Here is a 115,343-nt window from a genome sequence, read left to right on the forward strand (position 1 = left end):
GCGAGAACTGGAGGAAAATATAATCCGGGTTCATTTCGGCAAGCTTCTCCTTGGAAATCAGCTCCTGCGCCTTGGCCGCCTTCACCTCGGCCGGAACCGTTAGGCCCAAATCCTGATAAAGCACGGGATTAAAGAACACCTTCTCCGGATAAATATACAGCTCACCTACACGAATGCGCATCGCAAGCACCTTCGCACCCTTAACGGAATCAGAGAGCTTTGTCTTGGCATCCTCCAGATCGGCCTTGTATTTCGTAATTTCCTGCTCCGCCTGTTCTTCCTTGCCGCTCAGCTCGCCAAGCAGACGTAAATTGCTTTCCCAATCCGTGGATACGTGGGAATACGGAAGGGTTGGGGCAATCTTCGCCAATTGCTCCATCACCTCAGGCTTGAATTTGGTGCTGCCCAAAATCACGTCCGGTTTCAAGGATAGAATTGTCTCAAAATTCGGTTCGGTTTTCTCTCCCACGGACTTGGCTTCCCCCGTAATGGATCGGAACAGCTCGGGAAATTGACCGCCGACAGTGATCGCTCCCACCGGCTTGACGTCCAGTACAATGGCGTCCTCCATCGCTTCCACGGCTCCCGTAATGACAATGCGCTCGATCTTGGCCGGCACCTTGTATTCTTTTCCGAGATAAGTGATGGTTTTGGTTTCCGCTTGTTCGGCCGAAATGGCCGTTTCGGTCCCCGCGGGGGATTCGGCGGTCTCTTTCTTTTCTCCGCAGGCCGTAAATACAACCGATAAAAGGAATAACAACCCCACTACTGCCCATTTCGTCTGTTTCATGTCTTCCTTGCTGCCCCTTTCCATAAATCGAATCTATCTTTAAGATGATAATGATAATTATTATCATTAATATCGTAAAGAACCTTCCGCGAATTCGCCATGGATTATGGGCGGAAGTTTCATGGACTTTTATCGGAAAAGATGGTCGGCAGTTCATGGATCATCCGGTAGATCGCCTCCGGGGAATATTCCCGCCAGGGATAAGAAGACAGCATGTGCACCTTCCCGGCGCGAACCGCCTCCATGCCCAGCCACTGGGGAGATGACTGCAGCTTTGCCCAGTAAGCTAAGGTTGCCGTATCCTGCCGGACGAGCAAAAACAAATGCTCCGCCTGCAAGCCCGCCAGCGTCTCGAGCCCGATTAAACCAGCGGCGGGAGACGCATCTTCAGCGCCCAGCATCTCAAATAAAACCTCACGGAGGCCTCGCCCCTCGTTGATCCTCAGTTCTTCCAAATGCAAACGCAGGGGCAAAATGCGGGTACGGCCCGGCATTATATTTTTCAAGGTAAGGCGAATTTCCGTTTCTTTTGCGCAAAAAGATTCAAGCCATTTTTGGGCTTCCTTCCTTTTACCAAGCAAATCGGCAAGCTCCAAAAGCTGGGATTTCCATCCGATCTCTTCAGCTTTCATTTCATATACGGGAGCGATCTTCTCCAATTCCTCTTTCTCCCAAGCTTCCGTACCGGAGGAGCAAATAATGATTTCCGGCCGGGAAGCCGCGAGTCTTTGCAAATTCAATTGCTTATTATAGTTCTGCCGATAGGCGTCCAGATGAACCGGCACCACCGGTGCCAGGGCATGATAATAGGAACGGGACCATTTGGGATGGAGAGGCGCGGCGTAAGGGGTAATTTGCAGCGGCATTAAAAAGCCGAGAACGGAAGACGAGCCGTACACGGCAAGTTTGTTCTGTTTTGATTTGGAGTAGGCCGTCGGAGACAGACCGAACTCCTTTTTGAACTTCCGGCTGAAATAGAACTCGTCCTTATACCCTACCTGGTGGGCCACATCCCGCAGCCTCCCTCCCGTGCCAAGCATGAGCTGCTTCGCCTTATTCAAGCGAATTTGCGTCAAAAACTCCATCACGCTAGTTCCATACGTTTTTTTGAATACCTCCGCAAAATACTTCGGACTAAGCTCGGCGATGCCGGCTAACTGGTCCATGGTCAACTCATCGCCATAATGCTCCTCCATAAAGCTTCTCGCCCGTTCCAACGCCTGGGTTTTGTCGGTACCGCCGGGGTGAACCGATGCCGTCAGCATCCCGTACAGAAGTTCCTGAAAGTCCAGTTGGGCTCTCCAGCGCTTTAAGTTGTCCTTGTGATAAAATTGGTCATAAACGCAACGGCACAACGAAGCCGCCCGATCTTCCCAACCCGTAAAGTGGATAATCCTTTCCGTCAGCCCACCAGCCATCTTGACGTCCGCCTCGCATAATTCATGACGGAATTCATCATCTCCTTGATAGACGCTAAAATAAAAGACAACAGCGCTTACCGGCGTTTGCGATTCAGCTGAAATGCCGAAAGTGCTGTTTTTGGGACAAAAACAAGCGGACCCCTTGCTCATCCGTAAGGTCTGCTCATCCAACTCCAAACGGATCTCGCCTTCCAGCAATACAATCAAGGCCGGATGCATCGACAGCCGTTGATCCTCCGGTCTCTGTTGCTCTTTTATAATTTCAAGATCCCACAGGCGAACGGTCCAAGGACCATGTCCCTGTCGAAATCGACTCGGTTGCTCGGTTTTAAGATGAGTCAATACAAAAACCGCCTTTAATTGAGAATGATTATCAGCAATATCATATAGATATCATATCGCCGCTTCTGTGTCCATACTCCATGAAGTTCAGGGTTAGGAAATTAAAAAAACAGCCCCGATAACCGAAGTTACCGGGACTGTTTAAATTCATTAGGATGCGGTCGAGAGGACTCGAACCTCCACGGGCGTACGCCCACTACCCCCTCAAGATAGCGTGTCTGCCATTCCACCACGACCGCATATATGGTGACCCGTAGGGGATTCGAACCCCTGTTACCTCCGTGAAAGGGAGGTGTCTTAACCCCTTGACCAACGGGCCCTACTATCAACTCGCCAGAAGCGGCGACAAGAATGAGTATAACAGAAACTAGAATGCCTTGCAACAATAAATTTTAATAGTGTTGTTGTTCTGTGATAATGTCACCCTATAACTGTTCTGAGATAATGTCACTATGGGACAGGAGACAGCTCCAACCTTTGCACTTCATGCTGCCATTGACGATGCGACAGGGATTGTTGTCGGTGCCGTCACACCATCTTCCTAACGAAGTTTATGCTCCTACGAACCCTCCCAATGAGATTTCTCATTCCTCTGCACAAAAAGAACCTCCCTGATTTAGAGGGAGGCTCTTTAATCGATGTAAATCAAAACGGAGAGAGAGGGATTCGAACCCTCGCACCGCTTACGCAGTCTAACCCCTTAGCAGAGGGTCCCCTTATAGCCACTTGGGTATCTCTCCAAGAAATGGCTCCCCGAACAGGACTCGAACCTGTGACAACTCGATTAACAGTCGAGTGCTCTACCAACTGAGCTATCAGGGAATATAAATATCGTTAGAACAAGTTTAAATTTATCATGTTTATGTAATCAAGTCAAGGTTTTGGCCGCAATTTTGACCTTCGATTATATTAGGTTGAACTAAAGAATTGGCGTTGGGCAAAGTTACAAAGTTATGAAATGGTTTCGAAGATAGGTTGCCAACACCCACAATTGTAGATATAAAGCGCCCCCGTCAGAGTCTACACATTAACAGGAAAATCTCCCGTTAATGTACCGCTCTTGGCTCTTGGATCGGATTTAGCTGGAAAAGCTCCAGCTATTTCGCGGCCCTATTGCCGTTATACACAATTTCAGGCGAATTAGCGGGAGGTTTTCCAGCTAATTCGCCTCTGCAGCCGCATACGCGCCAAATTAACGGGAAGAATTCCTTTTAATTCGAACCAAACCATGAGTTACAGGTCAAGAGTGTGCAAAGAACCCTTTACACCGCTGTCTAGTGTCCCATCAGACGTCGTAGTAGTAGGAGAAAATGAGAATACGCCGCTTCAACGGTTGTCTGACGGACACTATAAGTTAAATAATTTCCTTGATTCTTGTTAGATCCCCACTGCAAAGAGCATCCAGGTTATCAAAAATTTTTCGGGCAGGCCAGTCCCACCATTTCATGGAAAGGAGGTATTCGATAAGTTCGTCATCAAATCTTTTTCTAATCGATTTGCAGGGATTCCCACCTGCTATATGGTAAGGAGGGATATCTTTTACTACGACTGAATTGGCCGCAATGATGGCTCCATCACCAATGTGCACACCGGGCATGACGGTAACATTCTGACCGATCCACACATCGTTTCCAATTACCGTATCTCCTTTAAGGGGTAAGTCTGCCAGTGTTGGAGTCGACTTTTCCCAACCATTGCCCATAATGTTAAATGGATACGTAGTGACGCTGGACATTCTGTGGTTTGCACCATTCATGACAAATTCGATGCCCTTTGCGATTGCGCAAAACTTCCCGATTCTCAACTTATCCCCAATAAAATCATAATGATGGGTGACATGCTCTTCAAACTTTTCAGCACCGTCAATGTCGTCATAGTAAGTGTAGTCACCGACAATTATATTGGGTCGAGTGATTACGTTTTTAATATAACATATGCTTTTTATCTGCTTATTTGGGTAGATTGCATTAGGATCGGGTCCATATCGCATATAAAAATCCCTCCTTCGATGGTTTTGATATTTTATTATATCTCATTTCTGCGATTGATTTATGGAGTAAGTTTCGCAGGATTTCTCCAAAAATAAAAGAACCATCGTCTCCATGAAAGGAACCGTGGTTCTTATATTTTTGCTTGTTGATGACATCCTGCTTCGTTTTTGTCTTTCGGGTTCTCAAATCCGCAAAAGCGAACGGGCTGCGCCCGAGTTCCGGGCTTCTTTTTCCCTCCCGAATCAGCTTCTGACGGATTTTTTTGGCTTTCGATTGGGCCATTCTTAGTTCACTCCTTAAATATATTGAGCTAAGTATAGCATAAGCATACCGCTTAAAGAACATTTAATCGCAGCACACCGGCGCATCTTCCGCATCTGTACCTGGCCGGATCGACCTTCCGCTTTCGCAGGTACTCCATCCCGCACTGAGAACAAATCAATTTATATCGATAAGGGAGAACTTTTCGCTTGGCGGCCCCGGGCAATCCCTGGCAGTAGCGGCTCCCGCCCACCCGTGTCAATAGACGCTTAAAATCGGGATCGCGATGCTTGTAACCTTTACCGGACAAATGCAAATGGTAATGGCACAGTTCGTGCTTAATAATCCGCTCAACTTCTTCCCTGCCGTGAACTTCCAACTGCGCGGGATTGATCTCGATATCATGCGATTTCATAAAATATCGCCCTCCGGTTGTCCGAAGCCGCCGGTTAAAGCTCGCCTGATGCCGAAATGGAAGGCCGAACGAATCGAGAGATATCTGTTCCACCCAGGTTTGCAGTTGTTCATTGGTCATCGGCTTGTCCTCTTTTCTGCCCAAAGTCGGGTTCCCCCATTCAAGGTTATCACTTGAATTTTAACTTCGCCTTACGCTACACTGTCAAGTAGGATACAACAAAAAGGAGATATCGTACATGGCCCTTATGAGATATGTCATTCTGCAGCAGGAACAGAATTTGTTATTTGTGGAAATGCCCCGGGATTATGCCTATCAACTCAGCGCGTTAAACCTGCGTTTGAATAAAGAAATCGACAAACTGACGGCCAGTAAGGTTCCTGCCCTGCCGATCGCGGTAGCGGAATGCGACAACCTGGATTTGCTGCAGGAATCGCTGCAGATTACAAGCGGACTGGATTATATCAATGACCTGGAAGCGGCTTTCTCGGCCATCCGCGAGGAAAATTACCCGCTGATCTCCCTTTTGACGGAAATCCGGGCATTACAAGCCCAGCTTGAACAGTGGTACGAGGAGGAAGGAATAGCCTGACGATTCCTTTCCGGCTGGACCTGCACGGTTTCCGGCGTTCTCCCATATGCTACCTACAAAGGGTGCCCGAGGAGGAGATCGTGTTGCCTAAATGGCTCAGCAACCAGATAATGCGCGCCTTTCACAAGCGCGACCGCCGACAGATTCGTTTGTTGAATGATTGCTGGTTTTTCTACTATAACCGCCGGGACGATAGCGGTACGGATCATGGCCTGCAATAAAGTCTATCTCCCCGCGAAGAACCATTTCGCAAAGCGAAAGCCCGCCAACATTGGCGGGCTTTGTTCTTGGTAACCGGTGCTGCTTCCCCCTACTCCACGCATGTATGCAGTACGTTAACCCTGTGATTCCAAGCACAGCCCGACCTAATATATCCCCAGGTTCCAGTAATTTGACATGAAACTCTTGCATAGCTTTCTACCCTTGTTCTATCAAAATAGAGGAATATGCCCGGTCGATGGCGAATTATTCCTATCGACAACATTAACAGGATTGCATCCCCAAATTTGTAGTGTGAACCACAAAATATGCAAAAAGTCTCGGTAGCAGTACTTTGATACCAAAGTAAAAGCAGGAGGAAAAACAGTGAAAAACCTGCAGTTTCTGCGTAATTTCCCTTTCTTTGAGCATCTGGAGGAAGCGGACCTGGAAAAAATCGTCCCGCTGTTCATGACCAGGACCTATGAAAAAGGAACACTACTTTTTCTGGAGAATGAGGATGGCGAAGAGTTATTTCTGATTCAATCGGGAGTCATCCATATTTATAGAAATGATGAGAACAGGGAGATTATTTTGGCGGTGCTCCGGGAAGGCGACTTTTTCGGGGAAATGGCCCTGTTGGAAAGCGGGCAGACCCGCTCGGCATCCGCCCGCACGAGCGAGAAGTCGGTGCTCTGCATTCTGAAGCGGCGGGACTTTGTCGAGATGCTGAAGGTAAACCCGCAGATTACGTTAAAAATATTGGGGACCGCGCTTACCCGGCTCCGCAAAGCCAACGAACAAATCCTTGATTTAACCCTGCTGGATGCCAGGGCAAGAATCGTTCGCACGCTGCTCCGTTTAATGGATGAGCATGGGCGCCGCAAAACGGACGGAATCCAAATCGGGCTAAAGCTGACCCATCAGCAAATTGCCGATATGTCCGGCACCGTGCGGGAGACCGTCACCAAAGTTATGCTGGACCTGCAAAACAGCGAATATATTTCCGTCGATAAGAAAATCGTGCTGGTGCGGGATCTTGATGGGTTGAAACAATCCGCCGGCCTGTAGCCGGCGCGTCAACATCTATCGCCTGTTAAACATATCGGGGAAGCTAACCATTGAATTATTTATAAAAAACCGGACAGCATGCGCTTGTCCGGTTTTTTTCATTTTTATTGAGCCGCCATATTGGGGTTCCGCATCGTAAGTCCGACGCGCCCCTTCTTCAAATCGACATTCAGTACCCACACGGTCACATTATCCCCTACGGATACGACATCCATCGGATGCTTGACATATCCTTCGCTGAGCTGTGAAATATGCACCAGCCCGTCGTTTTTGATCCCGATGTCCACGAAAGCGCCGAAATCGATGACATTGCGCACGGTCCCCTGCAGCTCCATGCCCGGCGTTAGGTCCTCGATTTTGAGCACATCGGTGCGGAAGATCGGCAGCGGCAGCTCTTCGCGCGGGTCGCGTCCCGGACGCTGAAGGCTGTCCAGGATATCGCGGAGCGTGGGAACCCCCACCTCAAGCCGGGCCGCCATCGCTTCCGCATCGACCGCCGCCAGTTTGGCGGCCAGCTCTTTGGAGCCGATTTGTCCCAAATCGACGCCCAGCTCCGCGAACAAGCGATTCACCACTTCATAGGACTCGGGATGAATCGGCGTTTTGTCCAGCGTATTCCGGCCGTCGCTGATCCGCAAAAACCCGATGCACTGCTCATACGTTTTGGCGCCGAGTCGCGGCACCTTTTGCAGTTGCTTCCGTTCGACGAACCGTCCGTTCTCTTCACGGAACTTGACGATATTCTTCGCCGTCGTCGCGTTAACCCCGGATACGTACGAGAGCAAAGACGGCGAAGCCGTATTGACGTCGACCCCTACATGGTTGACCGCCGATTCCACGACGGCGGTCAGGCTCTCGTCCAACTGCTTCTGGGAGACGTCATGCTGGTACTGCCCAACCCCGATCGCCTTCGGCTCGATCTTAACGAGCTCGGCCAGCGGGTCCTGCAGCCGCCGGGCAATCGAAACCGCGCTCCGCTCGGCCACATCCAGATCGGGGAATTCCTCCTGCGCCAGCTTGGATGCGGAGTAAACGCTGGCCCCGGCCTCATTGACAATCAAATAGGCCAGCTCCTTGTCTTTCCGTTCGGCGATCACCTCGGCGACGAACTGCTCCGTTTCGCGCGAGGCGGTCCCGTTGCCGATCACGATCAGCGAGACGGCGTACTTGTCGATCAGCTCGCTGAATTTGGCGGCCGCCTCCCGCTTCTTGTTGTTCGGCGGCGTCGGATACGTCACCGCGACCTCCAGCAGCTTGCCCGTGTCGTCGACCACGGCCAGCTTGCAGCCGGTCCGATAGGCCGGATCGACGCCGAGCACGCCTTTGCCGCGGACGGGCGGCTGCAGCAGCAGGCTGCGCAGGTTCCCGGCGAAAATGGAGATGGCCTGCTGCTCGGCCCGTTCCGTCAAGGCGCCGCGAACCTCGCGCTCGATCGAGGGCGCGATCAACCGCTTGTACGCGTCCTCAACGATGCTGCGAAGAATGCCGCTTACGGCGGAGTTTCCTTTAATCCAGCGCCCTGCGATGTAGCGGTGAATCGGCTCCGCATCCACCTCCAGCGTCACTTTAAGGACATCCTCCCGTTCCCCGCGGTTCATCGCGAGGATCCGGTGGGAAGGCATCTTCTTGGCGGGCTCCCGGTAATTGTAATACATCTCGTAAACAGATTCCGCCTCCGGCGATTTGGCCTCCGACACCATCATCCCATGATCCATCGTGTATTTGCGAACCCAGGCGCGGATCGCCGCCTCATCAGCTATCGTTTCGGCGACAATGTCCATTGCGCCCTGAAGCGCTTCTTCCGCCGTCTGGACGCCTAGGTCGGGATTCACGTATCGGCCTGCTTCGGTCAGCGCATCCCCCTGCTTGGGCTCGGATTTCAGCCATTCGGCCAGCGGTTCCAACCCTTTCTCTTTGGCGACACTCGCTCTCGTTTTGCGTTTTTGCCGGTAAGGACGATACAAATCCTCCACTTCCTGCAGCTTGACGGCTTTCCGGATCGACGCGGCCAATTCGTCCGTCAGCTTCCCTTGTTCGGCAATGATCCGCAGGACCTCCGTCTTCCTATCCTCCAGATTACGTAAATATTGCGTGCGTTCCTCAATCTCGCGTAGCTGGTTCTCATCCAGCTCTCCGGTCATTTCCTTCCGGTATCGGGCGATGAAGGGAATTGTGTTCCCTTCGTCCAGCAGCGAAATGGTCGTGCGCACCTGTTTCTGGGACAGCGAAAGCTCCTTGGCGACCTGCTGAACGATCAATTCGCGGTTCTTCTCTTTCCCGCTTTGTTCCTCTGCCTGGACGGCATCCGATTGCAATTGTGACAATAGAATCCCTCTTTCATTCAAAAAATGACTGTGTCTAGTATTATCACAGACTTCCCCGGTCTTTTCCACCATCAGATGAATACGCGGCCCCATAGAAAGCAAAAAACACCGTGGCTGGGTAAAGCCGCGATGTTCTCCGCGAATTCATTAAAAGTTGCTGTAAACATTTCCGCTACTCACCGATGCAAATGCAATGAGAGCGAAGACGAGAATCAATAAAATGATGCCGTACAAAGCGGTGCCGACGATGCCGCAGACCAGGCCGGCAATGGATAATCCCTTGCCCTGTTCCCCGGTCTTCTTCAATTCTTTGAATGACAAGCTGGCGAATACAATGGCCACAATCCCCAGGAGAAAGCCTATATAAGGAATCACGATGGACAAAATGCCCATGACGAGAGACGCGATCGATTTGCCGTTTGTTTTGGCGGGTACCGGCGGATAACCGGGCGGGTAATTGTTGAAAGTAGTGTATTGATACTGATCTTGCGGATTTTGATCCATGAAGAAGCCTCCTCAAAATTACTGCAGTGTTCGCATTGCTAGATCTCCTTGCTTGGGAAAAGCTTTCCTGCCCTCACATAAGCCCCAAAAAGTCCAGATAATAACATTGTACTCTATCCTCTGTTTTGGTGCCAACCTTATTTTTACACGATGATGAATACCATAAAGTAACTTTTCAGTCTTCTTTCAGCTTCACTTAAGAATAGATTCAACTTGAACCCTTAATATGAGGGATGCCCTAATATTAAGGAAAGCTGGAGTGATGGAATGAGAACAAAGAGATGGCTATGGATTGGGTTGGGGTTGGTTATCCTTGCCGCAGTCGCTATAATTGTTGTTTTTAACTTACCGGATAAAAAAATGGAATTGCCCGCCGCCGTCCAAAGCACGGCCAAGGCGTCTATCGGCGATATTGCCGTCAGCGTTTCCGGCTCCGGCTCGGTAATCTCCACGGATAGCGAAACGGTGCGGACCAAGGATGAAGGAAAAGTGAAAAAGGTTTTCGTCGAAGCCGGTAACGTCGTCAAAAAAGGACAGGTTCTGCTCACCTTCGAATCGAATGATCTCACCGAGAATCTCGAATCGCAGCAAAGAAACCTGAAGTCGCAGCAGTTGGATCTTCAGGACTTGCAGGAACAGTTTAAGCAAAAGGTCGCAGACGGCGGAACGGAAGAAGAGCTGACCTCCATAAAAAAATCGATAGCCAAGCAAGAGTTGAATATCCAAAGCACGGAAACAGAAATCGCCTCGATCCGGGAGGACATGGCAGCCCCGGAGCCGCTAACCTCTCCGATTGACGGAACCGTGACAAGCGTTAACATTACCGCCGGGGAACAAGCCAAAACCGGTACCGAGTTGTTCGTGATCAATAACTACCAGGACCTTAGCGTGGCGATTCAGGTGGATGAGCTGGATATCCCCAACGTGAAGCCGGGAATGAAGACCACCGTTCAAATTGATGCGTTGCCCGATCAGACCTTTGAAGGCGAGGTTTCGGAGATTGCCGACGAGGGTGTCGCCTCCAATGGAGTCTCCTTGTTTGACGTAACGATTAAGCTTCTGAAGGCCGAGGGGATTCGTGTCGGAATGTCCGCGGAAGCTACAGTTATTCTTGAGGAAAAAAAGGATGTATTGACGCTTCCCATTGAAGCGGTTCAACAGCGGGGTGAAAAATACATAGTCCTTCTTCCTTCTGCCTCCCCGGCCGCCGGAAGTACCGAACAGGAACAGACGAAGACAGCCGAGCCGGCGGATTCCGCATCACCGTCCGGCAGAAAGGCGGGCGCTCCGGCAAATGGCAATATGAAGGAGATTGAGGTCGGGGCGCACAACGAAACCTTGATTGAGATCGTCAGCGGCTTGAACGAAGGGGACGAAGTCGTAATTCCTACCGTACGGTCATCCGGCAATTCGACAGCCAACCAGCAAGGAGCTATCCCCGCCGGCGGGATGGAGGGTTTCGGAAACGGTGGCGGACAAATGCCCGGAGGGGGCGGCATGGGCGTAATGCCTGGCGGCGGAGGCGGGATGCCTCGTGGCGGCGCTTCGAGCAGCGGGGGCGGCGGAGGTGGAAGGGAATGATGACTTCGCCGCAACCGCTGATCGAGGTGGAGCGTTTGAGCCACGGCTACATCATGGCGGGGGAGAGAATGCCGGTTTTGCAAAATATCTCCTTTCGCATTCATGACGGTGAATTCGTAGCCATTATAGGTCCGTCCGGCTCCGGAAAATCGACCCTTATGAACATGCTGGGCTGTCTGGATGTCGCCGATGAGGGACATTACATCCTGGACGGGCAGGACGTCCGGAAGTTATCCGATAACAAATTGGCGCAAATCCGCAATGAAAAAATCGGTTTTATCTTTCAGCAATATAATTTGCTGCCGAAGCTCTCGGCCTATGAAAATGTGGAGCTGCCTCTTGTTTATCGGAACATGCCGCACCGGGAAAGAAAAAAGGCGGTCGAGGCATCACTGCAATTGGTCGGCCTGGAGAACCGGATGCATAACCGCCCCTCCGCTCTATCCGGCGGTCAGCAGCAGCGAGTCGCCATCGCCCGCGCCATCGCGGGAAATCCCCCGATCTTGTTGGCCGACGAGCCTACGGGCGCGCTCGACAGCAAAACCGGTGCCGAAGTGATGGAGACTATAAAAAATTTAAACCGGAAGGGACATACCATCATTATTATCACGCATGACCTTTCCATCGCGGAGCAGGCGAAGCGGGTCATCCGGATCATGGACGGCAAGATCGTCGAGGATCGGGGGGCTGCGGTGTGAACCTGTACCAAAGCATCAAAATGGCCCTAAAAAGCATACTCGGGAACAAAGTCAGGTCATTTCTGACGATGTTGGGCATTATTATAGGTGTATCATCCGTGATCACCCTGGTTTCCGTCGGTCAGGGCACCACTTCCTCGATCACCGAACAGTTGGAGGGACTCGGAACCGATCTGCTCACCGTAAATATCATGGGCCGGGGGGCGACGACTTCCCTAACCTACGAGGAGGTCAAGAGTCTGACCGGGATCGAAGGCATTAAGACGGTTTCTCCGGTCATTAACGGCTCCGCTACCGTAAAAAAGGGAACGACCAACGATACGTATACAATTGAAGGAATAACCCCTTCCTACGAGGACGTTAAAGACTTCCACGTTCAGGCGGGCCGTTATATACTCGATATCGATAATGAATACCGGATGAAAGTGGCGCTGATCGGCACAGAAGTGGCCGCCGATTTCTTCGGAACCGACGATCCGGTCGGACAAACGCTGCAATTAAACGGCTCGAGCTTTACCGTTGTCGGGCTTTTGGAATCGATCGGCACCAGCGCGACCGAGTCCAATGACGACAAAATTCTGATTCCTATCACGACGGCGGAGCGATTTATGCAAACCCGGGGCATCCGTTCGATCACGGTTCAGGCCGAATCGACCGACCTGGTCGAGCGGACGCAGACCCGGCTAGAAGCGTGGCTGGACGAAAAGTTCAAGTCTGCCGAGAACGCCTACACGATTTTCAATGCCCAGGAAATGATGGATACGTTGAACTCGACCACGCAGATGCTGTCCATGGCGCTCGGCGGGATCGCCGGGATCTCCCTACTCGTAGGCGGAATCGGAATTATGAATATCATGCTCGTGTCCGTGAGCGAACGGACGCGGGAAATCGGAGTCAGGAAAGCGATCGGGGCGAAAAAACGGAACATCCTGCTGCAGTTCATGATCGAGTCCACCGCCCTGAGCAGCTTCGGGGGCTTGATTGGCGTAGGCATCGGATACGGGGCTTGCGCTTTGATCAGTGCTTATTCGACATTGAGCGCCAACGTTTCGGTCGCCGTTGTGCTCGTATCCTTTGGCTTCTCCTTATTCATCGGCGTCGTTTTCGGCATGATTCCGGCCAATAAAGCCGCCAAGTTGAGACCGATCTATGCGCTTCGGACCGATTAATCGAACGATAAGGATAATGCTGTACGTACACATCAATAAAGCGGTGGTTTCTCCTTACCGGATGAAACCACCGCTTTATTTTCGCTGAACATTTCGTTCACGCCGTAAGACGGATGCATGCAATCCACGAACACTGCGTCCATATTGTAGGATAAAAGTAAAAACGCCCCGAACGTTATGTTCGGAGCGTCCGACCCAAGCGGGAGAATCGTCTTCCCGCACGGTATGTTCAAAAGTCGATTAAGCCGAGACTGATAAGCAAAGCGTCGTTCACTTTCTTCATCGTCTCATCGTCCAAATGCGTTATTTTATCGGTTAATCTTTGTTTGTCAATCGTGCGGATCTGTTCCAGCAAAATAACGGAATCCCGATCAAACCCATGCGTTGCCGCCTCGATTTCGACATGTGTCGGCAGTTTCGCCTTTTGGATTTGTGCGGTAATGGCAGCAACGATCGCCGTCGGGCTGAATCGGTTGCCGATATCGTTCTGGATAATAAGCACCGGTCTCACCCCGCCTTGCTCAGAACCTACTACAGGGGAGAGGTCTGCAAAAAAAACGTCGCCGCGCTTAACGATCAATAGTTACACCCCGCTTACTAGGCGGTCCAGAGTGCTGTCTGCATCTTCCTCCGCATGGAATGCTTCAGAGGCCATGGACAGATTGATCTTAGCCATCTCCATATAGCCCCGCTGCATCGACTCGCGGATAAACCGCTTCTTCCGCTCGTTCAGATACAGCTTCATTGCCTGCCTGATCAGCTCGCTGCGATTGGAATTCTCCATCGCCACGATTCCATCCACTTCCTGCAAAAGATGATCCGGTAAACTAATCATGATCCTTTTGGTGTTATGCATATTGGCCATCTTTAACTTCCACCCCCAAAACCTTGTCGACCCTGATCCCTTGACCCTGTGATACAGTATAGCATTATCCAAGGAAATATATACAAAGAAAATATATGCCGCGAGTATATCAAGTATGCTGCATATCATTATAAACAAAAATGACATTACCGTACATACCTGATCATTTCCATGTTTACTCATTCGCTAGCCTAGGCATAAATTCCTTCACCTGGGAAAAAAGTTTTGTAGGTTTTTGTCGCCCTGTGTGATTTTTAGGTCGATAGAGGGTTGACCAGGACATCAGGTTCCCCTGTGCGGGTGTATAACCGCGGAACCCGATGAGCCAGCATGCATATCAGCTCGTAGTGGATAGTTCCAATCGCGGAGGCCAGTTCATCCGCGGATATTTGACCCCCGGATTGCTGACCGATGAGTACAACCTCCTCGCCGGCTTGGATTTCTTTGGCTTCATCGGCCAAAGGTTCTAGCGACACCATACATTGGTCCATACAGATTGTTCCGACAACAGGAACGCGGCGTCCGCGTATCAATACTTCCGCCTTGCCATCCAGCATGCGGGAATACCCGTCGGCATAACCGATCGGGAGCGTCCCGATCCGTTCCGCCCGTCTCGTCACATATTTCGCCCCGTAACTGACCGCGGAGGCCGGCGGCAGCGTTTTAACCCATACCACGGCGCTCTTCAGGGACAGGATCGGTTTAAGCTTCACGCTTTCATGACTGACTTGCTCGGACGGATATAGCCCGTATAAAGCGATGCCGACTCTTACCATTTGGCAAGAAAAGTCCGGTAAATCGATGGCGATGGCGCTGTTGCCCGTATGTATAATCGGGATTTGGATTCCAAGTTCCCCCAGGGCGGACACCACGTCCTGAAACCGCTGATACTGCTCCAATGTATAGCTTTTGTCTTTTTCATCCGCCGTAGCAAAGTGAGTAAACAGCCCCTCAACTTCCAACTGCGGCATTGCGAGCGCTTGACGAATGTAGGCAATCGCTCCTTCCCCGGGAAGCAAACCAAGGCGTCCCATACCGGAGTCGATCTTGATATGGACCTTTAGCTTATGCGGAAATTCGGAAGGTTCGAGCGCCGAGATCGCCTCAAGCACTTCTGCGCTGAATACATTCAGCGTAATGTCGTGCTCCCATGCAGTTCTTACGCCATGCGGAGGCGTGTATCCAAGTACGAGAATAGGCAGTTTGATCCCCGAACGCCGGAGTTCGAGCGCCTCATCCAAAAATGCTACGCTGAGGTAATCCGCTCCATAACGTTCAAGTTCGCGCGCGATCATGACGGCGCCGTGCCCGTAAGCGTTAGCTTTAACGCAGGCCAAGAACTTCATTCCGGCCGGCAGATTTCGCCGCAGCTCCGTGTAATTGGAATACAGTGCATCCAGGTCTATAACTGCTTGGGTTGGCCGATACTTCACTTGCACTTTAAGTCACCTTCTCTAATGATTGAAAGTCCATGCTCAAACAATACACTAATCGTAATGTTCCCGGGAGCGGCTGTCAAATCTATCGGAAGGCGAAATGAAGAAAGAGGCGAATAGACGGGTCAGGGTAACTTTTTCCATCTCCCCAACAGCCGAAAATCCGCCTGCTACTATTTCCTTATTTACCCGATTGATCCTGCATAGAAGCGGCGATTTTCACCATCTCCGACACAGGCAAATTGTCGCTGGTAATCCGGAATTCCAACCCGTCCACGGTCCATGTCAAGGTTTGAAGTTCTTCGCCGGTGAGAAGCCCGGCCGTAAACCCGAGATCGATCACTTCGCCCGGGACGAGAGATGTCGTACGATCGGGAGACCGGGATTCGGAAAGCGTAAATTGGTATGCACCGTCATAACGCAGCAGCACCATGCTCCGCTCGCTGTCCTCCACAATCTTATCGTCCTGAGGCACAACACCGTCAGGCAGGTAGGTGGGGATAATGACTCCAAACGGATCGGACAACGCCGGAAGCGCCTTCTCCGCCGTTCCGTCTCCAGCTTCCCCTGCGGCCGCATCCGTTGAAGGCTGGTTGTCCTCGGCCTTCTCCTCGGGAGTCTTTTCCACCAACATCCCGTTCTGATCCACTTCCAGCAGTGTTCCTTGAGCGTCCTTAGCCGCGGTATCCAAGTTATGCTGCATATCGAAAGAATTGCTGTCGAATTTGGTGTTAAAATCGAACTTGTCGAATTTGACCTCGACGACGACCTTCGCCTGGGCATCGGAAACCTGCACCTGTTTCGGAGCGTAGTTCTCCTTCGCCAACCAGATTTTTTGCCGTACGAGAGCATGCGTATTGTAGTTGGCGGCCACTTCAAATACATAGTCTTCCTTATCGGCGACGAATTGACGCGCGTTGTCGCTCAGAATGCTGCGCACCAAGGTTTGGTACAAGTACACCTGACCCTGGTTTTCCGGCCAATCGCTTTGAAACCGGAAGCTCTTGTTCAAGCTGGGCGTAAGGACGTATACTCCCTGCTCGTTCCGAAGCACGATCTGGGTCACATCCTTTTCCGCATTGGTGAGGGCGATCCGGTAAAAGGACGGGTTTTGGTACCACACCTCGACCTTGTACTCCTGGGGCTTGTCACCGGTAAACAGTGTCATGGTCCCCGAACCCTGATAACTTTCCAATTTGGTAACCACTTTGTCCAAATCCTTGACGACGCCGGCGGCATCTTTTTTCCCGCATGCGGCAAGTACGATGCTTACTACGATTAATATCGTCAGCATCCTTGCGATCCGACGCATGAGATCATCCCCTCTGCAGTTTGATTTCCTAAACTGATACATGTCTATGAGAGAACTTGGCCGATTATGCAGACGAGTTCCGGCTTGGCCTGCCGCCGCGCACACACGCTAAGATAGCTTGACGGTCCGCGGCGGCTATCGACCGGGGCTCCATCGACCGGGGTGGCCACCACCCGCAGCGGCCCCGCGGCCTAACCGGACGCTATAGTCTGCCTCAAAGAGTGTGAGTTGGCCGATCGGACACTAAACTCGTTTATCGATGCAAAGCCCCGGCCGAAAATGAACCCGGCCGGGGCTTTGCAAACCACTAAATTTATAACCTGCCTAATCTCCTGCGTCTTGGTCTTCCTTCCAGCAGCAATATCGCCAGCAAATCAAACAGAACCAGTGGCAAAATGACCGGAGCGAAAGTGGCATGGGCCTTACTGCCCTTGGGATGGACCGATTTCGTTCTCAAGTACAGCTTGCCGCCCTTCACCTTTTCGACAGTGCCGTATAAAACCGCTCCGGTTCTGGTTTTAATCCGCACCCGTTTCCCGACATAGCTGCGGGCTCGTTTCGTTATTGCCGATAGCGTCAAGGTTCTTCACCTCCTCCGGATCTCGACACAGTATACGCGTCAGACCGGAAGAAGGCCTGGGCCACAGATTAGACAATTCGCTAGGATGGGAACAGGCAGACGGACGATAGATGGCTTTCCAGTATGGCTTTAATTTTGTCCCGATCCAGCCTGCCGGGCTCCAGCATGGCATGCAGCGCCAAACCGTCCACCAAAGCGTAAAGCTTCTCAATCTCAAGCTCCAGGTGAATATCCGGCTTTAGTGAATTCCACTCCTGCAGCTGCAGAAAAATAAGCCGGATCATATTCCGGATTCCGTCGTAACCCACATCAAACCGCTCCCTCTGATGGCTGCAATGAGCTGTAAATACAAACCACACCTCCATTTCCGCCCTCGTTTGCTCATCCGTGGGTACAATTTCCAGCAGCATCCCCAGCACCTTCTCCTTCGGAGGCAGGTCCTGGTTGGCAATGAACAAGATGCGCTCGCCCGCCCTTTCCTTTACCAAATTCATGGCGTAGCGAAGCAAGCTCTCCTGGGAGGTAAAATCGTTCCTGAGCGATCCCGGGGAAATTTCCGCTTCCCGAGCGATATTTCTCACGGTCGCCCCGCTCATTCCGTCCCTCAAGATTACCCGCCATGTCGCTTCGGCGATCACTTGTTTTCTTTGATCATGATCGATTTGTTTCGGCATAGTCTCATTTTATCAAAAAAAGTTCCCTGTGGACATTTATTTAGTACAGCTGTATTATAAAAAGAAAATTAAATTTTTTATTATTTTGGAAGGAGTAAGCAATGAATTTTGTAGCCTGGATGATCGTTGCCTGTGAAATTGCGTTTTGGGTTGTTATCGCAGCCGGTCTGATTACCCGTTATTTTTTGAAATTACCCAAGCTGGGCCTGATTCTCCTTGCCTTAACCCCTGTTGTGGATCTGGTTCTGTTGATAATTACCGGTCTGGACCTGTATCACGGAGCCACGGCCACCACCGCCCACGCCATCGCCGCCGTTTACATCGGCGTTTCCATCGCTTATGGCAAAAGCATGATCCAATGGGCCGACACCCGATTCCGTTACCACATCGCCAAGCAGCCGGATGCCAAACCCGTGAAGCGGTACGGCACGGATTTCGCCAAGCACTATTTGAAAGGGTATTTCCGGCATATTCTTGCGTTTCTCATCGGTGCCGGCCTCCTCGCGGGGCTGATTTACTGGATCGATGACCCGATTCGTACAGAAAAGCTAATGGGCGTTCTGCGGATGTGGGGAGTGGTTCTGGGGATAGACTTCCTAATTACCTGCAGCTACTTTATTTGGCCGAAACCGGCGAAATAAGCCCTCGTTATCCACGCAACGATAAAAAGCCCGCTGCCGATGTACCGGCAAGCGGGCAAATTTACGCTTTCTACGCTTTCTACGCTTTCTTGGTGTATACGATTCGTTTAATGCTCTCATGGGAGAGACAATAGAACTCCGCCAAGGCCTCGATGCTGCTGCCTCTCCGGAAGCGTCTGCGACATGGAGCTTATCGAGCACGAAATCGATAACCCCGATCATCTAAGTCCTCCTTTCCCTAAGGAAATACTGTGAAGCGAAAACATCACTAGCATCTCCCTAAATCTGGGAAAGGCAACTGCTTTCTTCACATTTCCGCTCCCTCTTGCCCCTTCGCCTCGGGCATATGTTTGCGGGCCAGAAGGAGGAACGGAAGACCGAAAGCTGTGGTCAAAGCGATAACGGCGAAGATCAGTACCGCGTGATTCGCCCCAAATCCGTCGAGCAAAATGCCTCCAAGCAAAGGAGCCAGCACATTCCCCAGATTATTGAAGCCAAACATCCCGAAATAGGTGCCTCTCAGTTCGGGGCTGGCAATCCGGTCCACCAACACATCCGTCATTGTGAACATCAGCACTTCTCCAATCGTAAACAACACAACGCCAAGCATCATCGTCCATATATAAGGGAAGAGGCCAAATATAAGCAGGCTGCAGGCGACGCATAAATTTCCCGCGATCAACGGCGCGATCGGCGAGAAACGGCTGGCGAAGCGGACGAGCGGATATTGGACGGTCAGCACGACCACCGCATTCAAGGACAGCATGTAGCCAAACCATTTCGCGCCGTCCGTGAAATGAGGGCCAAGCTCCAAATATTGGGCCAGTGTCGAGCTAAAGTGACCATAGCCCAGCACGCAAAAAATCATGCCGATCAGCACATAGACGAAAGTACGATCCTTGCCGGTAACCCGCAGCGCTTCGGTTAAGGTTAAAGCAGCCGTGCTTGGGCCGCTGGCCGTGCCGATATGTTTATGTCCGAGAAACTGAAGGACGAGAACCGCGCCATAGCAAAAATAAACGAGGCCCGCGATGTAAAAAACGCTCCCCGAATGCGAAGAACCCATCTGCAGCCCTAAAATCGGACCGGCCACCACGCCCAAATTGATAGCGGCATAGCGCAGGTTGAACACGAGCAGCTTGCTTTCCTGAGGGGTAATGTCGGCCAATAAGGCCCGCGAGGTCGGTTCAAACATGGCCCGGCAGAGCCCGTTCAGCGCGTTGATGATGAAGAACAGCCAGATTCGATCCGCGAGCGCAAAGCCCACAAAGACCAGCGCCCAGCCGAAAATGGAGATGAACAGCACTTTTTTTCTGCCGATCACATCCGATATGTATCCGCCGTAGAAGCTGGCAAAGACACCGATCAGCGAACTGACCGCAACGACGATGCCGGACTCAAACGGGGTTGCGCCCAGCCTGCCGATCAAATAAATGGAGAGAAAGGGAACGCTCATTGAGGTTGCCATGCGGCCGAAAATCGTCCCAACAATAATAGTCCAGGATAACGGATGAATCTGTCTAAGGTTCGCGTTCATACACTGTTTGCCTTTCTTGTTGCTCAATTTTCCAATTTCTCCGGGAAGAAACTATTGGACTATTAAACCCGAGAAGTCATTTTCTGTCAAGGCAGAACAGGCAATAACTCGGCCATGAAGAGCCATCCCAAACAAAAAAACCAAGACCGGCCGTTTCCTCGAAAACGGCAGCCTTGGGCAGGGGGAACATATGATTTAGATCAATCTCGGCAAAGACAGCCGCTTTGACTCGGAAGTCTGGCGTTCCCGGTTACTTTTCATTTTTTCCTGCAATATCTCCTGAAAGCTGAGCGCGGAATCCTTACCCTCGCTTTTCTTGGCCTGATTCACCACTGAGGTTCTCTGATATTGAGGATGGTAGGGTACCGGGCTATGTACGCTGCTGAGAATCATATCGTAAACTCCTTTATGAATAAGGTTCCGGCAATCCTGCTATGATTCGGATTACCATGGATCATTTACCCGCTTCCCCGGAGTTACAAACGTTTTTTCCATAAAACAGGAAGATAGTTTCAGTTTTAGGACCATGGCCTTGCGGACAAAACAATGTAGGTTTACCGAAATCCCCCCTCGTCTTTGGTCCTAGTCCACCCGCCTTTGTGCGGGAATAACGACCTGGACGGTGGTGCCAATCCCAATACGGCTTCCTATTGTAACGCCGTAGGGAGCCCCGAAATGGAGCTGAATCCGGCTATGCACATTCCGGATGCCAAAACCGGTATTCAGCCCTTCCACCGGATCGAATATTTGCGCAATCCGCCCCGGAGACATGCCGATCCCGTCATCAATGATCTTAAATACGATACGCTCCCCTTCCAGACGGCCCGAGATCCGAAGATGGATAGAGCTTCCGAACCAGGCGTGCTCCAGAACATTTTCGATAAAAGGCTGCAAAATCAGTTTTACGGTAACGAAGTTCAGAATCCCCGGATCGATATCATAAAAGACATGGACGGCATCGCCGAATTTCGTCGTCTGAATGTTCATATAAGCCCTCACTTGTTCCAATTCGCTGTGGACCGGGATCACTGTCCTCCCCTCATTAAGGGAAAGGCGGTAAAACTTCGCCAAATCCAGCACCATCCGCTGGAGCTTGTCAATCTCGCCGAATTGGGCCAGGCGGCTGATGGAAGACAACGTATTGTACAAAAAGTGCGGATTGATCTGGGCCTGCAGCGATTCGAGCTCGGCCTCCTTTTTCTCGATCTGCGTCATGTATACCTGCTCGATCAACTGGTCGATATTTTGGCCCATCTCATTTAATGCGTTGGCGATCTGGGAAAATTCATCCTTGCCCCGGTACCCCATCCGTTTATGCAGCTCCCCTTCGCGAAAAGCGTTCAGCACGAACACGATTTTGTTCATCCGGATCGAGAAATAGCGCGAGATAAACATCCCGGCAAAGGTAAATACGATAAGGCACAGCAGGCAGATCAGAATAACGAACACGCGCACCTTTGCGGCATCCCGTTCCATAATCGTAAGCGGGACATAGGCCGCCAGTTCCCAGCCCTGCCTGCCGACCGATTCCCGGATCGTCAGAAACTCGCTCCCGCTCCCGTTTGCATGGGAACCGCCGCCATCCCCTCCGGGAATTATTCCGGAACGGTGCAGCACCGCTCCGGTTTCATCCCTGATGATGAGGCCGCTGCCATCGCCGATTTTTTTGTAATCCAGCCCCTGGAACAGTTCTTCCGTACTAACGCTGATCCGCATAAAACCGATTTCTGTCAAATCCAGCGGCCGTTGGCTGTCCACCAGGCGGCGCAGCAGGGAAATCCGGCTGAAATCCGCATCCCGCTCGACCTTCCTCCATAGCATCGTCTCCCCGTATTTTTCCGGCGGGAAATCCCGGTGCCAGGGCTTATTTTCAATGCGTTTCAAATGGTAAAGGTTGTAATTCCGCTCAAGCAGATCCGGATTTTCACGCTCAAAAGAGCCGTAATACACCTCCGGCAGTGTTTCGTTGGCCAGGAACAGATACATCGCGATATTCAGACCTGTCGCATTTACGGCGATAGCGATCTTCGGCTTGATGATTTTCGTCGTCCGCTCGTAGCTGTCCCACCCTTCTTCGAAGCTCCGCAGTTGGATAATCAGGGAATAATCGTCATACAGCATGGAGGAGACGCGCTCCACGTCCGCCATTTTGAATTCGATGTTATCCTTCATTTGTACCAGCGTCCCCTGGATGGAGTTTCTCGTCTGGTTCCGGATGGAATCCTGGTACATGGAATTCGAAAAATAGCCGATCGCAAGGACCGGCAAAATAATAAACACCATATATGTGATCATTAACTTATAGCCGAAAGGAATGTACTTCGGTTGATTTGGATTCGGATCCGCGGCCGGTTTCATGTTTTTTGTCCCCCCGTCTACTCGCGCTTTCGGCACTCCATCGGCGTCATGCCGAACGTTTCCTTGAACTGCCGACTGAAATACGGAATATACCGGTAGCCGACCTGGTCCGCCACTTCGTAAATTTTCAGGGACGGATTTTTGAGCAGCTCGCGGGCCCGTTCCATCCGCATACTGATCAGGGTTTCGCTGAAGCTTTTACCGACTTCTTCCTTGAACAGGTGCCCCAAATAGTTGGGCGAAAACGAAAACTGCTCGGCAATGTCCTTTAGCGTCAGGTTCTCCTGCATCCGCTCCCGCATCGTTCGCAAAATTTCACGGATCAGCCGGCTGTTTTTGGAGTTGGCCTTGATTCGCAGCATTTCCGAAATCTCAAATACTTTGCGGACCAGCCAAGAACGGATATCCCCGACTCTTTCGAATTTGAGCACCACATCCAGGCTGTGAAGCTCCATACCGAGCATTTCGAACAAATCCTCATCCAAGGCATGCAGATAATGATCCAGCTTAAAAACGATGTACATCGCCAGGTTATAAATCGTAAATTTCGAGCGGAGCGAGGTGACGGATTTGAACAGGTTCTCGATTTCATCGTGAATGAGCACCAAATCGTAATTGGCCATCGCCTTGAACAGCGCATCCAGCCTCAGATCCAAGGTTCGCGCATCGCTGAGCTCCGGGGCTTGCTGCACATCTTCATATTTAATGACCTGCCCCCTGCCGAAGAACATTTTCCCCTCCAGCGCCTCGAGCGCTTGCCTGTAGGATTCATGAATCCGGGAAAGATGCGGCACCTGCTCGCCCAGCCCGACCGTCAGGGAAAGGGATGCCTTGGCGTCCACCGCGCCGCACAGCTCATCGACGCAGGCTCGAAGCCCCTCACCATGCAACAGGATGCCGATCCGCTGCCGGGACAGCTTGCAGCTGTGCGTAAATCCATAGCTGAGCAACACCTCGTTGATCTGTTTCAAGCTCAGCTCCAAATTGCGCAGCGCCGCCTCTGCGATTCCCGGCTGCAGCCACTTCAAATCATCAAGCTCCAGCACGGCCGCCTGCAGCGGCGTACTTAGATGATCCACGCCAAAGGAAGCCGCAAGCTCGCTAAACTCCTCCGCCTTCGTAAGCGCCAGCTCGCCTTCCAGCAGGCGGGCAAGGAAGTCGTTCTTCGCCATCGGCTTGAGGTGATGGTATTGCTTTTCCGCTTCCCTGCGGCGTTCCTCGGCGGCCAGTTCCTCAGTGATCCGGCGCAGGGAGGAGATCAGTTCGTCGTCCTCCATCGGTTTTAACACGTAGCTGCAGGCCTTGAGGGATAGCGCCTGTTTCACATAGTTAAAATCCTGGTAACCGCTTACAAAAATTACTCGAACCTCCGGCCTTTTCTCGATCGCGATCCGGGCCAGTTCCAGCCCTGACATATTCGGCATGTTTACGTCCGTGACCAGGATGTCGACCGGCTCCCGCTCCATAACCTCACAGGCCGCAAAGCCGTTATTCACGGCACCGACAACCTGAAGACCCAGTTCGGACCAGGGGATAAACCGCTTCATCCCCTCCAAATCCAGCTGTTCGTCATCCGCCAGCAAAACTTTATACATGAGGCAACTCCTTTTTTCAGGGGAATCCATCCATAAACGTTATGCCCGAACTTGATTATTTAAGTTCATTGAGTCCAATTGATCCATATATATTGAACTATTGATTGGCATACTAGTGCCTCACTCCAAATTATAATTGAAGCAGCGGATTCTCATTTTCTCCTACTACGATGTCTGATGGGGCAATAGGCGGCGGTGCGGTTTAAGGGTTCTTTTCACACTCTTCACCTACAACTCATTTGGATTAAAGGGAATTCTTCCCGTTAATTTGGTGCGTACGCGGCTTCAGAGGCCAATTTAACTGGAGAACCTCCGGCTAATTCGCCTGAAATTGTGTATATCGGCAATAGGGCCGTGAAATAGATGGAGTTTTTCCAGCTAAATCCGATAGAAGAGCCAAGAGCGGTACATTAACGGGAGATTTTCCTGTTAATGATGTAAACTCCGATATATCCGCAATTCTGGATGCCGGCAACGTATCTCCGAAACTATTTCATACCTTTCCCAACGCAATTCTATTCTTGAATTCAACCTAATATAATACTAAATTCTTCCCTCCGGACAAGAATCCCTTCCTCCCCATGAGATGGAGGTGCTCCGCACCCGCAAAACGCTGAAAAGAGGGTCCCCGAATAATCGGTTTCCCTCGATTCGTTATTAGTTTCCGTTAATCTGCTTCAAGTTTTCCTTCCATCTGACCGCATAGTAATCCAGTACCTTTTGGAACCCGGCCGCCATCGTATCTTCGTGAGCCTTGTCGAGCATCCCCAGCGCTTCCTCGTCCGTCTTCGCGTACAAGGTCTGGGCCCGGACTTTCAGCCAAATGTCATTTGCGCGCTGGAACGAGATCCCCTCTTCGCTGTCCGGCATCGGGAAGAGGTTGATAAATTCCGTGGCGTCACCTTGCGTTTTCCACGTAATCGCATACTGCCAGTATGTTGACCAATTCCGTTCATTTTCCGAGAGGGTCGCTTCATATTTCCCCTTGATATCGTCGACATACACGGTATTGCCCACCCACATTAACGGGTCCATCTTGGTTTGATGCTCCGCGAGCGCCTCTTTCTCCTTCGTATATTTCTCGGTGAATTTCGGCGTCTCCCCGTCGGCTTCCAGACCGTCCCAATATTCGCCTTCCACGCCCCACATCTGCAATCTCATTCCCTCCGGCCCCGTATACCAGTCCAGGAAAGCGAAGATCGCTTCCGGGTTCTTGGCGCTTGTGGTGATGACCGCGGCGTTCCATCCCAGCTTGTTGTAAGTCCCGGGGTAAATTTTGTTCTTATCCAGCCCTTCCTTATGAATCGGCCAAATCATAAAATAACCGCCGTTCGGATCCTTTTTGGTCAATTCCGCATGAGCCTGCATTGCATAGACTGTCGGATTCGTCGACACGTACACGGCGACTTTTCCGTTCATCAGCTTCTCCTGCACCTGGTCGCGCGTCTGCGTCATGGCATCCTGAGTCATCAGTTTTTCGCGGAACAGCTTGGCGGCGTACACCACCGATTCGCGGAACGGCTCATCCTTATAAATCGAAGTCATTTTATCGCCATCCGGAACGGCAAAATAGCGGGTAAAGCTGAAATTGTTCTCTTTGAAGGCGGAATAGATCTGATCCAGACCGTGGCCTTCACTCGCGAGGTCCGTCTCCAACGGAGTAACATCCGGATATTTTTCCTTGACCTTCTTCAAAAAGGCATACAGATCATCCGTCGTTTCCAGCTTCGGTTTCCCCAACTCGTCATAGATTTTCTTGTTGACAACCCAGCCGGCATTCCCATTCGGGCGGTTCGTGTACCAGTTCGGGAACTGATAAATTTTGCCGTCCGGCGAGCGCAGCATGTTCAGCGCCTTGGGGTCCAGCCATTTTTTCAAATTTGGATACTTGTCGATATAGTCATCCAACGGCACGAGCATCCCCGCCTCGCGCAATCGCTCCACCTCCGCCCCGCGCTCGCCCCATATGACATCCGGCAGTTCGCCCGAGGCGATCATCGTATTCATCTTCTGGACGTTATTCCCGCCGTTGGGCACTTCCGTTACCGTCACTTTCTTGTTCTCCTGAATCCAGGCTGTCGCCTTGTCCGCCCCCCATTTCGGCATCGTATACCAGTCGTAATTGCCGAACAGCGTAAATTCAAGCGGTTCCTTGCCCAGTTCGTAGAGGCCGGATTCTGCGGATTTCGGCGCACTTCCTTGATCCGTATTGCCCTCACCGGTTTGGGACGCCCTGTTGTCCGGGGCTTTGCCCGAGCCGCTTGAGCAACCCGCGATCATGACCATCACCGTCAATAGAGCGATCATACCGACAAACCGCTTACTTCTTTTCTTCATTCCCTGTGATCCCCTTTCCCCTCCAAATATATATGTTTAAAGCGGGACGCTCTAAACCCCCTGGCTACTCTTTCAGTGAGCCTACCAGCACGCCTTTGACGAAGTATTTTTGCACAAACGGATACACCAGAACGATCGGGAGCGTAGCCACCATCATCGTCGCCATGGACAACGACTTGCTCGTAATCGTCTTCGCTTTCTGCAGATGGGCCAGCGCGGCGGCATCCATACTGGCCGTTTGCTCGGATACGATATTCGAGGCCAGGATCTGCTTCAGGATCGTCTGGATCGGCAGCAGCTTCTCATCCGAAACGTAGATGCTGGCCAAAAACCATTCGTTCCAATGGCCGACCGCGGTAAACAGCGCCAAAGTCGCAATCACCGGACCGGATAACGGAAGAACGACCCGGAATAGCGTACCCCAGTTGCCGCAGCCGTCGATTTTGGCCGATTCCTCCAGACCCGCCGGCAGTCCTTGAAAAAACGTGCGGAAAATGATCATATTCCAGACGCTGATCAGCGAGGGAATAATATAGACCCAAAACGAGTTCATCAAGCCGAGATCGCGGATCAGCAGGAAGGTCGGAATCAATCCCCCGCCGAAATACATCGTAATGATGCAGATGACCATATAATACTTCCGCCCCATCAGCTCTTTCCGGGACATGCCGTACGAGAAGATCGCGGTAGCCAGAATGGCCGTAACCGTTCCGATGACCGTGCGCAGTACCGAGACGAGAAAACCGCTCATCAGCCTTTCGTCCTGGAAGACCACGCGATAATTCTCCCAGGTAAATTCCCTGGGCCAGAGCGTAATTCCCCCTTTGGAGGTATCCAGGCCTTCGTTTAAGGAAATAACAATAGCGTTTAAGAATGGATACAAGGTCGAAACGGACAGGAGGATGAGAAAAATATAAATGAACGTGACCATAATCCGGTCACCCAGACTATCCCGCACCGATGTTCACCTCCCTGGATGATGTCTTGTTTACCACAGACTGTTGCCGGATTTTCTGGCCACGTAGTTGGCGATCGTCAGCAGACCGACACTGATCACCGCTTTAAACAAACCGACCGCGGTCGCATACGAGTACCGGTAATTGTTGATGCCGACCCGGATGACATACGTATCGAGAACATCGGACACATCTCGCAGCGCCGGATTGACCGCAAGCACCAGAATGTCCTCGAACCCCGCGCTCAGCAGATTGCCGATGGCCAAAATCATAAAGATCGAAACGACCGGCATAATCGATGGAAGCGTTATCAAATAAATTTGACGAAAACGGCTGGCCCCGTCGATCGAAGCGGCTTCATACGTATTGGGATCGACGCCCGCGATGGCCGCCAGGTATACGATCGAGCCGAAGCCGATTTCTTTCCACACGTTGGTCGTGATTAAAATGGACCAGAAATATTCCGGAAGCGACAAAAAGTTGATCGGTTCATCGATCAGATTCAGCCGTTCCAGCAGCATATTGACGCTGCCGTTGTCCGTAGCCAGCATGGACCCGACGATCCCGCCCAGGATGACCCAGGACATGAAATGGGGCAGATACGTAATCGTTTGTACAATCCGCTTGAACACCATCTTGCGGACTTCGTTGAGCATCAGGGCCAACAGGATCGGGGCCGGAAAGCCGATAAAAAACTTCAGCAGGCTTATGATGACCGTGTTCTTCATCACGATCCCGAACTCCGGCGATTGAAAAAAAGTTATGAAATGCTTCATGCCAACCCAGGGGCTGCCCGTAAAACTGCGCCCGATTTTGTAATCCTGAAAGGCGATCAGAATCCCGTACATCGGAATGTAACTGAACACAAAAATAAGAACAAGCGCCGGGATGACCATCAACTGTAAGTCGAGCTGCCTGACGAACCGCAGGAACCCGTTCTTCCGGCGGTCCCGGAGTGATTGGGAATCCATCGGTTTCTTGACGGAAAGCTGTGCCATATGTTGCTCCTTTCCTATCCGCATTTTTCCGGCTAATCTTATTGTAAAGAGGACCGGACGGGAAGACTATCTGAGAGATCAACTAAAAATGATACATATCAATGTAATGATTATTCATTTCCACACGCCCCAAATTGTTGTAATATTATTTTCTATCATCCACGTCGGGAGGCTATCATTTGTGAATTCGCAATCTTCTCCTTTACAGAAAAAATTACGCCCGCGGCATATCAGTTTTATGGCGATGGGCGGCGTCATCGGTACCGGCATCTTCAAAGGGAGTGCCGAGACCGTCAGCGTCGCGGGTCCCGGGGTTGTCATCTCCTATGCCTTGGCGGGGCTGCTGCTGCTGGTCGTCATGGGAGCGATCGCCGAAATGGCCACGGTTTACCCCGGGCTTAATATGAAAGATTTCATCCGGCTTGCCTTCGGCGAACGAATTTCCTTTATCATCGGCTGGCTCTATTGTTTTATGTGGCTTACCGTCTGCGTCATCGAGGTCATCGCAGCCGGAAGCTTCCTGCAGTTCTGGCTGCCGGAGATTCCGCTCTGGCTGCTTAGTCTGGGCTGCGCCGTGCTGATTCTTGCCGTCAATTTGATGAGTGTCGGCGGGCTGGGGGAATTCGAGTTTTGGCTCGCGGGCATCAAAATTGCCATGATTCTTGTTTTTATCGTGCTGGGGGGCTGTATTTTATTCGGCGTTTTGCCCGGGGCGGAAACGCCGGGGCTTTACAATTTCACCGCGCATGGGGGATTCTTTCCGAACGGATGGACGGCGATCTTCTCGGCCCTGCTTGTCGTCATGTTCTCCTATGGCGGCTCCGAACTGATCGGGCTCACCTTGTCGGAAACCCAACAGGCCGAGAAAGTGCTGCCGAAGGTGGTGAAGAGTTTTATTTTAAGAGTCGTATTGTTCTATACGCTGCCCATCCTGATTATTTGCGGACTCATTCCGTGGAACACGCTTAGCGAACAAACGAGCCCGTTCGTTCAGGTGCTTACCTCCGCCGGATTTAAGGGCGCCGCCCATCTGATGAATTTTATTCTGATTACCGCCGTCTTGTCCGCGGCCAATTCCGGCATTTACGGAGCGACGCGGATGCTCCATTCGATGGCGGCAAGCGGGGAAGCTCCGCAAGGCTTAGGGCGTCTGTCCGCCAGAGGGGTGCCCATAAACAGCTTGAAGCTCAGCGGTATCGTTCTGATTATAGGCGCCATGATCGCCTATGCCGCCCAGGAGAACCTGTTCCGGCTCCTGATGGCCGTTCCCGGCTTCGTGGTCTTGTTGGTGTGGATCACGATTTTGCTCGCGCAATGGAAAATGCGTAAAAGCTATCCCGCGGAGCCGGCCTTCAAAGTCTGGGGCTACCCGTTCATCACCTGGATTGCGGTCGTCTGCTTAGCGGTCATTGCCGTTATTTTTCTGTTCGATGCCCAAAACCGCATCAGCATCGGGGTTTGCCTAGCGGTAATGGCCGCGCTGGTGCTCTGCTCCTTCGGGCTCTTCAAGCGAAGCTCGCGTTCCTGAGTCCTCCGGTATTCTCCTGTTTGTTGCCGTGGTATGGCGTGTTACAATTATTGCAGAGCACAATAACGATACCAAACGCCGATCCAACACTTGATCTAAAAACCGGGGGAAACTATGGAACTTCAAGCGCAGACCGAACTTGTCGTACGGCCGCCCAAAAGGCCGCTCCGCCAGACCTTACGCGAACGTATCCGCCAGACCTACCGGTATGACACCGCCTTCTGGCGCATGAGCTTGGCCGGCCCTTGGGGAGCCGGCATGTTCGCGTTTGCCTTGGCGGCGCTGGGCATGCCGACCGGGCTGGGCGCCGCGGTCGACACCTTGAGCTTCGCCGCTGCGGGCACGGCGGCCCTGTTCCTGACGGCTCACTTCGCCGCCTTTTTGCTCGCCTTGACCGGCCTGCCGGTCCCCCGCCTCTTTGCAGGCGCCCTGCTGTTCGATTTAACCGCGATCTTCTTAATCTTCTATCAGGAAGAGCAGGCCTTCGCCATCCCGGCCGTCATATCCGTCATCCTGACCGTAGCGGGAGCCCTGGTCGGACTGCTCGTCGGCTGGTTTGCCGCAGGCAGGGCCCCGCTCCGCCTGAAGGCGGCCATCGCCGGCCTAATGGCGTTGGCCTGCCTCTCGGCCGCCGTCTGGCCGCCGGATCGGGGTGCCGTCCCGGCCGGGATGGCCGAGGTTCAAGCCGATTCCGGCACGCCGCCGCTCACCGTGGCCGACCCTTCCAAGCCCGGCGTATATTCCGTGGACACGTTTACGTATGGGAGCGGGCGGGACATTTGGCAGCCGGAATACGGGAAAGACGTCGGCCTGATTTCGGATTCCGTCGACGCCTCCGCCTATCTCGAGAAGTGGTTACGTCTACGCACACTGTATTGGGGCTTCGATACGGGCGCGCTTCCGCTCAACGGCCGGATATGGATGCCGGAGGGCGAGGGACCTTTCCCGCTGGTGCTGATCGTTCACGGTAACCACCTGATGGAGGACTACTCCGACGACGGCTATGCCTACCTCGGGAACCTGCTGGCCAGCCGGGGATACGTCGCCGTCTCTGTCGACGAAAACTTTCTCAATTATTCCGTCTGGAGCGGAATTCCGGAAAATGATATGAAAGCCCGGGCCTGGCTGCTGCTGAAGCATCTCCAGCAGATCGGCCGGTTTGCCGACCGGGCGGACACGCCGTTATCCGGCAAGTTGGACTTTGAGCGGATCGCCTTGATCGGCCACTCCCGGGGCGGCCAGGCCGCGGCGATGGCCGCCGATGATGAACGGTGGTTTAGCAAGGACACCACACTGGTGGGAATGGACCGCTACCACATTCGCGCTGTGGCCGCGATCGCCCCCACAGATAAAAAAGTCGACGACCTGTACGCCAGACTGGCCGATGTTAGTTACTTGACGCTGCAAGGGGCCCGTGACGGCGACGTCACGGACTTTGACGGCGAGCGGCAGTACGTCCGCACAAGCTTCCCGGGGAGTGGAAATGCCTTCAAAGCTTCGCTGTACATCGCCGATGCGAACCACAGTCAATTCAATACCGGGTGGGGCGGACGCGATGTCAGTTATCCCAAAGGCATTCTTCTTAGCCGGCGCGGAATGCTGACTGCGGAGGAACAGCGGACCATCGCGAAGGTGTACATTTCCGCATTTTTAGAGAGCACGCTGCGGGAGAACGAGGATTATCTGCCCTTGTTCATCGATTACCGGACCGGGCTCTCCTGGCTACCGGAGACGTCCTATTTTAACCGTTATGAAGGCGGGGAAATGGTAACCTGGGCCCGATTTGACGAGGACGCCAACCGGATGACGATTCCGGACGGCGGAACCGCCAGAGGAACGAACCTCCTCTGGAAGGAGGAAGAAGCCAAAAACCGGCGCAATTCCGGCAAAGGAACGCGGGGCATCGTCCTGGAACGAACGGCAGGCGCTCATCCTCAAGCGCAGGTACCGGCTTACAGCTTGAACTGGGAAGAATCCGCCCCTTCCCCGGAGAACGGGCCGATCGAAATGTTGTCGTTTTCTTTGTCGAACCGGAGCTACGAGCTCGATATGAAGGAAGATCGATCGCCCCGGGAAGAGCTTGACATCGAAGTGGAGCTGGAGTCCGGCAACGGGGAAACGGCCCGCGTCCCGCTGTCCGCGTTCATGCCGCTGCCGCGCTTGCCCGAAACGAGCTACACGCTTCATCCCTGGCTCGACCGGCACCTGTCCGAAGGAAAATATAAAGATCCGATCGAAGCCGTCTTCCAGACGTATCGGCTGCCGATCGCCGCTTTTACCGCCGCGAACGCGGAGTTCGACCCCGGCTCGGGCATCCGGCGGCTTACTTTTCGCCTGACCGGCGGCCCGGGCCGTGTGATGCTCGACGACATCGGAGCATATTGAAGTCAGGGCTGCCGGGGGCGCTGGCGGCCAAATAAGAACTGGAAATTCTCCTGCGTGCAGGTACATAAGGGCGTTATGCGGCGCTATTTTGTCGAATTCGGCTAAGCGGTGTGAGATAGCGGCTTTTTGGGGTCCTATTGTTGGGAAAAGCGGGCTAATCCTGATTTTGGGGCCCAAGGCAGGACAATATGGCCCTTTTTGACCGCACAAGGCCCTTATCCACCCGCCCGGCTTCAAAGGGAGGCTTTTACAGCCATTAGCCCCCTCGGGTTAATGCAAGTCTAACGGCTGTAGCAGCCGCTATTTAACGAAAAGTAGTCCTTTCGAAAATCTAGCGGTCGTGAGCGCCGTTATTTCCCTGGATTCTCGCCCAAACAGCCTGTTTATACGAAAATAAGCGCCGTGGCGGCCGTTAGAATGGGACGTCGGCGTTTTCAGGGCAAATAACGGCTGTGGCAACCGTTAGCGTAATTTTCGTCTTCGCGCCGGATCCAACTCCACACCGAGGCGACAAGTTTCAAAATAAGCAGCATCCTGTCAGGTTTGATGCAGCTTCAGTGCCTTTTTGGCCGCTATTTTCCCCCAAAGCCGAATCAGGCGAAAGTAGCGCCCCAATAGGCCGCTAATGCCACGAGAGCTGCGCAAAAAGAGGGCGTCCCCCGTCAAAAAGACTCGGGACGCCCTCTTTTTCTACATATCCTTGGGGACCAGCTTGTAAATTTCGCCGCTCTCCATCACATCGATCAGCCTGTCCAGCCATTCGTAATATTTAACGGCCTCCCCCATCCTCTGCCGGTCCTGTTCCAGAATCGAACGGAAAGGTTCCTCCGGACCGTTTTCCGCGGACAAGGATCTTTGGATTTCATCCATGGCCCTTTTCAGTACGAGGAGATTCGTTTCCACCGCTTTTCTCCATTTAATTGCAAAAAAGTCGGTAAAGGTCTGATACCAATCGTATTCCACCTCATACAGGTCTTTGCGCGACCCCTTCTCCCAAACTTTATTCACCATTTTCAAGTCGAGCAGCGTACGTACGCCCGTACTCATGCTCGTCTTGCTCATTTTCATCTCCATCCCCATCTCATCCAGCGTCATCGGTTTGTCGGCAAAAAAAAGCAGCCCGTACAAATGGCCCGTTGACAGAGAGATTCCATATAAGTCCATATTTCGTCCAATCGCTTCTATAACACGTTTACGCACTTTTTGTAACTCGGCTTGTTGTTCCGTTGTGAGCTGGTCCAAGCTCATGTGTGCGACCTCCATTCATTTTGCTATGCGTTTCATCTGAAAATTGATATGAATTGAATTTATTACGAGTGAATTCTCGGAGTTCCGCGTAAACCGCGGCTTGATAAATTCAAGCGCACGAATGCTTATTCTATCTTAAGAAAAGGAAGTTCAAAAGTAAAGAATCGGACTGCACAGCATTTGGGAGGAATACGGAGGATACGGAAGAAACCTTTTGTTCAGTTTTTTCTGTACGTTCTTTACGTACGGTTTTGAGCTTTGATTAAAAGCTTGCCATTTTGCTAAACTAGGTTACATGATCGTCACGGCACCGATAGTTCAAGCCGTGATGCTATAGAGAAATGAAGTATCGTCCACAAAAGGGGTGAATGTATGGTTAAAGAAATTCTGAAAGTCAACCAATTAACCAAGCTGTTCGGACCCGGAGCCGATCAAGGTGTCGAGCTGCTCAAGAAAGGCTATACCAAAGAGCGGTTAGCCAAGGAGAAAAGTATCATGGTCGGGGTGAACCGCGTAAGTCTGAGCATTCAAGAAGGCGAGATTTTTGTTATCATGGGCCTCTCCGGCAGCGGCAAGTCTACACTGGTTCGTATGTTAAACCGGCTGATCGAGCCGACTTCCGGTGAGGTACTGGTTCATGACAAGGATTTAAGAAAAATGAACAAAGCGCAGCTGCGGGAAGTGCGCCGTAAAACGATCAGCATGGTGTTTCAAAAGTTCGGGCTGTTTCCGCACCGGACCGTACTGGAAAATGTCGAATACGGGCTGAAGGTCCAAAAGGTACCGAAGGCGGAACGCCGCGAAAAAGCGCTTCGTGCCCTGGAACTCGTAGGGCTTCAAAGCTGGGAAAGCGTCATGCCGGATCAGCTTAGCGGCGGGATGCAGCAGCGGGTCGGCCTGGCGCGCGCCTTGGCCAATGATCCCGAAATTCTGCTGATGGATGAGGCGTTCAGCGCTCTCGACCCGTTAATCCGGCGCGATATGCAGGATGAACTGCTTGAGCTGCAGGAAAAAATGAAAAAAACAATCGTCTTCATCACGCATGATCTTGACGAAGCGCTGCGCATCGGCGACCGCATCGCCTTGATGAAGGACGGGGAGCTTGTTCAGATCGGGACGCCGGAGGAAATGCTGACGCAACCGGCCGACCGTTATGTCGAACGCTTTATCGAGGATGTCGACCTGTCCAAGGTGCTGACCGCCTCGCATGTCATGCGCCGTCCCGAGACCGTCACACTGGACCGCGGTCCGCGGGTTGCGCTGCAACTGATGCGGGAACGGGGGATTTCCAACCTGTTCGTCATCGACCGGGCCAAACGTCTGCTCGGGGTTATTACGGCGGAGGACGCTTCGCAAATTCATAAGGCCGGCGGGACATTGAGCGACATTTTGATCAAGGACGGACCTCGGGTTTCGCCGGATACCCTGCTCAACGAACTGTTTGAGGTCACGAGCTCCGCGAAGGTTCCCCTCGCGGTTGTGGATGGCCAGGACCGGCTTCTCGGTGTCATTGTCCGCGGTGCCGTGCTCGGCGCGCTCGCCGGTGAAGTCGAAAATAAGGAGGTGAGCGGACATGAACATGCCTAAACTGCCGCTCGCGGATTGGATTGAAATGTTGGTCGACTGGATGGCCGATCATCTCGGCGGCTTGTTCGACGGTATTTCGGGTGTTATTGAGGGAATCGTAGGCTTTTTCTCGGGGTTGTTCCTGCTCCCCCATCCGCTTCTGTTTATCGCTATCCTCGGCGTACTGGCATTTTTGATCGGCAAATGGAGGTTGACGCTGTTTACGGTAATCGGCTTCCTGCTGATCGAAAATCTCGGGTATTGGCAGGAAACGATGAATACGTTGGGACTGGTTATTACGTCGGGACTTATCTCGATCGTCTTCGGGATTCCCATCGGGATCTGGAGCGCCTACAGCAAAATGGCGCACCGCATCATTTCCCCTTTGCTTGATTTCATGCAAACCATGCCTGCGTTCGTATACCTGCTGCCGGCGGTCACTTTCTTCAGTCTCGGCGTCGTACCGGGGGTTATCGCCTCCGTCATCTTTGCGATTCCGCCGACGATTCGTCTGACTTACCTTGGAATCAAGCAGGTTTCCGGCGAACTGTCCGAGGCGGCGGATGCCTTTGGCTCGACCTCCTGGCAAAAGCTTGTTCAGGTGGAACTGCCGCTGGCGATGCCGACCATGATGGCCGGGGTGAACCAGACGATTATGCTGTCCCTGTCGATGGTCGTCATCGCTTCCATGATCGGGGCACAAGGGATCGGTGCAACGGTGTACCGGGCCGTCACCCAGCTGAAGATCGGGCAAGGCTTCGAGGCCGGCCTGGCTGTGGTCGTACTGGCGATTGTGCTGGACCGGTTTACACAGAATCTTTTTAAATCGAGCAAAAGGAGAGGATAAAGGATGAAGAAAACGAAGAAGCTATGGGTAATGGGAGGCCTCGTCGGTATGCTGGCGTTGACCGCTTGCGGTTCCAACTCCGCCTCCGGCGGCGGTGACGGCAAATCCGGCGCGGGCGCGGCAACCGGCTCCATCGGTGCGCAAGTGAAACATGAAATTATCGGCATCGATCCGGGGGCCGGCATTATGAAGGCAACCGCCGACGCGCTGGAGCAATATGAACTGAAGGACTGGAACTTAATTGAAGGTTCGGGGGCCGCGATGACGGCCATGCTCGACAAAGCCGTAAAAAAACAAGAGCCGATCATCATCACCGGCTGGACGCCGCACTGGATGTTTTCCAAGTATGATCTGAAATACCTGGAAGACCCTAAAAAGGCGTATGGCGAAGCGGAAGAGATTCATACGATCGTACGTAAAGGATTGAAAGAAGACCATCCGGTCGCCTACGAATTTCTGGACCGGTTTGAGTGGAGTTCCGATGAGATGGGCGAAATCATGACGGCCATCCAGGACGGCTCGGACCCAGCGGAAGCCGCCAAAGCTTGGGCGGACAGCCACAGCGACCGCGTGGACGCCTGGACGAAGGATTTGCAGCCGGTCAGCGGCGACAAATTCAAGCTGAGTTATGTCGCTTGGGATTCGGAAATCGCCAGCACGCATCTGCTGGAATATATCATGGAGAGCAAGCTCGGCTATGACGTCACCGCGCTTCAGGTCGAAGCGGGCCCGATGTGGACAGGCGTGGCGAGCGGAGACGTCGACGCTTCCGCAGCCGCTTGGCTTCCGCTCACGCATGCCGATTACTGGGCGGAATTCGGCGACAAGCTGGAAGACCTCGGCCCTAACATGACCGGCGTAAAAACCGGCCTGGTCGTCCCGTCCTATGTCGATGTGAAATCGATCGAGGATTTGAAATAGCCTTCAGATTACAATAACAAGAAGAAACCATCCCTCTGGCTGGGATGGTTTCTTTGTTTCATCTATATCAATTAAAAAGAGGGAGTACAATTAATATAACAACCCTTCCTTAAACAAACCTTACGGAAACCTGAAAATCAGATTAATTTAATTTAAAGCCTCGGCCGGAAAAAGCACAAGTTCGTCCCTTTCGGCCAGAAGCCGCTCGATAAACTCGCTCTGCCCTTCTTCACATTCTATAAACAAGACAAACCCGCCTTTTAACAGACTGCGCTCCATTTCCCGCGCATCCTCCAAAGGAATTCCCGCTCCCCTCAATCCGACGACAAAGTCATCGCTTCCCTGTCCGATCTCCGCTCCGGCGAGCAAATAGGAGGCTGGCCCGATCACGGCCACGTTGACCGGCTTCTCTTCCAATATGGCGGCAACTTCAAGCAGCGGATGAAACAGCGCGTGATTTCCATCCCCTCGTTTGGGCTTGGGTAATCCGGTATCCCTGCTGATGATACCCAGTTCCTCTTCCGTTCTTGCCGCTACGGAAATCCGTCCTTTTTTGATGCCGGCCCGTTTCAACTCCTCGATCACCATTGCCGCATCCTGCCTTGTGTGTGTAATCGCGGCCACCAATTTTGCCATGATATCTCCTCCCTGTTGTCGTCCTCTCTCCTGAACGCCTCATTATTTCCATACCCGTTTTTGTCGAAAAAATCTCTAAAAAAACCCATAAACCGATACCCGAATCAATAAAATTTGATATAAGAGCACATTTTCCCCTTTGAACCCATTTCCCCTTCCGGCAAACGCCGTGTCCATACGATCAAACCGCACATAGTTTATAAAAAAGGAGGAGGAATGCCCAAGTGGAAGCCTATTATAACTGTTTGCGCTTGAAAAACCGCAAGGTGCGGATTCTGACGACAGACAGACGACATGTTGTAGGAACGATCGTCGATGTGGATCCCCAAAATGTCTATATACGTCCCGAACGCGGGGGGCCTGTTCAAACGTCCGCTTTTTACCCGGGGTTCGGTCCCGGGCCTTATGGAGGAGCCGGCTGGTACGGAAACGATATCCTCACGCTCAGCCTGTTTACGCTCTTGGCTATTGCTCTCATTTAATTCCGCATTTTGAAAAAAAACAGGGATGAACCTCCTCGGATTCATCCCTGCCTTATTTTATCACCGTATGATTGATTCCCTTAGCGTTCGAGCACCAGTTCGAGACGAACCGAAATGTCGTTCTCCGTTTCCAGGACGACGGAGTGTGGATTCTTCATGCCGAAGTCGGCAAAAGTCACGGTCGTGACGCCCGACAGTCTCACCTGTTTGTCCTGATAGAGCGCCTGTGCCTTAAAGGTAACCTCCTTATCGACCCCTTTTACGGTCAAAACCCCCGGCATATTGAAGTCGTAAACCGTTCCTTCCTTCCATTCCGCAGGCAGCCCTTCAAAAGAGGAAGCGACAAATTTGGCCTGCGGATGCTCAGGCACGTTAAAAAACTCCTCATTCTGAATATGCCCGTCCCGCTGGGCGTTCCCCGAGCTGACTTTGCTCATCTCCACGATTCCCTCGGCCTTCATCTTTTCGCGTTGATCCAATTGAATGGTCCAGTTGCCGCTAACCGCCGCGTTCTCAAAGTTGACGGTTTCCCTTGAGGTGGTTACGGAGAAATAAACTTTGGAAGGCTCGGCAATTTTCCAGTCGCCGTTTAACTGCTCGCCGTTTACAATGGCTTGAACAGCACTCCCCCCATTTGCCGCCGCGGCGCTTGCCGGAATAGCCTCAGTGATCTCCACACGATTTCCCAGGTAATTATCCATAAATGCATAACCGCCGGCGCCGGCCAGCAGGACCACGGCCGCTCCCGTTATCATCCAGTTTCTAGTTTTTTTGTTCATTTCTCGGGTTACCTCCTATCTCATTTACAGTTAATCTATCATTCGAATATGTCGAGATGATGTCAAAGTCTCTTTTTCTGAAAAACTTTCTATTTTTTACTCTAAGGCGGGGGAAAGGCTTGCAGCTGTGCCGCGGATATGATAAAGATTTAGAAAAAGCGATCTGCCGAAAGAGGAGAACTTCGTGAAAACGATATTAATTATCGAGGACGAGGAAGCCATTTCCCGCGTTCTCGCCGCTTATATCAAAAAAGCCGGACACCGTCCGATCCGGGCGGCAAACGGCCGGGATGCGATCATACAATTTGAGAGCGAGTCCCCGGATCTTGTTCTGCTTGACCTGATGCTCCCGGATGGGGACGGGATGGACTTGCTGGGGGAAATCCGCAAAACGAGCGCCTGCCCGGTCATCATGTTGACGGCCCGCGACGGGATCTCCGACAGGCTGGCGGGGCTGAACGGCGGGGCTGACGACTATATGATCAAACCCTTCGTTCCCGACGAAGTCATCGCCCGCATCAACGCCGTGCTCCGCAGGCCTCCCCACTGGCATGACGGCAGCAGCAAACGGATTTACGGGAACCTGCTGATCGATCTCGCCGCCAAGCAGGTATTGGTCAACGGTGCCGAGGTTGCTTTGAATCCCCGTGAACTGGCGCTGCTGCTGTTTTTGGCGGGATGGCCCAACCGGACTTTTACGCGTGAACAGCTCATCGAACAGGTTTGGGGAATCGATTATGACGGCAGCGACCGGGCGGTCGACCTGTCCATTAAACGTCTGCGTCAGGCGCTGTCGCATTGGTCGCTGGAAGAAGGGGAAATCCGTACGCTGCGGGGAATGGGGTATCAGTTATGGATCAAGGAGTGAAACGCAAACAAACCTCCATGTTGTGGTATTGGACGGTCCGGTATTTCGTCATTCTATGCCTTGGACTGGCGATTATCGCGCTCGCTGCCGTGTACTGGATTCGGGAAACGGCCATGGACAACCGCCTGAAGACGACGGGCCTGCTCGGGCAGGAAATTTCGGAACGGGTTACCTCTTCCACGGACGAACTCGTCATTCCGCCGAATTTTGAGCAACTGCTGAAGAGCCGGTTTGTCTATTTCAATCTGGACAAGGATGAGCTCTGCCTGATTATTACCGATAAAAAAGGAGAACTCGTATTTTCCAAACCCAAAATCAGCGGTCAACAGCTCAAACACAAACTTACCGACGATCTGTCGCAGGCCCGTGATGATCGGTTTTTGGCCGTCACGACGCCGATTATGAACGGGAAACAGCAGCAAGGTCAGGTCACCCTGCTACAATCCAAACGCTCGCTGACCTATAGTCCGAATGAAATTATCTTAGTCGCCGTATTGCTTTTAACGCTCATCTTATGCGGCTGGATTACGATCTATTCTTTATCCCGCAAGCTGTCCCATCCGATTCGCCGCGTGGCGCGGAGCGCCAGGCAGATTGCGGCGGGGTCCTATGATGTCGATCTGGATATCGCCACCCCGGAACGGGAGCTTCAGGATCTGGTTGGCTCCTTCAAAGACATGGCCCACCGCCTTAAGCAGTTGGAAGAATGGCGGGCCTTGTCGCTAGCCGGAGTGTCCCACGAGCTGAAAACCCCCGTTACCTCGATTAAAGGCCTGCTTTTGGCGGTGCGTGAAGGGGTGGTCAATCCGGAGGAGGCTGAAGAGTTCCTCGATATCGCACTGAAGGAATCGGAGCGCATGGAAGTGATGGTGGCCGACCTGCTTAATTATAATGCCCTGTCTTCAGGCAGTCTGGAGGTACGGAACGATTCGCTGGATGTGAAAGTACTCGTTGAGGAAATCGCCTACCAGTGGAATTTGTTCCATGAGAACGAGAACATCATCATCACCGTGGAGGCTCCGGAGGAGGAGCTGCTCACGGGCGGGGACGCCTTGCGGATTCAGCAAATCGTGGTGAATCTGCTGAATAATGCGCTGCAGGCGGCATCCGACAAGCGACCGCTCCTGATCCGTATCTCGCTCATCTCCCATGAGGGATATATCGATATCGCGGTGAGTGACAACGGAAGCGGCATTGCGGAGGACGAACAGCCGCATATCTTTGAACGCTTCTACCGTGGTGAGGCCAAGAAGCGCAAGGTGCGCGGCCTGGGTCTCGGCTTGACCTACAGCCGTCTGCTGGCCCGCGCCCAAGGCGGCGAACTCAGGCTGGACAGCAGCTCGCAGGCGGGCAGCACCTTTATTTTGGAACTGCGCAGGCAGGTTGCCGCTTGATTTTCTATGGCCAAAATCGTTAAATCGAGCAATTGCACTTGGTACGATTAAAGAAAAAACCGGCCTTTCCGGCGAACCGGAAGGTCGGTTTTTCAATGGATCGCTTTAAAATGACTAATCGGCGTAGGCCTTGGCTTGGCTGCTGTCTCTTATTTATGTAAGCCATAGAATCACTAGAGTCGCCCTATTCTCTCTAATTATTGCGAAGGGTCGTCGGCCAAATACTGCAGAATCATATCCACGAAACGCTGTGGAATCGGGTCATCTTTCTCCTCCTCTGTAACCGTTGCCGGAACGAGGCTAATTTTCTGGAGGAGCCCCATCATCGCCGTAAATATAAACTGTCCCGTTTCTAAGGGAGGGAGTTCTGGTTTCAACGAGCCATCCCTGATCCCCGCTTCGAGGGTCTCGGTGAGGAAATGCCGCTCTTTTTTTGTAAGGATAAATTGTTCATAGCGGCGTTTCAGTTCGTGATCCGAATCATAGGCCTCGTAGTAGAGATCGAATAGCAGGATGTATTTCAGATAATCGGAATGCTGCCGGGCGTAGTCTATCCAAGCTTCGAGAATGAGCCGTAGCCTCGCCTTCCCGTCGCGGGCCTCGATTCCTATTCCGTTCAAATAATCGGTCATGTTCTCCAGCACGTCCATTTGCACCTCAAAAATCAATTCGTCCAGGGAGAGGAAGTGTTTGTAAAAGGTGACCCGGCTAACGCCCGCCAATTCGCACACCTCTTTGATATTCACGTGAAGGAAGCTTTTTTTCATAAAAAGATTCTTCCCTGCCGCGATTATAGCCTCCCGGTGCTTATTTTTCAGATTTCGGTGCCAAGACTCCGCCATCGTTAACGATTCGTCCTTCATTTCGCTTTTTCCTTTCTATAGTTAAACCAAAGGCTCCCAGAAGAATGAACGCCCCTATAATATAGGACATATTGAGTTGAATATCAAACAGAGCCCCCGCAAAAATCGGGCCGACAATGTTTCCCAAGCTGGTGTAGGTCGTATTTAGTCCGGAAGCATACCCCTGCCGCCCTTCGGCCATGTTGGCGATCAGCGTGCTGACCGTCGGCCGGAGAAAGGCGTTGAAGGCAAAAAACAGGGCGGACACCGCCAAAAGGTAGCCCAAATTGACCCGAATCAACATCAACAAGAGGGCGCAAGCCGACAGGATCAAAGAGCAGCGAATGACCCGGATTTCGCCGAATCGTCGAACGATCCGGTCGAGCAGCCACACCTGTACGACCACGCCAACAATCGCTCCCAATGTAATGATAACGGAAATTTCCCGAGCGTCGAAGGCATATTTTTGCTCTACAAACAAAGCGTAAACCGTTTCATAATTGGCTAGCCCGAAGGTCATGACCAGAATGAGCAGCAGGTATCGAAAATAAGGAGTTCGGAACGAGTTCAGCAGTTGCTGTCTTAACGGTTCGCGCTGCGAACGTGATCTTTCGGCTGCTCTAATCTCCCGCGTCTGGGTTTCCGGGAGCAGCCATGTGAGAAGCGTCGCTGCAAGTCCCAACCCCGCGGCAAAAAAATAGGGTACCCGGATGCCGAACTCCGCGATGATTCCCCCGAGTCCCGGTCCCAGGACCATCCCGAGATTCATCGAAGCGCTCAAATACCCCATCCCCTTGGCTCTCGTCTCCGCAGTTGTCCGATCGGCTACATAAGCCATAACGGAAGGTACCATAAGACCGAGTCCGATTCCCCCGATAAAACGGGCCGCATATAAAAATGACAAGCTGTGTGATACGGCGAACATATAGTCGGAGAGAACGGTCAAAAACAGACCGGACATAATCATTTTTTTACGGCCGAATTTGTCGGAAAGCTGACCCCCGATCGGGGAAAATAAAAACTGGGCGGCCCCGAAAGCGGCGACAAGATAGCCGGCTGCCGTACCTGCGGCGTCAAACTGTTTCAGATAATCCGGAAGGATCGGTATGACCATCCCTTGCCCCAACAGGGCGATGAATAAGTTAAACATCAAGATGAAAAGCGGATATCCGCTTGAGGCCGAAAAGCGGGACATAAAGAACCTCCTTATATAGTTTACACTAAGTAAATGATTACTTTATGTAAACTATGATAAGGGACATCCGATTGCTTTGTAAAGAGGTGAGGTTAAGAAACCCACTCGCCCGTTTGGCAAGCACGGGACACACAGGATGGTGTATAGAAGGCCCGAAGGTTATAATTTAAGATGCAGCTTTATTACTAAACTATATCTTGTTCAATTTGTATAGCAATATGAAAAGGATGCGTATCATGCCGATTAATTCTTTTGAAAACTATCCGATGAGCTGGAAGCCATCGATTGATAAAACCAAAAAACCTATTTATCGAGCACTCGCGGCTCAATTGCAACAGGATATTTTAAACGGAGTTTTGTTGCCCGGTACGAAACTTCCACCACAGCGAGAACTGGCCGATTATTTAGATTTGAATTTGAGTACCATTTCAAAAGCGTTTAAAATGTGTGAGTTAAAGGGCTTGTTGAGTGCATCTGTCGGAAGCGGGACATTTGTATCGTATGATGCGTTGTCGAATGCGTATTTACTTGAAGATACAAAGCCGAAGCATTTAATTGAAATGGGAGCCACAATACCGGATAATGCTTCTTACGAGCCACTGCAACTCCAACTGAAAAGCATGCTGCAAGAGGCAGATTATGAAAAATGGTTTGGTTACGGTCGAGCAGGCGAAAGCCTTTGGCAAAAAGACGCAGCTATAAAGCTGATCCGAAGAGGCGGGTTTGAAACAACGGTTGATCACATTTTATTTGCCAATGGGGGTCAAAATGCGATTGCTGCCATACTGGCGAGTCTTTGTAAGCCTGGGGATCGCATTGGTGTCGATCATCATACCTACCCAGGATTAAAAACTGTTGCGGCGATGCTTAGTGTGCATGTGGTCCCCATAAAATCAGAGCACTATGAAATGAGTCCGGCAGCTTTAGAATATGCGTGTAAAAATGACAATATTAAAGGGGTGTACTTGATCCCGGATTATCATAATCCGACAGCCTGCCTTATGTCTGTCGAGAATCGAAAAGCGATTGCAGCAATTGCCAAGAAGTATAATCAGTTCATTATTGAAGATGCGTCGTATCATCTCCTCAATAAAAAGCCACTTCCAGCAATCGCATCATTCGCACCGGAACAGGTCATCTACATTGCGAGTTTATCGAAATCAATGGCACCGGGATTACGACTAGCCTATGTAGCAGTGCCGAATCAGTTTAAGGAGCCCATTTCAAAGGCGCTTTATAATTTAAATGTATCCGTTTCCCCGTTACTCGCAGAACTGGCGGCACGTATGATTGTGTCTAATCAATTTGAAGCCATAATTGAGGGTCATCGGAAACAAACCATTCGCAGAAACCAAGTTGTAAATCGATATTTGGCTGACTATATGTGTTTAGGTGTTGAAACAGGCATCTTCCGTTGGCTGCTATTACCAGGCAAGATTACAGGTGCTGAATTTGAAGCGTTAGCTGCACAACAGGGGGTACAGGTGTATGCGGCTGAACGTTTTGTAGTTGGAAACAGTTATCCGGAGCGGGCAGTAAGAGTTTCTGTCTGTGCGCCCGAGACGCTTGAAGAGCTTGAGCAAGGATTGATCATCCTTAGGCGTTTGCTAAACGGTTTTACTTAATATTGTTCGCCATACAATTATATTATTGTATGGTTTTTTTCTGTGCGTTATGATGTGAGTGTTGATCCATACTTATATATTTTGGAGGCTGATAAGATGAGTACCAAAGCATATTTAGAAATTACAATGATGATTGATGAAGCAAACCGTCCGGCAGCGGCCAAGGTATACGCTGATTATCGCCAACCTTTTCTGACCCAAATAAAAGGCGCTATTTCTAAGGAACTTCTAATTCGAAACGAAGATGTCCAGGTGCTTCATGGATTCGATAGTGTTGAGAATGCACAAGCTTATTTAACAAGTGAAATGTTTAATAGTGATGTTGTTGTTGGGCTTAAGCCATTGTGGAGTGCTGACCCCGAAGTAAAAATTTATAGTGTAGCGTAAGATGAGAGCTAAAAGGGTGGGTTAGAATAAAAGTGTCAGACGTCCAAACAGCTTTGCTTAAAAGGTACATTCGTTCTTCAGAAGATCAAAAAAAGTTATACAAGCGAACACTATTCGTTATAAGTATTTCACAAATTTTTGGTGGTGCAGGCTTAGCAGCAGGAGTTACCGTGGGGGCACTTCTTGCGCAGCAAATGCTCGGTACTGATGCGTTTGCCGGTCTTCCTTCAGCTTTACTTACTTTAGGCTCAGCAGGAGCGGCTTTATTCGTCGGGAGACTTTCCCAACGTTATGGTCGTCGTACAGGTCTGACAGCGGGATTTATGATCGGTGGACTTGGCGCACTAGGAATCATCATTGCAGCAATGATAAACAGTGTGTTTCTGTTATTTACCTCCCTACTTGTTTATGGTGCAGGTTCAGCAACAAATTTACAAGTTCGTTATGCAGGTACAGATTTAGCGAATAGTACACAACGAGCGACTGCGGTTAGTTTTTCGATGGTTTTTACAACATTCGGTGCGGTTGCAGGTCCGAATTTAGTGAATGTTATGGGAAATTTTGCTCTTTCCATTGGTGTTCCGTCACTTGCCGGCCCATTCATTTTAGCAGCAGCAGCATATATCCTAGCAGGTGTTGTCCTTTTTATAATGCTTCGTCCCGATCCATTAGTTATAGCCAGAATGATCGAAGCGACCAACCAAGAACCCGGTGATCAAGGACGTTCGGTGGCAACGGAGCATACAGAAAACAAAAGGGGCATAGTCGTTGGGGCAACGATTATGATTCTTACTCAAATTGTAATGGTGGCTATTATGACAATGACGCCGGTTCATATGAGACATCATGGACATAGCTTGGGTGCAGTAGGTCTTGTTATTGGTTTTCATATAGGCGCCATGTATCTCCCCTCACTGGTTACAGGTGTCCTTGTTGATAAGTTAGGGCGTATTGCGATGGCTATTGCTTCTGGAACTACGTTGCTTCTGGCAGGTGTAATGGCGGCATTCGCACCAGGAGATTCTATGGTTTTTCTAGTAATTGCCCTTTCTTTACTTGGATTAGGATGGAATTTTGGTTTGATAAGCGGGACTGCCCTTATCGTTGATTCAACTGAAACCTCCACACGTGCTAAAACTCAAGGTACAGTGGATGTTTTGATTGCATTGTCGGGAGCTGCCGGCGGGGCATTGTCCGGAATGATTGTGGCAGGTTCAAGCTTCCTAACGTTATCATTGACTGGGGGGATTTTATCCTTATTACTAATTCCGGTGGTGATATGGTCTCGTGGAGGCAAAAAAATAGGCCGCATTGACAAGCCATCACGAAAGCGCATTTCAGGATAGTAAAAAACCGATGGAACATCGTTCGGTATTGAAAAAGGCTCCCTCTCGGGAGCCTTTCGTTATGCGCTATTACAGGGTTTTATGGACCCTTTATTACATCATACCGCCCATACCGCCCATGTCAGGCATAGCCGGTTTTTCCGGTTCCGGTTTGTCGGCGATGACAGCTTCGGTGGTCAGGAAGAGGCCTGCAACGGAAGCGGCATGCTGCAATGCGGAACGGGTAACTTTGGCCGGATCGACGATCCCTGCGTCAAACATGTTGACCCATTCGCCGGTAGCCGCGTTGTAGCCGATACCTACTTGTTCTTTCTTCAGACGGTCAACAATAACCGAGCCTTCTTCGCCGGCGTTGGCAGCGATTGTACGAACCGGCTCTTCCAGAGCGCGGAGCACGATTTCGGCACCGGTTTTTTCGTCGCCGGACAGGCTGATGTTAGCTACCGCGTTGTATACGTTCACCAGCGCTACGCCGCCGCCGGAAACGATCCCCTCTTCAACCGCAGCGCGGGTTGCGTTCAAGGCGTCTTCGATGCGCAGTTTGCGCTCTTTCAGTTCGGTTTCCGTAGCCGCGCCGACTTTGATGACCGCTACGCCGCCAGCCAGTTTAGCCAAACGCTCTTGCAGTTTTTCTTTGTCGAACTCGGAAGTGGTTTCTTCCAGTTGGGCACGGATTTGGTTAACGCGAGCGGTGATATCGTTCTTGTCGCCGCTGCCGTCAACGATAGTAGTGTTTTCTTTGGTAACGATAACTTGACGAGCGTTACCCAATTGATCCACCGTAGTGCTCTTCAGATCCAGGCCGAGTTTCTCGGTGATCACTTGACCGCCCGTCAGAGCGGCGATATCTTGCAGCATCGCTTCACGACGGTCGCCAAAGCCAGGAGCTTTAACGGCTACCGCGCTGAATGTACCGCGCAGTTTGTTCACGATCAGCATCGCTTGAGCTTCGCCTTCGATATCTTCGGCGATGATCAGAAGCGGTCTGGATTGTTGTACGATTTTTTCAAGGATCGGCAAAATCTCTTGCGTGCTGCTGATCTTCTTATCCGTGATCAGGATATATGGGTTATCAAGCACGGCTTCCATTTTGTCCGTATCCGTAATCATGTACGGGGAGACGTAGCCGCGGTCAAATTGCATACCTTCTACGACTTCCAGTTCGGTCGCGAAGCCGCGGGATTCTTCAACGGTGATAACGCCGTCTTTGCCCACTTTTTCCATCGCTTCGGCAATCAGTTCGCCCACTTCTTCGTCCGCTGCGGAAATCGCCGCAACTTGAGCGATGGATTGCTTGCCTTCGATGGTCTTGGAAATCTTCTTCAATTCTTCAACCGCCGTACGAACGGCTTTGTCGATCCCTTTACGCAATCCGATCGGGCTTGCGCCGGCCGTTACGTTCTTCAAACCTTCGCGGATCAGTGCTTGAGCCAAAACCGTCGCCGTCGTCGTACCGTCACCGGCCACGTCATTCGTCTTGGTTGCTACTTCTTTAACGAGTTGAGCGCCCATGTTTTCAAAGGCGTCTTCCAGCTCGATTTCCTTAGCGATCGTTACGCCGTCATTCGTGATGAGCGGGCTGCCGAATTTCTTCTCCAGAACGACGTTGCGTCCTTTCGGTCCAAGCGTAACTTTTACTGCGTTAGCCAAAGTGTCAACACCGCGGAGCATCGAACGGCGGGCGTCTTCACTGAATTTGATTTCTTTTGCCATTAGTAAATTACCTCCCTGGTTAATTATAAATGGTTACAGCTGCAATTCGGATGTATAACGCACCGTCTTAACCGACGATGGCATGAATGTCGCTCTCTTTCATAATCAAATACTCTTTACCTTCGTACTTCACTTCTGTTCCGGCATACTTGGAAAATAATACGCGATCGCCTTCCTTCACTTCCAGAGGCACACGAACACCGTCCTTCAGCGCGCCGCTGCCTACAGCGACTACCCGGCCTTCCTGCGGTTTCTCCTTCGCCGTGTCCGGAAGGACGATTCCGAAAGCGGTTGTCTCTTCTTGTTCGATCGGTTCTACCAATACGCGTTCACCTAAAGGTTTGATCATGAAAAAATAGCCTCCTTTAAATATGTTGTGTTGATGGATTGAAGTAAACTATGTATTAGCACTCAACATACTCAAGTGCTAATAACCACTTTTATGATACTCAACTTGTTTGCAGATTTCAAGTCCCTGATACAATTTTTGTCTTTAATTTATGAAAATCTTGGACAGCCTCGCTTCACCATTCTATCCTCCGGAGGATAAATATATTCCATTGCGGGGATAGGGGCATAGACACTAAAGTACCCGCGTATTTTTAATGGACGCTATAGCCGCTAATTAGTTCCGTTAACATTCGCCCGCCGTCCCGCCGCAAAATAAAACCCGGTCGCGAGACAGACTCCTCCGAAACCGGGTTTTTCTTGATTCCAAGAACCTATTTATATCTCCGTTCCCGCTCGGCATCCGCCGCAAGCTGCTTCCGATGTACCCGCTTGGACAACACGACGCTTAGCTCGTAGAGAAGAATAAGCGGGACGAGTACCAGGAACGCGGAGAAAAAGTCGGCCGGGGTAATCATCACCGAAATGACCACCAGAATAAAGTAGGCCATGCGGCGCATTTTTTTCAGCCGGACAGGATTGAGCAGCCGCAGTTGGGTCAGGAACAGAATCACCAGCGGCAGTTCGAACAACAGGGAGATCGGCAGGACAATATTCATCAAAAACTTGAAATAGTCCGCCATTCCGTAGGTCTCGATCAGCCCCAGTTGCTTATTCAGCGAGCCCGTAAACGACATCGCCAGCGGAAAGACGACATAATAGCCGAAGGCCACGCCGGCCAGGAAACAAACGAATACATACGGGATGTATTTTAAGGTGGCCTTACGTTCCGCCGGCTTCAACCCCGGACTGACGAACGCCCAGAGTTGGTACAGCGTAAATGGCAGGGTAACCCCCAGCGCCACCACCATAGCGATTTTCATGTAGACGCCGACGCCGTCCCAAAATGAAAAGGCGTTCAGCTCGATTCGGACGCCGGATAGCGCATTGACCGTGATATAATGATAGATCGGGTCCACGACAAAAAAAGCGGCCACGAGAACCAGCACAAAAACGAATAAGACATAAAACAACCGCCGCCGCAGTTCCGCCAAATGAGCGACAACACTTTGCTTATCCTGCTCTTCAGCCAAAATTTTGCCTCCTTACCATCCGATGCGACATCTACAAACAAAATCCCTCCCGGTCAGGGAAGGATTCCTGGGAGCTTTCCTCTCAAGTTGGGCTCACTCCGGCAGGCGACGAGGGTCGCCCTTCTCGGGCTGCACCGCCGCAGTCACCGGTGCCTCGGCTTTCCTCGGCTCGGGCTCGTCATCGACGATATCCCGGGTCGCCTCCTTGAATTCACGGAATGTCCGTCCAACGGCGCGTCCGAGCTCCGGCAATTTGTTAGGTCCAAACAGCAGCAAAGCCGCAATGATGATTAACAAAATCCCGCCTGTCATCCTGACTCTCCTTCCGCAAACCCTTTCATTATAGATATACCATAACTTATATCACAAAATTAGTCCATAATTTTGACGGATTTCCCCATCCTCCCTGGGGGCTCAACGTCTACAGCCGAAATTGGCCGGTAACCATCAGCAGCGCTTCCGGAAGCTGGTCCATAATCGCCGCCAAGTTCTCGTGCACCCCTTTAGGAGTGCCTGGCAGATTCACGATCAAGGTGCGTCCGCGAATACCGACAATGCCCCGGAAGAGCATGGCTCCCCGGTTTTTCTTCATCGCCGTATAGCGCATCGCCTCAGCCATCCCCGGAACCTCCCGCTCGATGACCCTCCGCGTCGCTTCAGGGGTTACATCTCGAATGGCCAGTTCCGTTCCGCCTGTCGTCAAAACCAGATCGGCGTGAAAATAATCGGTCATTTCGATCAAGGCCGCGATAATTTCATCCGGTTCATCGGGAACGATTCGATACTCCACAATTTCTCCGCCAAGCTCTTCCTCCACCAGCTCGCGAATTACCTGGGCGCTCGTGTCTTCACGTTCGCCTCTGGCTCCTTTGTCGCTTGCCGTAAGGATCGCTGTTTTCCAAACCATGAGTCACCCTCCTCATCCATCTCGGAACGAAAAATGATATTAACCCTCTCTGACATAATCCCCGCTTTTTCCGCCGCTCTTCGAGCGCAGCTGCGTAGGGCCGATCACGATATCCTTCTGCAGCGCTTTGCACATATCGTAAACCGTAAGCGCCGCGGCGGAAACGGCCGTGAGCGCCTCCATTTCCACGCCGGTTTTGCCCTCCGTCTTCACCGTGGCTTCCACGTACAGCTCGTCCTTCCCGTTATCGGTAAAAACGAGGTTCACCCCCGTTAACGGCAACGGGTGGCACATCGGAATCCAGTCTGACGTGCGCTTCGCCCCTTGAATTCCGGCGATTTGGGCTACGGCAAGGACATCCCCCTTCCCGATCCGGCCTTCCTTGATCGCTTGCAATGTAGAAGGAAGCATGCGGACCGTCGTTTCCGCAACCGCTGCGCGGACCGTGGACGCCTTGCCGGAGACATCCACCATACGGGCTCTGCCCTGCTCGTTAAAATGAGTCAATTTCCCTTGACCGTCTGCCGAATCCATTCTTCTCCTCACTACTTTCCTTCTATATATATTGTACCGGACGCCGTAAACAGCATGTCCAGTCTAAAATCATGTTCTTCCATCGGAAGCGGCTCCTTCACGATAAGTTCCCGGTACGCGAGGGCTGTCTTTAGAACCCGTCGGCTTCCGCACGACATCACAGCATGACTCGTCTCTCCCAGGACGCTCATGAAACGGTCATAGTACCCGCCGCCGTAGCCGATCCGACCGCCGAGGCGGTCAAAGGCCAGCCCGGGGACCAGTATCACGTCCAATTCCCCGTAGCGGCTGACAGGCCAAATGGGAATTTTCTCATTCGGCTCCGGGATTCCCCAAAGCCCCTCGATCAAGTCCTGTGCCCCGTTCAACCTATGCAGCGTCATCACTCCGCCACCGGACACACGGGGAACCAAGATCCGGTCTCCCCGATCCCGGCAGTTTCGCAATAGCGGAGTTGTGTCCGGTTCATCGCGGAACGACAAATAACTGAAAACCGTAAGAGGGGCGCCCTTTCGGGCCCGCAGCGGACCGAGCACTTCCTGCTCCGCACGCAGGCAGGCAGCCAGCGCCTCGGCTTGACGCACAGCCTCCGGAATACTCGACCGTACCCCAGCCATGTGAGCTCTGAGTTCTTTTTTGCGTTCCTTGATGTCCATCCGTAAACTCCCTCCCGTCAAAATACGGGAACTGCCATCTCCTCCCTTAGTGTATCATTGTTAACGCAAAATGAAAACTGAACCGGCAGGTTTCATCCCTTTTCCGCCGGGAATGAGCGGTGCATTTACCCCGCATTTCATGTACACTGAATACAGATGGGTGTGATATATAGGAGGATCAATACGATATGCTGCTTCAAGCTACGGACATTACGAAATTGTACGGAGTAACCACCATCCTCGGCGGGATTAACCTCCAGGTTCTGGAACGGGACCGGATCGGTCTCGTCGGGGTAAACGGCGCCGGCAAATCCACTTTGCTGCAAATTTTGGCGGGTGAATTGACTCCGGATGGCGGACAAATTTTTAAAGCGAAGGAAACGAGGGTCGGATACCTCGCCCAAAACAGCGGTTTGCAATCGGACCGCACTATCTGGGAGGAAATGCTCGCCGTTTTTTCCGATTTGACGGAAACCGAGCAGGAGCTCCGGCAGATGGAAATCCAGATTGCGGACCCTGCCGCGGATCATGAGGATAAAGCCTATAAAGAATTGCTCAGCCGGTACGCCGCCAAGTCCGATTGGTTCAAAGACCACGGCGGTTATGAAATCGAGACCCGCATCCGCAGCGTGCTGCACGGCATGGGTTTCGGCGGCTTTTCGCCGGATACCGTGATCTCCACGCTCAGCGGGGGGCAAAAAACCAGGCTGGCGCTCGCCCGGATTCTGCTCCAGGCCCCGGATCTGCTCATGCTGGACGAACCTACCAACCATCTGGATATCCAGACGCTGACCTGGCTGGAGGACTATCTGCGGAACTATTCGGGCGCATTGCTCGTCGTATCCCATGACCGTTATTTTCTGGACCGGCTCGCCAATGTGATCGTGGAGATCGAACGGCACCAGTCCCGCAGATATACCGGAAATTACAGCCGTTATATCGAATTGAAGGCGGCGGAATACGAAAGCCAAATGAAGCTCTACGAAAAGCAGCAGGACGAAATCGCCCGGATGGAGGCTTTTATCCAGCGCAATATCGTACGGGCTTCAACCACGAAACGGGCGCAAAGCCGCCGCAAGGCGCTTGAAAAAATGGAAGTCATGGACCGGCCGCCCGGCGACTTGAAGAAAGCGAGTTTCTCCTTTGAAGCGGAAATCATGAGCGGTAAGGATGTGCTTCAGGTTGACGGTCTCTCGTACGCCTTTGAACCCGGAGCCGAGCCGTTATTCCGCAATGTTTCCTTCAGTTTAATACGCGGGGAAACCGTGGCTTTGATCGGACCGAACGGGATCGGCAAATCGACGCTGTTGAAAATGCTCACCGGAGACCTTTCCCCTACTTCGGGCAAGTTGACCTGGGGAACGAAGGTGAAGATTGGTTATTATGACCAGGAACAAAGCCATTTAAACCCGGGCAACACCGTGCTGGAAGAAGTCTGGAGCGCGTTTCCCCATTTGGAGGAAGTTCGGATACGCAGCGTGCTCGGCAATTTTTTGTTCAGCGGCGAGGATGTGCTTAAGAAAATCGCGGCATTAAGCGGCGGGGAAAAAGCGCGGGTCTCCCTGGCCAAGCTGATGCTGCAGAAGGCCAACGTGCTGATCCTTGACGAACCGACCAACCACTTGGATTTATTCAGTAAAGAGGTGCTGGAATCGGCTCTGCTGGATTATGACGGCACATTGCTGTTCATCTCGCATGACCGCTACTTCCTGAATAAAATGGCCGAACGTATCGAGGAACTGAATCCCGACGGAATAGAACATTTCCTGGGTAATTATGACGATTATTTGGAGAAAAAACAGGAGCTGCGCGAGTTGGTTGCCGAGCAAACCCTGGCCCCTTCCGGGAAAGAGAGTCGTAATCAAACCAGTCCCCCCGGGGAAAAAGCGGGCGCGATGTCCTATGAGGCGGAAAAGCAGGCAAAACGGCAGGAACGGGCGCGTGCCCGCAGGTTGGAACAGTTGGAAGAAGACATTTCCAAATTCGAATCGGACATCGCCGATTTGGAAGCCGAACTTATGCTGCCTGAGGTCTACCAGGATTATGCCCTGCTGCAGGAGCGCCAGGCCGCGATTGATAAGCTCAAGTCGGAGCTGGCTGCCGCTTATGAAGAATGGGAGGCGCTGGCGGCAGAATAATTTGCAAAATAGTCAAAATAGCCCGGCTCCCTTTATTCACAACTTTATCCACAAAATCAACAGGGATACCCACAAGAAAAAACGACCATTGAGGTCGTTTTTTCTTGATTTCTAAGCTGATTTTGATCGTTTTCCTGTATTATCCACGAAGTTATGCCCATTATCCACAGTTTTTTGAAAATAAACCGGTTGTTTTCACGAATAAGCCTCCGTCTTTGGCCGGCAAGCTTTCAGTCCATTTTCATAATCAAGGACGGTATGCTAGAGATATTGTTGTCCACAACTTGACTTTTCCGGTTTCCCTTAACCCATTCCCAAGTGATTGTTCTCCTCGCAAGAAATTTCCCAAGTCCGAATTTCATAGTTCTCCGCTCCCGATTTTACGAACGGATCATTTTCCGCCCACCGGATCGCCTCCTCCATTCCCTCCGCTTCAATAATCACCATCCCGCCTTTATAATTCCCGAACGGTCCGCACATGACCAGTTTCCCCAAACGGTCCAGTTCCCGCAGATGATGGACATGGTCCCGGACCAGGGACTCATCCAAACTTCTCCCGGGATTTAAAGTCAACAAAATGACGTATTTTGTATAGCTCTTTTCCTTTAGATTATTAACCATTTTTGCTTCATTCCTTTCTTAATTTATGATACGAAACTCCCATACCGGCAAAACTTGCTCCAGAACTGGAGCTTGATCCCAAACAAACCAACCGAAATACCTATTGCCATTTCCATGAAAAAATACAATCATTTATATAAGAATTTATTACAAATTTGTCATAAAGGAGCTCGATGATGAAGTTAGCTAAAATCGCCTCTATAGCAGCCTTAGGGACAAGCCTTGTCTTCGTAGGTGGCTGCCAAATGTCCGGTACGTCCGGAAGCTCATCCTCTTCCCTTCCCGTTAAGGAATCCTCGTTGCCAGGCGGGGGAGTCGCTTTTCCGGAGAACGAACGAATCCATCTGTCGACCAATCAAAAATGGGTCGCCGACGAAGGTCATCTGTCCGATTTGATCCGCCTGCAGTGGACCGCCGACCGAGCCAAACCGGCCATTTCCTGGGCCGACCAAAACGGGGATGACAAGACAGCCATCGTGTCCCACGATAAAGCCAACAATCCGGAACAGCACGACCATAAACACATTTCCATAGAAACGACGATGTCCCCCACGGGGAAAAATAAAGGCGAACTGTTCACCCGGTTTGAAATCCCTTACGATACCGACGTAGCCGAAATCCGCACGCATTCCTCCAACTTCAACGTCATGGACGGGATTATGAGAGTCGCCGGAGAAGGCGCCCGTGACGTCCAATTTGCCAAAACCGGCAAAGACAACGCAACCACACCGCTTTGGGCCCTCCGGACGAATAACGGAGAAACGGCGGGAAATAAAGGAGCCGATTTCAACCTGATCCGGTATGACGATCAAGGCCAGCCCATCGACAGCGCCATCGCCGTCAGCCGGGAGAAAGGCAACGTCGGAATCGGGACGTCCGATCCGGAGAGCAAGCTCGATGTGAACGGTGATTCGATTCGGATTCGCGAATCGCGCACGCCGGCTTCGGCAAACTCCCCCGGAAATCAAGGAGACGTCGTTTGGGATGAAAACTACATTTACATTTGCGTGGCCAAGGATACCTGGAAGCGTACGGAACTTAAGTCCTGGTAGCTTGTGTTTAAGTCTCTCGATAATAATCCTGAGTGGTAGGGAGCAAGGTTACGATCTGAATGAGCAGGCCCAGAAACATATAAACGAGATGAACGATGTAAACCGCATCAAGAACATACATCTGCACCGTGATCCAAATGATTAAGACAAAGCCGGTATACAGCGAGAAGGTCCATGACCAATGAACCGTTTTAAACACATTTAACGCTTCTCCGAGTTTCCAGCGTTTTTTGCCTAACAAAGAAAACAGGACTCCCAGTGGACCGATGCCGAGCACAAGAAAGAGGATCAAGCCCGGAATCAGGAAATTCGTAAAAACAGGGACTCGCATCATATCCGGGGGCATCCCCAGCCCCTGCCCGCTGGGGTCCAGCACTAAAGCGCCCCCGCCAAAGAGAGCCCCAACGCCTAAAAAGAAATGAAGGCCCATTAATATCTTTACGGTTATGGGCATGCTCGCCATCCGATTCATGACTCTCCCCCTTGTGATATAAATCACAATTATTAAACTGTTTCTCCCCCTCTTAACGCACGAAGACGAAACCTCCAGGCTTCGTCTTCGTTGTTAGATACACCATATCATACCCGCGGTTTTCGGGAAATCCCCCGCCTTAAGTTTTGCGTTGAAACCGCCGCACCGGCATGAGTAAAATAGACATAATCGTCATCACTTGCAAATGTCGAACCGAAGATGCGGAGGCGAAGGAGCATGAAGCGGAGAGTAGTGGACCATATTGTAGATCTGGTAGGCGAAACGCCCGCCGTAAAAATAAATCGTTTGACCGGAACCGGGGACGCGGAGGTGTATGTGAAGCTTGAGTTTTTTAATCCCAGCGGCAGCGTAAAGGACCGGGCAGCCTCCTACATGATCGCGGAGGCGGAGAAAGCCGGGCTCCTCCGGCCGGGCGGCACCCTTATCGAGCCGACCAGCGGAAACACCGGCATCGGGCTGGCCATGAATGCGGCCGCCAAAGGATATAGGGCCATCCTTGTCATGCCGGATAATATGACACCCGAGCGGATCAACCTGTTGAAAGCTTACGGAGCGGAAGTGGTGCTCACCCCCGCTTCGCGGCGGATGCCGGGCGCCATTGACAAAGCCTTGGAGCTGCAGGCAAGCATACCAGGCAGTTTTATTCCCGGGCAGTTTCAGAACCCGGCCAATCCTTCGATCCACCGCTTGACGACAGGTCCCGAAATTCTGGCTCAAATGGAAGGCCGGCTCGACGCCTTTGTCGCCACCTCGGGCACGGGAGGGACGATCACCGGGACCGGAGAATATCTGCGCGAACATTTGCCGGAGATCCGCATTGCCGTCGTGGAACCCAAAGGGTCGCCTGTGCTTTCGGGCGGCGAGCCCGGTCCGCATAAGCTGGTGGGCACGAGCCCGGGTTTTGTCCCGCCGGTCCTCAATACGCAAGTTTACGATGAAATCGTTCAGGTGGACGATGACGACGCGTTAAATACGGTACGGCGGCTTGCCGCCGAGGAGGGCATCCTCGTCGGGCCCTCATCTGGCGCGGCGGTTTGGACCGCCCTTAAACTGGCCCGGATGCTCGGCAAAGGCAAACGGGTGCTTTGCATCGCCCCGGACACGGGCGAACGGTATATCAGCATGGGGATTTTCGAGTAGGCATAACCGGCCCGTCTTTAACGGAGCCGGTTACTTGCGGTTTCGGGTCATCCAATCCACGGCATAGTCCACCAGAGGCATTTGCGGCATGAGCAGGCAAGCGGCTCCCGCCAGGTTCCCCCGCCGGACCAGGCCCGTGTCTCGTTCGAAGTCGGCCCCGATCCGGTCGAAATCTTCGGCATCGATTTCGACATCGCGGTAATCCACCCACTTTTTCAGTCCATTCACCATCATGGGGGCGTTTTGGACGGTTTCTTTTTTGCCGGGGTAATCCGCCCGATATTCGGCCAAATGGATGGAAGTGTTGTTGCCATGACCTACGCCCAGCAGCAGAACCCAGCCTTCCGTCTCGTATATTCTCGCCAACGGCGAGGTTTCGCCCAACCCGTAATCGAGACCGTGGCCGTCGGTGATGTCCCGGGCTTTAGCTCCTCTGGCGGCAAAAGAGACGTTCGGATGCCCGCTCCGGATCGTCCCCCCTTGTTTCCGGAACAATTCCGGGATAACTCCCATGTACCACAGCGGCGTCAGATCGGGATCGTAAGCCGGCATTTGCTCCCGGATCGTCTCCCACCAAGCCTCGGGAACCGGGGGATTCTGCCAACCGGACGGATCGCTAAGATCACCGGAATGCGTCGGTACGACCAGCGTCCCCATTTCTCCCAAGGCTTCTTCCAGGGCCAGAATGACCGCAACCGGCCCTCCGGCAACAAAACCGCCCAGGGACTTATAGGAGGAATGCACAAGCAGCGTCATTCCCTCTTCGACGCCGAGCGCCCGTAAATCGGCGAACAGCGAATCTTTTGTGATCAGCGGACCTTGTACCTCGTTCATCCTATCTTCCCTTCTTTTCTGTGAAAATAAATCAAAATACTAAACCAAAGCGCTCTAGGTTCTCCGGCTGCGCATGGCCAACAAGAGCTGGATGTCCTCGCGCCCCGTTTCCGCAAAAGCGCGGTACTGCGGCGAATCCGCCCCATAAATCGCCATCTTTCCTTCCGCATCGTAGTGAACGCCCCAGCCGTATCTTTTGGGAAGGGCCGAGGCCCGCATGCAGGCATGTTTTTTGGCGAACAAGGCTTCCCGAAATTCTTGCCTGCGTTCGAGCAGCATAGAGTCGGAAATGCCCTTGTGCCGGACATGCGTTTCAAACAGCAATTCATCATAATTATACTTGTACGGATTCGCTGTGAGCAGCTCGTACTGAATGACGTGCACCGGCTTGCTCTCCTTCCTGCTTATCGGCTCGATCCCTTCCTGAACCGGGCAATCCGAGGAAATCAGGATAAATGTATTTTGATAACTCATGGTAAGGGGGCGCTCCTTTCAAAACGACACGTCTTTCTCCCAGTATACTAAGTAAACCGCCGTCTGCGGAAGCAGAAAAAGAGTCCTCCATCCGCGGACTTGCCTGCGGATGTGGACTCTGCGATTTTATTTACCCTTCCCGGTTATTCAACGCGCCGACCAGGCCTCCAAAGACAAGGAGGGCTCCGGTTTCAGCTCCATCTCCGAAAACTCCCCGCGCTGCCATTTCAGGTAGGCTGCGGCGCCGATCATGGCCGCGTTGTCGGTACAGTATTTCATCGGCGGGATCGACAGCGGAATGCCTTCCCGTTCACAGCGTGCGCCCAAGGCTTGACGGAGGCCGCGGTTCGCGGCCACCCCGCCGCAAAGCAGCAGTTGTACGGCGCCGGTCGATTTGACGGCGCGGATCGCTTTTTCCACCACGACCTCGATCACCGACTCTTGAAAACCGCGGGCGATGGCGGCCTGATAGCCGTCCTCCCCGCGCATACGATGCCGGTTGACCGCATTCAGGACGGCCGATTTCAGGCCGCTGAAGCTAAAATCGTATGAGTCGTGCTCCAGCCAGGCACGAGGAAGCTCCTCCGCCACCTCCGATTCCATCGCCAGCTTGTCGACATGCGGCCCGCCCGGATATGGAAAGCCGAGCGCGCGCGCCACCTTGTCATAGGCTTCGCCGACCGCGTCGTCCCTCGTCCGGCCGATCAGCTCAAAGCTGCCTTCCCGGCGCATGAACACGAGCTCCGTATGTCCGCCGGATACGACCAACGCCAGGCACGGGTAACGGATCTCTCCCACCAGCCGGTTCGCATAGATATGGCCCGCAATGTGGTGGGTGCCGATCAAGGGCTTGTCGAGCGCAAAGGCCAGGCTTTTGGCCGCCATAATACCGACCAGCAGGGCGCCAACCAGGCCCGGCCCCTCGGTCACGGCCACGGCCGACAGCTCTCCGGGAGCGATCCCCGCCTGCTCGACCGCCTCCTCCAGCATGAGCGTAATGCTCTCCACATGCTTTCGGGAAGCGACCTCGGGGACAACGCCTCCGAACGCTTTATGCGTCTCGATCTGGCTGGCAATCAAATTCGACAGAACCTCGGTCCCGTTCTTGACGACCGCCGCCGAAGTTTCGTCGCAGCTCGTTTCCACCGCAAGTATATAACAATCCTGATTCCGCAAGTTATTCGCTTCCTTCCTTCTCGCCGCTTCCGCGCAGCTCCTCCGGCAGCTCGCACCACATGATTACGGCGTCCTCCTGATTATCGGAATAATATCCCTTCCGCACGCCCGCCGGGACGAAGCCGAGCTTGGCGTAGAGCGCTTGCGCCACTCGGTTGGTGGCGCGCACTTCAAGGGTCATCCGTTCCATGCCGAGCTCCCCGGCCCAACTCATCATCCGGCGCAGCAGCCGCTCGCCCAAATGCCGCCCCCGAAAAGCGGTTCGGACGGCTATATTCGTAATATGCGCCTCATCGACGATCGTCCACATCCCGGCGTATCCTACCGGGTGCCCGTCCACCTCCATGATCAGGTAGCGGGCAAAATGGTTCAGCGTCAACTCGTTGCGAAAAGCCTCCTCGCTCCAAGGCAGCGAAAAGGACTCGTGCTCGATGACCATCACATCGGGAATGTCCCCCAGCTCCATCGTTCGGAACCCGACATGCCCGGCGGTCTCTTCCTTAAGATATTCCATGATCACCGGCCCCCTAACGCCGTTCCCGCAGCCGTTTGGCTTCGGCTTCGGCCAGTTGGGTGTAGTTCGGCTCGAGGGCGTGCACCTCGTCGCCGCCCGCCGTCCGCGCCCGGCGGACGGCAGCCAACCCGACGGCGATTCCCTCCAGTTCGTAGGGAATCACGTGCAGCGCTTCGCCGAGCAAGGGCCGAAGCGCTTCAGCCGCGGGCGCATGCTGCCCCGTTTCGCCCACGAACCATACGCCGGCCGGGCGTTCCGCCGGCGCCAGCTCCCGCAGCCGGGCGCCCAGCTGCTCCGTCCAGTCGCTCATGAGCCGGACCGCGTCCGGCTCCATGCGCTCCGGACACGGCCGCCCGGCTCCGGCAGCGAACAGCGCGGTATAGGTCTGACCGCGCCGCGCGTCCACCAGCGGGATGACCCAGTGGTCCCCGCTGCCGGTTTGGACGCCGAGGTCCGCGGCGTCCAGGCCCGCGCCCTGCGCGAGCCCGCCCCAGGCGAGCGCCTCCAGGCTCGACAGGCCGTACACCGGCAGGCGCAGGGCCCACGCCAGCGTCTTCGCCGTCGTGACGGCGATCCGGGCTCCCGTATAGGAGCCCGGGCCCACGCCGACGGCGACGCCGTCCAGCGCCGCCTTCGCAATGCCGGCGGCCGCCAGCGCATCTTCGATCGCGCCGATCAAGTACGCCGAATGGTTCCGTTCGGCGCGGATATTTCGCTCCGCCAGCAATTTGCCGTCTTCCATCACGGCCACCGCCAGGGAGGACGTCGATGTATCGAAAGCCAATAACCGCCGGACTGGCCGTACCTCTTGCTCGTTACTCATGATCCCCGACTCCATTCTCCCGCAAGTTGTCGATCCAGGCTTCGTAGGGCTGCCCGCAGCCTTTTAAGTAAAAAGTCCGCTCCCCGTCCATCCCCGATTCGATGTAGATATACAGCGTCTCGGGCGGCAGGAGTTCTTCGATCAGGCTCGCCCATTCCACCAAGGTTACCCCGGCGCCAAAGAAATACTCGTCCAGTCCAAGCTCCTCCGCTTCTTCCAGCGACAGGCGGTACACATCCATATGGTAAAAGGGCAATCTGCCCGCATACTCCTTGATCAAGGTAAACGTCGGACTGTTCACGGTGTCCGCCACTTGCAAATGCTTGGCGAACCGCTGAGAGAAAGCGGTCTTTCCCGCTCCCAAGTCCCCGTCCAACGCGATGACGGTCCCGGGAACGGCCATATGGGCCAGCCGGCCGGCGAGCCGGTCGGTCCCCTCCAGGTTCTCCGCCCGAAACACGAATCCCGCGGCGCCTTTATCAAACATCCATTCATCCATTCTTCGGTACCCTTCTTTCAGTCATAACCTCCGGCTTGGCCGGTGGCTTCCATCAGCTCTATAAGAACATGTTGCGAGCAAGCGTCTCGCTCGTGCACAAGTGCACTATCGTGGCATTAAGCAATTTGAATGCCGTGCAGGTAAATAAGGGCCTGATGAGCACTGAAGTTGCATCAAACCTGACAGGGTGCTACTTATTTTGAAACTTGTCGCCTCGGTGTGGCGAGTTGGATCCGGCGTGTCCCATTTCCCTAACCGCCGTCGCATGAGCAGCCTTGCAAGAAAGACGGAAATTAACGCTAACGGTTGCCACAGCCGTTATTTGTCCTGAAAACGCCGATTTCCCATTCTAATGGTCGCCACAGCGCTTATTTTCGCATAAACAGGCTGTTAAAGCGAGAATCCAAGAGAATAACGGCGCTCACGACCGTTAGAATTTCGAAAGGGCTACTTTTCGTTAAATAGCGGCTGCTACAGCCGTTAGACTCCTCTCAGGCGTTAGTACCAGCCGGAATGCCTGACCTTTTGCAGGAATTCATACTCGATTATTTCAATGCAGGTCAGCCTTGGAAGGCAAAAGAAAATTTCCCGAAAAAAAAGGAAGACTACGCCATGCGTAAGATAGGGCTCCCATTTTTAACCACACTCTTCTTTCATGTTAGGGTTAGTGCATCGCTAGTGCCTGATGAGGCGCTATTTTGTCGAATTCGACTAGGCGGTGTGAAATAGCGGCTTTTTCGGGTCTTATTGTTGGGAAAGCGGGCCAGTCCCTGATTATGGGGCCCTGGGCAGGTCAATAAGGCCCTTTTGGGCCGCTATGATTCGCCCGAAGCCGAATCGGGCGGAAATAGCGCCCCAAAAGGCCGCTATTTCCACCGGGCATCCAAATACCTGCAGATATTCAAAAAAAGCCTGGCGGCACCCGAAATGCCATGGGACTGGCGCCCGCTTTTCATCCGTAGCCCTCAAAAAACGTATGTCCCCATTATATCGGTCTGTCCCAGGCCCCGCAACACGGAATCCGACCCCGGTAGGCTCGAACTGACCCTTATAGAAAACCAAATTTTATCTAATACTAAGGAAAATACGATTTTAAAGGAGCGATTGATAGATGCATACCGTCTGGAAGGGAGCGATCAGCTTCGGTCTTGTCCATGTGCCGGTCAAGATGTTCTCCGCCACCGAGGACAAAGATATTTCGATGAAATATATCCATAAAGTGTGCGGCAGTCCAATCTCCTACGTCAGGCGCTGTCCCACCTGTGACGAAGATGTAAATTGGGAGGAAATCTCGCGCGGGTACGAATACGAAAAAGGCAAATACGTTCTGTTTGAGAAAGAAGAGCTGGAACAGCTGTCCGCCCGTGCCGAAAGAACGATCACCATCCTAGATTTTGTCGATCTTCATGAGATCGATCCGATTTATTTTCAGAAAACTTATTACCTGTCTCCGGACCAGGCCGGATCGAACGCTTACCAACTGCTGCTAGAGGCGATGCGCCAATCGGGTAAAATCGGGGTCGCAAAAATCGCCATCCGCTCCAAAAGCAGTCTGGCCGCGATCCGGGTGATGGAAGGCTGCCTCGCGGTGGAGACGATCTTTTTCCCCGATGAGATCCGTCCGATCTCGCAAGTGCCGAACCTTCCGGAACAGATCAGCACCAATGAGAAGGAACTGACGATGGCCCGGCTGCTGATCGAACAGTTGTCCACCCCGTTTGAACCGGAAAAATACACGGACGACTACCGGGAAAACCTCCTGCAGCTGATCGAAAGCAAAGTGGCCGGAGAGGAAATCAGCCTGGCTCCCACCAGGCCGGAGAGCAATGTGATCGACCTGATGGCCGCGCTCCAGGCGAGTATCGAGGCCGTCAAGCCGATCGCCACCGATCCCGGGCCGGCCAAGGCCAAGCGGGGCCGGACGAAGGCCCCGGCGGCAGAGGGCGCGGCCGCGGCGGGCGGCGGCAAAAAGACCAAAGCCCCCGCGGCGGGCGCAGGTGCGGGCGAGCCGGAAGTCGTGACGAAGCCTAAGCGCAAAAGCACGGGGAAAACCGCGAAGAAGACGATATCCTGAGCATACGCCTGCTCCGCTTTAGCGGCTCCCCTTGACCCTTAAACCTGCTGGGTGAGGACGCAGGCTTCGGCAGGCACGCCCGCCCAGCCCTGGATGACCGGGTGACGCATGGTCCCCCCGGGCGTCCATTCCAGAAACTGGACTTTCACGGTAAGCTGCGGCATCAGCCAGTCCGCCCCTTTAATGCGTTCCGGCGTGTTGGCGAATGGCCTTGTTCCCGTTCTGAGCTGATGCGCCAGCTCCGTGATTTTTCTCCATTCTTCGATTTTCCATTTTCCCGTTCCGGCATGGCCAATATACAGAAATCTTCCTTCTGCATCGTACACCCCCAGTAGAATAGCGTTGACCCTGCCGTCGCGGTAGGTAACTCCGCCGATGGCTGCGTATAGATCATGCGCCAGCTTCAGCTTGGTCCAGCGGGCATCTTTTCCGCCGACCGCATAGGTGCTGTTCAGCCGTTTGCAGACGATGCCCTCCCAGCCCTGCTGTTTCATCACCGCAAAAAGACGGTCCGCGTCCGCCACATTGGGAACGGGCTGCAGCCGTTCATGCGGAACGAGGATCTCCTTCAGCAGATCCTGGCGTTCTCCTAGCGTCCTCCCCGTCACCCAATCGCCGTTGCAGTACAATATATCAAAGATCATATAAATCGCCGGAACCCGCGAAACGGCCGAGCGGATCTCCTGGTCCCGCCGCAGGCTGTCGCGTTTCATCACTTCGTGGAAGGAGGGCTTCCCGCCGGAGATCGCGATCATTTCACCGTCCAGAATCACCGAGTTCGCACGACAATACCCCGGCACATCCGTGAATTCCGGATATTGGCGGGTGCGGTCGTTTCCTTTTCGATTGATCAGCCTCACCTCCCGGCCGTCAAAATAAGTCAGCATGCGCACTCCGTCCCACTTTACCTGGGCGACCCAATCTTCCCCATGGGGCACTTCATGCGCTCTGACCGGCTCAAACGGAATGACCGGCTTTAGCTCCATCTCTCCGTCCTCCTTTTTCGCTTCCACCGCGTCATTTTTCTCCTTCCGATGGTGCGGGCTTTTTTCCAAGTGTGCCCACCCGCCCTGCTCCGCATTCCTGTTCCTGTATTGGCTAACCTATGCTCCGGTATCCTCCCCCGGCCTTCTTTATCCCGTCGGGGGGAGGCTTATAGTTTCGGGGAAACGGGCAACGCTATAAAAAGAAGCTGGAAGGAGGGTCTTGTTATGGCGCGAACGATCAAAGGGAGTATTACGATTGAAGGAGCCGAGGTGCCTGTAAGCAACCCGGACAAGCTGCTATGGCCGGAAGCCGGGATTACGAAGCTGATCTACTTGCAGAGGCTGGCCGAGCTTTCGCCTTATCTGCTCCGTTATTGTCAAAACCGCCTGCTGACAACCATTCGGTACCCCGGAGGCATTCACGGCAAATTTTTCTACCAAAAAAACGCGCCCGATCCGCTCCCGTCCTTTGTCCAAACCGCCGAACACGAAGGAATCCGGTACATTGTCATGGACAGCCTTCCCGTCCTTTTGTGGCTCGGCAATCTGGCGGCCATCGAGTTTCACCCCTCCCTGCATTATGTAGGGGAGTTATTGCCCTGCGAATGGATGATCGACCTCGATCCAACCCTGCAGGAAGAGCCCCGGATCATGGAGGCCGCCTCATATGTCGGCGAAATCCTTACCTCGCTCGGCCTGTCCTCGGTGCCCAAGACTTCGGGAGCGACCGGCGTGCAAATTATCGTGCCGATCCAGTATGGCGTTACGTTCGATGAACTGCGGCTGATCGGCCATTTTGTCGCCCGTTATGTCACTGAGAAGCATCCGCGCCTGTTTACGATCGAACGGCTAAAAAAAGACCGCGGCGATAAAATCTACTTCGACTACCTCCAGCATTACGGCGGAAAAACGCTGGCCGCCCCCTACACGCCCCGTGCCCGGCAGGCGGCCAGCGTTTCGACGCCCCTTACGTGGGAGGAGGTCGCCCGCAATCCGTCTCCGGCCGATTTCCATTTGCTCAATATCGGGCAGCGCCTTCGGGAGCGGGGGGATCTGCTGCAGGATGTGCCGCCTCAATCGGTGGAACTGATCCTGCAGCACTTGCGGAAGCCGGGGGTCCGCTAGGGGAACAAGCAATGGGAACCTGCTTGAAATGGCCCTGTGATTGCGGTACATTGATGTTGTGGAAATAACGACCAATACATGTTTTTGTCGGTGTGAAGCACATGCCGCCTTGATGCGCAGGCCCTTTTAGGAGCCGCGTATTGGGGCGGCTTTTCTTTTTAATAATTTCGGAAAAAGCGGGAGGCAAACAAATGAGCGTATTTGAAGAGGTCTATGCGGGTTGGCTGCAGCGGCAGTTGAGCGAAGAGACGAATGCGAGGCGGCGGGAGCTTTTGGCGAACGGGTTGGGACACGGGACCGTGGAATTTCTGCGCGCGATCTGGTTTCCGACGATCGGAAACCTGGATCACTTATATGCCGAGTACGAGGTACGCGATTTGAATAACGGCTGCCGTTACCTTGACCTTGCCTACATGCCGGGCCCGGGCGGTGCCAAAGGCTGCATCGAGCTGCATGGTTTCCGCTCCCACGCCAGAGATATCGAGGCCGGCCGGTTTAAGGATCTATGCATGAAGCAGGCCTTGCTGGTCCTGGACGATTGGTACTTTCTCCCGATTGCCTACCTCTCCATCAAAGAGGACCCCGCCGTCTGTAAGCAGTTGGTCCTCGCTTTTGTCGGAAAGTTCCTGTCCGGTGCGGTTCCGCCCGATTTGAACTGGGCCGAAGCCGAAACGCTGCGCTATGCCCGCCGTTTGCTGCGGCCGTTTACGCCCCCGGAACTTGCGAAGCATCTGCAACTGTCGGAAAGACGGACAAGAGTTATACTGCATTGTCTATTGGCGAAGAAGCACCTCATAGTCGCGAGCGGAAATCAGCGTTATCGTTCATATAAACTCGCTTAAATGGACCGAGAGTGGAACGGGATGATAACGGCGCCATTATAACGGTCGCCACAGCCGCTATTTTGCCAAAATTCACCTAAACAGATTTCTAACGGTCGTGAGCGCCGCTAATTTGCGGAATTCGAAGATAAGTCGACCCAAATGGCTCGAATAAGAACTCTCACGACCGTTAGAATTTAAAGCCACTCTATTTCAGGAAAATAACGGCTTTGGCGACCGTTAGAATTTTCATTGGCTCTCTCCCTCCCCCGCTCGCCCCTACAGCAGCGGCGAGAGCAGCCGCGCGACCAGCTCGGCCATGCGCTGCCTGCGGGAGCGGCGGGCGAATTCCCGCGGGTTGATGCGGCGGGAGTCGACCATGTCCTGCTGGAAGTCCCGGGACAGGCGGGCGATGGTTTTTTCGTCGAACAGCAGGGCCGTCATCTCGAAATTGTAAAAAAAGCTGCGCATATCCATATTCGCGGTTCCCACGGAGGCCAGTAAGTCGTCGACGATCAGCACTTTGGCGTGCATGAAGCCTTTGGTGTATTCGTAAAACTCGACTCCCGCCTGCAGCAGTTCCTCCACATAGGACAGCGAGGCCAGTTTCACGAGGCGGCTGTCGGAGTTGTAAGGGATGATAATCTTAACATCGATGCCGCTCACCGCCGCGGTTTTGAGGCCCGCATAGACGCTGGCGTCCGGGATGAAATACGGGGTGGCGATCCAAATCCTCCGTTTGGCCACGGCGATCGACCCGAAACACATTTCCTGGATGGCGTTCCAGTGTTGATCCGGACCGCTGGCCAGAATCTGCACCTGTTCTTTGCCGAGACAATGATGCTCAGGGAACAGATCGGGGTCATGAATCCCCTGACCTGCGGCCAGCTTCCAGTCGCCAAGAAACGTGTTTTGCAAAAAATAGACAGCATCCCCCTTAATCTGCAAATGGGTATCCCGCCAATACCCTACTTTATCGTAAAGGCCGAGATAATCGTCACCGACGTTCAGCCCGCCCACAAATCCCACTGTCCCGTCCACGACAATGATTTTGCGATGATTGCGGTAATTGATCCGGCGGTCCAGCGTGGCGATCAGCGGAGGCAGAAAAAAATAAACCTCTACCCCGGCCTCCCGCAGTTCCCGCACGAAAGAACGCGGCAAATGATAGCTGCCCAACCCGTCACAGATGAGGCGCACCTTCAAGCCCTCCCGGACTTTCCAGATCATGACTTCCTTAAATCTTCCGCCTAAGCCGTCATCCCGAAAAATATAAAATTCGATATGTATGTGATGTTTGGCTTTGCTCATCTCTTCGAGCATGGCCTCAAAGGCCTCTTCCCCGCTGCTCAGCACCCTGGTCTCGTTGCATCCCGTAATCGGGCTTTCCGAGAGATGGGTCAGCAGACCGAAAAGGCGCTCCTGACCTTCGAAGCCTTTATTGTTCATTTGCCCGGAGGCTTCCACAATGACCGACTGCTGCCACAGCTTGGCTTTCATCTCCTGAAACAGCCGGGTTCCCTGGCTCCGCAGCTTCCTGCGTTTTTTATAATCCTGTGCCACAAAATAGTAGAGAATAAAGCCGATCAGCGGAACGACGAACAGAATGAACATCCAGGCGACCGCCTTGCTGGGCTTCCGAAACTCCAATACAAGTATCGTAGCGATTTGAAAAATGAATGCGAGCAAAACGGTAACCAGCCACACCATGGTCTTCACCCTTCCCTTCAATCAGCATTAACCATTCTGCCTCCGGTTTATTCAGGTCCACTCCGCCTCGTCCTCCGATATATCAGACAAAGCCGGATTTTTTGACATGTTTTAAGAGTCATAGGAATAGATAAGTTATAGAAGCTCATTTTGAGAGGAAGGGAGATGCCATGAAAACCGCCAGTTTAGGCCTCGCCCACCCCCGGCGGATGACCCTGCTCGTCCTGAGGGATGCCAACCAGCCCGTAAAACAGCTTCAGGTTTCCAAACCGCTGGTCATCGCCGTGCCACTCTTTGCCTTATTGTCCATTTCCGGGCTGATCATCAGCCTCCAGATTCAATCCGGACAGACGATTTCCCGACTCGAACACCAGGTGCGGGATCAAGAACTGCGATTCGAAGCAATCGTGACCGACAAAAACGCAGCGATCGAAAGGCTGCAGAATGAAGTGATCGCGTTGTCCGGGCAGTCCCGTGAAATGATGGACCGGATGGAACGCGTTTCCGAGCTTGAAACCGAGCTGCAGCGATTCATTAAGAAGTATGGCGGACAGGAAGGTTTGCGGAACCTCTCTTCTCTGTCCTACGAAGAACCCGAAACCCTCGGGGTGGGAGGCGAATTTATTGCGGTCCATGAGAACGAAATTGAACAGTTGGCTGCCGTGACGCGTGAACAATTTGCGGAAATGAGCTCGCTCCTGGACGAAATGGAGCGCAATATCCCCAACACGCTAAAAAAAGCCCGGCAGACACAGCGCTCGATTTCGGGCACGCCCACCGAATGGCCGACGTTGTCCAAGCGCCTGACTTCCAATTTCGGATACCGGAGCGACCCTTTTTCGGGACGGGCCTCTTTTCACGCCGGCATCGACATTGCCGGAAAAACCGGCGACCCGGTCTACGCCGCGGGTGCGGGGAAGGTGATTACGACCGCCAGGGACGGGTCTCATGGCAATTACATCGTGGTGGAGCATCCCGGAGGACTGCAAACCTGGTATCTGCACCTTAGCCAGATCGGCGTTTCCGAGGGGGACAGCGTCAAAAAAGGACAGGAAATCGGCGGCTTGGGCAGTACCGGCCGGAGTACCGGCCCCCATCTCCACTTCGAGATCGTCAAGCAGGGGGAACCTGTCGACCCGTTGCCTTATCTCAAGTAATTTTTCATTATATTTTTCATGAAGGAGGCAAAAAACGATGCTCAAAAAGAACAGTGCCGCCGCAGACGGTACAGATACGCTGATAGGGAAGGGAAGTTCGGCGGAAGGCAAGCTGGAATGCCAAACGAACATACGGATTGAAGGGAAATTTTACGGTGACATCGAGTGCGGCGGGCAGGTCGTGATTGGGGAAACCGGCGAAGCGTTGTCCAATATCAAAGGGAGCGACATCATCGTGGCCGGTAAAGTCATCGGCGATATTACCAGCCAAGGCCGGCTTACCATTACCGGCAGCGGGCAAGTCGAAGGAACCGTCCATGTGGCCAAACTGGTCATCATCGAAGGAGGGCTCCTGAACGGATCGGCTCAAATGGAAAGGACGTCTCCTTCCGTGCTTCCCGTCAAAGAGAAGTCCTCGAAAAAAGCGGCTCAGCCTGAAGCGGGGTAATCGCGGTGACTCGAAAAAAATAAGTTCCCGGCTGCATATGATGCAATCGGGAACTTTTTTGTTGCTGAATGCTCGGGGTTATGCGGCGACGTCCCTCTTTTTGAATACGAGCCAGGCGATGACCAGGAACGCGATCACATAGCCGCTAAGCACGGCGGCCGAAAAGCCAAGCGTCATTCCCGCAGGCCCCAGCTCGCCTCCCCGATACTTGCTTAAGTCCATATTCACGAACAGCATATACTTCGCCCAAGGATAACGGGCCGGGTGAAACAGCATTGTAAAGAGCCCGCCCGCAAACAAAATGAACATCGACAGACCGATGGCGATTCCCCCGGACCGGAAAACGGTAGAGATCATAAAAGAAAAGGTCGTAATCACCAGAAGGTCGATATACCGATAAAACAAATTCTCCACAATCATCCAAAAGGCTTCCACCCCTGCCGGGAATACACCGGACGGTATATCAGAAAACAGAAGGAACGAAACCGCCAGGCAGGCCAGGAAAAACACCACCGTCGTCAGCACCGTAAACAACAGCACCGCCAGCAGCTTGGATAGCAGAATTTTCGTGCGGGTCCAAGGCCGGATGAGAAGCAGCTTGACCGTCCCCCAGGTAAACTCTCCCGCAACGATGTCGGATGCGACAACCACCGAATAAATCGTGACCAAATAGTAGAGAAAAGACAATTGATCCACCGCATCCCAGACTCCGACCGGGCTTGTCGAGCTGCCTAAATAGTACAGCGTACCGAACAGGATCGTTAGAACGACCAGAATGGCCGCCATCACCCAGGTCCGCAACCGACGGTAGATTTTCATATTTTCATTTTGGATGAGCCGTAAAAAATCAATCAATTTCTCCGCCCCCCGTCATTTCCAAAAATTGATCCTCGAGCGAACGGGTCAAAATCCGAATGCCGTATACGGAAATCCCGGCCAAAACGAGCTTTGTATTGATTTCGGCGGTTGCGGAGCGATCGGCGGTGACTATCAAGTGCTTGCCTTCAAGCCGACCTTCCTTTACGAGATGCAGCGCTCTTTCGGGTGCGTCCACTTCGAATGCGGTTTCTTGGGGGCGGTCCGCGGCGCTGTTTTCCCTGTCGAGCGTTTTGACATCGATCAGCCGCCCATGCTGAATGACCGCCACGGTATCGCACATCAACTCCATTTCGGATAAAAGATGGCTGGAGACGAAAACCGTCGTCCCCTCCTCTTTCGCCAAAATCCGTAGGTAATCCCGCAACTCGCGAATGCCTTGGGGATCCAGGCCGTTCGTCGGCTCGTCCAAAATAAGCAGCTTCGGCCGGTGCAAAATCGCCTGAGCCACTCCCAGCCGCTGCCTCATGCCGAGCGAATAGGTTTTCACTTTATCGTGAATCCGGTGCTGCATCCCCACGCGCTCCACCGCTTCCATAATCCGATCCCGGGTAATCCCGGGAGACATCCGCGCATAGTGCAGCAGGTTCTGATACCCGGTGAGGAACTTGTACATTTCCGGATTCTCCACAATCGCCCCGACCGCCGAGATCGCCCGCTCGAAATCATTTTTGACGCTGGCTCCCTGGATCAGAATATCTCCCTTTGTAATCGACATCAGACCGACCATCATCCGGATGGTCGTCGTTTTGCCGGCCCCGTTCGGTCCCAGAAAGCCGAATACCTGGCCCGGCGGGATGTCCAGGGTCAAGCGGTCGATCAACACCTTGGATCCGATTTTTTTGGTGACGTTCTTGATACGCACGACTGGCTCCTGCGTCATATATTCACTCCCCCTCCTGACCAACCCATCGGCACTCCTGATCAATGCGCCGGTATTTTCCCCTATTTTACCATAAGTACCGGTAGAATGGGTTCCCGCATATTTCCATGCAAAAAGCAGACAATAACCCATGAATCCCCTGAAAGGAGTATGAAGAGATGGCCCAAATCAATCAGCAGGAGTTGCAAAGCCTGCGCCATCTGATCGGCGCGCATGAAACGGCAAACCAAAAGATGCTGGCTTACGCTCAGCAGAGTACCGATCCGCAGGTGAAAGCTTATTTCGAAAAATCGGCCCAGGACGCGTTAAACACCAAGCAACAGCTTTTGTCATTCTTGAACTAGGGAGGAATCAAGTCGACATGATGCAGGAAAAAGAAATGGTCAATGATGCGCTGTCCATGGTCAAAAACAGCCTGACTACCTATGCCAGCGCGATCTCGGAATGCGCCAACCCCCAGCTCAGATCGACCATCCAGCAGATCAGAAATAACTGCGAAGCCTCGCAGTACGAACTGTTTAGGCTGGCCCAGTCGAAAGGTTATTACCAGCCGGCCATGATGGCCGATAACCAGGAAATTCAGCAGGTAAAAACGCAGCTTGGCAGCTAATGGAGAAATGAATTGCAAAGAAGACGGCCCTGATCCCCGGCCGTCTTCTATTATCGTCGTCTTAATTTACTTTACCGTACCGATATATCTTCGCAAGCTTTCCTCTACGCATCCGGCGATCAATTGTACAAACGGCTCCAGCCCACTTTGAACGCTTGCAGCTTCCAGCGTCTCGTAATACCTTAACCGATCCCTGGTCTCAGACTTTAGTATGGCCGGAGGATATCCGTATTTCATAAGGATTAAGTTCATGAGGAGCCTTGCCGTTCGCCCGTTCCCATCGTTGAAGTGATGAATATAGACGAAGCGGAAGTGGAATTCCGCTGCCAGTTGGACGGGATGAAGCTTATCTTTTTGCTCGTAATACCACCGGACCAATTGCTCCATTTTCTCGGAAAGTTCGTCGTCGATATTTTTCAGAACAAGATGATGAAGCGACTTGATCACGAACTCGGTTAATTCGATCTTGCGGTCTACGATATCTTGAACATAATCAATAGCTTCGGAATGGTGGACGACTTCAAAATGCTCACGCAGTTTTTTGCCCCCAATAGTCAAACCATCTTCGAGAACAAGTTTCGTTTCCAGAAGGGTCAGCGAGTTTCCTTCGATCGCATTCGAGTGGTAGGTCCATTCGACACGATAGACTTCTTCCAGATTTTTGACGGCTGCTGCCGGCAAAGGCCGGAGGGCATCCAATTCGCTTTTAAGTTGATCTATTGTACCGAAGTCCATATTACCGCTCCTTATCCCGCTATTATCCATCATATATCATGAGTGGGTATAATAAAATCCGGGCTTCTCCGCCTTTTCCTTATTTCGAAATGGCCTTGAACGCGGCCGACTGCTCCCGGATGCCCTTCTCCGCCGCAAAACGCTCGATGCTGGAAGCTCCGAAGAAGCCGTCGATATCGGGTATATTTTGCATGATATAAGCGGCATCCGCCGGCTCGGCGATCGGGCCGCCGTGGCAAATGACCATGATCTCCGGACGAACGGCACGCCCCGCGGCAATGATATCCTTGATTTTCACGACGCAATCATCCAGGGTGAGCGCTGTCTTCGCGCCGATCGTACCTTTCGTGGTAAGCCCCATATGAGCCACCAAAATATCCGCACCGGCTTCCGCCATCGCCTTGGCCTGATCCGGGTCAAAGACATAAGGGCAGGTCAGCAGGTCCAACTGATGCGCCTTGCGGATCATTTCCACTTCCAGGTTATACCCCATGCCGGTTTCTTCCAGGTTCTGCCGGAACACGCCGTCGATGAGTCCCACCGTCGGGAAGTTTTGCACGCCGTTAAAGCCCATATCCTTCAATTGCTTTAAGTAAATATCCATGACGCGGAACGGGTCGGTACCGCAAACGCCGGCCAGCACCGGAATGTCCTTCACAACAGGCAGCACCTCGGAAGCCATTTCGACCACGATTGCATTGGCATCGCCGTAAGCGAGAAGCCCGGCCAAAGAACCTCTGCCGGCCATCCGGTAACGGCCGGAGTTGTAAATAATCAGCATATCCGCGCCGCCCGCTTCGCTGCTCTTGGCGGTAATGCCGGTGCCGGCGCCTACGCCCAGTAGGATCTTTCCGCCTTCAACTTCCGCTTTGAATTTGGCCAGGATTTCGTTTCGGGTCATCGTATTCATGTTTTATTTCTCCTTTTGTCTGTGAATGATTAGGCTTTGCTCTCCATCATGGCAATGAGTTTTTTAGCGGCGGCAAGCGCAAAGGAATCATCGTTGATGTGCTCATCCAATTCGCAAAGCTCCACCCTGCTGTGATTCAGGTTGGTTCTTAAAGCATCAAACAAAGCTTGGTTCTCCTCGGGGCCATGGAAAGGCTGGCCCTCGGCGTCAATCATGGAGACGCCCTTCAGCGGCAACATTAAAACGCTTTCACCCTTGGCCAAATTCAGCTTCTCCGCCAATTTCTCGCCGACGGCTTTGTTTTCCTGGGCCGTAGTACGCATCAGGGTGACCGTCGGATTATGCCGGTACAAGTTGCGGTGCTTGTAGCGCTCAGGCACGGTGTCGATCGGGCCGAAGTTAACCATATCGCAAGCCCCCACGGAAACCACCTGCGGCACGCCGCAAAGTCCGGCGGCTTCGCTGCGGTTCGGCCCGGCATTCAGCACGCCGCCAAACAGCTCATCGCACCATTCGGTCGTCGTCAAATCCAGCACACCTTGGAAATAACCGCTGCGCACCAGGTCCTCCATCGTGCGGCCACCGGTACCGGTAGCATGAAAGACCAGCACTTCATAGCCCTGCTCCTCCAAATAGGATTTGGCTGTTTCTATGCAGGGGGTCGTCACCCCAAACATGGTGGCGGCAACCAAAGGCTTTTTCTCTATTCTTGTAGCTTCATGCTCGAGCATGCCCGCCATGGCAAAAACCGCGTTGCTGAAAATCTTGGTGGAAATGGAGTTGAGTCCGGCCACATCCACAATCGAAGGCATCAAAATCACGTCGCTGGTGCCTATATACTGTTCGGTATTCCCGGAAGCCATGGTAGATACCACAATTTTCGGTACGCCGATGGGCAGAGCCCGCATCGCCGGCGTGATAATCGAGGTGCCGCCTGAGCCGCCCAAAGAGATGATGCCTTGGAACTTGCCTTCCTGATAAAGGCGGAGCACGGTTTTTTCGGTTCCCTCTGCCATAGCTGCCGTGGCGCGAGCCCGGTCTTTCCGGGCTACCAGTTCCCGAAGATTTTCACCTGCCTCGGCAGCAATTTCTTCGTTGGAAACATCGGGAACAAAGGCGGGTTCAAAGGTTCCCGTATGCAGGGTCAAGGTGTTAAGGCCGATTTCCGCAAACAGCTCCTTCAAGTAAAGGAATTCCTTCCCCTTGCTGTCGAAGGTCCCCACGATGGCTACGGTTTTCATTGATTAGAAACACCTCCTGGAATGATCTGTTTCTGTCCGCCGTTGATCATGTAACGGCTTTCAGAACTGATAACCTAATTGTACGACTTGGCGGAAATTTTGATATTGTTTGAAGTACGCCGTTTTTGTGCTTATATTAGATTTCGCCCCGCTGGCCGTATTCTTTCGGGGAGTGGGTTTTTCGATAGCCTGTGGGCGTCATGCCTTTATATTTCTTGAACATTTTGGTGAATTGAAAATAATCGCCATAACCAACCAGCTCCGCCACCTTTCCCACGGGCATGTCGGTCTCCCTCAGGAAGTCCCCCGCCTTGTTCATTCGGAAACGGATCAAATATTCCGTAAAGCTGCAACCGACAATTCGTTTGAACTTGGCGCTCAGATAGGAAGGCGTGACATGGGCCGCCAAGGCCAGCTCGCTAAGGAGAATCGGTTCATTATAGTGATGGATGATATGCTCTTTAATAAACTCCACATAGTCGTAGTCCTGAGCCTGTCCGTTCAACACTTTGATAAGGCTATTTTCTTCCTCGTCGCTTTGGGAAATTTTAAAGGATTTGGTTGTGTTCAAAATGGCCTTTTCCGCCGGAATCCGTTCGAAGGAAGAGCCGCCTAAAAAGCCCTGGCAAGCGGAGTTGTCGTAAAAGTAGCGGGCATCGATGGAGGATTTGATCGGGCCGCCGTAGACCATCTTTATCGCCTCCGGACGAATCCGATCGCAGGTATCGAAAATCCGCTGGGCATCCCCCCGCCCTCTGTCCAACGACTGCACTTTCTTCGCGCCCAAAACGCCGCCGGTCGTCAGCCCCAGATGGGCGCAGATGATATCCGCTCCGGCCTTCAGCATCTGCTCCGCCTGCCAGGCATCAAAGACAAAGGCCAAGGTAAACAGCCCCTGCTCATGGGCAAGGCGGATCGCCTCGATTTCCTGACGATAGGAGATCCCCTCTTCCTCCAGTGCCTCGCGAAACTTCCCGTCGATCAGTCCGATCGTGGGCCAGTTGTTGATCCCGTCAAAGCCGGATTTTTTAATATGCCTAATGTATTCCGGGAGCGAAATACCAGGGTCCGTAGCGTTCAGTCCGAATAAAATCGGAGTATCCTGCAGGAGCGGCATCAACTCGCGCGAGGCAAAATCCATTACAACTTCATTGCTGTTGGAATAACAAAGATAACATCCCAGAGACGCCCGTCCCATCTGCCGAAAGCGTCCGGCACTAAGGGCCAGAATAAGATCCGCCCCGCCCAAGACGCTGTATTTGGTCGTCATGCCGCTGCCGGCAGCGACACCTATAATATGTCCGTTGACTTTGATTTGAGCATTTAGCCGCTTGAGTATTTCCTGTCTTGATATTTGCATGGCGAGACCTCCTTAATGCCAACGATATCAATCGATCAGGTTATTCTACAAATTCGCGCTATTACAACACGATTTTATATCCATATATTGTAAAACGCTATGCGATCTTATTTTGATTTTATGTGTTTATATCTTTTTCCGCTATAGTACTCAAGGTAATTTTCCGGAAATCTATTAAGCCGGGTTGAATTTCTACCGATAATAAACTTATTCGACAATTTTCTACATCTATACAGCATAGATCAGACAGCTTAGGAGATGTTTCCTTTGATTGAGATGAACCTGGAAGAACAGCGCCTCCATCGAATTCTTGCAAGATGGGGTTACAATTCACACGCACACTTATATTATCTTGGCGATAAAGAATGGTTTTGGGACTCCGGAATGGAGGCATTGATCGCCTATCGCACGGTCGGAAACCGGAGAATCGTCCTTGGCGACCCTTTGGGCCCACCGGAAGCGATGGAGCGAATCATCAGAGAATTTATCGCTGATTGCCGGAGAAGGAAGCATATCCCCGCCTTCTACCAAACGGGGGCTTCGAACCTGGACATGTTCCGGGGCTATGGATTCAGACATCTCAAAATCGGTGAAGAGGCCCATGTGAATTTGCCGGAATTCCATTTAAACGGTAAGGCCTGGTTAAAATTGCGCAACCGCCTGAATAAGTTTGAACGGGCGGGGTTCTCCTTTGCGGTGCACTTCCCTCCGTATTCCGAATCCTTTTTGGCTCGACTTCATACCATTTCGGAGGAATGGCTGGGCGGGCGGAAGGAAAAAGGCTTTTCCGTCGGTTTTTTTGACCGTGAATACATCAGCCGGTTTCCCGTAGCTTTATTGGTTGGACCGGACGGAGAATACGAGGCCTTCGCTTCGATCGTCGGCGATCCGCCGCTGCTGTCGGCCTCGGAGGAGGTTCCGGTTTGCAGGCAGCTCACCGTCGACTTGATGCGATACTCCAAGGCATGTCCTCACGGGACTATGGATGTCCTCTTCGCCTCCCTGTTCAAATGGGCTAAAGAGCATCACTATGACTCTTGCGGTCTGGGAATGGCCCCCCTGGCGAACGTGAATGAACTGTTGATCGCCCGTTGGATCTACAAATTCGGGAACCGTTGGTACAACTTTAAAGGGTTGTACGATTACAAAAACAAATTCGCCCCGGAATGGAAGGAAGTTTACCTGGTGTATCCGCCCTCCTCCTTGTCGCTTACGCTGGCCCTCCTGATGTATATGGTCCATACGCCGGGGACCCGAAATCCCGCAAAAAGACAGCCCGCCGCGCCCAGCGTCTCGTAAAGCCCGATGCGGGATATAACGGGGGATGGGCAACGAGAGGAAGCTGCACAGATTCGCAAAAATAACGCACCCCAAAAAAACGCCGCCTCCGTCATTTCCCTGACGAAGGCGGCGCCTTTTCGTTTGCAGTTTAGTTACAGACGGGTTGATGGGCACTAATTGACCGCAAGATAGCTCACCTGGCAAAGTCCCCGTTTCCTCTGTCCTTAATTCGAAGTTCCTCTATCCGCTTGCTGATCCTTTAATACCTGATCCAAGGCGACCTGTCCTTCGTCCTGAATCATTTTAGCCGCTTCATCAAGTGACTTTTTACCCTCTTGCACCTGGGAGAGCTCTCCGCTCACAATAGACTGGAGCTGTACATAAAACGCATCGGGAATTTTATCCGAATTCATATGATCTGGGTTTATCTTTGGTTTTAGAGCATAAAAGACATCGAGACTTTGACCTCCGTACTCTTCATTAAACCCCATTCTTGACAGCAAAGTCCCATTCATTGATTTTGATTTCACTCGGGCGTAATCTTCACCGTTCACGAATTTAAGGAACTCCCAGGCAGCGTCTTTGTTCGTTGAATTCCCATGAATCGCAAATATCTCGTCCACACTTGCAGTCAGGGTTGTTTCAGGATCCGAAGAATTCACCGGCCCGGAGACGATCCCCATATTGATCGGCTTGTCATCTTTCAGGATGTCCCGAGCTAGTTTTGCATTTTGTGATGTATAAGGATCGCCTATAATCATAGCAACCCGTCCCATCAGAAACGCCTGGCTGCGGTAGTACTCTTCGATCGATCCTCCCGTAAATCCGGCATCCTTCGGATTATAAATGACTCCCGATTTTTCAGCTTCTATAGCCAACCGGTATACCTTTTTCCAGGAATCCGTGTCAACTGTCAGCTTCAAGATATTCGGATTTACACTCATCAAGCCTTCCGTATTGGCAATGAGATCGACCAAATTTCCTACAGACATCGGATAGTTCATTACCGTTATCGGATAGTCATTTCCAAAGCCGTATACCCGGGACCCCTCATCTCCATCGGTTGGAAACCGGCGCGCCAAATCCAAGACTTCCTGCCATGTCATTCCATCATGCGGTTGTTCAATCCCGTATTTGCTGAATAATCCTTTATTATAAAAGAGGGCGGTCCCATAAAAGGTCGGAGCAAGGCCGTATAACTTATTCCCCCCCAACTCCTTTAACAGGTCAATGAGCCCCGGATAGATTCCCTCTAAAGGATAATGATCTTTTTGAATGAGCGAGTCCAATTCCAAAAGTTTGCCTTCAGATATATAGTTTTTAAAAGTAGCTGTATCTAGTATCAGGATATCCGGTTGTTCGGTTTTTACAAGCTCGTCTAAAGCTTCCTCATAAGTTCTATCCCGCCCATTGCTGTTCAGGTTTGGGGTACGGATCACTTCAAAGTCGATATTCGCGTGACTCATCCTAAATAGATCGCCGTATTGCCGAAAAAAGGCCTCCTCGTTGGGATAGAGCACTTTCAGAGTCACTTTTATTTCCTCGGAATGATGACCGGCCCCCCTTGTACAGCCTGCAACAAGTAAACAACTCATAATAACGATGACCACCAAGCCCTTGTTAAACTTTTTACCATACATCTCACCCATTCCCCCAATCATCCGAAAACCGCGTCAATTAGCATGCTGCGCTTCCATACCTTGCACTTTGCCGCGCTTAATTCGGTATATGTAGTCCGCTTTTTTCGCGACTTCATTGGAGTGGGTGACGACGACAACACATTTTTGAAATTCATGTGCGCTTTCTCTCAGAATTTCCGTGATCTCCGCCGCGTTATCTTCATCCAGGTTTCCGGTCGGCTCATCCGCGAGCAACACGGGAGCATCCGATGCCAAGGCACGGGCAATCGCTACCCGTTGCTGCTGGCCTCCGGAAAGTTGTAGAATATTTCGTTTTGCCTCCTCGTCCGTAAGGCCCAATCTTTTCAAAATCTCCAGTGGATTCTTGTGTGTGATCATCTTGATATTTTCCACGGGATTCATATAATCGATAAGATTATAGTTTTGAAAAACCAACGCTACGTGATGCCTCCGATGGTACTCCAGTCCTTTTTGCGCTATATCCTCACCATTAAACAGAACTTTACCTTGCATCGGAGAATCCAGTCCCCCCAGGATTGAGAGCAAGGTTGTTTTACCTGAACCGGATGGGCCAATTATGGCATACATTTTCCCTGTTTCCATGCTCATATCAACCCCACTAAAAAGTAATTTTTGCTTGTCGTAGGAGTAGGATACATGGAGTGCCTCAAAATACATCGCCTTTTTACCACCCTTCTTAGCTCATTTTGGAAAGAATTTCTTTGGGATTCAGCCTCATGACCGAAACGGATGACATCCCTACGGCGATTACAATAATCAAGGTTCCGATCAAGTATAGCTGGACAAAACTCCTTGAGGTTACCTTTACCTCGATACTATCTAAGGCTTCCGTGCCGGCTATCGGCTCAGCAACCACAACTGACGACACCGCCACGGTGCCAGTCTGTTCACTTGGTTCTCCCCGGGAAAGCTGCTGCTGCAGCAGCGCGTTCCCTACGTTCTCCGCAATAGCATTTCCCGAAAAATAGGAGATTCCAAACGCAACTATTGCGATGAGCAGAACTTCCGTCACATACTGACCCAATATTTTGAACTTATGGATTCCTAAAGCCAGGAAAACCCCTGTTTCATACACTCTGTTTCTCATCCATAGCGTTAAGAGCAGAGAAAGAATGGCAACGCTAACCGCCATCATAATAATCAGCAATATCTTAACCAGACGAGACAGGTTGTTTAATGGTGCAGCCGCCTGGCTGTATGTCTCGTTATCCACACTGACATTAAATTGTTTCCAGTCCATGCTTGGGAGTGCTTCAACTTTTTCCACTATGGAATTTAATTGATCAGGGTTTTGCACAAAAAACGTAGCCTCCGAAAACCCTGGCTCCTTATCGCTATTAAACAGCTCCGCCTGCGAATAAATATCCGTGAACACACGGTTTTCGATCATGTTATAGGCAGAAGTCATCTCGGTTATTTGGTCCTCACCCGTCGGTTGAAATAACCCGACAATCTTGAGTTCAATCTTGTTGTGCGGATTGATCCCCAGTTGGTTTGCAACGCTATCCATGATCCCCAGTTTTAAGCTATCCCCGACTTTCAATTTGTTTTCCTCGGCTAATGCGCGACTGATCACAGCAACATGACGATCCTTCGGTAAAATGTGGCGCCCCTCGGACAGCTGAATGGATCGTGCTGTAAAAAAATCGCTGACCTCTGTTCCTGACACCGCTATGGCGTTAACCATATTTTCATAGCCGTCCTTAATAGGAAGTTTGCCTCTCAATAAATTAAAGTTCTCGGCATGAGGCTGCCACATTTCGGAGGCATAGTAGTTCTTTATTCCACCCACCGATTTGACGGACTCCAGCGTTTCAGCCGAAATCAGCGGACCCGTACTGTATGAATTTATACTTAGTTTTCCGCCGTCACTGGGTTCCGTTCTTTCCGTAACTACATAAGGGTTATCTTTACTCATATCTATGTAGATGGTAAATCTCCCCCCCAGCGATTCTCTAAGGTCGGTGCTTGCCGCTTGAGAAGCGTCTTTAATGGATATTCCCGTCAAAACAAAAGTCGCGATCACGAATAAAACCAAAAACAATAAAATACTCTTTCCTTTTTTTCGAGTTACGTACATTACTGCCCGATGCATAAAACTCATGATGAACAAAGCCTCCTTTTCAAGGATTGTGATGACGAGAACCAGTTTAACACCTTGAAATGGAAGCCATTTAGAATGTATGTGGAGCACGGATGTAGTCATAAAAAAAACCGCCGAGATTATCCGGGCGGTGAATTTACTTTTTTATTAGAAGGCTAAAGGCCATCCCTTTTTTCGATGGTGTTGGAGTGAACGTGTAGCTAATCCGTAAGGCGTTTAGAATGGAATCGACAATATACAAACCCAGCCCGTTGCCTCCCGGATCTCTCCCTCTTTCATATTCCGGCCGGTAAAACGGTTTAAATAATTCTTTCAGATGCTCTTCGGGGATGGGGTCGCACTCATTTTCAATGACCAAGTGGTCAGCATCACAATACACCCTTACTGAATGTCCCCTTTGGGTATAAGAGACCGCATTGGAAACGAGATTGTTTAGCGCTTTGCCAAAAAGCTCTGGCGGCAAATGGACAGTCTCCCCCTCCGTAACGTCCAACTCAAACCGAATGCCTTTAGCCTTGGCTATGATTTGAAAAGGCTCGCATAATTCGGTTAAGAACGCCGGAAGATGAATGTCGGTTGTTGCTTCATCCCGTACCAAAACACTCAAGTTTGAGGTATCAAGAACATTTTTGATCATCTCGGCCAGTTGTTCCGTCATTCGCTTGCACTTCGGTAAATAGACTTCATGATCCTTGTATTTGCCTACGCCAAGCATCATATTCTCCAGCATCGCATTCAGTGCGGTTACAGGCGTTTTCAATTCGTGCGAGGCCATTCTCAGAAAATCCACTTTTGATTTTTCGGATTCACTCACCTTGATTTTCTCTATTTCCAAATTTTCGATGGTTTTTAGGAGGCTGTGATATAACCGGTTCACGTTGTTCCCCAAAGCGCCGATTTCATCATCGGACTGAACTATACACCATGCGCTTCTATCCAAGGTTTCCATCTGTGCTGTTTCAGCCGAAATCCGTCGAATCGGCCGAGTCATCGCTCTGGAAAAAAGCAGGGAGCAGAGCACGGAAACTATAAAACAAATAAGCATCGAAATGGGAAGAACGGAACGAATAATGCCGGCGATATAATCGGAGAGGTTTAAAGTAACTGCCGTCAATACGGGATCATCAGTATATTCTTTAGCAGTGAAGCTTACGGGAGGCGTTAAAAGGTAAAATAAAGTATGGGCCATTACATTCATGAATACCATCAAGCCAAGCGTATACAAAAAAGTTTTGGGGAAAATTTTCAACCGTTTCATGGGCGAGCCTCAAACTTATAACCGACACCCTTCACAGTTACAATCGATTCCAGCCTAAGTTTTTTGCGAAGGTTCTTAATGTAGGTGTCAATGGTTCTGTCATTAATGGTACATTCTTCCCCCCATAAATCGTCAAGGATTTGGGTTCTGGTCAATACATGTCCCTGATGTTCCACCAACAGTTTCAACAGTTCAATTTCTTTGGGGGTAATATCAATTCTGCCGCCTGCGTCGCTAGCCGTATAACCGGAAAAGTCCACCTTGACATCTCCGAATGTCATAAAGCTGACGTTTTGCTGTTTATTACCTCTGCGGAGTAACGCCGTTACCCGCTTGCCCAGCAGCACCATGGAGAATGGCTTGGTTATATAATCATCGGCTTGGATATCAAAACTGATAATTTGTGTGTATTCATCACTAATGGCCGTTAACATCACAACGGGCACCGCACTGGTTTCCCTCACCTGCAAAAGAACCGACAGACCTGAAATTTTGGGCAACATAATATCCAAAATGATAAGGTGGATACTATGATCTCTAAAACAGCGCAAAGCTTCCTCCCCATCAAAAGCGGAAATAACCCGATGTCCCGCAACTTTCAAATATTCGGCAATAGCCTCATTGGTTTCCCGATCATCCTCTACAACCAGTATCGTTGACAATCCCCCGCGACCTCCTCATACCTATCTGAAGTTTATTTTAACTGGTTAGTATGAAATGTATATGAAAAAACGCCGCCCCCGTTATTTTCCTGACGAAGGCGGCGACTTTTCGTTTGCAGTTTAGTTGCCGGAGCGGGCAAGCTCCCGCGTGTTGGCTTCGAAGGCGGCGAGCAGGGCGGCCTCGCCCTTCAAGCCTTCGTTCTCCACCTTGCGGATTTGCTCCAGCATCCGCTTGTAATCTTTCGGAATGACGCGGACGAATTTCGGCAGCAGTTCATTCCAATTGTCCAGCACGCGGCGGCCGACGATGCTGTCCGTATACAGGACATGGCGGCTGATCAGCGTGCGGAGCTGGTCGGCCTCTTCCGGTTCGAATACCTGCTCCAATAGCACCATCTCCAGGTTGCACCGCTTGACGAAATCGCCCGTCACATCCAGGACGTAAGCGATCCCGCCCGACATGCCCGCCGCAAAGTTGCGGCCGGTTTCGCCGAGGACAACGACGCGTCCGCCGGTCATGTATTCGCAGCCATGGTCGCCTACCCCTTCGACCACAATGTTCGCGCCGGAGTTGCGGACCGCGAAGCGCTCGCCCGCGATCCCGCGGATGTAGGCTTCGCCGCCGGTCGCGCCGTAGAACGACGTGTTGCCGACGATGATGTTCTCTTCGGCCGCGAATGTGGCCTTCGGCGACGGCTTCACGATCACCTTGCCGCCCGATAGGCCTTTGCCGGTGTAGTCGTTCGCGTCGCCTTCCACCGTCAGCGTCATACCCTTCGGCACGAAAGCGCCGAAGCTTTGGCCCGCCGATCCTTCGAACCGGAACGTAATCGTATCCTCCGGCAGACCGGCCGCGCCATAAATGCGCGTCACTTCACTGCCGAGGATCGTCCCCGTCGCCCGGTTCACATTGCAGATCGGCAGCAGCGCGCTGACGGCTTCGCCGCGCTCCAGCGCCGGCGCCGCCAGCTCCAGGAGACGCGTCATATCCAGCGTCTCCTCCAGGCCGTGGTTTTGCCGGCGGGTGCAGTAACGGCTGCCGCCCGCAGGCACCTCCGGCATGTGAAGCAAGGCGGACAGGTCGACGCCCTTCTTCTTCCAATGGTCGACCGCCTTGAGCGTGCCCAGGCAGTCGGTCCGTCCGATCATTTCATCCAGATTACGGAAGCCGAGCTCGGCCATCCATTCGCGGAGGTCTTCGGCCACGAAGGTCATGAAATTGACCACGTGCTGCGGGTCACCCGTGAAGTTTTTGCGCAGCTCCGGATTTTGGGTGGCCACGCCGACCGGACAAGTGTCCAACTGGCAGACGCGCATCATGATGCAGCCGACCGCCACGAGCGGAGCCGTCGAGAAGCCGTACTCCTCGGCGCCGAGCAGCGCGGCGACGGCGAGGTCGCGTCCGGTGAGCATTTTGCCGTCCGTCTCCAGGACAACGCGGTCGCGTAAATTGTTCAGCATCAGCGTCTGCTGCGTCTCGGCGAGCCCAAGCTCCCAAGGGAGGCCCGCATGGCGGATCGAGCTTTGCGGGGACGCCCCGGTCCCGCCGTCATAGCCGCTGACGAGAATGACATCGGCACGGCCCTTGGCCACGCCCGCAGCGATCGTGCCGACCCCCGCTTCGGACACTAGCTTGACGTTGATCCGTGCCCGCGGATTCGAGTTTTTCAAATCATAGATCAGCTCCGCCAAATCCTCGATCGAATAAATATCATGGTGCGGCGGCGGCGAAATCAGACCCACGCCCGGTGTGGAACCGCGGACTTCGGCGACCCAAGGATACACCTTGCGGCCCGGAAGCTGTCCGCCTTCCCCCGGCTTCGCGCCCTGCGCCATCTTGATCTGAATTTCATCGGCATTGACCAAGTAATGCGAGGTGACCCCGAAGCGGCCCGAGGCGACCTGCTTGATCGCGCTGCGGCGCAGATCGCCGTTGGCGTCCGGCACATAGCGCGCCGGATCCTCGCCGCCCTCGCCGGTGTTGCTCTTGCCGCCGATGCGGTTCATCGCGATCGCGATCGTCTCGTGCGCTTCTTTGCTGATCGAACCGAACGACATCGCTCCGGTTTTGAAGCGGCGCATAATCGATGTGGCCGACTCCACTTCTTCCAGCGGAACTTTGGGTCCGACCGGCTTCAAGTCCAGCAGCGAACGGAGCGTAAGGTGTTTCTCATTTTCCCCTTGAACTAGAGAAGCGAATTTTTTATAGAGTCCGTAATCACCGGTACGCACGGATTGCTGAAGCAGATGAACCGTCTGCGGGTTGAACAGATGCTCCTCCCCGTCATTCCGCCATTGATACTCCCCTACGGAATCCAGCACCGGATCTTTACCGTCCTGACTGGCGAAAGCGCGGAAGTGATGGGATAGCGTCTCCTGCGCCACCTCTTCCAGCCCGATGCCGCCGATCCTCGACGGCGTCCAGGTAAAGTAACGGTCCACGAAATCCTCTTTTAAGCCCACCGCTTCAAAAATCTGCGCCCCCCGATACGACTGGATGGTGGAAATCCCCATTTTTGACAGCGTCTTTATGACGCCTTTCGTCGCGGCCTTGATGAAGTTGCTGACGGCCTTGTAATGGGAAATGCCTTGCAGCAGTCCCTGGGTGATCATGTCATCCAGCGTTTCGAAAGCGAGGTAAGGGTTCACCGCGCTGACCCCATACCCGAGCAGCAGGGCGAAATGGTGAACCTCACGCGGTTCCCCCGATTCCAGCAAGAGGCTGACCTTCGTCCGCGTTTCCTGTCGGATGAGATGATGATGCAGCGACGAAACGGCCAGCAGCGCCGGAATGGCCGCATTTTCGGCGTCCACGCCGCGGTCGGACAGAATCAGGACGTTATGGCCTTTGGCGATCACCCGGTCCGCCGCTTCACAAAGCGTATCGAGCGCCTTGCGCAGCCCTTCCGCACCTTGATCCGCCGGGAACAGAATCGGGATTGTCATCGCTTTGAAACCCGGACGGCGAATATGGCGCAGCTTGGCAAACTCTTCATTGGACAAAATCGGGGATTCCAGCCGGACTTGGCGGCAGCTCTCCGGTTCCGGCTTGAGCAGATTCCGTTCCGGACCGATCATCGTCGCCGTCGAAGTCACAAGCTCCTCGCGGATGGCATCGATCGGCGGATTCGTCACCTGGGCGAACATCTGCTTAAAGTAGTTGTACAGACGCTGCGGACGGTCCGAAAGAACGGCGATCGGAGCGTCGTACCCCATCGAAGCGATGCCCTCGGCTCCCGTAAGCGCCATCGGCTCAAACACCTTGCGCAAGTCCTCGAAGCTGTAACCGAACGCCATTTGACGCAGCGTGATGTTCTCGTGGCGGTCCGCCGGCATTTCCGGAGCTTCGGGAAGATCCTCCAGCAGCACCATGTGCTCATCCAACCAGGCGCGGTAAGGATTCTCCTTGGCGATGGAAGCCTTGACTTCCTCGTCGGAAATAATGCGGCCTTCTTTCGTATCCACGAGCAGCATCCGGCCCGGACGCAAACGGTCCTTGTACAGAACCTCCTCGGCCGGAATGTCCAGAACCCCCACCTCGGACGAAAGCACGATCAAATCGTTCTTCGTCACATAGTAGCGGGAAGGACGCAGGCCGTTGCGATCCAGAATCGCGCCGATTTGCACGCCGTCCGTGAAGCCCATGGCCGCAGGGCCGTCCCACGGCTCCATCAGCGCGCTGTGATATTCGTAAAAAGCTTTCTTGTCCTCGTCCATATCGGCATGGTTGCTCCAAGGCTCCGGAACCATCATCATGGCGACATGCGGAAGGGAGCGGCCGCTCAGGTACAGAAATTCAAACGTATTGTCAAACATCGCCGTATCCGAACCGTCCGGATTGATCACAGGCTTGACCTTTTCCAGATCGGCGCCGAAGGCTTCCGTTTCGAACAACGATTGACGGGCCCGCATCCAGTTCACGTTTCCGCGCAGGGTATTGATCTCCCCGTTATGGATCATAAAGCGGTAAGGATGCGCTCTTTCCCAGCTCGGGAACGTGTTCGTACTAAAGCGGGAGTGCACGAGCGCGATCGCCGATTCGAGACGCTCATCCTGCAAATCGAGATAGAACTGTCCGACCTGCTCCGTGGTGAGCATCCCTTTGTAGACCACCTTCCGGCAGGACATGCTCGATACGTAAAAAGCGTCGCCCTCCGCCTCGCCGCTGTAGCGGATGGCCAACTCGGCCCGGCGGCGGATCACATACAGTTTGCGTTCAAAATCCAGGTCGGTCGTCAATCCCGCGCCGCGGGAAATGAAAATTTGACGCACGAACGGCTTCGCCTCTCTTGCCGATTTGCCCAGCATATCGTCCCGGGTAGGTACCGTACGGAAGCCGATAACTTGTTGGCCTTCCTCCTCGATAATCCGGGTCAACTCGGCTTCCTGACGGCTGCGGACCTTCTCGTCATGCGGCAGGAACAGCATGCCTACCCCGTATTGACCGGCCTCGGGAAGACGATATCCCAGCTTCTGGGCCTCCGCCTCAAAAAAGCGATGCGGGATTTGCAGTAAAATACCTGCGCCGTCCCCGGAATTCGGCTCGCTCCCCTGGCCTCCGCGGTGCTCCATATTCGTCAGCATCGTCAAAGCCTGACTTACGATATCATGGGAGGCCTTGCCTTTGATATGAGCGACAAAGCCCATGCCGCAGGCGTCTTTTTCAAACGTCGGATCGTAAAGTCCCTGCTTTGGTGGTATAACCGTATGTTTCATATTCAGCGTCAACCTTTCTATAAATAAACTAAACCTTACTGTTAACGACATGTTTTATTTAGTATTTTTATTCTAACGGAAAACGCCGCGACTGTTTTTGCACTATCTTCTCTTTCTTTTGCACTAATGCCAAGAAATTTAAGAAGGAAAATCATCCAGTCGGCAAGATCTTGGTCGCTCCCGCTTTATTTTCTAAAAATAGGCATGATCAGCCCTACCGTTTGTCAGCTGTCATCTCTCATCCCGCCTTTTGCCGTGTACCCAAAAAAAGAACCCGAACAAAAAAGTTCGGGTTCTCTTTTCGGGCTTGCCGATACAGATATTAAGCTAATTAAGCCTCCAGGCTCGTTTCAGCGCTCACAATTTCGCTGTGTTTATGCATAACGAAGTAGAGCAGCGTCAACGCCAGGAAGACAACGGCGAAACCGGCGAGGATGCCGAGCTGATTCCAGGCATGGCTGAAATCGCCCGTGGAGACGACCGCTTTGTAGCCGCTGACGCTGTAGGTCATCGGGAGAAGCGGGTTGAACGCCTTCATCCAGTTCGGAATCAATTCCAGCGGGAAGGTGCCCGCGCTTGTGGTCAATTGGAAAATCAGCATCAGGATCGCCAGGAAGCGGCCGGGATTCTCAAGCCAAGTCACCAGCGCCTGAATAATAAACATGAAACACAAGCTCGTGACGAAGCTGAAGAGGAAGAACAGCGGAACGCTCTTCACTTCCAGGCCCAGTCCGTACAGCACCAGCAACGATGCCAGGAGGGATTGGACCAGGCTCATACCGGTAAAGGCGAGCCCGCGGCTCACAAACCGGTTCCAGGCGCTGGCCTCCGCCACGGACGATTCGCGGAGCGGGACTACCAGCGTGGAAATCAGAGCCCCCACGAACAGACCGAGCGACAGGAAGTAAGGAGAGAAGCCGGTTCCGTAGTTCGGCACTTCGCTAATCTTTTGTTCCTTGACTTGCACGGGCTCGGCGTACATGCTCACCAGCTTGTCGTTTTTCTTCACGCCGGACGTTTTTTCGGCCGCTTCATTCAGCTTCGAAGCCAGTTCGCCGGAGCCTTCGGTCAGCTTATCCATGCCGTCCTTCAGCTCGCCCGCACCGGCGCCAAGCTGCTTGGAACCGCTGGCCAGCGTTTCGACGCCGCCGGTCAGTTGGCCCATGCCGCCCTCGATCTTTTGGGCCCCCGCACTCAGCTTGCCCGCCCCTTGGACAAGTTCATGGCCGCCAGCCGCAGCCTCGGACAGTTTGCCGCCGAACAGCTGCAGACCCTCGGTCAACTGCTTTTGACCGGCCGTAAGCTGGTCGGCGCCTTGAACGAGCTGCCGCTGGCCCTGCGCCAACTGCTCGCTGCCTTGCAGCAGCTGACCGTGGGCGCTATGCAGTTCCCGGCTGCCCTGCAGCAATTGAGCCTGGGCTTGCCGGACCTGCTCGCTGCCTTGGGATACGGCCTTGCTGGCCGTCAGCAACTGTTGAACGGCCGGGTTTTGGGCCAGTTCCGGATTGCTCTTGGCCAACTGCTCCAAGCCTTGGGCCACGCTCTTCGCTCCCTCGGCCACTTTGGCGCCGCCTTCAGAGGAGGATTCCAGCCCGGCTACGAGCTTGCCGCTGCCTTCCTGAGCGGAAGTCAGGCCGGCTTTCAGCTTGTTCGCGCCTTCCGCAGAGGACTCCAGCCCGCTTTGCAGCTTCACGCCGCCTTCGTAAGCCTGGGTCGCCCCGCTCTCCAGCTTCTGTTCAGCCGCCTTCAGTTGGTTTAGCCCGCCGGACAGCTTCGCCGCGCCGGTTTGCACATCCGCGGCCCCTTTGCTCAAGTCCCCGGCGCCTTCCTGAAGCGGAGCGATGCCTTTGCCCAGTTTATTCGTCCCGGCGACCAGCTTCGCCAGGTTTTCTTTCAATTTCTGCGCGCCTTCGTCCAGCTTTACGGCCCCTTCATTCAGGGTGCTTGCGCCGGAGCCCGCGTCGTTCAAACCGCCGGACACTTTTTCCACCTGATCGAACAACGTCTCGGTGTACGCCTCCGTCACTTTGGCGGAGACCTTGGATTTAATCTCCTTCACGGCCGTACCGCCGATTTGCGCAGCCAGGAAATTGTAACCCTCGTTCGGCTCGAACATCAGCTCGGCCGGCTGCGGATTATCGTCCATGACCGTTGTGGCCTGCGACGAGAAGTTTTCCGGGATGACGATCGTCATATAATATTCGTTCGCTTCCATCCCTTTTTCCGCCTCTTCACGCGAGACGAATTTCCATGAGAAATCGTTGCCTTTCTTAAGTTCTTCAATCAGGTCCTTGCCGACCTGGAGCGATTTCCCTTCATACTCCGCCCCGGTGTCTTCATTGACGACCGCGACCGGAATTTCGTTCATTTTCCCGTATGGATCCCAAAACGCCGCCAAAAACATGCCGCTGTACAACACCGGTATGAACAGGACGACGATAATCGGGACAATGACTTTCGGTTTCTTGAAGGACGCAGCCAGGTCCTGAAAAAACACCGATATCGATTTCATGATAGTTCCCTCTCCTTCATCCCGTCTTTATTTTTTCTTGATTGACCAAAAATCTAATTCGGTCATTAAGTCATTCACTAATCTATCATTTCCCCCGGGGCATGACAAGAGCTTATTTTCTGTAATTTTCACAATGTATTTCCATCATGTTGTACGGCCCGGTCCGGCCCGCTCCCCGACCTAAGTCCAGCCGGAGACCAGTCCCCGGTCTCTTTTTAAAATGGCCGAAAAAAAATAAACTGAAATTGCGAACACCAATCTGTCGCGCAAACCAGTTTATTGAAGAGGTGAAACTTATGCCGTTTAAAAGAGTGCTGATCCTATCCGAAGGCTTCGGCAGCGGTCATACTCAAGCGGCCTACGCCATCGCCGCAGGTTTAAAGAAAATAGATCCCACGATTCGCGCTAAAGTGCTGGAGTTGGGCTCGATCCTTCATCCTGTTCTGGCTCCCTGGATTCAAGGCGCCTATCGTCTGACCGTGAACACGAGCCCCGCGCTTGTCGGCATGGTCTACCGCAAACAATACGAGAAGCCCGTAGGGCGTTTAACCCGCCTTGCGCTCCATAAATTATTTTACAATCATGCCTCGCGTTTTATCGAACAGATGAAGCCCGAGTTGATCATTTGCACGCATCCGATTCCCGGAGCCGTCATTTCCAGGCTCAAAGCTTCCGGTCTGACGGTTCCGCTGTTTACCTTGATTACCGACTACGACGCTCACGGCTCTTGGATCAGTCCGGAGGTCGACCGGTACTTCGTCTCCACTCCGGAGGTCCAAAACCTGTTGATCCGCCGGGGGGTGAGCCCTTCGGCTATCCAGGTGTCCGGCATTCCGGTCCATCCCGAATTCTGGATTCGGCAGGACAAAGCCTCCGTTCGGCGGGAACTGGGTCTCCGCCAGCTTCCTACCGTCCTGATCATGGGCGGCGGATGGGGGATGATGAAAGACGAACTGGTCGCCAAAATGTCCGAGTGGAAGGATCGCGTTCAGATCGTCTGCTGCATGGGCAGCAATGAGAAGCAGGCGGCCAAACTGCGCAGCCACCCGGGCCTGCAGCATTCGAATATCAAGATCCTCGGTTACACCCGCAATATCAGCCAATGGATGGACGCCTCGGACCTGCTCATCACCAAGCCGGGCGGCATGACTTGCACCGAGGGGCTGGCCAAAGGGATACCGATGCTGTTTTATGAGTCCTTGCCCGGCCAGGAGGAGAAAAACCGCGAATATTTTATGAAGATCGGATGCGGTACGGAACTGACCTCCGAAGATATGCTGGATTTTTGGCTGCATAAGCTGAGCCGCAATTTTTCCGGAAAAACACGCTCCCTTTCGGCAGAAAAACTAAATGGATCCCGCAGTTCTTATCAGCCGGATTGCTGCGCAAGGACGATCGCCGAACTGCTGTGTGCCCCTTACCGGACGGCGAATCTCCAGGGACGCCGGGCATAGCGAAACAAGCCGGAGGTTCGTGCCGGATTCTACTTATAGAATGTATGGTTTCCAATCACCTCCGCCTTATCCTTGGTACGGGCGATGGTTAAATCGGTGGCCAGCTTTAGCGACAAGAAATAGTATGTGTCGTCCGAAACCTCCTTGCGGCCGTTCAGCGCCTCATTTACGGCCCGGATCGTCTCTTTGTTCGGTTTGACCCTGTTTAGCCGGCCGTTTTGCACCGGACTGAACTGCGATTTTTGATAAATGACTTCCTTGATCGTATCGGGATAATTGGCGGACCGTAGCCGGTTTAAGACAACATTGGTGACAGCCACCTTGCCTTCGTACGGTTCGCCCTCTGCTTCTGCCATCACGATCTTTTGAAGGAGAAGCAGTTCCTCCTCGTCCAAAGCGTAGCTCCAGGTCGCCTGATCTTTATCCGCCTGGCTTAACAGCTTCGTTCGAGTGAAGAATAATTGGTCGGGGGGATGTAATGGGTCCGGAGTCTGTCTCTTGCTTCGGACTGCCGCCGCCTGGGTGCGCAGCCAAGCCCGTTCCGCCGCCAATTCCTTGAGCAGCAGCGTATGGCTTACTCCGGTTTCTTTTTTAGGACGCTTGATCTCAAGCGTAGTTAGATGCAAAAAAGCCGGCTGAAATGGCCTCTCGCCCGATTTCACGTTAACCGTGATGTTCCTGCCGACAGACGTCACAACGGCCCGGCTTGACTTCGAAGCATCCGGCACGCCGGGCATCTCCCGATGGCCTATCCGCTCCCGGCTCGAATGGGGTTGAAGCAAGTAAATGACTCCTAAACATACAAGAATCGCTCCGATCAGAAGCGCGACATAACGGTTTTGCCGAAAAATATACATAAAATAAAGACCTCCTGCCCGACAGTTCTCCCGAATGAGGAATGCGGCTCAACCCGGAAGATAACATCCATTGTAATGACACATTCTTTCATCTATGTAACCGAAAAAAAGAGTTTTGAATACAAATTCGATTTTTTTCAGCAAAAAAAGCCCTCCGAAAGGCCGGCGGGCATCATCATATTCGCTTGTGTCACCCCTGTAAAGCAATCCTCGCCACTTCTTCATACATCGGCGTCATACGCATGCGCGTCCGGTAAATCACCATGGCATCAACGGTCCAGGCCCCAAATTCCGGGACTTTCTCCTTTAAGATCGCGGGGTCAAAACGACCGCCTTCCTTGTACTTGCGCGCCAAGGTAATGTGCGGATTGTATGAACGGTCCTCGGGGATGTAACCAAGCTGCTTGTTGGCAACGACCACGCGATTTTGCAGTTCCCGCAGCGGTTCCAAATCCCCCTCCACTCCCGCCCACAACACCCTTGGGGCCGAAGGGCGGCCAAAATGCCCGCAGTTCCGGAACTCCAGAGAGAACGGCCGGATTCCTGCCGCCGCCTCCGAAAGCCCGTCCCGAATCTTTTCAATCCGATCCGGCGGCGTGTCGCCAAGAAACTGCACCGTAATATGGTAATCCTCGGGATAAACCCATTTTGAAAAGGCCAGCCGGTTCTTGTAATCTCCGCACCAAGCGGACAAGGCTTCCTTGATCGGAACCGGAAGCGGTATCGCCACAAAAATCCTCCACATCTCGTCTTTCTCTGCCACGGCTTGTCACCTCTTGTGAATATTAGTACATAATTCGTTTTTTAGACACATTACGACTGCTTTATTTAATATACGTCAATTTAATTCTCATTATAATTTGATGTAGACCTTTCACCCAGAAAAACAGCAAACCATTTGTAAGTGGGGTATGAAAATTTATGGGATTCGCTAAAAAAATAACCGCCGGTATCATCGGTCTTCTGCTGTTGGTCAGTGCGCTCATCGGGATCACCAGCTATCAAACGGCGTACCGTCAGGTCGAAGAAGCCGTGGGCGTCGAGACCGTTGGCTGCGCCAATATCACGACCGGGCTCGTGGATCCGGGCGTGATCGAGCGATTAAAAGAGGGGGATTCCTCGGGACTCGCGGCGCTGGAACAGCGCCTGAATTGGACCGTGGAGCACAAGCCGCTTTTTAAGGAGGTATTCATCCTTTCTCTGGACGGAAAAATCCTGGCCGCCGACCAAAATATTAAGAAGCGCGGCTATCAAGCCGGCGATTCGTTTTATTTCGACGCCTCCAGCCGAGACATGTTGATGCAGCACAAGCACTCCGTCTATACAAAAATATATAATTACGACGGGGTCAGCCTTCTTACCGGTTATGGTCCGATATTCAAAGATCATGATCCCACCAAGGAAATCGTGGGGCTCATGGCGATCAATTTCGACGCTTCCATTATAAATGAACGTGTCTGGGACATTCTCGGCCTCCCCTTCGCCATCGGAAGCGGGGTGTTCCTGCTCGCCATTATTATCGTCTACTGGTTTATTCACCGCATGGTGCGCCCGCTTGAACAGCTGTCCCGCCAGGTCAACCGCGTGGCTCAGGGGGATCTAACCGTCGCCCCGGTCGCCCTATCGGGCAAAGATGAAGTCGGAACGCTGTCCCGCGACATCGGCAATATGACCGCAAACTTGCGACAGCTGATTGCCGAAGTGAATCATACCTCCGTTCAAGTGGCTTCCGCCTCGCAGGAGCTCTCCGCCAGCAGCGAGGAAACCGGCAAGGCCAGCGAGCAGACCGTGGAAGTTACGCAAGCTCTCGCGGACGGTGCGGAAAGACAGCTGCGGAGCCTGGAGCAAAGCTCGGCCGCGCTGCAGGAAATGTCCGATTCCATTACTCTGATTGCCGACAACGCCGACGGGGTATCCCGGGAAACCCGGCTTTCGGCCACGGCCGCGAAAAAAGGAGCGGTCTCCATTGAACAAAGCGTACAACAGATGAATACGATCGAAGAAAAAATCGACACCCTTGCTTCCAGTATCGAATTGCTCAGCGGACAATCCAAGGAAATCCAGAGTATCCTGGACATCATTACGGAAATCGCCGCCGAAACCAACCTGCTGGCGATCAATGCGGCCATCGAGGCCGCCCGGGCGGGAGAACAAGGCAGCGGCTTCGCCGTGGTTGCCACCTCCGTCCGCAAGCTGGCCGAACGCAGCGCGGCATCCGCCCAGCAAATCGCCGAGTTGATTTCCTTTATCATCAAGCAAATGGAGCTGACGTCAAGCACGATGGGAGAGACTTCCCGCGAAGTGAAGCTCGGCGCGGAACTGGTCGATCATGCGGGCGAATCCTTCCAGGAAATTCAAAGGTCAACCGCCTCCGCAGCGGAGGCGGTCGCCCACGTTCGCGATACCGTCCACCAGTTGTCGGCCAAGTCCAGGCAGCTTGTCGAAGCGATGGAGCAGCTTGTGGGAATCGCCAACAATACGGTGGAAGGCAGTCTAACGATGTCGGCCGCTTCCGAGCAACAGCTTGCCGCTATGGAGGAAGTCGATGCTTCGGCCTCCTTCCTCTCCAACTTGTCGGAGAAGCTCCATACGCTGATCGACCGCTTTAAAATATAGCCGCCGGCGGGCATAAAGGCAAAGCGCCCTCATCCGGTAAGGATGGGGGCGCTTTTTATAGTTTAAGTTTAGTCCCGTTGACGTGCGCGTGCTTGGCCGCCCTTACGGCCGGCTTCCTCACGGCTCATTTTGCCGTCATTGCCATCGGAGTCGTTGCGGGCTTCGCCGCCCTTTTGTCCGATTTCCTGATAGAACTCTTTGCCATGCGAGCGTGAAGTGGCTTCCCCGCCTTTTTGGCCAATATCTTGATAGAACTCTTTATCATGACTGCGGGAAGTCGCTTCTCCGCCCTTTTTACCAATCTCTTGGTAAAATTCCTTATCATGATTTTTAGCTGTTGCTTCTCCTCCCAGACGACCGGCTTCCTCACGGCTCATTTTACCATCACGATTGTTATTTGCCATTTGAAATCACTCCTTATCGTTGTTTGGAAGGTACCGGCTGCCCGGTACGCTATTGTATTACCCCCTCCCGGCAAAATAAAACAGGAACCGTGATCTACGAAGTCCGATGTGAATTTCAACCGGATTTGAAAACGGCCCTCCCCAGAAAAAAGGACCACAGAGCGGAATGGTAAGCCTCTGTGATCCTTCTTTGATTGTTTTATTAAAGTGAATTAGGAACCAGCTCGTAATTATGACCATAGTTATTATCCCAATACGTTTGCCCACCGGTTGTGTACGAAATCGCATATTTAACATTTGTAGCACCCGGAACATTGATACTATAGTTCCAGTTTTCAACACTATTGAAATTATTCAAGGGGTGAGTATAAATGGCATAAGCCTCACGAGTCGTTGCCCAATCATCCGTAGTGTACAGGATCTTTACTTTTTTTTCAGGATCCAGATTTTTCACATAGATATCCCCGCTAAATTCACCATTGCTCAAAGTACTATTGGCGCTAAGCACATTGGGAGATCCCAAAATCACGGATCTAAGGGGTAAATTTCTATTCACCTCATTGTAATAATTCGCTGACCCATTGTTATCCCAATAAGTCTGGTTATTCACTTCGTATTGGATTGCAAATTTTATGGATTTCAGATTCTTCAACTCGGGATGATCTGTTGAAGCATCATTTCTGAAAATGCTAAAACGCCATTTCTCATGGCTTCCATCCGTCGGACCTACATAATTCGCACTCGTATCGTACCAAGTCGTGTCATCTGTCGTGTAATGGACCGTCACATTCTTCTCGGGTCCCAGATTAGCAACCTCAATATTGCCGCTGAATCCGACATATCCATTTTTATAAATTACGCTGACTTCCGAGTCAATAAGCTTGACCTCATCACCGCTCGCAAATGCCGATCCAGCAAAAGATACACCAAAAATCAGAGTAAACATCATCAAACCAGCAAATAATTTTTTTACTGCTTTCACAATTGTACCTCCTCTAATTTTAAATCTTCGCACCTGAGCCTGATCCGACAAGGAATACATTCATTTGTAGGTTTTATTGTTCTTTCATCCCTCCTTTAACACTTCGAAACCAACTTGTTATTTTCGGAAAGTTAATTATTTCCTATTCATAGAATAGTCTTGATGGAAGTTTATGTAAATAGTAAAAAAGTAGCATATTTTGTATATTTAGTAATACAATGCTTTGTCATGAAAAGTCTAAATATCAGGAAGGCAGTAAAGAACTCTTTCCTATGTCCGCCCGGCTAACAGCATAATAAAACGACCTCCATAGCGAATAATATCCGCCATAAAGGTCGTTTCACAGTCCTAACGCCCAATTTTAGGATTGTTAATATACCGGATGGGGGTTGCGGACTCGCTTATTTTCGCGTACAATCCGCAACTCCAAACGTTCGTTTGCGCCACTGCTACGTTTCTCAATCACAAACTTCCGGCCTGCCCTCTTCGTCCCTCATGCGGAACGATTGGCCGCAGCCGCAGGAAGCGATCGCGTTCGGATTATGGATCGTAAAACCGCCGGACATGCCGGATTCCTGGAAGTCGATCTCCAATCCGTTGAGGTAGCGTACGCTGTCCTTGCCGACAACCACTTTAATTCCTTTGACGTCCAGGTAGACATCCTCTTCGCTCTCCTGATCGTCCAGTCCCATACTATATGAAAAGCCGCTGCATCCGCCGGGGTTCACACCGAGGCGGAGAAACATATTCGGGGTTTCCTCCCCGGCAATCATGTCCTTGATTCGCTCGGCAGCACTATCCGAGATTTCAATCATAATCAACCCTCCTCTGTATATAAAAAGTATACTCCTTATCGTGTTTCCCCTCAAGCGGTGTGATTTTTATAACAGCAAACTCGAAACATCCCCGTTCCGCTTGTTGTCCCTTTCTCCGTCGAGGTTTATAATAGGAAGGGTGGTTAATCAGCCTGCCGGGATGAATCCGGTTAGGATTCTCCCCAGGGAAACGGAGGTATTATCATGTTCACTGCAGTAACGCCAAGCACCGATAAGAGAATGGCCGAAATCGTAGAGAAGGTAAGACAAGGTGAGCGCTTAACCCTGGAAGACGGGGTGTATTTATATGAAAGCGACGATTTGTTGACCATTGGTCAGTTGGCGAATGAAGTCAACTTGCGCAAGAACGGCAAGAAGGTTTATTTCATAGAAAATATGAGTTTATATTTCACCAATGTGTGCGAATCCCATTGCGCCTTCTGCAATTTCCGCAAGGATCAGGGGGAGGAAGGGGCCTACACGCTGTCGGGCGAAGAAATGATCGCCTACGTCGAGAAACATATTACTCCCGGCGTCCGTGAGTTCCACATTGTCGGCGGACATAATCAGCACGTTCCCTTCCAGTATTATGTCGACTCCCTCAAAGCCTTGAACGAGAGATTCCCCGACATTACACTGAAAGCCTACACGGCGGCGGAAATCGAATTCTTCACCCGGATCAGCGGACTCAGTACAAAAGAAGTGCTTATGGAACTGCAAAAGGCAGGATTAAAATCGCTGACCGGCGGCGGGGCGGAAATTTTGTCCGATCAATACCGGCAAAAGATGAAGGTAGAAAAAGCCAATGTCGACCAGTACCTGGATGTTCACCGGACGGCGCACCGGCTGGGGATGAGAACGCATACGACGATGCTGTACGGATCGATCGAATCGCATGAGGACCGGATTCGTCACATGCTGCAAATCCGCGGGCTTCAAGACGAAACGAACGGTTTCATGGTGTTCATCCCGCTGTCCATGCAGCCGCGCAATAAGAACGCCGGTATTATGCGGCGGAATTCGGCGTACGAGGATTTGAAGACCATCGCCATCAGCCGGTTGATGCTGGACAACATTCAGCATATCAAGGCTTATTTTATCAATATCGGGGTACAACTGACCCAGGTGGCTTTGACTTTCGGGGCGTCCGATGTGCACGGCACGATTCTGAGAGAGCAAATCAGCCACGCCGCGGGGGCGCTTACGCCGGACGGCTTGACCCGGAAAGAGCTCATTTGGCTCGTGAAGGGGGCCGGGCGCATCCCGGTCGAGCGGGACACGTTCTATAACGAAATCGAAGTTTACGAATAATGGATTCCGTATTACGACGTTCAACTATTTAAAAAAGGCTACACGGCGGGCGGTAAGCCCCCTGGCAGAAGGAGAACGGTGGCGATGAGGCAACTTGTCATTCTGGGTGGCGGCTATGGTGGAACGATGATTGTACACGAACTCTTCAAAGGGGGAATTCCGGCGGGTGTTCAAGTCATCCTGGTGGATCGGCTCCCGTTTCAAAGCTTAAAGACCGAGTACTACGCCTTGGCGGCCGGTACAGCATCGGATTACGAACTTCGCGTCCCTTACCCCCACTATGAGGGAATGTCAATCAAATACGGAGAGGCCGCATCGGTCGACTTGGACCGGCGCATCATTTATTTTGCGGACGAAGCGGAGGAACCGTTGTTTTACGATCAGCTCGTCATCGCCCTGGGTTGCACCGACAACTACCACAACATCCCGGGCGCGAAGGAATTCTCCTGCGGCATCCAATCTTTCGCTTCGGTGCGGGAATCCTATATGCTCTTGAACAACGCGAAGCCTTACAGCAAAGTCAACATCGTCGGCGGAGGGCTGAGCGGGGTCGAAATCGCCGCGGAGCTGCGCGAAAGCCGCCCCGATCTGAATATTGCCCTCATCGACCGGGGGGCGCGGCTGCTCTCGGCCTTCCCGCAAAAAGTGTCCACCTATGTGACCAGGTGGTTTCATGAACACGAGGTCGAGACGTTCTCCCATATCTCGATTACATCCCTGGAGCGGGGCGTGATCCATTACGAAGGCGGGGATATTGAATCCGATGTTACCGTATGGACCGCAGGGATCCAGCCGGTGGAGCTCGTTCAGAACCTGAACGTCCCCAAAGACCGGCAGGGCCGTGTTCTTCTCAATCCGTACCATCAAATTCCGGATTATCCCGAGGTATTCGTCTGCGGCGACTGCGCGAGCCTCCCGTTCGCACCCAGCGCCCAGGCGGCCGGAAGCCAGGGGCATCAGATCGCGGAGGTGCTTACCGCACTATGGCGCGGCGAAACGCCGAAATTACAGCCGATCAAGCTGCGGGGCACGCTCGGCTCGCTCGGCAAAAAGGCCGGTTTCGGCCTGATGGGCAAAACCCAGGTGACCGGCCGGGTACCGCGGCTGTTGAAAAGCGGCGTGCTCTGGAAATCGAAGCATCATTGGGGCTGATTAAGTGCTTATTCCCTGTTCTCATCGGCTTCGCTGATGAGTTCGATGATTCGCCGATACAGCCCTTCGGCCGTTTCCTCTTCAACGGTCTCGCCATCGAGCAGGCAATAAGGGGACATATAGCACATGCCGCATCCCGTAAGACAGCCGTATTCATAAACCTCGCAGTCATGCTGCTCCTTCAGGCGGTTCATGACTTGATCGGTGCCGAAGGCGGCATTGTTCGCACAAAATTCAACAATATGTTTCAAGCTGGTCCTCCCCGTCAGCGAAGCATTTAAATTTAAAGTTTTTTGTAATATAATATATAGGAAAGGAAAGGAGTTGAAAACAATGAGTGAAAACGTACAAGATAAATTGTATGACGAAGTTCTAGAAGTTTTGGATAAACTGCGCCCCTTCCTGCAACGCGACGGCGGTGACGTCGAACTGGTCGACGTGGAAGACGGCATCGTAAAGCTGAAACTGATGGGGGCCTGCGGCAGCTGCCCAAGTTCCACCATTACCCTCAAGGCAGGCATCGAGCGCGCACTGTTTGAAGAAGTGGAAGGCGTGCAAGAGGTCGTACAAGTATTTTAATGATATACAGCGCAAAATGAAACACGGTCCCCGGAATATCCGGCGAGACCGTGTTTTTTTATTATTTAAGAATGTTGGCACTAAGAGGGCTTCACCCAAGGCCGAATCGGGTCCAGGCCTCCGGAAATGTCCATGATATTGCCGGTAATAAAATCGGAATCATGGTGGCAGAGAAAAGAAATCACCCGCGCGATGTCCTCCCCGCTCCCCGGGCGGCCCAACGGGGTTTCACCATCGGATAGTCCGCGGGCTTCCCGGATGGAGATCTCCTTGTTCCGGCCCCGAATGTCCCCGGGACAGACCATATTCACCGTAATGCCGAACGAAGCTTCCTCGACCGCCAGCGTTTTGGTGAAGGAGACCAGCCCGGTCTTGGCGGCGGCGTAAACCGCACGATGCGGCCAGGCCCGCGATTCCGCGGCATGACCAAAGCCGAAATGAATGATCCGCCCCCAGCCGTTCTGCCGCATATCCGGCAGAACGAGATGGTCCAGCAGCATTGTACCGACCAGGTTGCCGTTAATCATGGCCAGAATTTCCTGCTGGTCATAATCCGCAAACAACCGGCGCTCACGGATGAACGGTCCGGCGTTGTTGACCAAAATATCGACCGGGCCCAGCGTACCGCGGATTTCCTCCACCAGCGCCCCGATTTCCTCCCGCCGGGAGACATCGGCCCGGACGGCCATACAGCGCACACCCATCGCTTCGATCTCAGAACGGAGCGCCATCGCCTCCGCCTCGCTATGTACATAGTTCAGCGCGATATGGCATCCCTGCTCTGCCAGCATCAGAGCGGTCTTCTTCCCCAGCCCTTTTGCGCTGCCCGTAATCAGGGCGACTTTTCCCACCAACGTCGTTTCCTCCTCACGTAAGGCCTTCCATTTCAGTATAAAAGATTTGCCCCGTTCCCACAAACCGGGAGGTTCGACGATAGGCGGACATCTTCCCGTATTTTACCGGGACTCGCCACCGGAGTTTGAATTCCCGTTCATAGAACGACAGATCTTTTCAGCATATTCGGTAATAGCTTCATCATAATCCGGATACTTATATCCGAGGGTTTCCGCCACTGCTTGGGCGTATTTTCTAAACAACGCATAGCAAGTGAATAAAGACTGCCACATGTTTTGGATGCTGTTCTGAGAAAAGGTTGACAGCAACGTCTCCCAATCTTCTTTAGGAAGATACCGATTTATAAATTTATAGTTTTTCCCTACACTAAATGAATAACCTTGCTGCGATCCGATCTGCCAAGACATCATTCTTAACAAATTTGGCCGGGCAATCTCGTTTAAATGGTCAATTGCAAAAAGAATTTCTTCTCTCGCCAATCCCTTTACTATATAAGTCGAAACCATCCAGAATTCATTACAACAATCGTCAAATTCTCTGGCAGTGGGTTTTTTAATCCAATATTGACGGTCGCTCGCAAGCACTTCATTTTGGACAAGAGCATCCTTATCAAGCAAGACTTCAACCAGTCCGTCGCTATTCGTAAAATAATCCTCCGCTTCGTTTACCGGAATAAGGGTCAGGTCCAGTTTATTGCCATCCTCAAATAGAATGATATACGAAAACCAGTTCCCTAATTCCGGCGGGAAAAGTTCCATGTCCTCGGGCTTTTGCATCATCCTGCGGTGCCCAAAAATATCCAGCCATTGATCATTTCCTTTAAAAGAATCCATGTCGGTCACAAAATAAGAAATATCAAAATCCTGGAATGTATCGGGGGGAATGTTTTTGTTTGTACGTGACCCTTCCAAAGTTACCAATCGAATTCTATGATCATTCACCGCAAAATCAACAAACATATTCATCATTTCCCGTTCACTTCTCATAGCGGCAACCCCCTCCTCCCTATAATATGAAAAAAAATCACTTAAAACTAATTTTATCATTTAATTTAAGGATAATGTACTCGAACCGGAGGTTTTCAAATACAGAAAAAAACCGCTGCCTTCCGGCAGCGGGATCTGTGTTTAAGCTATTTTAGAATACCGGAACCAAAGCACCTTTATAGGTGTCTTCGATAAATTTCTTCACATCCGGCGAAGTCAGCGCTTTGGCCAATTTTTGAATGGCTTCGGAATCTTTGTTGTCCGGACGGGATACCAGAATGTTGGTGTACGGCGAATCTTTGTCTTCGATGAAGAGCGCGTCGGTCATCGGGTTCAGCCCGGCTTCAAGCGCATAGTTCGTGTTAATCAGCGCCAGGTCCACTTCTTCCAGTTGGCGCGGAAGCATAGCCGCATCGGCTTCTTGGAACTTCAGGTTCTTCGGATTTTCAACGATATCCGCTTTCGTCGCCGTGATGCCCGCTTCTTCTTTCAGCTTGATCAAGCCCTGCTTTTCAAGCAGCAGCAGCGCGCGTCCGCCGTTCGTCGGGTCGTTCGGGATCGCCACTTTGGCGCCGTCCTTGATTTCGTCGGCCGATTTCAGCGTTTTGGAGTAAGCGCCGAAAGGTTCAACGTGAACGCCTACGACCGGAACGAGGTTAAAGTTGTTTTGTTTGTTTTGCTCGTCTAGGTACGGCTGATGTTGGAAATAATTCGCATCCAGCTGCTTCTCGAAAACTTGCACGTTCGGTTGCACATAGTCAGTGAATTCTTTGACTTCCAGCTCGATGCCTTCTTCTTTCAGCTTAGGCGCGACGAACTTCAGAATGTCGGCATGCGGCACTGTAGCGCCAACCACCAGTTTGACCGGTTCGGATGCCGCCGGCGTTTTCGCCGTATCTTCCGCAGCCGGAGCCTTTTCTCCATTGCCGGCAGCGGAGCTGCCGTTGTTCTTGGCCGCGTTGTTTCCGCAGGCTGCCAAAACCAGTACCAAAGCCAGCGTTAGCAGCGAAAATGTCCATTTTTTCATCACAGTATGACCTCCCAAAATTTTTTTGAATAAGGATGAATCTGTATATTTAATGTTCCTTATTTCCGCGTAAAATAAATCACCAGCCGGTCACCCAGCATTTGCAACACCTGCACCAGAACAACCATGAAAATAACGGAGATAATCATGACTTCTTTCTCGTAGCGGTAATAACCGTAGCGGATCGCCAGGTCACCAAGCCCGCCGCCGCCGACCATCCCGGACATCGCCGTATAGGAAACGAGCGTAACCGCGGTGATCGTCATTCCGGCGATTAGGCCGGGGAGCGATTCCGGCAGCAGCACCTTGCGGATGACCTGAAAGCTCGTTGCGCCCATGGCATGCGAGGCTTCGATCACGCCGCGGTCCACCTCGCGGAGCGCCGTCTCCACCAGCCGGGCGAAGAACGGAGCGGCCGCGATCACGAGCGGCGGAATCGTGCCCTCCACCCCGGAGGAGACACCCATAATCGCCCGCGTCAGCGGAATCAAAGCGACGATCAGGATGATGAACGGCACCGAGCGGATAACGTTCACGATGAGCGACAGAATCCGGTACACCCAGCTCAGGACCGGCGAGGTCGATCGCGAAAAGGTGTACAGCAGCACCCCGAGCGGCAGCCCGATCAGGAACGTGAACAGGGTGGCGTAACCCATCATTTGCAGCGTGTCCGTGGACGCCGTGCCCATTTCGGACCAGTCGATTTTGGAAAAGTCCAAGCCCCACATTACCCGATCACCTCCACATCAAGATCCCGTTCTTTAAGCAGGGCCAGCGTACGTTCGACCTGCTCGTCGTCCCCTTCAAAGGAAACGGTGAGCTTGCCGTACGGCACCTCTTTGATCGTCGAGATCGTGCCCTGCAAAATCGCGAAGTTGACCCCGGTTTCCCGGACCACCTGCGATAATACCGATTCATACGTCTTCGCGCCAAGGAAGGTGATCTTCACCAGCTTCGACCATGCCGGATGCGGCACGGAGCTTGCCAGCTTCAACCCCTCCCCGCCATCTTCGCCCGACGCGTCCCGGTTGATAAACTCCCGGGTTACAAAATGCCGCGGCTTGAGGAAAACCTCGGTCACCGGCCCTTCCTCGACGATGCCGCCCTGGTGGATGACCGCCACCCGGTCGCAGATGCTCTGAATGACATGCATCTCATGCGTAATGAGCAGAATCGTGAGTCCGAATTTCCGGTTGATGTCCAGCAGCAATCGCAGGATTGAGTCCGTCGTCTGCGGATCCAGCGCGGAGGTCGCCTCGTCGCAGAGGAGAACATCCGGATCGCTGGCCAGCGCCCGAGCGATGCCGACCCGCTGTTTCTGTCCGCCGGACAGCTGGGACGGGTATTTCCCCCGGTGCGCCTCCAGACCGACCAAGGCCAGCAGTTCATCCACCTTTCGTTGGATCTCCGCCTTCGGCGTCCCGGTCAGCGTAAGCGGAAAAGCGACATTGTCATAGACCGTGGCGGACGACAGCAGGTTAAAATGCTGAAAGATCATCCCGATCTTGCGGCGCTTCTGCTGAAGCTCCCGCTTGCCGAGCTTGGTCAGGTCGACGCCGCCGACCCAAACCTCGCCTTGCGTCGGCCGCTCAAGCAAATTGATGCAGCGGATGAGCGTACTTTTGCCCGCCCCGGAGTGGCCGATGACCCCGAAGATTTCTCCCTTGTTCACCTTCAGGTTCAAGCTGGACAAGGCGGTGGTGGTCTTTTTCTTGGTGCCGTATATTTTAGTCAGTTGTTTGAGTTCAATCAAACCGATTAGCCTCCCGCTTTCGAAGTTTCCTAAAATTATTAAGATAAAAAAATAAAGAGCCCGGCAGATTCAGAGGGCTCTCTTTACGTAAAGACAATGCCTTCTCATCTGCCAAAACCGCGTCTTCCGATTTCACGTTCCACGGTTTTGAAGGATTTAGCACCATGACACTCGTTTCTCGGCTGCGCGAATCACGCGTCTTTCCGCCGGAATACGAATCGGTTGCTGGGCTTCATCGGGCCTTTCCCTCCGCCTCTCTCGATAAGAAAAAATATGAAATTAATGATGAACATTTCCTGTAAGATCATGAAACTATTTTAGAGTATAGAAGCTTTCCGTACTTTTGTCAAAGGAAAAATAGAAAAAAGATTTTCCAGGATCACCGCTACTTGGCCGAGATTTTTTTCCAGCGCTCATTGGTATAGGTGAACACCGCTTCCAGCGTTTCGGACACCATGAGGTACCCGTTCTCCAAGTCGCGGAGATGCCGATCCAGATCCTCCAGCTCGATTTTGCCGTGGAGCGCCTGATGTCGCTGCCATAAATCATCCTGCATTTCCGAGTTCATATAATGAATCTCCGTGTTTCTGCGCTTTCTCAATACGGCCAACGCTTCCTTGTGCCTCTCTTTAATGGCGAAGAGCCGTTCCTCGAGGTCCGGATGAACCTTCAAATAGCGAAATTGCCGAAGCACCGTAAAATAGGAAAAATGCGCCTTCACCCTGGACGTTTTCAAATCATAGAGATCGTTCAGCACCGTCCCCAGCTTGTCCAGGGTAGAGAAAACACGGATAAATCCGTCTTTATAAAAGAACACATACCGCGCGTAGTCGCCCCGCTCGGCCGGATCCATGTCCTCCACATAATTGCGTTGCACCTTCCGGCGGAAAAAGCCGGCCGCGTGCAAGCACTGCTCCAACTCATCCAGTGAAGAGATCAGCCCCAGCGTCCAGATCTCCAGCTTGCGAAAATCATGGGTCGGATCCTTGGATAGCTCCGTCTGTTTGTGCAGCAGCCTTGTTGTCTGTGTCATCGCATCCATCGCCTTGGCGAGCAGTCCTTCATTTTGCCTTGGCGGTTCGCCCAGCAAGCTTCGCAGCATAATATTCCTCCGCTTCTATCGTTTATCCCGAAAGTTCCCACGGATACCACGAGATCCGGTCGACCTGTGATTATATCCTTTCCCGATCCCGCGACAGCTCTGCCAAGCGAAGATTACGGGGCGTTCCGGTGAACCTGTGGAGCTGCTTCCAAATCGGCATCCGCGCTCCGGGTTTCCTTGCTCTTCCGGCTTCCGGCCAGTTGCCACGTTCTGACGCTCATATAGCTGAGCACCCCGAAGAGCGCGGCCAGTACCAGGATATGGGCTAACGAAGTGAACAGATACACCTCGTAATTGGTCAAAGTAAACACGATGCCGGCCCCGGTCAGCACCTGCACCACGACCAGCCCGGCTGCCGCAATCCCGAGCGACCGCATTTCCTTGTTGCCCGGGTGCTTCCAGAAAGCAATGTGGCCCAGCGCGGCGATCACTATCAGCAGTATAGCCGCGGCGACCCGGTGAATGAAGGCGATTCCAACACCGCCCGAAAGTTCGGGAATCAGCGCCCCGTTACAGAGGGGCCAACCCGAGCAGCCTCCGGCCGAATCGGTATGGCTGACGTACGCGCCGATATACACCACGATATACGTATAGGCCGTAGCGAACCACGTAAAATTACGGAACCGCCGCGACACGGTATAGCTTTGAGCCTTGGTCCCCTGCTTCTCCCGCGTTTCGTCCTCCCGGATGCCCAGCACGAGCATCACGGAGCTGGCAAACGCGATCAGGGAAAAACCGAAATGCAGAGCCATTACGGCCGAAGAGGTCGGGTAAATTACCGCCATGGCGCCCATAAACGCCTGGACCATGACAAAGACGAGCGCCAGGAAGGCGTAAAACTGCAAATCCCGCCGCTGTTTGCGGTACAGCCAGAAAGCCACGAAAGCGGCCACGGACAAGAGCCCCGCCGCCCCGCTCACCGCGCGGTGCGAATATTCGATCAACGAAGCGACCGTATGGGCCGGGACAAATTTACCGTGACATAAAGGCCACTCATTGCCGCAGCCCAGCCCCGATTCCGTCTTGGTCACGACGCTTCCGCCCAAGGTGGCAAGAAACATCACCAGGCAGGACATATAGCTGAGCCATTTCAATTGTTTCGTATTCAAGGATTCTCACCCGCTAGATCATATTGGAGTCGAAGCACAAAAAAGAAAAGAGTCCAGGTTTCCGTGTACAAATCATACTCATTATACCCGATCGGACGGGTGGAATCATAGAGGTCTGTGACAGATTGTTCACCAAACAAGCAAAACCCCGGAATTTCTCCCGGGGTTGTTGTGATCTTCTTCATTTTATTAAACCGGATTATCCTTCTTTACGCTCCGGCGTATCATGCAGGGTACGGTAGACATCGATCGCCTTATTCAAGAAGTCTTCGATCTCCTCCCGCGATTTGCGCAGCTTGTTGACGAACCGGACCAATTCCCGTCCGTCGGCGTACGCCACAAAGCTGGGAATACCCAGTATGTTCTGTTCCTGGCTAACATCCCCCACCTTGTCCACGTCGACTTCGATCAAGGTAAGGCGGTCTTTGTACTTCTCCTCCACATCCGGCATAAACGGATCGATAAACTTGCAATCCCCGCACCAATCGGCTTTAAATACCGCGACGACCAGATTGCTCGATTGGATGCTGACCTGAAATTCGGCTGCGCTTTGCACTTGTTTCATGATTTCTTCCCTCCTGGTTGAATCAAAATGGATTTTTCGCGTTCCTATGTCAAGTCAACCAAAAGCGCGAGTGGAAGTCAAATTTCTGGTCATACTGGAAATAGAGTTGTTTCAAGGTACGTGACAAGAAAAAGAAAGCGAGGAGTCCCATGAAACACCTGCCTGAAAACCCGGACGGACCGTTCAAGCCCCGGGGGATCATGGAGTTCATCCGCCGGCTGCCGTCGGCGATCGGCGAGGTTGTCAAAGGCAAGGCGGCCGGGATTGCCGACTCCAACCGGCTGCGGGAGGAACGAATCCCGCTGGGCTGGGACGAAATCGCCGCCCGTACCGTGGCCCGGGAGCTCGAAGAGCTGCTGTGCCGCGGTACGGCCGACCGGGGCGGACAGGCTGTCTGGAGCGAAGCGGACCGGGCGCTTGCCGAGGAGATCGCGCTGGAGACCGGACGGGCCGGCGTCAGCAATATCACCCGCACCGAAGCCTATTTGGCCTGTTACCAGGCTTATCCCGAACTGCATTGGGCTTTTCTTGCCCATATGGTGTCCCGGAACGCCGGCTGGAATATGACGGATTTGCAGGGGCGCGTGGCCGATCTGATGGACGAGCAGCAGAAGCGCTCCAATTACCGCTTTTTGGAACGGAGCAATGCGCTGATTTTTCAGGACGCCTACCCGCAGCTCCTGCTCTATATGAAAAGCCGGGAACGGGGGGCGAGCCATTTTCACCTGCTCCCGTTCTTTCACGTGTCCCGGTTTATGCGGCCGTTCTGGGAACGGTTCTGGATCGATCGCGGCAGCGCGCTGCTGACGGTCGGCCTGATTATCAACGAGCAAAATTACATCGAAAAGCGGGTTATCCGCCATCCGTTTTACCGCAAGCACGTCACCAAGCAGCCGGCCTTCCATGTGAACAGTCTGGCCGGGCTGAACCAAGTCGTCTTCCCGCTCCTGGAAGACGACGGGGAGGGCCGCCGGGAGGCGGAAGCGGTGCGCCGGCTGGCCGGGCGCGTCGTGTCCGACTTCGGCGGCCTCGCGGACCGCATCGCGTTAGGCAAAAGCCTGTACGCGATGCTGATGGGCCTGCGCGCCGTGCGCCGCGGCGCGGAGTGCTTCGCCGCGCGCGTGCCGCACAGCGGCTCGCGCGCGGACTATTGGCCGGAATGCTTCACGGCCAATAGAGAAGAAGCGCTGACCTCCGCGGCGCAGGGGTCAGCGCTTCTGGCCGGCGGGGCGCTGCCGCCCGGCCGGCGTCTGTTCAGCCCCAAGCTGCTCGACGCTTGGGGCGACACGCCCTATGAGCCAATCTCCCGCGAGGATTGGCTCAAGGACATGAGCGCGCTGAACGCCATCAGCGCGCCGCAGCCGCCGTATTTGTGCGACATCAGTCGCGAACATCGCGGCGGCATTCTTAAGGCCGCCCTGGCGCATGATGCGCTCGCGCTGGGCGACCCAAACGAAAGGCCGCACTAGCCAATCGGCTGTGCGGCCCCCGCCCCCGTCCGCGGGCGCTTAGTCCGCGGACCCGGCGCGGCTCTGGCGCTGCAGCCGCATCAGCGGCGACAGCAGCTTGCGCAGCGGCCCGGGATAGCTGGACAGCTCGTCCCGGCGGACCACCCGCAGCAGCACCAGCATGACTGGGTACAGCGCCACCACGGCCAGACCGACGATCGCGCAGGTCAGGAAGAAGGCCACCCGGTCCGGCAGGAACGAAATCATTTGAATGCCGGCCTGATTCAGCCCGTAGCCGACGCCCGCCAGGATAACCAGGGTCGGCAGGAAGCCAATCCACCGGCCGCCCATAATGGAGAACGGAACGATCTTTTTCATCGCCCGGACATTCAGCAGCGTAATCAGGAAGAAGCCGAGCCCCGTGGCGGCGATGATGCCGTAAATGCCCCAGAACGGAGCCAGCGCGTAGCTGGCGCCCAGCTTGACGGCAATGCCGACCGCGACATGAACCATTGACAGGTTCGCTTTGTTGATGCCGAGCAGAATCGAGTTGCTGGTCATCATCGTAATCTGGAAGATGGTCATCAGGGTCAGCAGCGCCACGATGCTGCTGCCGTCCCGCGTACTGAACAGCAGGCCGTTGACGGAATAAGCGGCGGTGCTGAGCGCCAGGATAATCGGCATCCCCGTCAGGATGGACACGCGCATCGCCAGCGTCACCTGTCTCTTCAAATGCTCGCTGTCCCCGCGGGCATACGCCGCCGAGATGATCGGAACGAGCGATTGGCTTAGCGCGATGGCCAGAATCGGCGGAATGCCCGCGATCATTTGTGCGCGGCTGCCGAGAATCCCCAGGATATATGTCGCTTGATCCGAACCCAGCTGACCGCTCAGCAAAGGCTTGAGGATCGAGGTATCGATGAAGTTGACGGCCGGCACGGCCAGCGCCGTCAGCACGATCGGAATTGACAGCTTAAAGATTTCTTTATAGATCCGGGACAGCGGCAGCCGATTCTCCGGCGTTACCTTTGAAACAAGGCTTTCCGCACGATCTCCCTTACGGACCTTCGCACTGAAATAGAGCATGACGATCAGGGCGGCGACCCCGCCAAGGACCGCGCCAAACGTAGCGCCCGCGGCGATTTTTTCACCTGAAAAGCCCCAGTAGTAGAACAAAAACGCCAGGAGGATCCCTGTAATGACGCGGACGATCTGCTCGATGACCTGGGAAACCCCTCCGGCGATCATGATGTTCCTCCCCTGCAGATAACCCCGAATGATCGCAATCAGCGGGAAAATCAGGAGTGCGGGCGCCAGCGCGCGAATTGCCACGGCCGATTCCGGCACCTCCGTGGAGGCGGCATAGTAAGGGGCCATCACATACAGCAAAGTAAACATCACCACACCGGCGACCGCGGCGAAAATGAGGGCCGCCTGATAGACCCGGCCGGCTTCTTCTGGGCGGTCCAACGCATGGCGTTCGGACACCATTTTGCTGAGTGTGCTGGGAATGCCAGCCGTCGCCAGGGTAAGCAGCATAAAGTAAGCGGCATTGGCCTGACCATAGGCCGCGTTGCCGATATCCCCCAAAATATGCTCCAGCGGAACACGCTGAAACAGCCCGAGCACCCTGGCGATCAGGGCGGCCCCGGCCAAAATCAGTGTGCCTTTAATAAAAGACTCTTTCTTCGACAACCAAAACGCCTTCTTTCTAGAACGAAATGACCCAGATAAAGAAAATAATGATCATGGCCAGTTGGAGCACGATTTTGACGACAATGCTGCTGAACAGGCCGACGACGGAGCCTACCCCGACTTTAAAAGCCTGCTTGGGCGATTCCCCTTTGATCAGTTCCCCGATCATGGCGCCCAGCAAAGGACCAAGAATCAGGCCGAACGCGGGAATCAGAAACGGCCCGACGATAATGCCGATCGTGCTGAGCCAGACGGAGAGCTTGCTGCCGCCGAACTTTTTGACGCCCCAGGCCCCGACCGCATAGTCCGCGATCAGCAGCGCCACGACAATCAGGGTCTGGATGGTCCAGAACAGCCAGCCGAACGGCTCGAACGAGAAGAACCACCCGTAGACGAAAAAGGCAAAATATACGGCGAGGACCCCCGGCAATACGGGGTACACCGCCCCGGCCATGCCGATGGCAAACAGGGCGATGACCAAAATCCAACCGAGTACAGCCATCCTTTACGCTCACTCCCCCGTCAAAATATAGTCGCGGATAATCCAAGCGATGCCATCGTCATTATTCGAAGCGGTGACGACGTCCGCGTTCTCCTTGACCGCAATCTGCGCGTTGCCCATCGCTACGCCGAGCCCGGCCGCTTGAATGGCCGCCAGGTCGTTGAGGCTGTCGCCGATTGCCACGGTCTCCGACATATCCAGTCCCAGCAGGTCGCATACGATCCGAATGCCCGTGGCTTTGTTCACCCCGGCCGGGTTAATCTCCAAATTATACGGAGAGGAATTGGTAATCTCCAATCCGCCCAGGTCCTGCAGCCGCACCATTATATCGTGGCGAATGGCATCATCTTCCGTATGGTAGCCGAACTTCATCCACTGGTTGAGGTCCAGCAGCGCCGGGTCCCAGTTTTTCTCGTTATAGCTGCCTTCCACGGCATAAGCCCAAAACCACACGCCATGCTCCACCGCAATCGCGTGCATGTTCGCGATCAACGCTTTATCCAGCAGCTCCCGCCGGTACAGTTCGGTCGGCGTTTTCCAGACCTCGCTGCCGTTGACGGTGATCATCGGCGTCTCCAGGCCGAGCTGCTTGCCAAACGGCGCCGCTTCGTCGTAGCCTCTCCCCGTGGAGAAACAAACATGAACCCCCGCCTCCGCCGCACGATGGATCCATTTTTCCGTCTCCGGCGAAATTTGGTGGTTATCGTTCAACAGCGTTCCGTCCATATCCAGGGCCAGTAATTTGTACTTCAACTTCAACAGTACTCCTCCATTCCGCTTTTACGACTCTGTTCTTTATTTATCGGTTCTCATAGCATAACGCCATTTTATCACAAACGGCAGAACCCAACAAAGACGGGACGCGCCGGATGGCAGACTGCTCCGGCATTTCGTAAGAAAGCTCCTGCAGATGATTTGCAGGAGCTTTTGATTATCGTGCAGGAAGGTTCTTCAGAAATCGCTCGATTTCATCCATATATCCGGGAATTGTGATTTGCCTCGGGGCAAACAAACTGATCAGTACGGCGCGTAATTCGGAATTCGCCGTTTTGGGACTTAACATCGAATGGTCCGCAGCCGGAAAAACAGCGACGCTCAGCAGCTCCGGTGCCACATTCTGACGGTATACCCGTTCCGTTTCTTTCGCGTCGACATGAATGTCTTCCTCACCCAACAGCAGCAGGACTGGAGAATGAAAATGACGGAGATCGCCGGTAGCGTCCGACCGGAAGTTTTTACCGACAAAGGTCCATCGGTCTTCCGTCATGGCGTTGTTTGCGTCGGCTATAGCAAGATAGTCTTCATAGGATGCTCGCCGCTCCAAAAGTTTGAGAACCCGGCGGTCATCCGCTTCTTTGGCTTGAATTTCCGCTTCCGTATGCCCCGCGCGCTCCATTTCTTTGCGTGTATTATACTGTCCCTGTCTCACCCAATCCATCGCGGGCGATACCAGAATGCTAAAGGCGAGGGGCTCCTTCCCGGCCAATTTCGGGATGACCCACCCCGCCTGGCTCGCTCCCCATACGCCGATCCGCTTCCCGTTAATCATCGGCTGCTGCCTTGCCCAGGCCAGCGCATGACGCGCTTCCTCCACCCGGTCATCCATGCTCTGATGCAGCCAATTGCCTTCCGAGCCTTGAATTCCCCGTTTGTTCAGGGACAGGGACGCATAGCCGATCGAGGCCAGCCTTTCCCACAAGGGTTTGTATCCCCCATCGGCGGAAGCATCCCGGGGGCCGTCGCCATGTATAAACAATACCAGTCCCAGCGGGGCTGTGTAGTTTTTAGGCAGCACAAACGTGCCGGTCAGTTTCCCCTGGGGCGTCTGAATCTCAATCGGCTGCTCAACCATATGAAAACTATTTTGCCGCAAAATATAGGTTCCGGTGCCGCCCAACAGCACTGCAATGATCATGCAAAATATCAATAACTTCTTTCGCATCGTTACCCTCTCTTCGCTCCGAATTCCCCTTGTCCGCAGTCGTTCACCATGTAATACCATCTCGCTTCATTGAACAGTAAATACCAAAGGGGATGATACTCCCCCGACCGGGTGCGGAACGAGAATTGCTCGTAAAGCCCCTTGGCCCGGGGGTTACGCTCCGAGACGTACAGGCTTAACTTCTGCAAGCCGGGTTCCGACTGTACAAAATGCTGCGCCCACCGCAGGAGCCGCTTTCCAATTCCTTTGCCCCGGCAGTCCGGATGTACGGCCAAGTCCGCGATGTAACATTCCCCCACCTGGGGTTGATGGTCCATGAGGTACAGCCCGACTCCCAATTTGAACACATTCCATTGGCCAAACTGCCTGAAGCTTTTCCAAGAAGGGGAAGGCTGCCTTACCGGCTTCACCTTCGCCTTAACTGCTGCCTTCCACTTTATGGACAGCGTTCCCAGGACCACTCCCTCTTGGAGGGCGATTACTCTTTGACTTGCGGGTTCGTAGGGATACAGTTCCAACATTTTCTCGAAAAAAAGCGACAATTCCTCATCATTCAGCTTCGCCAGACGTTGAAACTTCCCGCGAAACCCGTGTACCAGCAGCCGCCCCACCTGGGGATTATACTTGGCTTGCATCGGTTCAATCGTGATCGGCGCTTCGTTCATTGCCACTCCCCACCTTTTTCAGATTGCGAACCCGGTTCTTTTTCCATCAGGGACTGTATCTCGAAATGCAAGGCGTGAGGGCTAAACAACGATAAGTAGGATCGTTCGATCAGGATGAGAGGTCCCGCCAAAATATAAGACTGCGCATCGGCATAGGCATAAAACGCTTCAATCGCTCGGTCGAGTTCGGCTTCCTCATAAATCAGACTCTGTTTGGACAGATAATAGCCTCCCGGTAAGGAAAGATCGCCGGGCTCTTCCGTTTCCAGACATAAAGCCATTGAGTCCGAACCCGTATAGATATAATGAATGTCGGACTCAAACAAGTTCGTCGCACGCTTGGCCTGTTCCGCCAAAAGTTTGGCATGGAGCGTCAAGTTGGCACTCACTTCAAACCATTGTTCCAAAAAAACCATCTCTCTTTGCTTTATTTGGTAAGGAGAGGATGAAGTGGATGACTGGCTGAAGTTTTGTTGTTCCTGCAACACTTTTTCGATAAACCGCTGTAATTCCTGCAATCGTACCACCTCGGCGTCTATGTCCCGCAAGGATTGCCGCAATAGCTCCCGATATTGATCTGTCGAGAAGTCCGACATACTTTCTCCAATCGACTTGACGGGTACCTCCAGCTTGCGAAGCAACAA

107 protein-coding genes, 4 tRNA genes, 1 pseudogene and 1 riboswitch (2 of these 113 only partly in view) are annotated in these 115,343 nt (G+C 52.8%); of the genes and pseudogenes, 35 read left to right on the forward strand and 77 right to left on the reverse strand.

All coding sequences use genetic code 11. The features are described from left to right. The 8 genes from V4U84_RS07810 to V4U84_RS07845 all read right to left on the reverse strand — a co-directional run. Nucleotides 1–790, reverse strand: the 5' portion of a protein-coding gene (locus V4U84_RS07810; RefSeq protein WP_334073671.1) for an ABC transporter substrate-binding protein. Its footprint begins 185 nt before the window's first position; 790 of the gene's 975 nt are visible here — the first part of the coding sequence; the start codon lies at nt 788–790; its stop codon lies beyond the left edge, outside the window. Nucleotides 791–909: 119 nt separating this feature from the next. Further along, complete coding sequence (locus tag V4U84_RS07815; protein WP_334073670.1) at nt 910–2,553, reverse strand: AraC family transcriptional regulator; 1,644 nt, start codon at nt 2,551–2,553, stop codon at nt 910–912. Between the two features lie 156 nt (nt 2,554–2,709). Then, a tRNA-Leu gene (locus tag V4U84_RS07820) sits at nt 2,710–2,792 on the reverse strand. A gap of 5 nt (nt 2,793–2,797) precedes the next feature. After that, nucleotides 2,798–2,872 (reverse strand) — tRNA-Glu (locus tag V4U84_RS07825). Between the two features lie 332 nt (nt 2,873–3,204). Then, nucleotides 3,205–3,293 (reverse strand) — tRNA-Ser (locus V4U84_RS07830). 6 nt (nt 3,294–3,299) lie between these two features. After that, nucleotides 3,300–3,375: transfer RNA gene (locus tag V4U84_RS07835), tRNA-Asn, on the reverse strand. Nucleotides 3,376–3,907: 532 nt separating this feature from the next. Then, nucleotides 3,908–4,543 carry a Vat family streptogramin A O-acetyltransferase gene (locus V4U84_RS07840; protein WP_334073669.1) on the reverse strand — a complete coding sequence of 212 codons (636 nt, stop codon included), beginning with the start codon at nt 4,541–4,543 and terminating at the stop codon, nt 3,908–3,910. A gap of 335 nt (nt 4,544–4,878) precedes the next feature. Further along, nucleotides 4,879–5,340, reverse strand: coding sequence for a SprT family protein (locus V4U84_RS07845; protein ID WP_334073973.1), 462 nt, complete (start codon nt 5,338–5,340; stop codon nt 4,879–4,881). Between the two features lie 118 nt (nt 5,341–5,458). Here V4U84_RS07845 and V4U84_RS07850 point away from each other — a divergent pair, with 118 nt between their 5' ends. The 3 genes from V4U84_RS07850 to V4U84_RS07860 all read left to right on the forward strand — a co-directional run bounded on the left by V4U84_RS07850 (nt 5,459) and on the right by V4U84_RS07860 (nt 7,081). After that, nucleotides 5,459–5,812 carry a hydrolase/acyltransferase gene (locus V4U84_RS07850; RefSeq protein ID WP_334073668.1) on the forward strand — a complete coding sequence of 118 codons (354 nt, stop codon included), beginning with the start codon at nt 5,459–5,461 and terminating at the stop codon, nt 5,810–5,812. An 83-nt stretch (nt 5,813–5,895) separates the two neighbouring features. Then, nucleotides 5,896–6,033, forward strand: a complete 138-nt coding sequence (gene cmpA / locus V4U84_RS07855; protein WP_334073972.1) for a cortex morphogenetic protein CmpA — start codon at nt 5,896–5,898, stop codon at nt 6,031–6,033. A gap of 364 nt (nt 6,034–6,397) precedes the next feature. Beyond that, entirely contained in the window at nt 6,398–7,081 is a 684-nt protein-coding gene (locus V4U84_RS07860; protein ID WP_334073667.1) for a Crp/Fnr family transcriptional regulator, read from the forward strand. Between the two features lie 104 nt (nt 7,082–7,185). Here V4U84_RS07860 and V4U84_RS07865 read toward each other — a convergent pair whose 3' ends face one another. Together V4U84_RS07865 and V4U84_RS07870 are read right to left on the reverse strand one after the other, a co-directional pair. Further along, nucleotides 7,186–9,477: a Tex family protein gene (locus tag V4U84_RS07865; RefSeq protein WP_416367226.1), complete on the reverse strand. Its 2,292-nt coding sequence runs from the start codon at nt 9,475–9,477 to the stop codon at nt 7,186–7,188. Between the two features lie 75 nt (nt 9,478–9,552). Continuing rightward, the gene (locus V4U84_RS07870; protein WP_334073665.1) at nt 9,553–9,909 is read right to left on the reverse strand and encodes a DUF4190 domain-containing protein; all 357 of its coding nucleotides are present in this window, start codon (nt 9,907–9,909) and stop codon (nt 9,553–9,555) included. Nucleotides 9,910–10,176: 267 nt separating this feature from the next. Here V4U84_RS07870 and V4U84_RS07875 point away from each other — a divergent pair, with 267 nt between their 5' ends. From V4U84_RS07875 to V4U84_RS07885, 3 genes are read left to right on the forward strand one after another with little or no spacing between them, the layout of a single operon-like run. After that, nucleotides 10,177–11,490: an efflux RND transporter periplasmic adaptor subunit gene (locus tag V4U84_RS07875; RefSeq protein ID WP_334073664.1), complete on the forward strand. Its 1,314-nt coding sequence runs from the start codon at nt 10,177–10,179 to the stop codon at nt 11,488–11,490. Next, a complete protein-coding gene (locus V4U84_RS07880; RefSeq protein WP_334073971.1) occupies nt 11,490–12,188 on the forward strand; it encodes an ABC transporter ATP-binding protein in 699 nt (232 codons plus the stop codon). The genes V4U84_RS07875 and V4U84_RS07880 overlap by 1 nt, the downstream gene beginning before the upstream one ends. Then, nucleotides 12,185–13,357, forward strand: coding sequence for an ABC transporter permease (locus V4U84_RS07885; RefSeq protein WP_334073663.1), 1,173 nt, complete (start codon nt 12,185–12,187; stop codon nt 13,355–13,357). The genes V4U84_RS07880 and V4U84_RS07885 overlap by 4 nt, the downstream gene beginning before the upstream one ends. Nucleotides 13,358–13,586: 229 nt before the next feature. On the opposite strand, the gene V4U84_RS07890 is transcribed toward V4U84_RS07885, so the two are convergent. The 6 genes from V4U84_RS07890 to V4U84_RS07915 all read right to left on the reverse strand — a co-directional run bounded on the left by V4U84_RS07890 (nt 13,587) and on the right by V4U84_RS07915 (nt 18,224). Continuing rightward, nucleotides 13,587–13,937 (reverse strand): type II toxin-antitoxin system PemK/MazF family toxin, encoded by a 351-nt coding sequence (locus V4U84_RS07890; protein ID WP_148450793.1) that lies wholly within the window; start codon nt 13,935–13,937, stop codon nt 13,587–13,589. Nucleotides 13,938–13,940: 3 nt separating this feature from the next. Beyond that, nucleotides 13,941–14,222, reverse strand: coding sequence for a CopG family ribbon-helix-helix protein (locus tag V4U84_RS07895; protein WP_148450794.1), 282 nt, complete (start codon nt 14,220–14,222; stop codon nt 13,941–13,943). Between the two features lie 254 nt (nt 14,223–14,476). Next, a complete protein-coding gene (alr, locus tag V4U84_RS07900; RefSeq protein WP_334077012.1) occupies nt 14,477–15,661 on the reverse strand; it encodes an alanine racemase in 1,185 nt (394 codons plus the stop codon). A gap of 178 nt (nt 15,662–15,839) precedes the next feature. Continuing rightward, nucleotides 15,840–16,970, reverse strand: coding sequence for an outer membrane lipoprotein-sorting protein (locus V4U84_RS07905; RefSeq protein ID WP_334077013.1), 1,131 nt, complete (start codon nt 16,968–16,970; stop codon nt 15,840–15,842). Between the two features lie 313 nt (nt 16,971–17,283). Further along, nucleotides 17,284–17,550 (reverse strand): hypothetical protein, encoded by a 267-nt coding sequence (locus V4U84_RS07910; protein WP_334073660.1) that lies wholly within the window; start codon nt 17,548–17,550, stop codon nt 17,284–17,286. A gap of 80 nt (nt 17,551–17,630) precedes the next feature. After that, nucleotides 17,631–18,224, reverse strand: coding sequence for a TetR/AcrR family transcriptional regulator (locus tag V4U84_RS07915; RefSeq protein WP_334077014.1), 594 nt, complete (start codon nt 18,222–18,224; stop codon nt 17,631–17,633). Between the two features lie 101 nt (nt 18,225–18,325). On the opposite strand from V4U84_RS07915, the gene V4U84_RS07920 reads away from it, so the two are divergent. After that, nucleotides 18,326–18,865, forward strand: a complete 540-nt coding sequence (locus V4U84_RS07920) for a hypothetical protein (RefSeq protein ID WP_334073658.1) — start codon at nt 18,326–18,328, stop codon at nt 18,863–18,865. Nucleotides 18,866–19,172: 307 nt separating this feature from the next. On the opposite strand, the gene V4U84_RS07925 is transcribed toward V4U84_RS07920, so the two are convergent. From V4U84_RS07925 to V4U84_RS07950, 6 genes are all read right to left on the reverse strand, one after another. Then, nucleotides 19,173–20,402 (reverse strand): MDR family MFS transporter, encoded by a 1,230-nt coding sequence (locus V4U84_RS07925; protein WP_334073970.1) that lies wholly within the window; start codon nt 20,400–20,402, stop codon nt 19,173–19,175. A 582-nt stretch (nt 20,403–20,984) separates the two neighbouring features. Further along, nucleotides 20,985–22,760 carry a sensor histidine kinase gene (locus V4U84_RS07930; protein ID WP_334077015.1) on the reverse strand — a complete coding sequence of 592 codons (1,776 nt, stop codon included), beginning with the start codon at nt 22,758–22,760 and terminating at the stop codon, nt 20,985–20,987. Between the two features lie 17 nt (nt 22,761–22,777). Beyond that, nucleotides 22,778–24,355 (reverse strand): response regulator, encoded by a 1,578-nt coding sequence (locus V4U84_RS07935; RefSeq protein WP_334073656.1) that lies wholly within the window; start codon nt 24,353–24,355, stop codon nt 22,778–22,780. 657 nt (nt 24,356–25,012) lie between these two features. Then, nucleotides 25,013–26,692, reverse strand: a complete 1,680-nt coding sequence (locus V4U84_RS07940) for an extracellular solute-binding protein (protein WP_334077016.1) — start codon at nt 26,690–26,692, stop codon at nt 25,013–25,015. 64 nt (nt 26,693–26,756) lie between these two features. Next, nucleotides 26,757–27,623 (reverse strand): carbohydrate ABC transporter permease, encoded by an 867-nt coding sequence (locus V4U84_RS07945; RefSeq protein WP_334077052.1) that lies wholly within the window; start codon nt 27,621–27,623, stop codon nt 26,757–26,759. A 57-nt stretch (nt 27,624–27,680) separates the two neighbouring features. Continuing rightward, nucleotides 27,681–28,646, reverse strand: a complete 966-nt coding sequence (locus V4U84_RS07950) for an ABC transporter permease (protein WP_334073654.1) — start codon at nt 28,644–28,646, stop codon at nt 27,681–27,683. Between the two features lie 181 nt (nt 28,647–28,827). On the opposite strand from V4U84_RS07950, the gene V4U84_RS07955 reads away from it, so the two are divergent. Together V4U84_RS07955 and V4U84_RS07960 are read left to right on the forward strand one after the other, a co-directional pair. After that, nucleotides 28,828–30,174: an amino acid permease gene (locus tag V4U84_RS07955; RefSeq protein WP_334077017.1), complete on the forward strand. Its 1,347-nt coding sequence runs from the start codon at nt 28,828–28,830 to the stop codon at nt 30,172–30,174. Nucleotides 30,175–30,288: 114 nt separating this feature from the next. Then, complete coding sequence (locus V4U84_RS07960) at nt 30,289–32,559, forward strand: poly(ethylene terephthalate) hydrolase family protein (protein ID WP_334077018.1); 2,271 nt, start codon at nt 30,289–30,291, stop codon at nt 32,557–32,559. A gap of 690 nt (nt 32,560–33,249) precedes the next feature. Here V4U84_RS07960 and V4U84_RS07965 read toward each other — a convergent pair. Next, complete coding sequence (locus tag V4U84_RS07965; RefSeq protein ID WP_334073651.1) at nt 33,250–33,807, reverse strand: GbsR/MarR family transcriptional regulator; 558 nt, start codon at nt 33,805–33,807, stop codon at nt 33,250–33,252. Between the two features lie 372 nt (nt 33,808–34,179). On the opposite strand from V4U84_RS07965, the gene V4U84_RS07970 reads away from it, so the two are divergent. From V4U84_RS07970 to V4U84_RS07980, 3 genes and pseudogenes are all read left to right on the forward strand, one after another. Then, nucleotides 34,180–35,394 carry a quaternary amine ABC transporter ATP-binding protein gene (locus V4U84_RS07970; protein ID WP_334073650.1) on the forward strand — a complete coding sequence of 405 codons (1,215 nt, stop codon included), beginning with the start codon at nt 34,180–34,182 and terminating at the stop codon, nt 35,392–35,394. Further along, nucleotides 35,387–36,209 (forward strand): annotated as a pseudogene (locus V4U84_RS07975) (ABC transporter permease); the annotation flags it as partial. The gene V4U84_RS07970 and the pseudogene V4U84_RS07975, both read left to right, overlap by 8 nt. 14 nt (nt 36,210–36,223) lie before the next feature. Beyond that, nucleotides 36,224–37,141 carry a glycine betaine ABC transporter substrate-binding protein gene (locus tag V4U84_RS07980; RefSeq protein ID WP_334077020.1) on the forward strand — a complete coding sequence of 306 codons (918 nt, stop codon included), beginning with the start codon at nt 36,224–36,226 and terminating at the stop codon, nt 37,139–37,141. 147 nt (nt 37,142–37,288) lie between these two features. Here the strand turns inward: V4U84_RS07980 and V4U84_RS07985 are convergent, their stop codons facing one another. Further along, a complete protein-coding gene (locus V4U84_RS07985) occupies nt 37,289–37,777 on the reverse strand; it encodes a hypothetical protein (protein WP_334073647.1) in 489 nt (162 codons plus the stop codon). 224 nt (nt 37,778–38,001) lie between these two features. Between V4U84_RS07985 and V4U84_RS07990 the strand changes: the two genes are divergently transcribed. Further along, entirely contained in the window at nt 38,002–38,259 is a 258-nt protein-coding gene (locus V4U84_RS07990) for a hypothetical protein (RefSeq protein WP_334073646.1), read from the forward strand. Between the two features lie 80 nt (nt 38,260–38,339). Here V4U84_RS07990 and V4U84_RS07995 read toward each other — a convergent pair whose 3' ends face one another. Then, nucleotides 38,340–39,038 carry a YceI family protein gene (locus tag V4U84_RS07995; protein WP_334077021.1) on the reverse strand — a complete coding sequence of 233 codons (699 nt, stop codon included), beginning with the start codon at nt 39,036–39,038 and terminating at the stop codon, nt 38,340–38,342. A gap of 184 nt (nt 39,039–39,222) precedes the next feature. Here V4U84_RS07995 and V4U84_RS08000 point away from each other — a divergent pair, with 184 nt between their 5' ends. Together V4U84_RS08000 and V4U84_RS08005 are read left to right on the forward strand one after the other, a co-directional pair. Continuing rightward, nucleotides 39,223–39,906: a response regulator transcription factor gene (locus V4U84_RS08000; protein WP_334073644.1), complete on the forward strand. Its 684-nt coding sequence runs from the start codon at nt 39,223–39,225 to the stop codon at nt 39,904–39,906. Next, nucleotides 39,891–41,300, forward strand: coding sequence for a sensor histidine kinase (locus V4U84_RS08005; protein WP_334073643.1), 1,410 nt, complete (start codon nt 39,891–39,893; stop codon nt 41,298–41,300). Before V4U84_RS08000 ends, V4U84_RS08005 begins: the two co-directional genes overlap by 16 nt. 197 nt (nt 41,301–41,497) lie before the next feature. On the opposite strand, the gene V4U84_RS08010 is transcribed toward V4U84_RS08005, so the two are convergent. Both V4U84_RS08010 and V4U84_RS08015 read right to left on the reverse strand, forming a co-directional pair. Further along, nucleotides 41,498–42,163: a TetR/AcrR family transcriptional regulator gene (locus V4U84_RS08010; RefSeq protein WP_334077022.1), complete on the reverse strand. Its 666-nt coding sequence runs from the start codon at nt 42,161–42,163 to the stop codon at nt 41,498–41,500. Continuing rightward, nucleotides 42,108–43,337 carry an MFS transporter gene (locus V4U84_RS08015; RefSeq protein WP_334077023.1) on the reverse strand — a complete coding sequence of 410 codons (1,230 nt, stop codon included), beginning with the start codon at nt 43,335–43,337 and terminating at the stop codon, nt 42,108–42,110. Before V4U84_RS08015 ends, V4U84_RS08010 begins: the two co-directional genes overlap by 56 nt. A gap of 236 nt (nt 43,338–43,573) precedes the next feature. On the opposite strand from V4U84_RS08015, the gene V4U84_RS08020 reads away from it, so the two are divergent. The 3 genes from V4U84_RS08020 to V4U84_RS08030 all read left to right on the forward strand — a co-directional run bounded on the left by V4U84_RS08020 (nt 43,574) and on the right by V4U84_RS08030 (nt 46,695). Continuing rightward, nucleotides 43,574–44,962: an aminotransferase-like domain-containing protein gene (locus V4U84_RS08020; RefSeq protein WP_334073641.1), complete on the forward strand. Its 1,389-nt coding sequence runs from the start codon at nt 43,574–43,576 to the stop codon at nt 44,960–44,962. Nucleotides 44,963–45,058: 96 nt separating this feature from the next. Then, a complete protein-coding gene (locus tag V4U84_RS08025) occupies nt 45,059–45,349 on the forward strand; it encodes a hypothetical protein (protein WP_334073640.1) in 291 nt (96 codons plus the stop codon). 26 nt (nt 45,350–45,375) lie between these two features. Beyond that, nucleotides 45,376–46,695 carry an MFS transporter gene (locus tag V4U84_RS08030; RefSeq protein WP_334073967.1) on the forward strand — a complete coding sequence of 440 codons (1,320 nt, stop codon included), beginning with the start codon at nt 45,376–45,378 and terminating at the stop codon, nt 46,693–46,695. Between the two features lie 93 nt (nt 46,696–46,788). Here V4U84_RS08030 and groL read toward each other — a convergent pair whose 3' ends face one another. From groL to V4U84_RS08065, 7 genes are all read right to left on the reverse strand, one after another. Further along, nucleotides 46,789–48,408 (reverse strand): chaperonin GroEL, encoded by a 1,620-nt coding sequence (groL, locus tag V4U84_RS08035; RefSeq protein WP_334073639.1) that lies wholly within the window; start codon nt 48,406–48,408, stop codon nt 46,789–46,791. Between the two features lie 67 nt (nt 48,409–48,475). Continuing rightward, nucleotides 48,476–48,757, reverse strand: coding sequence for a co-chaperone GroES (gene groES / locus V4U84_RS08040; protein ID WP_148450824.1), 282 nt, complete (start codon nt 48,755–48,757; stop codon nt 48,476–48,478). A gap of 373 nt (nt 48,758–49,130) precedes the next feature. Then, nucleotides 49,131–49,889 carry a twin-arginine translocase subunit TatC gene (tatC, locus tag V4U84_RS08045; RefSeq protein WP_334073638.1) on the reverse strand — a complete coding sequence of 253 codons (759 nt, stop codon included), beginning with the start codon at nt 49,887–49,889 and terminating at the stop codon, nt 49,131–49,133. Between the two features lie 93 nt (nt 49,890–49,982). Then, nucleotides 49,983–50,201, reverse strand: coding sequence for a twin-arginine translocase TatA/TatE family subunit (gene tatA, locus V4U84_RS08050; protein ID WP_334073637.1), 219 nt, complete (start codon nt 50,199–50,201; stop codon nt 49,983–49,985). 109 nt (nt 50,202–50,310) lie between these two features. Then, entirely contained in the window at nt 50,311–50,796 is a 486-nt protein-coding gene (locus V4U84_RS08055; RefSeq protein ID WP_334073636.1) for a MogA/MoaB family molybdenum cofactor biosynthesis protein, read from the reverse strand. Between the two features lie 39 nt (nt 50,797–50,835). Then, nucleotides 50,836–51,330: a cyclic pyranopterin monophosphate synthase MoaC gene (gene moaC, locus V4U84_RS08060; RefSeq protein ID WP_334073966.1), complete on the reverse strand. Its 495-nt coding sequence runs from the start codon at nt 51,328–51,330 to the stop codon at nt 50,836–50,838. An 11-nt stretch (nt 51,331–51,341) separates the two neighbouring features. Further along, complete coding sequence (locus V4U84_RS08065) at nt 51,342–51,986, reverse strand: 5-formyltetrahydrofolate cyclo-ligase (RefSeq protein WP_334073635.1); 645 nt, start codon at nt 51,984–51,986, stop codon at nt 51,342–51,344. A gap of 188 nt (nt 51,987–52,174) precedes the next feature. On the opposite strand from V4U84_RS08065, the gene V4U84_RS08070 reads away from it, so the two are divergent. Next, on the forward strand, nt 52,175–54,124 hold the full coding sequence (locus tag V4U84_RS08070; protein ID WP_334073634.1) for an ABC-F family ATP-binding cassette domain-containing protein: 1,950 nt from the start codon (nt 52,175–52,177) through the stop codon (nt 54,122–54,124). A gap of 303 nt (nt 54,125–54,427) precedes the next feature. Here the strand turns inward: V4U84_RS08070 and V4U84_RS08075 are convergent, their stop codons facing one another. After that, on the reverse strand, nt 54,428–54,745 hold the full coding sequence (locus tag V4U84_RS08075; protein ID WP_334073633.1) for a YciI family protein: 318 nt from the start codon (nt 54,743–54,745) through the stop codon (nt 54,428–54,430). 245 nt (nt 54,746–54,990) lie between these two features. Between V4U84_RS08075 and V4U84_RS08080 the strand changes: the two genes are divergently transcribed. Next, nucleotides 54,991–55,797, forward strand: coding sequence for a hypothetical protein (locus V4U84_RS08080; RefSeq protein ID WP_334073632.1), 807 nt, complete (start codon nt 54,991–54,993; stop codon nt 55,795–55,797). A gap of 7 nt (nt 55,798–55,804) precedes the next feature. On the opposite strand, the gene V4U84_RS08085 is transcribed toward V4U84_RS08080, so the two are convergent. Beyond that, nucleotides 55,805–56,269, reverse strand: coding sequence for a hypothetical protein (locus V4U84_RS08085; protein ID WP_334073631.1), 465 nt, complete (start codon nt 56,267–56,269; stop codon nt 55,805–55,807). A gap of 237 nt (nt 56,270–56,506) precedes the next feature. Between V4U84_RS08085 and cysK the strand changes: the two genes are divergently transcribed. Then, complete coding sequence (cysK, locus tag V4U84_RS08090; RefSeq protein ID WP_334073630.1) at nt 56,507–57,430, forward strand: cysteine synthase A; 924 nt, start codon at nt 56,507–56,509, stop codon at nt 57,428–57,430. A 30-nt stretch (nt 57,431–57,460) separates the two neighbouring features. On the opposite strand, the gene V4U84_RS08095 is transcribed toward cysK, so the two are convergent. From V4U84_RS08095 to tsaE, 6 genes are all read right to left on the reverse strand, one after another. After that, nucleotides 57,461–58,264 carry an AAC(3) family N-acetyltransferase gene (locus V4U84_RS08095; RefSeq protein WP_334073629.1) on the reverse strand — a complete coding sequence of 268 codons (804 nt, stop codon included), beginning with the start codon at nt 58,262–58,264 and terminating at the stop codon, nt 57,461–57,463. 54 nt (nt 58,265–58,318) lie between these two features. Further along, entirely contained in the window at nt 58,319–58,738 is a 420-nt protein-coding gene (locus V4U84_RS08100) for a DUF6157 family protein (protein ID WP_334073628.1), read from the reverse strand. A 147-nt stretch (nt 58,739–58,885) separates the two neighbouring features. Next, a complete protein-coding gene (gene tsaD / locus V4U84_RS08105; protein WP_334073627.1) occupies nt 58,886–59,914 on the reverse strand; it encodes a tRNA (adenosine(37)-N6)-threonylcarbamoyltransferase complex transferase subunit TsaD in 1,029 nt (342 codons plus the stop codon). A 1-nt stretch (nt 59,915) separates the two neighbouring features. Beyond that, nucleotides 59,916–60,428 carry a ribosomal protein S18-alanine N-acetyltransferase gene (gene rimI / locus V4U84_RS08110; protein ID WP_334073626.1) on the reverse strand — a complete coding sequence of 171 codons (513 nt, stop codon included), beginning with the start codon at nt 60,426–60,428 and terminating at the stop codon, nt 59,916–59,918. 13 nt (nt 60,429–60,441) lie between these two features. Beyond that, nucleotides 60,442–61,251 carry a tRNA (adenosine(37)-N6)-threonylcarbamoyltransferase complex dimerization subunit type 1 TsaB gene (gene tsaB / locus V4U84_RS08115; RefSeq protein WP_334073625.1) on the reverse strand — a complete coding sequence of 270 codons (810 nt, stop codon included), beginning with the start codon at nt 61,249–61,251 and terminating at the stop codon, nt 60,442–60,444. Further along, entirely contained in the window at nt 61,244–61,750 is a 507-nt protein-coding gene (tsaE, locus tag V4U84_RS08120; RefSeq protein ID WP_334073624.1) for a tRNA (adenosine(37)-N6)-threonylcarbamoyltransferase complex ATPase subunit type 1 TsaE, read from the reverse strand. The genes tsaB and tsaE overlap by 8 nt, the downstream gene beginning before the upstream one ends. A 1,111-nt stretch (nt 61,751–62,861) precedes the next feature. Between tsaE and ku the strand changes: the two genes are divergently transcribed. Further along, nucleotides 62,862–63,824, forward strand: a complete 963-nt coding sequence (gene ku, locus V4U84_RS08125) for a non-homologous end joining protein Ku (protein WP_334073623.1) — start codon at nt 62,862–62,864, stop codon at nt 63,822–63,824. Nucleotides 63,825–63,862: 38 nt separating this feature from the next. Here the strand turns inward: ku and V4U84_RS08130 are convergent, their stop codons facing one another. After that, on the reverse strand, nt 63,863–64,810 hold the full coding sequence (locus V4U84_RS08130; protein ID WP_334073965.1) for an ATP-dependent DNA ligase: 948 nt from the start codon (nt 64,808–64,810) through the stop codon (nt 63,863–63,865). Between the two features lie 225 nt (nt 64,811–65,035). On the opposite strand from V4U84_RS08130, the gene ligD reads away from it, so the two are divergent. Beyond that, nucleotides 65,036–65,935 (forward strand): non-homologous end-joining DNA ligase, encoded by a 900-nt coding sequence (gene ligD / locus V4U84_RS08135; protein ID WP_334073622.1) that lies wholly within the window; start codon nt 65,036–65,038, stop codon nt 65,933–65,935. Between the two features lie 191 nt (nt 65,936–66,126). Beyond that, nucleotides 66,127–66,777 carry a transcriptional regulator gene (locus V4U84_RS08140; RefSeq protein WP_334073621.1) on the forward strand — a complete coding sequence of 217 codons (651 nt, stop codon included), beginning with the start codon at nt 66,127–66,129 and terminating at the stop codon, nt 66,775–66,777. 258 nt (nt 66,778–67,035) lie between these two features. Here the strand turns inward: V4U84_RS08140 and cls are convergent, their stop codons facing one another. Continuing rightward, nucleotides 67,036–68,466, reverse strand: a complete 1,431-nt coding sequence (gene cls / locus V4U84_RS08145) for a cardiolipin synthase (protein ID WP_334073964.1) — start codon at nt 68,464–68,466, stop codon at nt 67,036–67,038. A 170-nt stretch (nt 68,467–68,636) separates the two neighbouring features. Here cls and V4U84_RS08150 point away from each other — a divergent pair, with 170 nt between their 5' ends. Then, entirely contained in the window at nt 68,637–69,623 is a 987-nt protein-coding gene (locus tag V4U84_RS08150) for a M23 family metallopeptidase (RefSeq protein WP_334073620.1), read from the forward strand. Between the two features lie 37 nt (nt 69,624–69,660). Continuing rightward, nucleotides 69,661–70,071, forward strand: a complete 411-nt coding sequence (locus V4U84_RS08155) for a bactofilin family protein (RefSeq protein ID WP_334073619.1) — start codon at nt 69,661–69,663, stop codon at nt 70,069–70,071. 78 nt (nt 70,072–70,149) lie between these two features. Here V4U84_RS08155 and V4U84_RS08160 read toward each other — a convergent pair whose 3' ends face one another. Together V4U84_RS08160 and V4U84_RS08165 are read right to left on the reverse strand one after the other, a co-directional pair. Beyond that, a complete protein-coding gene (locus V4U84_RS08160; protein WP_334073618.1) occupies nt 70,150–70,926 on the reverse strand; it encodes an ABC transporter permease in 777 nt (258 codons plus the stop codon). After that, a complete protein-coding gene (locus tag V4U84_RS08165; protein ID WP_334073617.1) occupies nt 70,919–71,830 on the reverse strand; it encodes an ABC transporter ATP-binding protein in 912 nt (303 codons plus the stop codon). Before V4U84_RS08165 ends, V4U84_RS08160 begins: the two co-directional genes overlap by 8 nt. Nucleotides 71,831–71,988: 158 nt before the next feature. Here V4U84_RS08165 and V4U84_RS08170 point away from each other — a divergent pair, with 158 nt between their 5' ends. Both V4U84_RS08170 and V4U84_RS08175 read left to right on the forward strand, forming a co-directional pair. Further along, nucleotides 71,989–72,174 carry a hypothetical protein gene (locus V4U84_RS08170; RefSeq protein ID WP_334073616.1) on the forward strand — a complete coding sequence of 62 codons (186 nt, stop codon included), beginning with the start codon at nt 71,989–71,991 and terminating at the stop codon, nt 72,172–72,174. A 17-nt stretch (nt 72,175–72,191) separates the two neighbouring features. Continuing rightward, complete coding sequence (locus V4U84_RS08175) at nt 72,192–72,440, forward strand: spore coat protein (RefSeq protein WP_334073615.1); 249 nt, start codon at nt 72,192–72,194, stop codon at nt 72,438–72,440. Between the two features lie 66 nt (nt 72,441–72,506). Here the strand turns inward: V4U84_RS08175 and V4U84_RS08180 are convergent, their stop codons facing one another. The 4 genes from V4U84_RS08180 to V4U84_RS08195 all read right to left on the reverse strand — a co-directional run bounded on the left by V4U84_RS08180 (nt 72,507) and on the right by V4U84_RS08195 (nt 76,686). Continuing rightward, nucleotides 72,507–73,175: a Fic family protein gene (locus tag V4U84_RS08180; protein WP_334073614.1), complete on the reverse strand. Its 669-nt coding sequence runs from the start codon at nt 73,173–73,175 to the stop codon at nt 72,507–72,509. A gap of 79 nt (nt 73,176–73,254) precedes the next feature. Then, complete coding sequence (locus tag V4U84_RS08185; protein ID WP_334073613.1) at nt 73,255–74,085, reverse strand: phosphoenolpyruvate hydrolase family protein; 831 nt, start codon at nt 74,083–74,085, stop codon at nt 73,255–73,257. 29 nt (nt 74,086–74,114) lie between these two features. Further along, nucleotides 74,115–75,326, reverse strand: a complete 1,212-nt coding sequence (locus V4U84_RS08190) for a Tm-1-like ATP-binding domain-containing protein (RefSeq protein WP_334073612.1) — start codon at nt 75,324–75,326, stop codon at nt 74,115–74,117. Between the two features lie 136 nt (nt 75,327–75,462). Further along, nucleotides 75,463–76,686 (reverse strand): phosphoenolpyruvate hydrolase family protein, encoded by a 1,224-nt coding sequence (locus V4U84_RS08195; protein ID WP_334073611.1) that lies wholly within the window; start codon nt 76,684–76,686, stop codon nt 75,463–75,465. Nucleotides 76,687–76,962: 276 nt separating this feature from the next. Here V4U84_RS08195 and V4U84_RS08200 point away from each other — a divergent pair, with 276 nt between their 5' ends. Then, the gene (locus V4U84_RS08200) at nt 76,963–77,985 is read left to right on the forward strand and encodes a phosphatidylglycerol lysyltransferase domain-containing protein (protein WP_334073963.1); all 1,023 of its coding nucleotides are present in this window, start codon (nt 76,963–76,965) and stop codon (nt 77,983–77,985) included. Nucleotides 77,986–78,191: 206 nt separating this feature from the next. Here V4U84_RS08200 and V4U84_RS08205 read toward each other — a convergent pair whose 3' ends face one another. The 7 genes from V4U84_RS08205 to V4U84_RS08235 form a co-directional block, all read right to left on the reverse strand. Next, nucleotides 78,192–79,607, reverse strand: a complete 1,416-nt coding sequence (locus V4U84_RS08205; RefSeq protein WP_334073610.1) for an ABC transporter substrate-binding protein — start codon at nt 79,605–79,607, stop codon at nt 78,192–78,194. A 33-nt stretch (nt 79,608–79,640) separates the two neighbouring features. Continuing rightward, entirely contained in the window at nt 79,641–80,285 is a 645-nt protein-coding gene (locus V4U84_RS08210) for an ABC transporter ATP-binding protein (protein WP_334073609.1), read from the reverse strand. Nucleotides 80,286–80,304: 19 nt separating this feature from the next. Further along, the gene (locus tag V4U84_RS08215) at nt 80,305–81,732 is read right to left on the reverse strand and encodes an ABC transporter permease (RefSeq protein WP_334073608.1); all 1,428 of its coding nucleotides are present in this window, start codon (nt 81,730–81,732) and stop codon (nt 80,305–80,307) included. Between the two features lie 136 nt (nt 81,733–81,868). Next, nucleotides 81,869–82,990: a sensor histidine kinase gene (locus V4U84_RS08220; RefSeq protein WP_334073607.1), complete on the reverse strand. Its 1,122-nt coding sequence runs from the start codon at nt 82,988–82,990 to the stop codon at nt 81,869–81,871. Continuing rightward, on the reverse strand, nt 82,987–83,652 hold the full coding sequence (locus tag V4U84_RS08225) for a response regulator transcription factor (protein ID WP_334073606.1): 666 nt from the start codon (nt 83,650–83,652) through the stop codon (nt 82,987–82,989). Before V4U84_RS08225 ends, V4U84_RS08220 begins: the two co-directional genes overlap by 4 nt. A 120-nt stretch (nt 83,653–83,772) precedes the next feature. Continuing rightward, nucleotides 83,773–88,368: a glutamate synthase large subunit gene (gltB, locus tag V4U84_RS08230; RefSeq protein ID WP_334073605.1), complete on the reverse strand. Its 4,596-nt coding sequence runs from the start codon at nt 88,366–88,368 to the stop codon at nt 83,773–83,775. Nucleotides 88,369–88,699: 331 nt separating this feature from the next. Further along, complete coding sequence (locus tag V4U84_RS08235) at nt 88,700–90,880, reverse strand: YhgE/Pip domain-containing protein (RefSeq protein WP_334073604.1); 2,181 nt, start codon at nt 90,878–90,880, stop codon at nt 88,700–88,702. A gap of 296 nt (nt 90,881–91,176) precedes the next feature. Between V4U84_RS08235 and V4U84_RS08240 the strand changes: the two genes are divergently transcribed. Beyond that, nucleotides 91,177–92,334 carry an MGDG synthase family glycosyltransferase gene (locus tag V4U84_RS08240; protein WP_334073603.1) on the forward strand — a complete coding sequence of 386 codons (1,158 nt, stop codon included), beginning with the start codon at nt 91,177–91,179 and terminating at the stop codon, nt 92,332–92,334. Between the two features lie 29 nt (nt 92,335–92,363). On the opposite strand, the gene V4U84_RS08245 is transcribed toward V4U84_RS08240, so the two are convergent. Beyond that, nucleotides 92,364–93,191: a cell wall hydrolase gene (locus V4U84_RS08245; RefSeq protein WP_334073602.1), complete on the reverse strand. Its 828-nt coding sequence runs from the start codon at nt 93,189–93,191 to the stop codon at nt 92,364–92,366. 190 nt (nt 93,192–93,381) lie between these two features. Then, on the reverse strand, nt 93,382–93,954 hold the full coding sequence (gene thpR, locus V4U84_RS08250) for an RNA 2',3'-cyclic phosphodiesterase (RefSeq protein ID WP_334073601.1): 573 nt from the start codon (nt 93,952–93,954) through the stop codon (nt 93,382–93,384). A gap of 158 nt (nt 93,955–94,112) precedes the next feature. Between thpR and V4U84_RS08255 the strand changes: the two genes are divergently transcribed. Then, nucleotides 94,113–95,807 (forward strand): methyl-accepting chemotaxis protein, encoded by a 1,695-nt coding sequence (locus tag V4U84_RS08255; protein ID WP_334073600.1) that lies wholly within the window; start codon nt 94,113–94,115, stop codon nt 95,805–95,807. Between the two features lie 68 nt (nt 95,808–95,875). Here V4U84_RS08255 and V4U84_RS08260 read toward each other — a convergent pair whose 3' ends face one another. The 3 genes from V4U84_RS08260 to V4U84_RS08270 all read right to left on the reverse strand — a co-directional run bounded on the left by V4U84_RS08260 (nt 95,876) and on the right by V4U84_RS08270 (nt 98,008). After that, complete coding sequence (locus V4U84_RS08260; protein ID WP_334073599.1) at nt 95,876–96,211, reverse strand: general stress protein; 336 nt, start codon at nt 96,209–96,211, stop codon at nt 95,876–95,878. Between the two features lie 202 nt (nt 96,212–96,413). Beyond that, nucleotides 96,414–97,193, reverse strand: coding sequence for a hypothetical protein (locus V4U84_RS08265; RefSeq protein ID WP_334073598.1), 780 nt, complete (start codon nt 97,191–97,193; stop codon nt 96,414–96,416). A 458-nt stretch (nt 97,194–97,651) separates the two neighbouring features. Continuing rightward, nucleotides 97,652–98,008 (reverse strand): HesB/IscA family protein, encoded by a 357-nt coding sequence (locus V4U84_RS08270; RefSeq protein WP_334073597.1) that lies wholly within the window; start codon nt 98,006–98,008, stop codon nt 97,652–97,654. A gap of 204 nt (nt 98,009–98,212) precedes the next feature. Here V4U84_RS08270 and mqnE point away from each other — a divergent pair, with 204 nt between their 5' ends. After that, nucleotides 98,213–99,319 carry an aminofutalosine synthase MqnE gene (gene mqnE / locus V4U84_RS08275; protein WP_334073596.1) on the forward strand — a complete coding sequence of 369 codons (1,107 nt, stop codon included), beginning with the start codon at nt 98,213–98,215 and terminating at the stop codon, nt 99,317–99,319. Nucleotides 99,320–99,403: 84 nt separating this feature from the next. Beyond that, entirely contained in the window at nt 99,404–100,471 is a 1,068-nt protein-coding gene (locus V4U84_RS08280) for an NAD(P)/FAD-dependent oxidoreductase (RefSeq protein WP_334073595.1), read from the forward strand. Nucleotides 100,472–100,479: 8 nt separating this feature from the next. Here the strand turns inward: V4U84_RS08280 and V4U84_RS08285 are convergent, their stop codons facing one another. Continuing rightward, nucleotides 100,480–100,722 (reverse strand): DUF1450 domain-containing protein, encoded by a 243-nt coding sequence (locus V4U84_RS08285; RefSeq protein ID WP_334073594.1) that lies wholly within the window; start codon nt 100,720–100,722, stop codon nt 100,480–100,482. A gap of 82 nt (nt 100,723–100,804) precedes the next feature. Here V4U84_RS08285 and V4U84_RS08290 point away from each other — a divergent pair, with 82 nt between their 5' ends. Next, nucleotides 100,805–101,050: a NifU family protein gene (locus V4U84_RS08290; protein ID WP_114496928.1), complete on the forward strand. Its 246-nt coding sequence runs from the start codon at nt 100,805–100,807 to the stop codon at nt 101,048–101,050. Between the two features lie 80 nt (nt 101,051–101,130). Here V4U84_RS08290 and V4U84_RS08295 read toward each other — a convergent pair whose 3' ends face one another. The 8 genes from V4U84_RS08295 to V4U84_RS08330 all read right to left on the reverse strand — a co-directional run bounded on the left by V4U84_RS08295 (nt 101,131) and on the right by V4U84_RS08330 (nt 108,447). Further along, nucleotides 101,131–101,904, reverse strand: coding sequence for an SDR family oxidoreductase (locus tag V4U84_RS08295; RefSeq protein ID WP_334073593.1), 774 nt, complete (start codon nt 101,902–101,904; stop codon nt 101,131–101,133). Nucleotides 101,905–102,006: 102 nt separating this feature from the next. Continuing rightward, on the reverse strand, nt 102,007–102,891 hold the full coding sequence (gene ant(6), locus V4U84_RS08300; protein ID WP_334073592.1) for an aminoglycoside 6-adenylyltransferase: 885 nt from the start codon (nt 102,889–102,891) through the stop codon (nt 102,007–102,009). 151 nt (nt 102,892–103,042) lie between these two features. After that, nucleotides 103,043–103,918 (reverse strand): MetQ/NlpA family ABC transporter substrate-binding protein, encoded by an 876-nt coding sequence (locus tag V4U84_RS08305; RefSeq protein ID WP_334073591.1) that lies wholly within the window; start codon nt 103,916–103,918, stop codon nt 103,043–103,045. A gap of 59 nt (nt 103,919–103,977) precedes the next feature. Next, a complete protein-coding gene (locus V4U84_RS08310) occupies nt 103,978–104,646 on the reverse strand; it encodes a methionine ABC transporter permease (protein WP_334073590.1) in 669 nt (222 codons plus the stop codon). Continuing rightward, complete coding sequence (locus V4U84_RS08315; protein ID WP_334073589.1) at nt 104,646–105,671, reverse strand: methionine ABC transporter ATP-binding protein; 1,026 nt, start codon at nt 105,669–105,671, stop codon at nt 104,646–104,648. The genes V4U84_RS08310 and V4U84_RS08315 overlap by 1 nt, the downstream gene beginning before the upstream one ends. 101 nt (nt 105,672–105,772) lie before the next feature. Next, nucleotides 105,773–105,939: riboswitch (SAM riboswitch) on the reverse strand. 117 nt (nt 105,940–106,056) lie between these two features. Continuing rightward, nucleotides 106,057–106,773 (reverse strand): Cthe_2314 family HEPN domain-containing protein, encoded by a 717-nt coding sequence (locus tag V4U84_RS08320; protein WP_334073588.1) that lies wholly within the window; start codon nt 106,771–106,773, stop codon nt 106,057–106,059. Between the two features lie 113 nt (nt 106,774–106,886). Continuing rightward, nucleotides 106,887–107,882: a COX15/CtaA family protein gene (locus V4U84_RS08325; RefSeq protein ID WP_334073587.1), complete on the reverse strand. Its 996-nt coding sequence runs from the start codon at nt 107,880–107,882 to the stop codon at nt 106,887–106,889. 199 nt (nt 107,883–108,081) lie between these two features. Further along, nucleotides 108,082–108,447, reverse strand: coding sequence for a thioredoxin family protein (locus V4U84_RS08330; RefSeq protein WP_334073586.1), 366 nt, complete (start codon nt 108,445–108,447; stop codon nt 108,082–108,084). A gap of 149 nt (nt 108,448–108,596) precedes the next feature. Between V4U84_RS08330 and V4U84_RS08335 the strand changes: the two genes are divergently transcribed. Continuing rightward, on the forward strand, nt 108,597–109,916 hold the full coding sequence (locus V4U84_RS08335) for a DUF2515 family protein (RefSeq protein WP_334073585.1): 1,320 nt from the start codon (nt 108,597–108,599) through the stop codon (nt 109,914–109,916). A 39-nt stretch (nt 109,917–109,955) separates the two neighbouring features. On the opposite strand, the gene V4U84_RS08340 is transcribed toward V4U84_RS08335, so the two are convergent. The 6 genes from V4U84_RS08340 to V4U84_RS08365 all read right to left on the reverse strand — a co-directional run. Then, nucleotides 109,956–111,590: a putative polysaccharide biosynthesis protein gene (locus V4U84_RS08340; RefSeq protein WP_334073584.1), complete on the reverse strand. Its 1,635-nt coding sequence runs from the start codon at nt 111,588–111,590 to the stop codon at nt 109,956–109,958. Nucleotides 111,591–111,606: 16 nt separating this feature from the next. Continuing rightward, nucleotides 111,607–112,092, reverse strand: a complete 486-nt coding sequence (locus tag V4U84_RS08345) for a DUF456 domain-containing protein (protein ID WP_334073583.1) — start codon at nt 112,090–112,092, stop codon at nt 111,607–111,609. Between the two features lie 9 nt (nt 112,093–112,101). Next, entirely contained in the window at nt 112,102–112,845 is a 744-nt protein-coding gene (locus tag V4U84_RS08350; RefSeq protein ID WP_416367219.1) for a Cof-type HAD-IIB family hydrolase, read from the reverse strand. Between the two features lie 178 nt (nt 112,846–113,023). Further along, nucleotides 113,024–114,034, reverse strand: a complete 1,011-nt coding sequence (locus V4U84_RS08355; RefSeq protein ID WP_334073582.1) for an alpha/beta hydrolase family protein — start codon at nt 114,032–114,034, stop codon at nt 113,024–113,026. A gap of 2 nt (nt 114,035–114,036) precedes the next feature. Further along, a complete protein-coding gene (locus tag V4U84_RS08360) occupies nt 114,037–114,699 on the reverse strand; it encodes a GNAT family N-acetyltransferase (protein ID WP_334073581.1) in 663 nt (220 codons plus the stop codon). Next, nucleotides 114,696–115,343: the 3' portion of a helix-turn-helix domain-containing protein gene (locus V4U84_RS08365; protein ID WP_334073580.1), read on the reverse strand. The gene runs 162 nt beyond the window's last position; only the last 648 of its 810 coding nucleotides appear in the window; the start codon falls outside the window, past its right edge; the stop codon is at nt 114,696–114,698. The genes V4U84_RS08360 and V4U84_RS08365 overlap by 4 nt, the downstream gene beginning before the upstream one ends.

The sequence above is a fragment of the Paenibacillus sanfengchensis genome (assembly GCF_036864765.1).
Classification (GTDB): domain Bacteria; phylum Bacillota; class Bacilli; order Paenibacillales; family Paenibacillaceae; genus Fontibacillus; species Fontibacillus sanfengchensis.

Excerpts from the sequence above, each read along its gene's own strand:
- V4U84_RS08055 (WP_334073636.1), bottom strand. The coding sequence starts at position 50,796 with ATGGTTTGGAAAACAGCGATCCTTACGGCAAGCGACAAAGGAGCCAGA.
- V4U84_RS07865 (WP_416367226.1), bottom strand. The coding sequence starts at position 9,477 with ATGGTGGAAAAGACCGGGGAAGTCTGTGATAATACTAGACACAGTCAT.
- V4U84_RS07940 (WP_334077016.1), bottom strand. The coding sequence starts at position 26,692 with ATGAAGAAAAGAAGTAAGCGGTTTGTCGGTATGATCGCTCTATTGACG.
- V4U84_RS07845 (WP_334073973.1), bottom strand. The coding sequence starts at position 5,340 with ATGACCAATGAACAACTGCAAACCTGGGTGGAACAGATATCTCTCGAT.
- V4U84_RS07950 (WP_334073654.1), bottom strand. The coding sequence starts at position 28,646 with ATGGCACAGCTTTCCGTCAAGAAACCGATGGATTCCCAATCACTCCGG.
- V4U84_RS08180 (WP_334073614.1), bottom strand. The coding sequence starts at position 73,175 with ATGGACTTCGGTACAATAGATCAACTTAAAAGCGAATTGGATGCCCTC.
- groL (WP_334073639.1), bottom strand. The coding sequence starts at position 48,408 with ATGGCAAAAGAAATCAAATTCAGTGAAGACGCCCGCCGTTCGATGCTC.
- V4U84_RS08260 (WP_334073599.1), bottom strand. The coding sequence starts at position 96,211 with ATGGCAAATAACAATCGTGATGGTAAAATGAGCCGTGAGGAAGCCGGT.
- ku (WP_334073623.1), top strand. The coding sequence starts at position 62,862 with ATGCATACCGTCTGGAAGGGAGCGATCAGCTTCGGTCTTGTCCATGTG.
- V4U84_RS07880 (WP_334073971.1), top strand. The coding sequence starts at position 11,490 with ATGACTTCGCCGCAACCGCTGATCGAGGTGGAGCGTTTGAGCCACGGC.
- tatA (WP_334073637.1), bottom strand. The coding sequence starts at position 50,201 with ATGACAGGCGGGATTTTGTTAATCATCATTGCGGCTTTGCTGCTGTTT.
- V4U84_RS08205 (WP_334073610.1), bottom strand. The coding sequence starts at position 79,607 with ATGTATGGTAAAAAGTTTAACAAGGGCTTGGTGGTCATCGTTATTATG.
- V4U84_RS08025 (WP_334073640.1), top strand. The coding sequence starts at position 45,059 with ATGAGTACCAAAGCATATTTAGAAATTACAATGATGATTGATGAAGCA.
- V4U84_RS08210 (WP_334073609.1), bottom strand. The coding sequence starts at position 80,285 with ATGTATTTTGAGGCACTCCATGTATCCTACTCCTACGACAAGCAAAAA.
- V4U84_RS07875 (WP_334073664.1), top strand. The coding sequence starts at position 10,177 with ATGAGAACAAAGAGATGGCTATGGATTGGGTTGGGGTTGGTTATCCTT.
- V4U84_RS08190 (WP_334073612.1), bottom strand. The coding sequence starts at position 75,326 with ATGAAAACCGTAGCCATCGTGGGGACCTTCGACAGCAAGGGGAAGGAA.
- V4U84_RS07850 (WP_334073668.1), top strand. The coding sequence starts at position 5,459 with ATGGCCCTTATGAGATATGTCATTCTGCAGCAGGAACAGAATTTGTTA.
- V4U84_RS08085 (WP_334073631.1), bottom strand. The coding sequence starts at position 56,269 with ATGAATCGGATGGCGAGCATGCCCATAACCGTAAAGATATTAATGGGC.
- V4U84_RS08235 (WP_334073604.1), bottom strand. The coding sequence starts at position 90,880 with ATGAAATCGATATCGGTGTTTTTTCAGGACCTGGCTGCGTCCTTCAAG.
- mqnE (WP_334073596.1), top strand. The coding sequence starts at position 98,213 with ATGTTCACTGCAGTAACGCCAAGCACCGATAAGAGAATGGCCGAAATC.
- V4U84_RS08070 (WP_334073634.1), top strand. The coding sequence starts at position 52,175 with ATGCTGCTTCAAGCTACGGACATTACGAAATTGTACGGAGTAACCACC.
- V4U84_RS08345 (WP_334073583.1), bottom strand. The coding sequence starts at position 112,092 with ATGGCTGTACTCGGTTGGATTTTGGTCATCGCCCTGTTTGCCATCGGC.
- V4U84_RS08065 (WP_334073635.1), bottom strand. The coding sequence starts at position 51,986 with ATGGACATCAAGGAACGCAAAAAAGAACTCAGAGCTCACATGGCTGGG.
- V4U84_RS08255 (WP_334073600.1), top strand. The coding sequence starts at position 94,113 with ATGGGATTCGCTAAAAAAATAACCGCCGGTATCATCGGTCTTCTGCTG.
- V4U84_RS08140 (WP_334073621.1), top strand. The coding sequence starts at position 66,127 with ATGAGCGTATTTGAAGAGGTCTATGCGGGTTGGCTGCAGCGGCAGTTG.
- V4U84_RS07995 (WP_334077021.1), bottom strand. The coding sequence starts at position 39,038 with ATGAACAAAAAAACTAGAAACTGGATGATAACGGGAGCGGCCGTGGTC.
- V4U84_RS08280 (WP_334073595.1), top strand. The coding sequence starts at position 99,404 with ATGAGGCAACTTGTCATTCTGGGTGGCGGCTATGGTGGAACGATGATT.
- V4U84_RS07870 (WP_334073665.1), bottom strand. The coding sequence starts at position 9,909 with ATGGATCAAAATCCGCAAGATCAGTATCAATACACTACTTTCAACAAT.
- V4U84_RS08195 (WP_334073611.1), bottom strand. The coding sequence starts at position 76,686 with ATGCAAATATCAAGACAGGAAATACTCAAGCGGCTAAATGCTCAAATC.
- V4U84_RS08220 (WP_334073607.1), bottom strand. The coding sequence starts at position 82,990 with ATGAAACGGTTGAAAATTTTCCCCAAAACTTTTTTGTATACGCTTGGC.
- V4U84_RS08305 (WP_334073591.1), bottom strand. The coding sequence starts at position 103,918 with ATGAAAAAATGGACATTTTCGCTGCTAACGCTGGCTTTGGTACTGGTT.
- V4U84_RS08020 (WP_334073641.1), top strand. The coding sequence starts at position 43,574 with ATGCCGATTAATTCTTTTGAAAACTATCCGATGAGCTGGAAGCCATCG.
- V4U84_RS08290 (WP_114496928.1), top strand. The coding sequence starts at position 100,805 with ATGAGTGAAAACGTACAAGATAAATTGTATGACGAAGTTCTAGAAGTT.
- V4U84_RS07930 (WP_334077015.1), bottom strand. The coding sequence starts at position 22,760 with ATGAAACCGGCCGCGGATCCGAATCCAAATCAACCGAAGTACATTCCT.
- groES (WP_148450824.1), bottom strand. The coding sequence starts at position 48,757 with ATGATCAAACCTTTAGGTGAACGCGTATTGGTAGAACCGATCGAACAA.
- V4U84_RS07925 (WP_334073970.1), bottom strand. The coding sequence starts at position 20,402 with ATGAACGCGAACCTTAGACAGATTCATCCGTTATCCTGGACTATTATT.
- V4U84_RS08010 (WP_334077022.1), bottom strand. The coding sequence starts at position 42,163 with ATGAAGGACGAATCGTTAACGATGGCGGAGTCTTGGCACCGAAATCTG.
- V4U84_RS08310 (WP_334073590.1), bottom strand. The coding sequence starts at position 104,646 with ATGTGGGGCTTGGACTTTTCCAAAATCGACTGGTCCGAAATGGGCACG.
- V4U84_RS07970 (WP_334073650.1), top strand. The coding sequence starts at position 34,180 with ATGGTTAAAGAAATTCTGAAAGTCAACCAATTAACCAAGCTGTTCGGA.
- V4U84_RS08175 (WP_334073615.1), top strand. The coding sequence starts at position 72,192 with ATGATGCAGGAAAAAGAAATGGTCAATGATGCGCTGTCCATGGTCAAA.
- V4U84_RS08155 (WP_334073619.1), top strand. The coding sequence starts at position 69,661 with ATGCTCAAAAAGAACAGTGCCGCCGCAGACGGTACAGATACGCTGATA.
- V4U84_RS08360 (WP_334073581.1), bottom strand. The coding sequence starts at position 114,699 with ATGAACGAAGCGCCGATCACGATTGAACCGATGCAAGCCAAGTATAAT.
- V4U84_RS07985 (WP_334073647.1), bottom strand. The coding sequence starts at position 37,777 with ATGGCAAAATTGGTGGCCGCGATTACACACACAAGGCAGGATGCGGCA.
- V4U84_RS08185 (WP_334073613.1), bottom strand. The coding sequence starts at position 74,085 with ATGAATACGATGACCCGAAACGAAATCCTGGCCAAATTCAAAGCGGAA.
- V4U84_RS08095 (WP_334073629.1), bottom strand. The coding sequence starts at position 58,264 with ATGAACGAGGTACAAGGTCCGCTGATCACAAAAGATTCGCTGTTCGCC.
- V4U84_RS08270 (WP_334073597.1), bottom strand. The coding sequence starts at position 98,008 with ATGATTGAAATCTCGGATAGTGCTGCCGAGCGAATCAAGGACATGATT.
- cysK (WP_334073630.1), top strand. The coding sequence starts at position 56,507 with ATGAAGCGGAGAGTAGTGGACCATATTGTAGATCTGGTAGGCGAAACG.
- V4U84_RS07980 (WP_334077020.1), top strand. The coding sequence starts at position 36,224 with ATGAAGAAAACGAAGAAGCTATGGGTAATGGGAGGCCTCGTCGGTATG.
- V4U84_RS07945 (WP_334077052.1), bottom strand. The coding sequence starts at position 27,623 with ATGGTCACGTTCATTTATATTTTTCTCATCCTCCTGTCCGTTTCGACC.
- V4U84_RS07915 (WP_334077014.1), bottom strand. The coding sequence starts at position 18,224 with ATGCCGAAACAAATCGATCATGATCAAAGAAAACAAGTGATCGCCGAA.
- V4U84_RS08150 (WP_334073620.1), top strand. The coding sequence starts at position 68,637 with ATGAAAACCGCCAGTTTAGGCCTCGCCCACCCCCGGCGGATGACCCTG.
- V4U84_RS07895 (WP_148450794.1), bottom strand. The coding sequence starts at position 14,222 with ATGGCCAATATGCATAACACCAAAAGGATCATGATTAGTTTACCGGAT.
- V4U84_RS08080 (WP_334073632.1), top strand. The coding sequence starts at position 54,991 with ATGTCCGGTACGTCCGGAAGCTCATCCTCTTCCCTTCCCGTTAAGGAA.
- V4U84_RS07965 (WP_334073651.1), bottom strand. The coding sequence starts at position 33,807 with ATGAGCTTGGACCAGCTCACAACGGAACAACAAGCCGAGTTACAAAAA.
- V4U84_RS08245 (WP_334073602.1), bottom strand. The coding sequence starts at position 93,191 with ATGTATATTTTTCGGCAAAACCGTTATGTCGCGCTTCTGATCGGAGCG.
- V4U84_RS08355 (WP_334073582.1), bottom strand. The coding sequence starts at position 114,034 with ATGCGAAAGAAGTTATTGATATTTTGCATGATCATTGCAGTGCTGTTG.
- V4U84_RS08075 (WP_334073633.1), bottom strand. The coding sequence starts at position 54,745 with ATGGTTAATAATCTAAAGGAAAAGAGCTATACAAAATACGTCATTTTG.
- V4U84_RS07840 (WP_334073669.1), bottom strand. The coding sequence starts at position 4,543 with ATGCGATATGGACCCGATCCTAATGCAATCTACCCAAATAAGCAGATA.
- V4U84_RS07960 (WP_334077018.1), top strand. The coding sequence starts at position 30,289 with ATGGAACTTCAAGCGCAGACCGAACTTGTCGTACGGCCGCCCAAAAGG.
- V4U84_RS08170 (WP_334073616.1), top strand. The coding sequence starts at position 71,989 with ATGGCCCAAATCAATCAGCAGGAGTTGCAAAGCCTGCGCCATCTGATC.
- V4U84_RS08320 (WP_334073588.1), bottom strand. The coding sequence starts at position 106,773 with ATGCTGCGAAGCTTGCTGGGCGAACCGCCAAGGCAAAATGAAGGACTG.
- tsaB (WP_334073625.1), bottom strand. The coding sequence starts at position 61,251 with ATGAGTAACGAGCAAGAGGTACGGCCAGTCCGGCGGTTATTGGCTTTC.
- V4U84_RS08215 (WP_334073608.1), bottom strand. The coding sequence starts at position 81,732 with ATGAGTTTTATGCATCGGGCAGTAATGTACGTAACTCGAAAAAAAGGA.
- V4U84_RS08330 (WP_334073586.1), bottom strand. The coding sequence starts at position 108,447 with ATGAAACAAGTGCAAAGCGCAGCCGAATTTCAGGTCAGCATCCAATCG.
- V4U84_RS08165 (WP_334073617.1), bottom strand. The coding sequence starts at position 71,830 with ATGACGCAGGAGCCAGTCGTGCGTATCAAGAACGTCACCAAAAAAATC.
- V4U84_RS07920 (WP_334073658.1), top strand. The coding sequence starts at position 18,326 with ATGAATTTTGTAGCCTGGATGATCGTTGCCTGTGAAATTGCGTTTTGG.
- V4U84_RS07905 (WP_334077013.1), bottom strand. The coding sequence starts at position 16,970 with ATGCGTCGGATCGCAAGGATGCTGACGATATTAATCGTAGTAAGCATC.
- V4U84_RS08130 (WP_334073965.1), bottom strand. The coding sequence starts at position 64,810 with ATGGAGCTAAAGCCGGTCATTCCGTTTGAGCCGGTCAGAGCGCATGAA.
- V4U84_RS08005 (WP_334073643.1), top strand. The coding sequence starts at position 39,891 with ATGGATCAAGGAGTGAAACGCAAACAAACCTCCATGTTGTGGTATTGG.
- moaC (WP_334073966.1), bottom strand. The coding sequence starts at position 51,330 with ATGGATTCGGCAGACGGTCAAGGGAAATTGACTCATTTTAACGAGCAG.
- tsaE (WP_334073624.1), bottom strand. The coding sequence starts at position 61,750 with ATGGATGAATGGATGTTTGATAAAGGCGCCGCGGGATTCGTGTTTCGG.
- ligD (WP_334073622.1), top strand. The coding sequence starts at position 65,036 with ATGGCGCGAACGATCAAAGGGAGTATTACGATTGAAGGAGCCGAGGTG.
- V4U84_RS08200 (WP_334073963.1), top strand. The coding sequence starts at position 76,963 with ATGAACCTGGAAGAACAGCGCCTCCATCGAATTCTTGCAAGATGGGGT.
- cls (WP_334073964.1), bottom strand. The coding sequence starts at position 68,466 with ATGGTGTGGCTGGTTACCGTTTTGCTCGCATTCATTTTTCAAATCGCT.
- V4U84_RS08015 (WP_334077023.1), bottom strand. The coding sequence starts at position 43,337 with ATGTCCCGCTTTTCGGCCTCAAGCGGATATCCGCTTTTCATCTTGATG.
- gltB (WP_334073605.1), bottom strand. The coding sequence starts at position 88,368 with ATGAAACATACGGTTATACCACCAAAGCAGGGACTTTACGATCCGACG.
- rimI (WP_334073626.1), bottom strand. The coding sequence starts at position 60,428 with ATGGAATATCTTAAGGAAGAGACCGCCGGGCATGTCGGGTTCCGAACG.
- V4U84_RS08240 (WP_334073603.1), top strand. The coding sequence starts at position 91,177 with ATGCCGTTTAAAAGAGTGCTGATCCTATCCGAAGGCTTCGGCAGCGGT.
- V4U84_RS08100 (WP_334073628.1), bottom strand. The coding sequence starts at position 58,738 with ATGAGTTATCAAAATACATTTATCCTGATTTCCTCGGATTGCCCGGTT.
- V4U84_RS07935 (WP_334073656.1), bottom strand. The coding sequence starts at position 24,355 with ATGTATAAAGTTTTGCTGGCGGATGACGAACAGCTGGATTTGGAGGGG.
- V4U84_RS08335 (WP_334073585.1), top strand. The coding sequence starts at position 108,597 with ATGAAACACCTGCCTGAAAACCCGGACGGACCGTTCAAGCCCCGGGGG.